The following is a 115,343-nucleotide window of genomic DNA, read 5'->3' as shown; positions in this document are numbered from 1 at the left end:
TCACCAGATAGACGTCGTTGTCACCCGCGCCGGAGATGAACTGCTTGGTCCCGGTGACGATATAGTCATCGCCGTCGCGCACCGCCTTCGTCTTCAGCGCCGCCGCGTCCGACCCCGATGACGGCTCGGTCAGGCAATAGCTGGCCAGTCTGTCCATGGTGACGAGGTCGGGGAGGAAGCGCGCCTTCAGCTCCGGCGACCCGAACGCATCGACCATCCACGCCGCCATGTTGTGGATCGAAATGAACGCGCTGGTCGACGGACAGCCATAGGCCATCGCCTCCATGATCAGCGCCGATTCCATCCGGCCAAGGCCGATGCCGCCCGACTCTTCGGACACATAGATCGCGGCGAAGCCGAGGTCGGCCGCCTGCTTGATCGTATCGCGTGGGAAGATGTGCTGCTCGTCCCATTCGGCGGCGTGCGGGGTGATCGCATCCGCCGTGAACCGTCGCGCCAATTCCTGAATGTCACGCTGGTCGTCGGTAAGGTCAAAGGGGTTCACGCGTCACTCTCCACTATCGCTTCGGCCTCGATCTCCACCCGCCATTCGGGGCGAAGCAGCGCTGCCACCACCAGCATCGTCGCGGCGGGCCGCACGCTGCCGAATATCCGTCCATGCACCCGGCCGACCGCATCGGCGTCGCTTGGATCGGTCAGGTACATGCGCGTGCGGACGACATCGTCGATCCGCCCGCCCAGTTGCCCGATCGCCTCGGCGATGATCGCGAAGCACCGCTCGGCCTGCGCCGCCGCGTCGCCGGGCGTGCTGCTGCCGTCCGGCTCGACCGGCGCGGTGCCCGACACGAGGATGCGTGTGCCCACCCGCACCGCCCGCGCAAAGCCGATCGTCGCTTCATAGGGCGAGGTGGAGGCGGTATGCCGGCGCGCCATCATGGCCCCTCGTGCAACACCCGCGCCCGGAACAGCGGGTCGGCGATCGAAAGGGTATTGCGTTCGTACCAGCGCGGTGCCGGTACACCCTTTTCCCACGCGATCGCCTCCAGCAGATTGCCCTGCGCCGACGGCGTATCGGGCCGCAGCTTCGCGATGGGATCGCGATAGGCGACATCGGCTTTGACGATCGTCCAGCCCTTCTTTCGCAACCCTGCGACCAGATCGGCGATCCAATAGGCGGCAAGGTCTGTTTCGTGCAGCAACATCACCTGCACCGGCTGCCGCCCCAGCGCCTGCCGGCCGAGACGATCGGCGAACTCGGCGGCCTCGACGTGCGTCTCGACATACAGGTCGCGCAGGGCGTCCATGTCGATCGGCTTTCCCGCCCTGCGCGCCGCGCCGGCAAGGTTTTCGATGTTCCAGTCGGACCCGTCGACGGTGACATAGCCGTTCGACAGGCCTCGCGCGGCAAGGCCCGCCCGCACCGCATCCCGCTTCGCCTTGTCGGTGCCGCCTTCGTCGAGGAACGGGTAGCGATACCATGGCCGTAACCCCTTGCGCCCCTGCAACCACGCACCGGCGCGATCGATATCGGCCAGATAGGCATCGGCGGTCATCGCCTTGAGCGCCGGATGGCTGAAGCTGTGATTGGCGATGACATGCCCCGCCGCGACATAGGCCGCGACCCGCTGTTCGCCCCCTGCCCCATCGGGCGCAGCCAGATTGCCCGGCACGACGAAGAACGCCGCCTGTCGCACCCCCGCCTTGCGCAACCCGGCGATGATCCGCGCAGTACGCTCGTCGGGCGTCAGGAACGGCCCGCGCGCGCGCGGCGCATCGTCGAAGGTCAGCGCGATCCGCTTCTGCGCGACGGCGGGTGACGCCATCGCCAGCAACATCAGGATCGCCGCCATCAGGCGTCGCATCATCACGGCAATTCCTTCTGGCACATGCCGGCTATCGAGCATCAACTATCACGTCCCTCCACATCGTCACCCCGGACCGGATCGAGACCTCTGCAAATGTCTTTGATCCGTACCCCGGCGAAGGCCGGGGCCCAGTTGGGGGACGTCGGCGACGTACGGAACAGCCTTCCCAGCTGGACCTCGGCCTTCGCCGCATACTGCGCCTCACCCCATCGTCGGAATGACGAACGCATCCTGCGTCCGCGCCGCCGCGCCATCCTCGGCCTGCGTGCCCGCCACCGATCCGTCGGGCCAGCGCTGGGTGATCGTCTTGACCTTCGTCCAGAAGCGCACGCCTTCCTCACCATGCTGGTTCACGTCGCCGAACGCGCTGCGCTTCCACCCGCCGAAGCTGTGATAGGCGACCGGCACCGGGATCGGCACGTTGATGCCGACCATGCCGACGTTCACCCGCGCGGCGAACTCGCGCGCGGCATGGCCGTTGCGCGTGAAGATCGCGACGCCATTGCCATATTGATGCTCGCTCGGCAGGCGGACGGCGCTCTCGAAATCGTTCGCGCGGACGATTTGCAGCACCGGGCCAAAGATTTCCTCGCGATAGGATTCCATCGCCGGCGTCACATGATCGAACAGCGTCGGACCGATGAAGAAGCCGCGTTCATGCCCCTGCAACCGGAACCCGCGGCCATCGACGACCAGCTCGGCGCCTTCCTCGACCCCCTTGGCGATCCAGCCTTCGACCCGCGCCTTGTGCTGCGCGTTGACCACCGGGCCGTAATGGGCGTCCGCGTCGGTCGATACCCCGACCCGCAGCGCATCGATCGCGGGGATCAGTTTCTCGCGCAGCGCGACGGCGGTCTTCTCGCCGACCGGTACGACGACCGGCAGCGCCATGCACCGCTCGCCCGCCGATCCGAATGCCGCGCCGGCAAGGTCGGCAACGACCTGGTCGAGGTCGGCATCGGGCATGACGATGCCGTGATTCTTGGCCCCGCCCATCGCCTGCACGCGCTTGCCCGCCGCCACGCCGCGTTTGTAGACATAATGCGCGATGTCGCTCGACCCGACGAAGCTGACCGCGCCGATCGCGGGATGGTCGAGGATCGCGTCGACCACCGTCTTGTCGCCATGCACGACCTGCAGGATGCCTTCGGGCGCGCCGGCCTCCAGCATCAGTTCGGCCAGCCGCACCGGGACCGACGGATCGCGTTCGCTGGGTTTCAGGATGAACGCGTTGCCGCAGGCGATGGCGACCCCGAACATCCACATCGGGATCATCGCCGGAAAGTTGAACGGGGTGATGCCCGCGCCGATGCCGACGGGCAACCGCATCGAATAGACGTCGATGCCGGGGCCTGCCCCCTGCGTATAATCACCCTTCAACAAGTGCGGCACCCCGCACGCGAATTCGATGACGTCCAGCCCGCGCTGGATATCGCCCTTGGCATCGGCAATGACCTTGCCATGTTCGCTCGACAACAGTTCGGCGAGCGCGTCCATGTTCGCTTCGACCAGTTGCTTGAACGCGAACAGCACGCGGGCGCGCTTCTGCGGATTGGTCGCGGCCCAGCCGGGCTGCGCCGCCTGCGCGGCGGTGACGGCGCGATCGATATCGGCGGCGGTGCCCAGCCGGACATGCGCCTGCACCTCGCCACGATTGGGATCGAACACGGCACCGGTCGCCCCGTCCGCACTGCCTGAACCGCCCGCGATCACATGATCGATGACCCGCATACACTCTCCTGCCGATCGCGAAGGCCGGTCTGTCGCCGACTCACCCGCGTGTAATTTTATTGCTTTTGGCATGACGAGGTGCCCGTGTCAGCGGCAAATCGGACACGCGCCGAATGCCGCCCATGTCGACAGTCGGATGCTGCGGACCCCGTGACACCGCATACCGACACGAACATCATCCCGTACACAAATGGCATTCGATTGCAGTACCGTCCGCTGCCCACTACACCTTCCCGAACCGTGGCAAACGCGGACCACCGGAGAGCACAGCGTGGACCAACCGCAATCGGCAATTCGCTCGATCCTGATCGTCGGCGGCGGTACGGCGGGGTGGATGAGCGCGGCGGCGCTGTCGCGCGCGCTCGGCACACGCTGCGCGATCACCCTGGTCGAATCCGACGACATCGGCACCGTCGGTGTCGGTGAGGCGACGATCCCGCCGATCAAGCTGTTCAACGACACGCTCGGCATCGACGAGGCCGAATTCCTGCGCGAGACGAAGGGCAGTTTCAAACTCGGCATCGAATTCGTCGATTGGGCGCGGCACGGCCATCGATATTTCCACCCGTTCGGTACGTTCGGCAAACCGTTCGATCTGGTCGCCGTGCATCAACATTGGCTCGCGGCGCGCGCTGCCGGGTCGCCGGCCCCGCTCGACGATCTGTCGATGGCGTGGGGCGTGGCGAAACATGGCCGGTTCGCCCGGCCGATGGGCGATCCGCGCAGCGTCGCCTCGACCTTCGACTATGCCTATCATTTCGACGCCGGCCTCTACGCCGCCTTCCTGCGCCGCTATGCCGAGGCGCGCGGCGTGGTGCGGGTCGAGGGCAAGGTCGCCGATGCTGCGCTGGACGGGCAGACCGGCCACGTCGCCAGCGTCACGCTGCACGACGGGCGAACCCTTGCCGCCGACCTGTTCGTCGACTGTTCGGGGTTTCGCGGGCTGCTGATCGAGGGCGCGCTGGCGACCGGCTATGACGACTGGACGCACTGGCTGCCGTGCGACCGCGCGGTGGCGGTGCCGTGCGCGACCGGTGGCGACGGGCTGACCCCCTATACGCGATCGACCGCACGTGCCGCCGGGTGGCAATGGCGCATCCCGCTGCAACATCGCACCGGCAACGGCTATGTCTATTGCAGCCGCCATCTGTCCGACGACGAGGCCGCCGCGACGCTGATGGCGAATCTGGATGGACCGGCGCTCGCCGATCCACGCTTCCTGCGCTTCACCACCGGGCGGCGACGGCGCTTCTGGAACCGCAACGTCGTCGCGATCGGCCTTGCCAGCGGGTTCATGGAGCCGCTCGAATCGACCAGCATCCACCTGATCCAGACCGGCATCGCCAAGCTGCTCGCCTATTTCCCGACCCGCGATTTCGACCCGCTGCCGATCGACGAATATAACCGCGTCGCCGGTACGGAATATGAGCGTATCCGCGACTTCCTGATCCTGCATTACAAGCTGACGACGCGCGACGATGCGCCGCTGTGGCGCGACTGCGCAGGCATGGACGTGCCCGACACGGTCGCGCTCAAGATCGCGCATTTCCGCCATGGCGGCCGCCTCGTCGCGCGCGACATGGACCTGTTCGGCCCGCCCAGCTGGCTGGCCGTGCATATCGGCCAGTTGAACAACCCCGTCTCGCTCGACCCCCTGCTCGACCCCACCAACAGCGCCAGCTTCGTCGACCGCCTGTCGGCCGCGATCGACGCGATGGCGAAATCGATGCCGACCCATGCGGCATTTCTGCAACAGATCGGCGCGACCCGCTGATCGCCTCGACCGTTTGTTGCAATCCTTTGCATTACCCCTTGCAAACGATTGCTAAGCCGGTATGCAGCGATTAACAGGCTCTCGCGAGTGGAGCCGTCGATGGAGGGTTTGCCATGAAGATGCCGGTTCTGCTTGTCTGTGTGTCGCCGATCGCCTTGCTCGTCGCCGCGCCGGCCGTTGCCCAGACGGGCGCCCCCGAAGCTCAAACGACCAGCCAAGCCCCCGGCGCAATCCCGGATGCTGCCGAGGCCAGCGACGAAATCGTCGTCACCGCCAGCAGCGGCGAACGCTCGCGCTTCCGCAGCTCGATCTCGGTCACGCAGCTCAGCAACGAAGCGATCACCAATTTCACGCCGCGTTCCGAAGCCGAAGTGCTGCGCAACATCCCGGGTCTTCAGCCCAGCGACACCGCCGGCCCCGGCGGCAACGCGAACATCGGCGTGCGCGGCATTCCGGTGTCGACCGGTGGTTCGGAATATGTCGCGCTCCAGGAAGACGGCCTGCCCACCGTCCTGTTCGGCGACATCAACTTCGGCAACAACGACTATTGGCTGCGCTTCGACCAGAACGTCCAGCGCGTCGAGGCGGTACGCGGCGGTTCGGCCTCTACCTTTTCCAGTCAGGCACCGGGCGCGGTCATCAACTATCTGAGCAAGACCGGCGACAAGGCGGGCGGTCAGGTCGCCTATTCGAACGGCATCGGCTTTCGCGAACATCGCGTCGATTTCGATTACGGCGCGCCGATCAACGACACGCTGCGCTTCCATGTCGGTGGCTATGCCCGCAACGGCGGCGGTCTGACCAACGAACGCTTCAACATCCTGCGCGGTTACCAGATCAAGGCGAACATCACCAAGGACCTGCCCGACGGTCGCGGCTTCGTTCGCCTGTATTTCAAGCGGCTGGACGAACAGGCCCCGACCAACACCACCACCCCGTCGATCGCGACGCTGGAGGGGAACAAGGTCACCGGTTTCGCCCCGCTGCCTAATTTCGATGGCCGCGACGGGTCGTCCTATTCGATCTACAACCGCCGGTTCCAGTATCTCGACTATGACGGCGGCGGTCTGCGCAGCGCCGAGGTGCAGGGCATCCACCCGCGCGTCACCGGCCTCGGCGCGCAGTTCCACTACGACCTGACCGACAACATCACGCTCGACAACACGCTGCGCTATCAGTGGATCAGCGGCAATTTCACGACCCAGTTCATCAACGTCGCGCCGCGCACCGGCGCGGGCGGGGTGATCGGGTCGACCGTCAACGGGCAGGTCGTCGGTTCGCTGCGCTATGCCGCCGGTCCGAACCAGGGCCAGCTGTTCACCGGCGCCTATGTGAACAATAATCCGAACATCAACACGTTGATGAAGAACATGAACAACTTCGCCAACAACCTCGCGGTGAACGGCAAGTTCGACGTGGGCGGTGGCAAGGCGACGGTGTCGACCGGCGTGTTCGTGATGAAGCAGAACATCGAGCAGGACTGGCACGTCAACCGCAACTTCGCTGAATTGAACGGCGAGAATGCCGCGCCGCTCGACCTGTTCAACACGATCGGGACGCAGCTGACCGCCGCGGGTCAGGCCGGGTTCAACGACAATTGGGGCAGCTGCTGCGCCCGCCGCGTCGATCTGAGCTATACCGACGTCGCCCCGTTCCTGCAGGTCGGGTATGAAACCGGCGGGCTGAACCTCGACGCATCGGTTCGCTATGACAATGTCAGCGGCAAGGGGACGGCACAGGGCGGCGTCACCGGCCCCGTCACCCGCGTCAGCGACGCGCTGGGATCGGCGCTCATTCCGTCGCTCACGCTCAGCCCGACGGTCGAGAATGTCGATTACAGCGACAGCTATGTCAGCTGGTCGCTCGGCGCGCTCTATGCGTTCAGCGGCAATACCAGCGCGTTCGCCCGCGTCAGCCGTGGCGGCCGGTTCAATGCCGATCGCCGCGTCCTGTCGGGCAATTTCAACGCCGACGGCTCGCTCAACGCGCAGGGTGAATCGACGTCGGTCAACTTCCTGAACCAGCAGGAAATCGGCCTGAAGCAGCGCGGCAGCATGTTCGGCGATGCGTCCTACACGGTCGAAATCACCGGCTTCCGCTCGACGTTGACCGAAAACAACTACGACTTCACCCGCATCAACAATCCCGCGCCCAACAACGACCCGAACATCTCGAACGGCTATCGCTCGTTCGGCGTCGAGTTTTCCAGCCGGGTAAACTACGGCAATTTCCACCTCGCCGCCGATGCGACCTATTCGAATTCGAAGATCGTCAGCAGCGTCACCCCGGCACTGGTCGGCAACCGTCCCGGCGGCCTGCCCGAATTCCTGTTCGTCGTCTCGCCCTCCTATGACGCGGGCGTGGTCGCGTTCGGTGTCAGCGTGAACGGACAGACGGCGACCCCGTCGGACGACTTCAACCTCTACACGATCAAGGGCTCGACCTTCGTCAACGGCTTCCTGACGGTACGTCCGGTCGACCGCATCGAACTGGGGCTGAACGTCAACAACCTGTTCGACAAGCTCGGCTTCCGTGGCGGTGGCAGCCTGAACCCGATCCTGTCGTCGACCAGCGCCGTGTTCAACAACACCGCGCTCTATGGCCGGACGGTGACCGGCTCGATCCGCTACCGTTTCTAACGCCCTCCCGAGCCTTACGGGCGGCACGGCTTCGGCCGGGCCGCCCTTTTTTGTGTGCGGCAGGTAGCTGCCCTTCCGAGCCCCGAACGTTATCGAAGCACGGGCGGGGATCTTCCGGTGATGGCGCACAGCAGGAGCCTTGGGAGGCGCACCGACCCCGCCGACCCGGTCGTCATCCCAGCGAAGGCTGGGATCTCCCGGTAATAGCACGGTGCAAGAACCGCGAGAGGCCCCAGCCTGCGCTGGGGCGACGCATCTGGCAAAAGGGCCATTGGCCGAACACAAAAAAGGCGCCGCCGGACCGAACCGGCGACGCCCCACGTTATCCTAAAACCAGTCGGCTCACATCACCCAGCGCGCCCTGTCCCCATCGAGCACCAGCCGGAACCACGGTGCCGCCGTCCCCCCGAAATGCCGCCGCCGCGTCGCGCCATCGCTCGGCTCCGCCCCGTTCAGGCCTACGGAATCGGCAAAGCTGATGACATCCAGTTCGCCGGTGACCCACCAGCAATAGGCCTGATACGGCTCCTGCGCCGGATTGCCCGCGACCAGCCCCGATCCGTTGAGCGGCACCCACGGCCCGGTCATGCTGTCCGCCACCGCGCCGTACAGCCCGGTCGGCGCGCCGGTGCCATCGGCGAAGCGCTTCGCCTGCGTCGACCAGAACAGATAATAGCGCCCCTCGACCAACACGATATGCGGCCGTTCCAGCTCGCTATTGACCCCGATCGACTCCAGCAACGGTGCCGCCAGCCGCCACGGCTGATCGGGCGTGGCGCGCTTCGCCACGCCGATCACCCCGTCCTGCACGTCATCGACCCATCCGGCCGATCCGACGAACAACAGATATTCTGCGCCATCGGCGGGATCGCGGAAATAGCCGGGATCGCGAAAGCCCTTGATCCGGCCATCGACCGCTTCGGCCTGATCGGCGCGCCGATAGGTTGCGCCATCGGCGGCGATCGACTCCACGGGGGTCGACCAGTCACCGACCGCGCCATCGGCAAAGCGCCCGACGCTTTCGAACAATCGCTGTTCGAACGTCCGCGCCTGCCCCTGCCGGCCCGATGCGGTGAAATACAGGGTCAGCGTCACGCCATCCTCGGCCAGCACCGCCGACCCCGACCATTCGCGACTGCCCGGCGTAAAGCCGTCCGGAAACGCATCGCCATGATCGCGCCAGCCATCCGCGCCATGGCTGGTCAGCCGGATGCGCGCCGCATCGTGCCGGTCGTCGGGATCGGCGAATTGCGGCGTCATCAGGAAGAACCACCAGCTGCGATCCTCGACGAACGCGGTGCGGCCATCGGCAGTGGCGATCTGCCACATGTCCCACACGTCATGGCCCGGCACCACCGGGGTCAGATCGGCCAGCGAGAATACCGGCAAGGCCAGTTCCGGCTGATCGGCGGCCAGCCGCGCGGCATCGATGCTCCAATGGGTCGGCAGCGGCTGGTCGGGGGCGGGGCGGCGGGCGGGCATGGTCATAAGGGCGGCTTTCGACTGGAAAACGATAGAGTCAGGCTGCGGTGATGGCGAACAGCGCGACGCTCTCCGCCTTCATCGCCGGGATCGGCAGGCCGGCATGGGCCAGCCCGTCGCCGTCCAGCACGACGCCCTCGCCGCGCATCGCGGCAAAGATCGGCGCATCGGGCAGCGGGTGACCGGGCGTGGTGGCTAGGTCGAGCAGGCGCACCCGCACCCGCCCCGCCCCGGCCAAAGGCGGCACCGGCAGCGGCAATGGATGGCGCACCGTCATCGGCTGCACCTGAGTCACGCTCAACAGCAGGTCGCCGATTTCACCCTGCATCTGCCAGAGCAAGCCGTCGCCGCCCTCGCCCATCCACAGCCGGCCATGGTGCAGCCGGTCGCGCAAATCCTTGTACCGCTCGATCGCCACCGCCAGCGTCACCGCATCGGCCGGTGCGATCGCTGCCGGGTCGAGCTCGACGCCGAAATGACCGGGCAGCGCCACGGCGGCGCGGAACGCCATGCCTTGGCTGCGCCCGGTCGAATGCGCCGGGCTGGCCCCGACATGCGACCCCATCATTTCGGGCGGCAGGAAATGCAGGAAGCCGCGCTGCATCGCGACCCGGCTGACCGCGTCGATGCAATCGCTGGTCCACATCCGGTGCGTGCGCGTGGCGATGCCGGCATCGCTGCGCCCGCCGCCACCGGCGCATGCCTCGATCTCGACCGCCGGATGCGCCGCGCGCAACCGGTCGATCAGCGCATAGGCACCGACCACCTGTGCATGATAGCCCGCCCGTCCCCGCGCATCGCCGGCCGGCGCCAGATCGCGATTATGATCCCATTTCAGATAGGCGATCGGCAGGTCGCGCAGCAGCGTATCGATCGCGTCGAACAGATACGCGCGAACCTCGGCCCGCCCCAGGTCGAGCACCAGCTGGTTGCGCGACGTCAGCATCGGCACGCCGTCCAGCTGCAACGCCCAGTCGGGATGCGCGCGCGCCAGATCGCTGTCGGGATTGACCATTTCGGGTTCGACCCACAGCCCGAACTCCATGCCCAGGCCGACGACATGGTCGGCCAGCGGCTGCAACCCGCGCGGATATTTGACCGGATCGGCCACCCAGTCGCCCAGCGCGGCGGTGTCGTCGCCGCGTCCCTTGAACCAGCCATCGTCGAGCACGAACCGCTCGACGCCCAGCCCCGCCGACCGATCGGCCAGCGCCATCAGCGCCGCTTCGTCATGGTCGAAATAGAAACCTTCCCAGCTGTTCACATGCACCGGGCGCGGGCGCATCGCCCCGGCCCATGGTGCGCGCGCGCGGACGGCGGCATGGAATGCCTGCACCGCGCCGTTCAATCCGGCGATCGAACAGGTCGCGAGCATCTCGGGCGTGGCGTAGGTTTCGCCCGGGGCCAACCGGATCTCGCCGGGGGCCGGCGCCTCGCCCATCTGCAACACCCAGAACCCATCATCGTCGCGCTCGATCGACAGCCGGTGATTGCCCGACCATGCCAGTTGCGCGGCATGGACCCGGCCATGGTGCCAGCCCGCATTCGGTCCGACCACGAACAACCCCGGTGGCCCGGCATGGCCGGTCAGCCCGCGCCGGTTCTCGCGGACCCAGCCATGCGCCGGCATCGCTTCGTCATGGACGACGAACTCGGCATTGTGCCGCCCGGTGAAGCTGCGAATCGTCGCACTGTCGCCGGGCAGCGGCAGCGTCGCCGCCGCCAGCCAGTCGACATCCAGCACATCATCGCCGTCATTGGTAACGCTCGCCGACAGCGTCAGCATATCGCCCGCCATCGCAATCCGCTGCACGACGGTCACGCGCGCGGTCCGATCGGTCAACGTGACGGTGATCGCGTCCGGTTCCGCCTTGATGGCAACGTCGGCGAACCATTGTGCGAACGCCCGCCCGCCGCGATGCGCGCGCAACGCCGCCGGCCCGAACCAGCCGGTGCCATAGGCCGGCACCAGCGTCAGCGGCTGATCGCGATCGAGCGAGAAGGACGCCTGCGGCCGCGTATCGCCGAGCGGCGGCAGCAGGGCGGCGTCGACGCGCGGCCCCCACCAGCGCCACAGCGGCGCGGCACCTTCCTGCGGTTCGAGGATCAGGCTCGATGTCGGGCCGTGCAGCGCGATGGTCACGCCGCCGCGTCCTGCGTCGCGCCGACCGGCAGCCCCTGCGCATTGCGCTCGCGCACGCTCCACACCGCGATCGCCGCCGCGAACATCAGCACCCCGCACAGCGTCAGCACGTTGCGCGGATCGCCGCCCAGCAGCCTGTCGTAGAACAGCCACATCGTGCCCGAGAAGATCAGCATCGGGATCACGATCATCATGTTGAAAATGCCCATATAGACCCCGGTCCGCTCGGGCGGGATCGATCCGGCGAGGATCACATAGGGGTTGCCCATGATGCTGGCCCAGCCGATGCCGATGCCGATCGCGGGCACGAACAGCATCCATTTTTCGGTGACGTGCGGCAGCGTGACCATGCCGATCCCGGCCAGCACGAGGCAGAGGGCGTGCAGGCTCGCCGCACCCATCCGCTTGGCCAACGGCACCATCGCGAACGCGGCGAGGAATGCGACCCCGTTATAGAATGCCGCCATCTCGCCATTGGTCAGCACCGCCGAATGGAAACCCGATGAGGTCGCATCGGCGGTGCCATAAACCGACCGGCCGACCGAATAGATGACATACGCCCAATAGGCCGCCATCGCATACCATTGGAACAGGCTCATCAGCGCCAGCTTGCGCATCGCCCGCGGCATGTCGCGGATCGCCGATCCAATCTCCTTCAGCATCGCGCCCAGCCCCTTCGGCTCGGCGGCGATGCGGGCGCGTTCCTGCGCCGACAGCGGCAATTCGGGCACGCGCCGGATCGACCACAGGATCGTCGAAAAGCTCAGCACCGCCCCCACCATGAACGCGATCCGCGCGGTATAGGGGATGTTGTGGGTGTCGACCCAGTCCTGGTTCATCCCCGCCCACACCAGCAGCGACGGGGTCAGGAACGCCAGCATCTGCGCCGCACCGGTGAAGGCGCTCTGCGTCAGGAACCCGATCTGGTGCTGATTTTCGTTCAGCCGGTCGCTGACATAGGCGCGATACGGCTCCATCGTGATGTTGTTGCCGGCGTCGAGAATCCACAGCAGCGACACCGCCATCAACAACGACGAACTCAGCGGCATGAAGAACAGCCCCAGCGCGCACAGCACCGCCCCCAGCAGAAAATAGGGGGTACGCCGTCCCCAGCGGCTGTCGGTCCGGTCGCTCAGCGCGCCGATCAGCGGCTGCACCAGCAGGCCGGTCATCGGCCCGGCCAGTTGCAGCATCGGGATCGTCGCCTCCGACGCGCCCAGATAGCTGTAGATCGGGGCCATATTCCCCTGCTGCAACCCGAACGAGAATTGCAGGCCGAGGAAACCGAGATTCATTTCCAATATGCGGGGAAGCGACAAATGGGGCTTGGAAGCGGGCAGGCGCATCGGACATCCTCATGACAGACGCCCGTCTTCGCGAGCCTTGCCGCCCGCTATATCAGCTTCGCCGATCCTGACAACAATCGATTGCGGTCGCATGTACATGCGCCGTTACGTGGCACCTTCGCCACCTTCGATGCCCGCCAGGAACGCCGCGACATTCGCCCCCAGCGCCTCGACCGCATAGCCGCCCTCCATGACGATCGCCGCCGGCAACCCGGCCCCGGCGATCATCCGCCCCATCTCCAAGAAGTCCGCCGTCTCCAGCGCGAAACCGGCAACCGGATCATGGGCATAGGTATCGGCGCCGAACGACACGACCAGCGTCTTCGCCCCCCAGTCCGCGATCACCGCCAGCGCCTGCGCCAATGCCGGCCGATACCCGGCCCAATCTGTCCCCCGCGACAACGGCAGGTTGAGCGTACTGCCCATGCCCGCCCCCGCACCACGCTCGTCGCCATGCCCCCAGTAAAACGGGTCGAAAAAGCATCTCATCCCGCCGTGTCCCGCAGCTTTTTCAGATGGGCAAGAAAGTTGACGATCTCACGCCTGCGGTTCGCCTCCACCGCCAGTTCGTCCCCGACCCCCAGCTTCCACCGCGTCGGCCCGTGATCGGGTTCGCCGTGCAGCCGGTCGAGCAACTCCGCACGATCCGCGACATCGGCCTCCTCCTCCGCCAATCCGCCCTCGACCAGATCATTGGCCTGCGCCCGCAACGCGACCGCGATCTCCTCCAGCGACAATTCGGGATGATATTGCACGCCCCAGAACACACCGCCGGCATGGCGGATCTCGGCGGCCTGAACGCGGGTCACGGCGTTGCCTGCCAACAGGACCGCATCCGCCGGCAGCGTTTCGACCTCGTCGCCATGGATCGCCGCGGCGTCCCAAGCCGCCGGCCGCCCGGCCAGCAACGGATGCCCTCGCCCCGCGTCGGTCGCGACGATCGCGCGGGCGATGCCGGCCTCCATCCGCCTCGGCATTTTTCGCACCCGACCACCTGCCGCCGCGACCGCGATCTGCAGTCCGGCGCAGGAACCGAACGACGGTACGCCCGACGCGAACACCGCGCGCATGAACGCCAATTGCCGCGCGACTTCCGGCGTAGCGTCATACACGTGCATCGGCGATCCGGTCAGAAAGACCCCGTCGAACCGCCGCACCATCTCGGCTGAAAAAACCGGCGCATCGGCATCGGCAGGCGCGATCAGGGTGATGTCCGCGGCTGGGGCGATCTGCCGGAGAGTCGCGGCGTAGCTTTCCCCCGCACTTCTTCCTGCCCGTTCACGACGTGCCTCGCGTTCTTCGGGCAACTCACTTTGCGCGACGAGATAGTGCAGCAAAAGCCATCCTTTGATCTGGGAGCAGGCCGGTCGAACGCACGGCCGATACAATCGCCGCATTCGCACGGACCGATCGGGTCGATGCCGACCCGACGCGGTCGCGCCCGAAACCGGCTTGGCGAAGCGCTTCGCTGCCGCCAAGATCGCTGTGCTCTCGGCACCGATCACGCTGGCGCATGCGACTTCTACAGGATTACCATCATGACCGTTCGTTCGTTTTCGCTACGTGCCGCATCGTTGTTCGCGCTGGCGATGCTCTCGCCCGCCGGGTCGGCACAGACACCGCGCCCGACCGTCGCCGAACGCCCCGCCCCGCCCGCCGCATGGACCTCGGCCCCGTTCGTGCCGTTGTGGACCGGCACGCCGCCGGGCGGCGGGTTCAAGGCGGTCGCGGTGCCGGCGAACGATCCCACGACCTTCCTGCGCAATATCGACCGGCCGGGGCTGCGCCGCTTCACCCCTGCCCGGCCGAACGGGGCGTCGGTGATGGTCATTCCGGGCGGTGCCTATACGTTCCTGTCGATCGGCAACGAAGGCGTCGATATCGCCGGCCGGCTGACCGCGCTGGGCTATACCGTCTATGTCCTGACCTATCGCCTGCCGGGCGAGGGCTGGACCGACCGGGCCGACGTGCCGTTGCAGGATGCACAGCGCGGGCTGCGCATGGTCCGTGCCGCCGCGACGAAGGACGGGCTGGATCCGCACAAGATCGCGGTACTCGGCTTTTCGGCGGGCGGGCATCTGGCCGCGACACTGGAAACCGACTTCGCGCAAGCCGTCCATGCACCGCGCGACGCCATCGACCGGATCGACGCACGGCCCGATGCCGCGGCGCTGATCTATCCGGTGATCGCCGCCGCCGCACCCTTCACCCATGCCCAGTCCGCCGCGCAGCTGCTGGGCAAGAACCCCGACCCGGCAGCAGTCGCGCGGCGATCCCCGGCGGAACATGTGACGGCGACGACGCCGCCCACGTTCCTGCTGCACGCGATGGACGACCGCGCGGTCGTGCCCGACAACAGCCTGTTGATGATGGCGGCGCTGCGCCGCGCCGGTCGCCCGGTCGAATCGCATTTCCTGACCGAAGGCGGACACGGCTTCGGCGTCGGTCCCGCCACCCTGCCCGCCGGCCATTGGGTCGAGATGTTCGACCGGTGGCTGCAACGCAGCCTTGCCAAAACGTCGCGTCCGGCGGGGTGATCTGCCGGCTTGCCTGCGTTCCTGCGCCATATGTCGATCATGGCGATCTGGCCGCAACCGGCTCCGGCGAGCGCAGGCCGCAGGTAGCGAAAGTCGATCAGGCGGCGCGGCTACTCCGGAAGTCGCCGTCGAGCAGCCTGACGCCGCCATGGCTGGCGTCCGACCGGCCGGTGGATCGCGGCAGGTTGAAGCGCCCGACCTGACCGGCAAGCTGGTCGGCATGGTTGGCAAGCGTCCGCGCGGAAGCGGTCGCCTGTTCGACCATCGCCGCATTGCGCTGGGTCACGCCGTCCATTTCGGAAACGGCGGTGTTGACCTGTTGCAGGCGGATCGCCTGATGTTCGGACGACTCGGCGATCCCGTGGACCAGCGTGCTGACTTCACCGATCCGCTCCATGATCCGCCGCAGTGCGTCGCCGGTTTCGTTGACCAGCGAGACGCCGGTGTTGACCTGCTCGCTCGACGCGGTGATGCGGACCTTCACGTCGTGCGCGGCGTCGGCGGAACGCTGCGCCAGCGCGCGGACTTCGCTGGCGACGACTGCAAAGCCCTTGCCCGCATCGCCCGCCCGCGCCGCCTCGACCCCGGCGTTCAGCGCCAGCAGGTTCGTCTGGAATGCGATGCCGTCGATCACGCTGATGATATCGCTGATCTCGATCGACGCGCGTTCGATCGATCCCATGGCGTGGATCGCGCGATCGACCACCGCACCGGACTGGTTCGCTTCGTCCCGTGCCTGACCGACGACCGCCTTGGCGCGCGCCGCGCCGCTCGCCGTCTGGCGGACGGTGCTGGTGATCTGCTCCATCGCCGCCGCCGTTTCTTCAAGGCTCGCGGCCTGCTGTTCGGTACGTTGCGACAGCGCGTCGGAGGCACGGCTGATATCCAGCGCGCCTTCGTTGATGCTGTCGCTGGCGGCGGCAACCGCTTGCAACGTATCGGCGACCGCAGCCATTGCCCGGTTATAGTCGCGCCGCAACTGGTCGGCCTCGTCCGGGAACGCCGTGTCGATGCGGTGGCTGAGATCGTTGCTGGCCAACCGGTCCAGTCCGGCGCCGAGCAATGCGACCATCTGTTGCTGCACCGCCGATGCCGCCGCCAGCCGGACGCCGTTATCACGGAACGTCGCCATCGCCCGCGTCATGCGTCCGACGCAATCGCGATACTCCGAAAAGTCGATCGGCGCGGCGAATTCGCCCGCCGCCAGTGCCTCCATGCGCACGACCGTCGTGACATAGGGGTCGCAGATCAGCTTGCGCGCGATCAGCGTCGACAGCACGATGGCAACGATGCCCATCACCGCTGCTGCGATGAACGGCGCGGCGGGATCGGTCGCGGGCGGCGATAACAGCGCGGCGGCGAGCGGCAGCGATGCCAGTGCTCCATTCAGGATCGCGAGCATCACGAACTTCACCCGGATGGGTGCGTCGGCCTTGAACCAGTGGATCAACGGATCATCCTGAAGCTGATATGGTGTGGTAGCGGCCCTCCTGTCCTTCATTCGCCAACGAAGAATTAACGCGATATCGCCCGGAAAACCCCGCATCGCTTCGGTTACGGCGGAAGATTCTGATTTAACGTCACTTCTACGATTCGGCATTCGCAGCAACCGTACGCTCCGGACGCTGTCCATCGCGACCATTTGGCGGAACAGGATGTACGCTCGCCGCGCTTATCGTCCGCGGCCAGCGTGCTGCCATCAGGAGCGACTCGATGAGCGATACGGGACTGACGATCGATGCGACGACCTTTGCCGACAATCCGGCGAAGTATCAGGTCGAATTTGTCGCGGACGTGGATGGCGAACTGCAGCCATTCGCAGTCCGATACAGCGCGCTCGAAGCGCTGGCGGGCCGGCCGGTGCTCGACGATCCGTTGGCGGTCGCGCAATCGCATCTGGACCTGTTGTCCGTTTCGGCGGGGAAGGCGCTGGCGCGCGGTCAGGCGGTGGTACGGGTGATAATCGGAGAAGCCGACCTGCTATAGACGATCCGCGCGGGACGTCTGACGCCATGCCTCCCTGTCGTCGCCGTCCGATACTTGCCAATACTGGCCGCATATCCTAAAAATCGATACCCGCAGCATATTCTGCCGATCGTAACTCGTTTTTCCACCAATAAAATTGTCTTTTACTTTCGCGTTTCTTTCGCAATCGATGCCAGCCGATCCCGATTTACGTTTTGTTAACCAGTGTTCACGTAAGTTAAGGATCAACCGAGCGCACCGGTCTGGTCTGGTGACGTACCGCGGATGGATCGGGCGAGGGCAGCGAATGGCATATCTTCCTTCAGCACATGGCGGCATTCGGAATTGGCCGAATACCGGCATGAACAGGCTTTATCGTGACGGCGACCGGGCCGTTCGCGATCTCGCTGTCGATCGCAGCGGAGTGATGACGCGGGTGCGTGACCCCGAACTGGCGACGATCGTCAGCTTCACCGCGGCGGAGTACAAGGCGTCGATCGCCGGACTGTCGATCGTGACCGGCCGGTGCCAGATCCTTATGGGCGGGGTCGGCACCGATATCTATGAAGTCGCGCTGGAAGACTCGTTTTGCGCAGTCACCGTCCAGCGTCCCGACGAACCCCTGATCGTCCCTGATGCGACGCGCGACCCGCGCTTCGCCACGCTCCGCACCGTGACCGGGCAGCCGTCCGTGCGATTCTATGCAGGCGTTCCCGTGCTTGATCGCAACGGTTTTGCACTGGGGGCGCTGTGCATCGCCGACCGGACGCCGCGCACCGAGGCGTTCGACCCGACCATGTTGCTGATCCGCGCACACGAAATCGAGCGGCTGATCCGTTCGTAAGGCAACCAGCGCCACTGACGCTATGCATCCTTGCGACGCGATCGTTTCCGGCTACCATCCTCCCTAAGATATTGGGAGAGATGGAAATGAACGCCCGCTTCGACCGCCGCACCCTGTTGGCGGGCGGCATCGCCGCCTCGACCGCAAGTGTCCTGCCGACCGGCGAAGTCTTTGCCCAGCGTCGCCGCACCTCGGCGAACGACAAGCTGCAGGTCGGGCTGATCGGTTGCAAGGGGATGGGCTGGTCCAATCTGAACGCGATGCTGAAGGGGGCGGACGTCCTGCCGGTCGCCTTGTGCGACGTCGACGCGCGGGTCCTGACCGAACGCGGCGCGGAGTTGAAGAAGGCATCGGGCCGGGCACCGCGGCTGTATGATGATTATCGCCGGATGCTCGACGATCGGTCGGTCGACGCGGTCATCATCGCCACCCCCGATCACTGGCACGCACTGCAACTGACCGATGCGATGTCGGCCGGCAAGGATGCCTATTGCGAAAAGCCGCTGGGCAATTCGATCGCCGAGTGCCGGGCGATGGTCGCCGCCAAACAACGCCACAACCGCGTGGTACAGGTTGGCCAATGGCAGCGCAGCAACCAGCATTGGGCCGACGCCATCGCGCTGGTCCATGGCGGCGGCATCGGCCGGGTGCGCAAGGTGAAGGCATGGGCCTATATGGGCTGGATGAAGCGGGTCGCGCCGCAGCCCGATCAGGCCACACCGGCAGGCGTCGATTACGACCGCTGGCTGGGGCCGGCACCGGCGCGCGCGTTCAACCCCAATCGCTTTCATTTCAGCTGGCGGTGGTATTGGGATTATGCCGGCGGACTGATGACCGACTGGGGCGTCCATCTGATGGACATCGCGTTGCTGGGCATGAAGGCGTCGGTGCCGAAATCGGTCAGTGCGCTGGGCGGCGCCTATGGCTATCCGGACTCGGCGATGGAGACGCCCGACACGCAAACCGCGATCTTCGATTTCGGCGACTATTCGGTCGAATGGGAACACGCGGTCGGAATCAGCCACGGACCCTATGGCGGGCGCGATCACGGCGTCGCGTTTGTCGGTGAGACGGGCACGCTGGTCGTGGATCGCAGCCAGTGGCAGGTATTTCCGGAGGTCAGCGACGGCAAGCCGCTGACACGCGAGGTGCCGGTCACCCGATCGACCGACAACGGTATCGACCGCCATACCGCCGACTTCGTCGCCTGCGTCAAGGATCGCACGCGAACCCCCGCCTGCCCGATCGAATCCGCCGCCAACACCGCCATCGTGTGCCAGATGGGCAATATCGGCTGGCGGACGGGCCGGAAGGTCCATTGGGACGCGACGACGGGTCAATTCACGGGCGACGCCGACGCCAATGCGCTGATCACCCCACGCTACCGCGCACCCTATCGACTGCCGGTGTGAACGGGTAATCGCAGTAGGGCAGGCTTTTCCGGCAGGCGACGCTGCGGTACGACATCGCCATGGAAGCAGGAGATCGAATCCGGCGGATCGTCATACTCGGCGGGGGCACCGCCGGATGGATGACGGCGGCGGCGCTGTCGCGCAGTTTCGGCAGCGCGGTCGACGTCACCTTGCTCGAATCCGAAGCGATCGGGACGGTCGGCGTCGGTGAGGCGACGATTCCGACGATCCACTGGTTCAACGAACTGATCGGTATTGACGAACCGGAATTTCTGCGCGCGACCAAGGCGACGTTCAAGCTGGGCATCGAATTCGTCGACTGGACGGCACCGGGCCACCGGTATTTCCATCCCTTCGGCCAATTCGGCGCGGCGTTGCCGGGCGTCGCCTTTCACCATCGCTGGTTGAAGGCGCAGGCGGACGGGATGGATGTGCCGTTGCCGGCGCTGTCGCTGGCGGCGCAACTGGCAAGGCAAGGGCGCTTCGCCAAACCTGTCGGCGACGCGCGATCGATCCTGTCGACGCTCGGCTATGCCTATCATTTCGATGCCGGGCTCTACGCCACCTATTTGCGGCGATTGAGCGAGGCGGCCGGCGTCCGGCGGATCGAGGGCAAGCTGCAAAAGGTCGATCGCGATGGCAAGACCGGCTTCGTCACCGCGCTGACCACCGAACGCGGCGAGCGGATCGACGGCGATCTGTTCATCGATTGCTCGGGGTTCCGCGCACTGCTGATCGGCGATGCGATGGGTGAGCCGTTCGAGGACTGGTCGCACTGGCTTCCCTGTGACCGGGCCGTGGCGGTACCCTGCACCCGGCTCCCCGCAACCACGCCCTATACCCGGTCGACCGCGCGGGCCGCCGGGTGGCAATGGCGCATCCCGCTGCAACACCGCACCGGCAACGGCTATGTCTTTGCGAGCCGCTATGTGTCGGAGGACGAAGCGACTGCGACGCTGATGGGCAATCTGGATGGCGAAGCGCTTGCCGAACCGCGACTGTTGCGCTTCACGGCGGGCACGCGGCGACGGCCGTGGCGCGACAATGTCGTCGCGATCGGGCTATCGTCAGGGTTTCTCGAACCGCTCGAATCGACCAGCATCCATTTGATCCAGAGCGGCATCACCAAGTTGCTGACGCTGTTCCCCGACCGCAATTGCGATCCGGCGCTCGCCGACCGGTTCAACGACGTGTTCGCGCGCGACATGGACGGGATCAAGGACTTCCTGATCCTCCATTACCATGCGACCAGCGGGCATAGCGAACCGCTATGGCAACATTGCCGGACGATGGAATTGCCCGGCACGCTGGTTGCGCGCGAGGCGCAATATCGCCGGTCGGGTCGGCTGATCCTCGACGGCGACGAACTGTTCCGGGACGCGAGCTGGCTGGCGGTGCTGAACGGTCAGGGGATCGTGGCGGAGGGGTATAACCCGCTGGCGGACGCGATCGATGCCGACGGCAACCGGGCGCAGGTGCGTCAGATCGCCGACGTCATCGCCCGTGCAGCGCCGAGCCTGCCTTTTCACGACGTTGCGCTGGCGCAGGCGATGGGGGCGACATGACCGCACCCGACATCGTCGCGCGACGCATCGGTGTCGAGCGACAGCCGATCGCGATCGTCGATCATTTCCATCCCGATCCGGACGGCCTGCGCGACTTTGCCCACGCGGCGTATTTCGAACCGGCCCGGCGACAATATCCCGGCGTGCGCGCGGATCTGCCGGAGACGTATTTTCACGCGATCCGGCCAGCGCTGACGAACGTCCTGACGCATGTTTTCGATCATCGTGGCGGCGTTTCGCTGCTCGACGCCAGTTTTTCGGTAGTGACCGCACCACCGGCGACGTTGAACATCGAACAGCGGCTGCCGCATTTCGATGCCATCGATCCGGCGCGCATCGCGCTGGTCCATTATCTGGGGACGGAAGATCGCGGCGGTACCGCGTTCTATCGGCATCGCGGCACCGGGTTCGAGACGATCGATGCCGGGCGGGTGTCGGCGTATCTGGACGCGGTCAACGGCGAAGTCGCGACGGCACCACCGCCACCGGCCTATATCGACGGATCAACCGACCGGTTCGAACAGGTTTCCATGGTCGATAGCCGCTACAATCGGGCGGTACTCTATCGCAGTGCGCTGCTCCACAGCGGTGCGATCCCGCCTGATACGGTGCTCAGCGCCGATCCGGCACAGGGGCGGCTGACGGTGACCGCGTTCCTGCTGCTTGCCTAACGCGGCGGCTGTACCGCCAGATAGACGGTGCTCCACAGCTGCGCGGCGTTGGATTCATCGACGTCCTGCTTGCCCGCACCGAACGCCACCACCTGATATCGGCCGCCGCGATAGGCCCATGACCATAGTTCGGAGCTTTGCGTTGCGCGGGTGGCATTGATTGCGCGCCACAGCGTCGCCTGTGCGCGGGTCAGTACCGCGCGAGTCGCGGCGGGCAGGTCGCGGCGGGCGAGCTGTCGCTCCAGACCGGCGGCGAACAGCGCCTGCTGCCACGACCACACGACCGCACCGTGATAGGCGGCGGGGGTGAAGCGCGCCTGCACCGTCGCATCGGTCTGCGCGGCGTTGGCGACCAGCATGCCGATATCGGTCATCAACCCGGCCGGGAACGGCCGCATCGCGGCGGTGACATAGGTTTCGAGATCGGCGGGCGAAGGTTCGGCGAACATCAGCGCGAAGCCTTCGTCCGAATTCACGATCGGGATCGTCCGGCCAGCATCGTCGAGCGCGATCGCGTGGAACACCATCGGGTCGGACCCGATCGACGCCAGCGCCGGTGCAACGGGGATGCCGAGCGTTCGGGCATAGGCGTCGATACGCGGCTTCGCCTGCGCGGCCGGGAGCGACACGCGGAACAGCGCCGGCGCGCGGGTGCGCCAGACGCCGGCCATCGCCTCGGCGCGGGTCAGCGCGGTGCGATCCGCGGGCGTCAGATAGCGGTCGAGCAGCCCGGCGCGCAGCAGCCGGGCAGCTGATTCCAGTGCGGCGGGGACGAACACGGCGTTGACGTCATAGGCATAGCGTCCGCGACCCAGTCCCTCCTCGCTATCGCGCCATTGGCCGGTCAGGCGGCCCTTCGGGATTGCTATCAGTCTGGCGAAATTGGGATTTTCGGCGAAGGGTTGGGCGGTGGTGATAAGGTGACGAAGGTTACGCACAAGCGCCATTCCCGCCGGGGCGGTGGTGCCGGGGATGCCTTCGCTCGCCAAGGGGCGGGCGAGGAATGTCTTTGCCGCAGAAGGGCTTGCGTGGTCGAGGAGATAGGCGGCGGCGACGGGGGCGAGCATATAGTCGTCGTCGACCATCGCGTAATCGAGCACGGCAGCGTCACCGCGCTCCCGAAGTTTACGCCGGTCGACCACGGCGAATTCGCCAATGCCCTCTTCATGCGCAACATCGCCGCGCGCATCGAGCCGGGCGAGAACCGACCCCAGCCCCGCCTCGATCGCCTGCGGCTGCAAGACCGGCATCAGCAGGCGTACCGACATCAGCGTATCGCGGCCGAAATAGGTCTGAAACCGCCATGATCCCGCGAGGAATTTCTCCCGATAGCTGAGGAATCGCAACGCATTACGGGCAGCGGGATCATCGGCGGCGCGGGCGTTCAGCAATTCGTCGCGGGCAAGGCCGGTCAACGGCTTCTCCCCGCTCGACGCCAATATCTCCATGCGCAGCGGACGGCCGGCATCGGCGACCAGCGCGCCGTTGCGGATCGCGCCGGACAGCAACCTTATCTGCAACAGATAGCCGGGTTTGCCGTCGAGGCGCGGGCGGCTCCAGCGGATGGTGTTGCCGGTGACGACCGGATCGACCGCGACTTCGGCCGGGAACCGACCGACCGACTGATAGTCGCGCAGGAAGCGGATCGACGACAATACCGCCTGCCTGATGCGCAGTTCGGGCGCGTCGATGCTGGCAAGCGTCAGCACCGCCGGTTGCGGCCCGGCGATGCCCGGCGCGGTGGTCGGGCGTGGCACCTGTTCGAGCCGCCACGTCGCCGCGCGCCCGACCGGTTCGAACCACAGGCCGACGCCGCTATTGCCCGCCGGAAACGCGACGAGGATGCGCGGATCGGTGCCGTTGCGCAGGAGCAGATGCGCCGCGACCGGCCCTTCGCGGACGAAGGCGTTGAGATTCTGTCCCTCGGTCAGCTGGAAGGCGAGTTCGGGAGTTTTCGCGGGGCGCTGTGCCGCCGCCAGTCCCGTTCCCGCCACCATCGCGCCTGCCAGCATCCACCGCATCACGGTCTTCATCGCTTACTCTCTTCCGCGAAGAGCGGGCCTTGAGGAAGGCCCGCGCTATTTCGTGACCTTACCGTACGCCCGCGCAGGCGGGGGTTCAGAGCCAAGCAGAACGACGTCCGGTGCCCGTGACCCTGCCCCCCGCCTGCGCGGGGGTACGGAAGGATGACCGGTTCCCCCCTTTAGAACCGGAAGGTCAGCGATCCGCCATAGGTCGGGCCGACGATACCGCGGGCGTAGAAATAGCCGTCGGTGATCGCCTGTGTCTGACCCTGTCGCGGATTGCCCTCGGTCAAGCCGACCACGTCGAACACATTGTCGGCGTTCAGGTTCAGTTGCACCCGCTTGGTCAGGTTCAGGTTCACGCCGAAACCGGTGACGCCATAGCTGGGCAGCGCGATGCCGTTGCCGTTGTCGGCGAAGATCTTGCCGACGAATTTGTAGCGGGCATACACCTCGCCCGCGCCATTGGGCAGCGTGAGCGTCGGCAGGATCGTGAACAGCTGCGCCGGCGTGCGTTCGGGGCGATTGCCCTCGAACGACGCGCCCTGATCGACGCCGTCGAGTTGCAGGTTGAGCAGCTGCGGGTCCTGAAACACACCCTGGAAATCGACCGAGAACCATGTCGTCGGACGCACGACGAAATCGATCTCGACGCCCTTCGTCTTCAGGTCGGCGTTCAGATTCTGCTGTTGGGAGGGGTTGGTGGGGTTGGCGAAATTATAGTTCTGATTGTCGAAATTGGTGCGGAAGACGGTGGCCGAACCGGAGAAGAAACGGCCCATCTGATACCGGACGCCCGCTTCGTACAGCTCGATCGTGGTGATCGGATCGACGTTGTTCGTCTGGAAGCCGTTGGCATAGCGGGCATAGACCGAGAAGTTCGGCGTAAGCAGATAGTTGGCACCGACCGTCCACGACGCCTTGCGCTGCGTGCGTTCGCGCACCGCGAGCACGCCGTTATACGCCGACCCGACGGTGCGGACCACGCCGCCGACCCCCGCCGGCACCGGCTGGCTGCCCGCCAGTTCGCCACCGTCGCGCGCGGTCGCATCGTCGCTTTCCCAGCGTACGCCGCCGTCGATGCGCAGGTCGCCGATCGCGACTTCGTCGTTCGCGTAGAGCGAGACGGTCGAATCCAGACGCTCGCGGATGCCGGCACCCCAGTCGCCATAGGAAACGAGGCCGTTGTCCGACAGCGTGCCGATGACACGGTTGCCGGCGTCGAGCGCGACGATGTCATAGATGTCGCTGTTGGTCTGCACGCCGTTGACGACGCTGGCGGTGGCCGACTGATCCTGCGAACGCTTGACGTTGTAATACATGACGCCGGCGGTCAGGGAGTTCTTGAAATTATCGTTCTCGAATTCCCAACGGCCGCCGACATTCGCGCCGAAATCGCGCCCGTCGATATAATCGTGGTTGAGCACGGTGCGTTGCAGGAAGCCGTTGCCGTTCAGCGCATTCAGGTCCGCCGTCTGGTTCGAGCCGAGCACCACGCCGGTCCGCAGATTCTTGATGCCGAAGCGCACCGTGTTGGGGAAGGCAGCGGCACCCAGCGTAAGCAGCCCGTCGATCGGCGAATTGCCACCGGGCGTCAGATAGTTCTGCGCGCTGGTCAGGCCGCCGTTACCGGTCCCCGAACCGGGGAACAGGCCGTTGAAGTCGTAGGAATATTTCAGATAGCGGGCGTGGGCGAACAGGTCGATCGTGTCGGTCAGCGGCTTTTCGACATCGAAGCGGACCTGCGCGGTCTTGGCCTTGATCCCGTCGCGGTAGCGGAATTCGCGGAAGCCGCCGGGGTGCGCGAAGGTCGATACCGGCACGGCGATGTTGGCGAACGCGTCGCCGCCGACATTGCCGAACTGGGTATCGAGGCCGGGTATCCCCTTCACCTCACCATCGTCGAGCCGGTAGGGCATCGTCGCATAATAGGCGTTCTCGACATCGCCGCCCTTTGCCGACAGGCGGACATAGCCGCCGCCGTCGAAGCGATATTCGAGCATGCTCTTGATACGCCAGCCGGCATAGTCGAACGGGTTGTCGCGCACGCCGGGGCTCGACTGGACATAACCGCCGATGTTGAAGGCGAGTTTGTCGCTGAGCGGCTGCGAATAATAGAAATCGCCGCGCTTCATGCCGTAATTATAGGCGGTGACGCGCGCCGCCCCCTCGGCTTCGTTGAAGTTCGGCCGGCGCGAGATGAAGTTGATCGTCGCGCCCGCGCCGTTGACGGTCAGCACGCCCGACGAACCGCCCTTGACCGCTTCGAGGCGATCGATGGTCAGATCCTGATCGAAGAAGAAGTCGGCACCGCCGCCGCCATAGAGGATCGGCATGCCGTCCTCCTGCAGCTGCACGAACCGCTGGCCACCGCCCTGAAGACCACGCACCGAATAGTTGTTCGACACCTGCCCCGCCGTCGCCTCGACAAAGATGCCGGGGACCAGTTCGAGCATGTCGGCGGTCGACCGCGGCGCGCGCCGGTCGATATCGGCGCGGTCGGCGAGCGTGATGTCGGCCGATGCGGTGATGAGCGGACGGTCGCGGGTGGTCGTGCCGGTGACGACGATGACGTCCTGTTCGTCGTCGGCCGTCGCGGCATCGGTGCCCTGCGTGGCCGCCGGATCGGCGGGCGGCGTCTGTGCAAAGGCAGCGACCGGCAGCAGCGTCGCGCCAGCCAGCAACGCCGCGCGCGCGCCGAAGCGATGGAATGTCAGCATGATCCTCTCCACGGTATATTCTTTGGCCCCGGGGTCGCCGGAACCGGTTACAACTAGACCCGGTCCGGAAGTGCTGCAATGTTGGTTAACGGACACAAGTATTTGCGAGCCGGACTGTGGCGATCAGGCAACATTTCGTAGAACAACCATGCTTGCGCCGCCGGACCCTTTTGGAGGTTTCGTTGCTGGCGACGGCAGCGGCGGTGCTGCCGGGACGGGCCGCTGCGGCGCAGGGGGCGTCGGCACGGGTCGACGCGCTGCTGGCGCGCATGACGCTGGCGGAAAAGGCCGGGCAGCTCAGCTGTTTCAACGACGAGATCCGGCCGGTCGGCGCGGTGTTCAATCCGGTGGTCGATCCTCGCGGCCGCGACGCGATGCTGGCCGATATCCGGGCCGGGCACGTCGGCATGGTGTTCAACGGCTATGGCGTGGCGGGGGGACGGCGGGCGCAGGAAGCGGCGCTGTCGAGCCGGCTGCGCATCCCCCTCACCTTCGCCGCCGATGTGCTGCACGGGTGCCGAACGATCTTTCCGATCCCGCTGGGCGAGGCGGCGGCGTTCGACCCCGACCTGTCGCGGCGCACGGCACGGGCGGTGGCGCGCGAGACGACGGCGGGCGGCATCCACTGGACCTTTGCGCCGATGGTCGACGTCGCGCGCGACCAGCGCTGGGGCCGGGTGGCGGAGGGTGCGGGCGAGGACGTGCTGCTCAACCGGGTTCTGGCGGCGGCGCGGGTGGCGGGGTTTCAGGGACCGGACCTGACGCGCCCCGATGCGTTGCTGGCGACGCCGAAGCATTTCGTCGGCTATGGCGCGGTGCGGGGCGGCATGGAATATGCCGCGGTCGACATGAGCGAGGCGGAGCTGCGCGAGACGTTCGTGCCGCCCTTCGCCGCCGCCTTTGCCGCCGGGGCGGGCGCGACGATGGCGTCGTTCACCGATTTCGGCGGGGTGCCGGTCAGCGCCAACCGGCGCATCCTGACCGATCTGCTGCGCGACGAACTGCGGTTCGACGGGGTGTGCGTGTCGGATTACGATGCCGATCGCGAGTTGATCGCGCACGGGATCGCCGCCGACGAAGCCGATGCGGCGCGGCTGGCCATGCTGGCCGGGATCGACATGTCGATGCAGAGCGGGCTGTATGTCCGGCATCTGCCGGCGCTGGTCGAAAGCGGCCGGGTGCCGATGGCGGCGGTCGATCGTGCGGTGCGGCGGGTGCTGACGCTGAAGGAGCGGCTGGGACTGTTCGACGATCCGTTCCGGTCGATCGATGTGAAAGCCGAGCGGCGCGAGACCGGGAGCGCTGCGATCAAACGGGTCGCGCGCGAGGTCGCGACGCGGTCGATCGTGCTGTTGCGCAACGACGGCGAGTTGTTGCCGCTGCCACGGACGGGGAAACGCATCGCGCTGATCGGCCCGTTCGGGGCGGACCGGGCGAATCTCAATGGGCCATGGTCGTTTGCGGGCGATGCGACGGACGGGATCGATATCGCCAGCGGATTGCGGGCGATGCTGCGCGATCCGGCGGCGCTGACGGTCGAGGCGGGGTCGGGGATCGGCGAGCCGCTGCCCGGCGGGATCGAACGCGCGGTGGCAGCGGCGCGCGCGGCGGATGTGGTGCTGCTGGCGATCGGCGAGGGTGCCGACCTGTCGGGTGAGGGCAACAGCCGGACCGAGATCACCGTGCCGGCGGCGCAACAGGCACTGGCCGAGGCGGTAGCCGCGACAGGTACGCCGGTGGTCGTGCTGTTGCGGCATGGCCGGGCGCTCGCGCTGAACGGGGCGGTGCGCGATGCGCCGGCCTTGCTCGCGACGTGGTTTCTGGGGGAGCAGACCGGGGCGGCGATCGCCGACATCGTGTTCGGGGTGGCCGAGCCGACCGGGCGACTGCCGGTCAGCTTTCCGATCGCGAGCGGGCAGCAGCCCTGGTCGTACGACCGGCGCAGTACCGGGCGGCCCGCGCCCGACACCGACCCGATGCTGGCGGGGCGCAGTCGCTGGCGCGATGCGCCGGACCGGGCGCTGTACCCGTTCGGGTCGGGCATGGGCTATACGCGGTTCGCGGTGTCGGACCTGCGGGTGCCGGCGGTGGTGCCGGCAGGGGCGGCGGTGCCGGTGTCGGTGCTGGTCCGCAATATCGGCGAACGCGCGGGCACGACGCTGGTCCGCGTCGATGTCCATGACCGGGTCGCCAGCCGGACGCGACCGGTGCGGCAGATGAAGGCGTTCGCGCGGGTGACGCTGGCGGCCGGAGCCGAGGCGCGGGTCGATCTAAGGATCGCGGGCGACGATCTGGCGCTGATCGCCGGCGACGGTGCGTGGCGGATCGAGCCGGGGGCGTTCGACCTGTGGGTCCATGCGGGCGACGGCGTCGAGGTGACGGGAACGTTCGCGGTGCGCTGACGCCCGGTCAGTCGTCTTCGTCGTCGAAGCCGACCAGATCGAGCGCGCGGGCCTTGATCTGGCGGGTCATGCACCAATGGACCAGCGCGTCCTCGCGGCCGTGCGTCACCCAGACTTCCTTTGGCGCGATCTCGGTCAGCGTCCGGGTCAGTTCGTCCCAGTCGGCATGGTCGGACAGGATCAGCGGCAGTTCGACGCCGCGCTGGCGCGCGCGCTGGCGGACGCGCATCCAGCCGCTGGCCATCGCCGTGATCGGATCGGGCAGCCGCCGCGACCAGCGATCGTTCAAGGCGGAGGGCGGCGCGATGATGATCCGACCCTGCAACTCGGCCTTGGTCGCGCCGGTCGCCGGGCGCAGCTCGCCCAGATCGACGCCCAGTTCGACATACAGGTCGCACAGCCGCTGGAGCGCGCCGTGCAGGTAGATCGGATCGTCGAACCCCATCGCCCGCGCCTCCGCGATCACCCGCTGCGCCTTGCCCAGTGCATAGGCCCCGACCAGCACGCAGCGTTCGGGTTCGGTGCGCAGTGCCGCCAGCAGCTTGTCGATCTCGTCACGGGTCTCGGGATGGCGGAAGACGGGCAGGCCGAACGTCGCCTCGGTCACGAACACGTCGCAGGGCACCGGTTGAAAGGCCATGCAGGTCGGATCGGCGCGCCGTTTGTAATCGCCCGAGACGACGACGCGCTCGCCCCGGTGGTCGAGCACGATCTGCGCCGATCCCAGCACATGGCCGGCGGGAACGAACGAAATGCCGACATCGCCGACCGTCAGGTTTTCGCCATAGGCGACGCCAATGCCGTTCTGCGGTCCGTAGCGCGCGTCCATGATCGCCAGCGTTTCGGGCGTCGCCCACACCGTCTGATGCCCGCCGCGCGCATGATCGGCGTGGCCGTGCGTCACCAGCGCGCGCGCGACCGGTTCGGACGGGTCGATCCACATATCGATCGCCGGAATATGAATGCCGGTGGGGTGCGGCGTGATCCAGCGCGCGAGAGCCATGCCCGACACATGGGGCGGACGGCCGGGCCTGCCAAGGTCATCGAACCGACATATCCGTGCGATAGACCGACGATATTCGCAACGATTGCCCGACCTTGCCGACGCCTGCCCCTTCCCGTTTCAGCCTGTTCGCGGCGGGCATGGCCGCATTCTGCGTCTATTTCGCGATGTACGGCTTTCGCAAACCGGTGATGGCGGTCGGTTTCGCCGATCAGGCGGCGCTGTGGCCGGCGCTCGATTACAAGGCGACGCTGATCCTCGCGCAGGCGATCGGCTATGCCCTGTCGAAGATGCTGGGGGTGAAGGTCGTCGCCGAACATGCGACCGGCGCGCGGGCCCGGCTGATCCTCGCGCTGGTTGCGACAGCATGGGTGGCGTTGCTGGGCTTCGCGATCCTGCCGCCGCGGTTCGGGCCGGTCTGCCTGTTCCTCAACGGGCTGCCGCTCGGCATGATCTGGGGGCTGGTGTTCAGCTATCTGGAGGGGCGGCGGGTGTCGGAGATGCTGGCGGCGATGCTGACCGCCAGCTTCATCCTGTCGTCGGGCGCGACCAAGACGGCGGGGGCGCTGCTGGTGCAGCACGGACTGTCGCCCTTCTGGATGCCGGCGGTCACCGGGCTGCTGTTCGCGCCGATCCTGATCGTCGCGCTGATCGTGCTGGCCCGCACCCCGCCGCCCGATGCCGCCGACCGCGCGGCGCGGGGCACGCGGGTGGCGATGGATGGTGCGGCGCGCCTTGCCTATGTCCGCGCCCACGCCCTGCCGCTGACGCTGCTGATCCTCGGCTACACGCTGCTGACGGGCCTGCGCGATTTCCGCGACAATTTCGCCGCCGAGATCTGGGGCGACCTTGGCAACGGTGCGCCGGCCGCGATCTTTTCGATCACCGAAGTGCCGGTGACCGTCGTCGTGCTGATCGGCATGGCGCTGCTGGCCAAGATCCGCGGCAATCTGCGCGCGCTGCTGGCGATCCATGGCGCGATCCTGTTCGGCGCGGTCGCGCTGGGCGGGGCGACCCTGCTGTTCCGGCTGGGGTGGATCGGGCCGGTCGCGTGGACGGTGTGGATCGGGATCGGCATCTACAGCGCCTATGCGCCGTTCAGTGCGGTGCTGTTCGACCGGATGATGGCGCTGGGCCAGTCGCCGGGCAATGCCGGCTTCCTGATCTATCTGGCCGATTCGTTCGGCTATGCCGGCAGCGTCGCGTTGCTGCTGCTGCGCGAGCTGGCCGACGATCGCGCGCCGTGGCTGGGGTTCTTCACCGGCGCAACGCTGGCCACCGCGCTGGTGTTAATTTGCGGCGCATGCCTGTCGGGACTGTGGTTCTGGCGGCGATTTTCGGCCGATACGTGATGATATCACGTTGATCTTGGCACTCGTTCCACAAGTATCGCCGATCTGAACGTCATTTTCATCATCCGTCACACACCCGTCATCAAGATCCGCCAAAGGCGCAGCGGGGGCCGGGAACCGGCCGGGACACGGCGGCACGTCCGCCAGGGGAGACATCATGAAGTTCATCACGGGTGCGGCGATCCTCGCGATCGCGGCGGGGACGACGCACGCCCATGCGCAGACGGCCCCGGCCGATGCGACGACGACCGAAGTGTCGGGCGGCACGCAGGACGAAGCGCGCAGCGGCGGCGAGATCGTCGTGACCGGCCGCGCCACGACCTTCGCCAACACGCAGGTGACCGAGCCGATGCTCGATCGCCAGTCGGCGCTGACCAGCGTCAACGACGTCATCAAGGAACTGCCCGGCGTGTTCGTGGCCGAGGGCGACGCCTTCGGTTCGTCCGACTGGGCGACGTCGATCAGCATTCGCGGGTTCAGCTCGGGCGGCGGCGGCGGTCAGCAGATCGGCTCGACCATCGACGGCCTGCCCAATGGTGGCTCGGGCTATGGCGGCGGATCGCGCGCCAACCGCTATCTCGACGTGCTGAACCTGAAGACGGTGATCGTGTCGCAGGGCACCGCCGACATCTCGTCGCGGTCGAACGAGGCGCTGGGCGCGACGCTCGACTATGTCACGACCGATCCGGCGCGCGACACCCGCTATCGCTTCACGCTGGCGGGCGGTGATTTCGGTGCGCGCAAGCTGTATGGCCGCGTCGATACCGGCCAGTTCGCCGGCGACACCCGCGCCTTCGTCAGCGCCTCGACGTCGCGCGTCAAGGACTGGATCGGCGGATCGGGCGAAACCCGCCGCGACCATGTCGATGCGAAGATCGTGAGCAACATCGACCGGGTCAAGCTGACCGGCTGGGTCAGCTATGACGATGCCGACGAAGCCGAATTCGGATCGGTCAGCCCGGAGATGTTCGCCAACGATCCGAACCACGATGCCTATACCGACAACTGGACCGGCATCCCCTATATCGATCAGGGCTATCGCTCGACCTCGCGCGCGTTGCGCCGCAATTTCTTCGGCTATCTGCGCGGCGAGACCGATCTGGGCGACGTGCAGCTGTCGGGCACCGCCTATTACCACCGGATGCGCGGGCGCGGCGATTTCGCGCCCCCCTATCTGGTCGATGTCCGCAACGACGGCCTCGGCAATCCCGAGAGCGAATTCACGGGCAGCCTGCCGACCGTGATCGGCGGCGGCAATCTGGGTCGCTATTATTTCGTCACCCCGACCGGCGCGAAGGCGACGTTCGTGACCGGCTGCACCGGCACGGCGGCGATCCCGGCGGTGTATGCGCCGAGCTGCTATGCGGCGGGATCGACCCCGGTCATGTCCTATCGCCACACCCATTATGAGAATGATCGCGGCGGGCTGACCGCCGATGCGGCATGGACGCATGATTTCGGCGGGGTTCAGAACACGCTGCGTGGCGGTTTGTGGTGGGAACGCGGCCGCGCCAACCAACTGCGCGACTGGCACAAGATCACCAATGCGCTGGTCGGCCCGGCGTTCGACGGCAAGCCGTACTACCAGCAGTTCAGCACCGATTATGGCCTCGACGAGATCATGTATTATGTCGAGGACGCGGTGACCTTCGGGCCGTTGACCGCGCGGTTCGGCGTGAAGCAGTTCTTCCTAGACCAGCGTCGCGCCGAATTGCTCAACGACCGTACCGTGACCGAACTGAATTCGAACAGCCGCCCGCTAATCTCGACCGGCATCGTCTATCACGCGCCGATCGACGGGCTGGAAGCGTTCGCCGGCTATTCGCAGAATTTCGCCGCGATCGGCAACGGGCCGCTCGGCGAACCGCGCGAGGTGATCGACCGGATCAAGCCCGAAACCGCCAACAACATCGAAATCGGCGCGCGCTATTCGACGCCGCGCGTCAAGGCGTCGCTGACCGCCTATGACATCAAGTTCGACAACCGCATCCAGTCGATTTCGGCCAACCTGGTCACCGGCATCGATTATCTGGAGGAGCAGGACAGCGTCTATCTGAACGTCGGCGGCATCAAGAGCCGGGGGATCGAGGCGGCGCTCGCCTATCGCGTGACGCAGGGGCTGACCCTGTCGGGCAACTATACCTATAACCACGCGACCTATATCGGCACCGGCAATGCCGCGCAGGACGCCGATATCGGCGTGACGCCGGGGCGGCAGGTCATCAATTCCCCGCGCAACATGTGGGTCGCGGCGGCCGATTATACGCGCGGCGTGTTCAAGATCGGTGGAGCGGCCAAGTTCGTCGGCGATCGCTTCATCGGCAGCGACGGCACCGCCACCGCACCCGGCTTCACCACCGTCGACGCCTATGCCGGCGTCGATCTGGGCGAAGTGAATGCGGTCATGAAGGGCATGGCGCTGACGGTACAGGCGACCAACCTCGCCGATCGCCGGTATCTGGCCGGGGCCGATGGCGGGTCGGCGTTCCTTGGCACGCCGCGGACCGTGACGGCGGCGTTGACGTTCGATTTCTGACGTTACCCCGTCATCCCCGCGCAGGCAGGGATCCATTGCCGCTGACGTTTCGCATTGATCCGCTACGCCGGCGTATATGGGTCCCCGCCTGCGCGGGGACGACAATGAAATAACGAGGACCCCATGGTCGACCTGTCGCGCCGCAAGCTCCTGTCCACCAGTGCCGCCCTTGCCGGGGCAGCGGCGTTGCCCGCGTCGATCGCGCGTGCGGCGACGATCGGCCCCGACCGGCGCAGCGGCACCATCGCCGATGTCGAGCACGTCGTGATCCTCGCCCAGGAAAATCGCGGCTTCGACCATTATTTCGGTACGTTGCGCGGCGTACGGGGCTTTGCCGACCGCTTCCCCATTCCCACGCCCGCCGGCACCGTCTGGCAACAGACCGACCGGACCGGCACCGATGGCCCGCGGATCGTCAGCCCCTTCCACCTCGACACCGCGCGGCAGTTCGACCTGATGCGGATGGAGGGCACGCCGCATAGCTGGCCCGATGCCCAGCGCGCGTGGGACGAGGGCCGCATGGCGCATTGGCCCGAGGCCAAGCATCCGCGCGCCATGGGGCACTACCGGCGCAGCGACATCCCGTTCCAGTTCGCGCTGGCCGAGGCGTTCACGATCTGCGACGCCTATCACTGCGCGGTCCAGACCGGGACCAACACCAACCGCCTGTTCCTGTGGAGCGGCACCAACGACCCCGCCGGCCGGCATGGCGGCCCGGCGATCGGCAATTCGCACGACAATTTCGTCGAACAGGGCGGCGCGGCCGATCCCTATCGCTGGACGACGACGGTCGAGCGGTTGCAGGCGGCGGGCGTCGACTGGCGCATCTATCAGGACATGGACGACAATTTCACCGATAACCCGCTCGCCGGCTTCGCGGCGTTCCGCGACGCCCATGCCGGGCACGGCGATGCGGTGCTGAAGGACCGCGCGCTGACCACACGCGGGCCGGACCTGCTGAAGGCCGATGTTCTCGCCGGACGGTTACCGCAGGTGTCGTACGTGATCGCCACCGCCGCCGGTTCCGAACATCCCGGCCCCTCCAGCCCGGCGCAGGGCGCGGACTATACCGCCCGCGTGCTCGACGCGCTGACCGCCGATCCGAAAGTGTGGGCGCGCACGGTGCTGCTGGTGATGTTCGACGAAAATGACGGGTTCTTCGACCATATGCCGCCCCCCGCCCCACCCGCGCGCGGCGCGGACGGCACGGTGTTCGGCGGATCGAGCATCGACCTGACCGGCGAATATCACGACGTGCCGAGCAGCGGCGATGCCGCGATCGACCTCCCCGCCTATCGCGGTCGCCCTTATGGCCTCGGGCCGCGCGTGCCGCTCTATGTCGTCTCGCCATGGAGCCGGGGCGGCTGGGTCAATTCCCAGACGTTCGACCACACGTCGGTGATCCGCTTTCTGGAGACGCGCTTCGGCATCCACGAACCCAATATCTCCGCGTGGCGGCGCGCGATCTGCGGTGACCTGACCTCCGCGTTCGACTTTACCGCGACCGACGCGGCAACGCCGGTGCTGCCCGATCCCGCCGGCGATGCGCGGCGGGCGGCGGCGATCAAGGGGCAGGTCACCCCCGATGCACCGGTGGCCAGCGCGCCGTGGCAGGAAAGCGGCATCCGCCGGTCGCGCGCCCTGCCCTATCGACTGGACGTGACCGAGCGCGGCGATGCGACCGGCCTCAATCTGCGCTTTGCCGCCGATGGCGCGGGCGCGGTCTTCCATGTCTATGACCGCCAAGCGCTCGACCAGCCGCCGCGCCGCTACAGCGTGGGTGCCGGCGACCGGATCGATGGGCATTGGCCCTATGCCGCCGATGGCGGCTATGACCTGTGGGTGCTGGGGCCTAACGGATTTCATCGCCAGTTCGTCGGACACCGCGGCGATCCGGCGATGGCGATCGCGTGGAGCCTGTCCGATGCCGGGCCAACGCTGCGCGTCGGCACCGCGCCGGGGCTGCGCGCTCGTCGCCTGACGCCGGGCGGCGGTGCGTCGGAGGAGGCGCTGCCCGCCGGGCGGCATCGCTGGTCGCTGGACGGCGCGCTCGGCTGGTATGACGTGACGCTGTCGAGCAGCGCCGCCCCCGGCTGGCGCCGCCGCATCGCCGGGCGGCACGATCGGGCGGGGCGTGCCAGCAGCAGCGATCCGTTCGTCAAAGGGCTTGGGCTGGGCTGAAACGGCATGATCGGCAGTCCTGCCGTCTGCTGCGATTCCTACCAGGTCTTTGGGAAATGGCGCACCCGAAGGGATTCGAACCCCTGGCCTCTGCCTTCGGAGGGCAGCGCTCTATCCAGCTGAGCTACGGGTGCTTGGCCGTGGAGGCTGCGACTAGCAAAGCTTTGCCGGCATGGCCAGCCGTTTTCAGGCGGTCGTCGCCTTTTGCACCGGCGGCGGGGTTTTCGGGCGGAAGGCGCAGAGGTCGGCGACCGGGCAGCGCCAGCATTCGGGGCGGCGTGCCTTGCAGATATAACGGCCGTGCAGGATCAGCCAGTGATGCGCGTGCAGCCGGAACGGCGCGGGGACCACCCGTTCCAGCACCGCTTCGACCGCGTTCGGCGTCTTGCCGCGCGCAAGGCCGGTGCGGTTGCCAACGCGAAAAATATGGGTGTCGACCGCGAACGTCTCGTGCCCGAAGGCGACATTCATCACCACGTTCGCCGTTTTCCGGCCCACGCCGGGCAGTTTTTCCAGCGCATCGCGGTCTTCGGGAACTTGTCCGGCATGGTCGGCGATCAGCGCTTCGCTCAGGGCGATGACGTTCTTTGCCTTGGTATTGAACAGGCCGATGGTGCGGATGTGATGTTTCAGGCCATCGAGGCCGAGCGCGACCATCTTGCCGGGCGTGTCGACCTGCGCGAACAGCGCCCGTGTCGCCTTGTTCACGCCGGCGTCGGTCGCCTGCGCCGACAGCACGACCGCGACCAGCAACGTATAGTCGTTGACCGATTCGAGCTCGGTTTCGGGGTGCGGATTGTCCTCTGCCAACCGGCGGAAGAATTCGAAAACATCCGCCTTCTTCAAACGCCGAGTACCGCATCCATCGTGTAGCGGCCGGCAGGCGCACTCGCCAGCCATAGTGCCGCGCGGACCGCGCCGCGGGCGAACAGCGCACGGTCGTCGGCACGGTGGCCGAGTTCGATCCGTTCGCCCTCACCCGCGAAGACGACCTGATGATCGCCGACGATGGTGCCGCCGCGCAGCGCGGCGAAACCGATCGTGCCGCCAGCTCGGGCACCGACCAGTCCGGCACGACCGATGACGCCGCTATCGGCCAGCGTCGTCCCCAGCCCTTCCGCCGCGGCATCGCCCAGCATCAGCGCGGTACCCGACGGAGCGTCGACCTTCAGCCGGTGATGGCTCTCGACGATTTCGATGTCCCAGTCGGGACCAAGGCGGCTGGCGGCGTCGCGCACGAGCCGCGACAGCAGCGCGATGCCGAACGAGGTATTGCCGGTCTGCAGCACCGCGATGTCGCGCGCAGCATCGTCGATCATCGCATGATGCCGTTCGGTAAGGCCGGTGGTGCCGATGACGATCGGCGTCGCAGCAGCGCGAGAAGCGGCCAGATTACCCTCCAGCGCGACCGGCGCGGAGAAATCGACCAGCACATCGGCGCCTGCGGCAAGCTCGACCGGATCGCCCCCCTGATCGACGCCGCCGGCAAGGGTTTCGCCCAACCGTTCGATCTCCAGCGCGATCGCGCGCCCCATCCGGCCCTGCCAACCGAAGATACCGATGCTGGTCACTGATCCCCGCCCGCTAGCGTCCGGCTGGCCGCCCGATCGCGCCCCCGACCAGTAGCGCAATGGCCCCATGACCGGCGATGTGCAAGCGATTGCGCGGCGCCGCGCGTTCCGGTTCGACGATTGAATGATTCAGCGTTGGACCGACGCGATCGGTGCTTCGGCGTATTTCGGGTCGGCCGGATCGAATTCAGGCTGCGGAACGAACGTGCGCGAGGTCAACGCGACATTACCCAGCCCGGCCAGCTTGAACGTGCCGATCTTGAAGACCTTTGGCGCGCTGCCCGCACGTTCGACGGTGACCGCATCGACATGGAGGTCGCCATGCTTGGTCCACAGCATATGCGGCGCGAGCAGCATGTCCATGTTGTTATAGCGCACCGACAGGCAGATGCGCTGCATCAGCGCAAAGCGAATGATATCGCTCAGCGTTGCGCGCTGTTCCTCGGCCACGCTGTCGTTCGCGGCATGAACGTCCGACTCGGATACGGCATCGTTGTGCATCGCAGCATTTAGTAGTGATTGTAACTGCCAGCAGCAAGGGGGCTGGCATCATCCATTCGCTCGACGCGCCCGGATGAGCAGTGAATCGACGCGCACGGGAAGCGTATGATCCGGCGATCAGGACGGCAGCAACGGACCATCGGCACGCTACCGGGCACAACCCAGGGTAACATTGCGATTTTGTACGCAGTTTTGTGAGCAGACCAATACCTTGGTATCATCAGCACCGGTTTCCTCCCGCGCCGCAATCGGCTAGGCGCGGATCAATAATGGGAAATCTATTCATCGTCATGGCCGGCGGGGCGCTGGGGTCAGGCCTTCGCTATCTGTTCGGTCGCTTCGCTACCGCTTCGTTCGGCCCCGACTATCCATGGGGTACGCTGGGCGTGAACCTGATCGGCGGGCTGGCGATGGGGTTGTTGACCGGCCTGCTCGTGCGCAGCGGCGGCAGCGAGCCGGTGCGGCTGGCGGTCGGTGTGGGCGTGCTGGGTGGCTTTACGACCTTCTCGGCGTTTTCGCTCGACATGGTGACGATGATCGAACGCGGCGCGATGGCCAGCGCGCTGGGATATGTACTGGTGTCGGTGATCGGCGCGGGCATCGCGCTGTTCGTCGGGCTGCAACTGACACGGGGTGCGGCATGAGCGAGAACGACGTCCGGCAATTCACGGTCGGAGCCGATGACGACGGCATCCGGCTCGACCGCTGGTTCAAGCGGCATCTGCCCGATACCAGCTTCAACATCGTGTCGCGCTGGGCGCGGACCGGGCAGTTGCGCATCGATGGCGGGCGGGCACAGCCCGGCGCGCGGCTGGCCGCAGGACAGGTGCTGCGGGTGCCGCCGCCCGAATCAGCGATCGTCGCCCAGCCCAAGGCGAAGGCCGAACGCCCCCCGCTATCCGCGGAACAGATCGAACTGGCGCAGTCGCTGGTGATCCACCGCGACAAGCAGGCGATCGTCCTGAACAAGCCGCCGGGTCTGGCGACGCAGGGCGGGACGAAGACCCACGACCATGTCGACGGGCTGCTCGACGCGTTGCAGTTCGACGGCGAAAGCCGGCCGAAGCTGGTCCACCGGCTGGACAAGGACACGTCGGGCGCGCTGCTGATCGCGCGGACGGCGCGGGCGGCGGCGTTCTTCGCCAAGTCCTTTTCGGGGCGGACCGCGAAGAAGGTGTATTGGGCGTTGATCGTCGGCATCCCCGATATCTCCGACGGGATCGTCGACCTGCCGATCGCCAAGCAGCCCGGCACGGGCGGCGAGAAGATGCATGTCGACGAGGACGAGGGCCAGCCGGCGCGGTCGCGGTACCGCGTGATCGAACGGGTCGGCAACCGTGCCGCCTGGGTCGAACTGCAACCCTTTACCGGGCGCACCCACCAGTTGCGCGTGCATATGGCCGCGATCGGCCATCCGATCGTCGGCGACGGCAAATATGGCGGACAGGCCGCGTTCCTGACCGGCGGGGTCAGCCGCAAGATGCACCTGCACGCACGGCGCATCCGCATCGATCATCCCGATGGCGGCAAGGTCGACGTCACCGCCGAACTGCCCGATCATTTCGCCGAGAGCATCGACCTGCTGGGGTTCGACATGAGCCTGGGCAATGCGATGATCGACGATACGCCGCCGCCCGTCACCAAGGCCGATCTGAAGGCCAAGGCGAAGGCGCATGCCAAGACCTATCGCAAGGAACGGCGGGGTGAGCGTCGCTCCCGGGGATCGCGCGACTGATGCATCCCGACCGGGCCTTTCGGATGGCCGACGATGCCGCACGGACGTTCGTGCGAGACGAAGGGTTCGGCGTGCTGTTCGTCGGCACGCCCGACGGACCGCGTGCGGCGCAGGTGCCGGTGGTAATGACCACGCATGGCGCGCTGCGGTTTCATGTCGCGCGTTCCAACGCGGTGACCGCACATCTGGAGGGAGCGACCGTGCTGTTCGTTGTGCAGGGGCCGCACGCCTATATCTCGCCGCGCTGGTACGAAGCCGGGCCGGACGAGGTGCCGACCTGGAACTACCTGTCCGTCGAGGTCGAGGGCGTGGTGCGCGCGATCGATCGTGCCGCGTTGCGCGAACAGATCGACGCGCTCGCCGCGACCTATGAACGCGCGCCGCAATGGGCGGTCGACCAGATCGATCCGGGGAAGGCCGATGCGATGCTGGCCGCGATCACCGGGTTCGAACTGGTGCCGACCGCGTGGCGGGGCACGGCCAAGCTGAACCAGAACAAGCCGGTCGAGGTGCGCGCCCGCGTGGCGGCGGCGCTGGGCAACCATCCGCTGGCACCATGGATGCGGGCAGCATGACCCGGTTGGCCGTATTCGACTGCGACGGAACGCTGGCCGATGGGCAGGCGAACATCTGTACCGCGATGGCGCTGGCCTTTGCCGACGCGGGACTGGCCGCGCCCGATTCGCGGCAGGTGCGCCGCATCGTCGGGCTGAGCCTGCCGCAGGCGGTGGCGCGGCTGGTACCCCATAGCTCGGCCGACCTGCACGAGGCGGTGGCGGAGGGGTATAAGCAGCATTTCCGGGCGATGCGCACCGACGGGCGATTGCAGGACGAGCCGTTGTTTCCGGGCATCGTCGAAACGCTGGTGACGTTGCTGGATGGCGGCTGGCAACTGGGCGTCGCGACCGGCAAGTCGGATCGTGGCTTGCGACTGCTGCTGGCGCATCACCGGATCGACCACTATTTCGTGACGCTTCAGACCGCCGATCGCCACCCGTCCAAACCGCATCCGGCGATGCTGCAGGCGGCGATGGCCGAGGTTGGCGCTGCACGGGAGACAACCGCGATGATCGGCGACACCGGGTACGACATGGCGATGGCGCGGACAGCCGGCGTGCGGGCGATCGGCGTCGAATGGGGCTATCACCCGCCGCACGAACTGACCGCCGCCGGGGCCGACCGGCTGTGCGACGATGCGTCCCTGCTCCCCGCCCTGCTGGACCTGCCATGACCCCTGATCCCGTCGCGCGCAATCGCTGGCTGATTCTGGTCGCCATCCGCATCGTCACCGCAATGGGGGCGGTGTTCGGCGTGATCGTGCTGGCGCGGGCACCCGATACCGGCATGCGCGTGCTGGGCGTCGCGATCGTGCTGTCGGCGCTGTATGCGATGGCAGTGGTGCCGCGCGGGCTGGCCGCGAAATGGCGAAGCCGGTGAGGCGGTTCTGGAAGACCGTCGCGGTTTCACCGCAGGGCGAGATCGCGCTCGACGGACGGCTGGTGCGGACGCCGGGACGATTGCCGCTGGTCGTGCCCTATCCGGAACTGGCGAAGGCGATCGCGCAGGAATGGCGCAATGTCGGCGAGACGGTCGATCCACGCGCGATGCCGCTGACCGGCCTTGCCAACGCCGCGATCGAACGGGTCGCGGCCGATCCGGCGGGCTTTGCCGGCGGACTGGCGGTTTATGGCGGCAGCGACCTGCTCTGCTATCGCGGCGAGGCACCACTGGCCGAACGACAGGCGGCGGCATGGAATCCGGTGCTCGACTGGGCGCGCAAGCGGTTCGACGTGACCTTCGTCGTCACCGACGGCGTGATGCCGGTCGAACAGCCGCCGCGCACGCTGGCGCGGGTGCGCGAGGCGGTGGTCGCATTTTCGCCATGGGAGCTGGCGCCGCTGTCGCCGATCGTTGGCCTGACCGGCTCGCTGCTGCTCGGGCTGGCGCTGATCGAGCGGGCGATCGATGCCGATACCGCATGGACGGCGGCGCATGTCGACGAGGATTGGCAGGCCGAGCAATGGGGCGAGGATGCGCTGGCCGCCGAAACCCGCGCAGTCCGCGCGGCGGAGTATCGCGCGGCGGTGCGGTTCCTCGACCTTATCCGTCGCGGACCGGACCGCACGACCCGCCAATCCTAAGCGACAGGGTGGCGGTGAGCGCGGCATCGGCAGCGGTGCCTTCGATCCGGTCGATCAGCCGTTCGGTCACGGCACCGGCCATGTCGGCGATCGGACGATGGACGGTAGTCAGCGCCGGGGTCAGCATCCGCGCGAGGATGCTGCCGTCGAAGCCGATCACCGACAGGTCGCCCGGCACCGATACGGCCATGCCCGCCGCGACCTTCAGCACCGCCGCCGCCATCACGTCGTTGGCGGCGAAGATCGCGGTCGGGCGCGGCCGGGCGGTGAGCAGTGCTTGCGCCGCCGTCACCCCGGCGTCGAACCCGTAATCGCCCTCCGCCTCGCCCGACAGTGCGATGCAGTGCGCGGCGAGGCCATCGACGAACCCCGCCCGCCGTTCGCAGGCCGAATGGGCAGATGCGGGGCCGGACAGCAGCGCGATGCGGCAATGACCGAGCGCGACCAGGTGGTCGGCGACGGTGCGTGCCGCGCCGCGTTCGTCAGATACCAGCACCGCGTCATACCCCGACAGCGCGACCGAGGATAACGCCACCGCCGGCACGCCGGCCAGCGCATCGGCCAGCCCGGCCAGTCCCGACACCGGCGGCACGACGACCACGCCATCGACCCGCGAGCGGCGCACGAAATCGAGGACGTCGGCCGCCGGATCGCCCGCGATGGCGACCGGATGGACGACCAGTTCATAGCCACGCGCTGCCGCCGCGCCGACCATGCCGCGTTGCAGGGGGTCGAGCACCAGCGCATTGCGATCGTTATGGACCAGCCCGAGCAGATAGGAGCGCCCGGTCGCCAACCCGCGCGCCCGCGCGCTGGGACGGAAATTCAGCCCGGTGATCACCGCCTCGACTGCTTCACGGGTGACGGCATTGACCAGCGGCGATCGGTTGAGAACGCGCGACACGGTACGGATCGATACCCCCGCGCGGGCGGCAACGTCGGCGATGGTGGTACCGGCGAGCGGTCTGGTCACCGGCGTCAGACGCGGAGTCGCCGGACGACCAGTCCGCGAAGCTCCGGCGCGACCATCACGTCGCGCACCGTCGGGCGGCTGACCGCGAACGCCTCGGCAAGACCACGTTTACCGGGCAGGCGCGTACCGACCGGATGGCGCCCCTGGTCGATCGCAGCGGCGATGGCGGTCAAAACCCACCGGTAGAGCTTGTCGCTGCGCTGCTTCATCGCGAGGACCGATCCCATAGCCGTCCGCTTGTTACAATAGGCTGCGCTCAGCCGGCGGCTGCGTGGGCGATGCCCAGTTCCAGCCCGCGCAATTCCGCCAGCCCCCGCATCCGCCCGAGCAGCGAATAGCCCGGATTGGTCCGCCGCCCGAGATCGTCGAGCATCTGGTGGCCGTGGTCGGGCCGCATCGGGATGCTGCGCCCTTCGCTGCGTGACACTTCATGTACCGCCGCGACTACGGCGGCCATATCGGCATCGCCGCGCAGATGCTCGGCCTCGTGAAACGCGCTGTCGCCGCCTTCGCGATCGACCGAACGCAGATGGAGAAAGCCGATGCGTTCGCCCAGTCGGCGGACCATGCCGGGCAGGTCGTTGTCGGCGCGCACCCCGAACGATCCGGTGCACAGGCACAAGCCGTTCGAGGGGTTGGGCACCGCATCGAACAGCGCCGCGACGTCGCGCTCGGTGCTGACGACGCGGGGCAGACCGAAGATCGGGAACGGCGGATCGTCCGGGTGGACGACCAGTCGGATGCCAAGGTCGTCGGCATAGGGACACACGGCTTCGAGAAATGCGGTCAGATTGTCGCGCAGCACACCGGCATCGATCCCGGCATAGCTGGCGATGGCGTCGCGGAATTGCGCCGAGGTGAAGCTTTCCTCCGCCCCCGGCAGACCGGCGAGGATCGTCGCCTCCAGCGCGCTGCGCGCCGCATCGTCCATTGCCGCAAACCGCCGCGCGGCGGCATCGACCAGTGCCGGGCGATAGTCCTGCGGGGCACCGGGGCGCTTCAGGATATGGATGTCGTATGCCGCGACCGCTTCCCATTCGAAGCGCAGCGCCCGGGCACCATCGGGCAGCGGCCACGCCAGATCGGTGCGCGTCCAGTCGAGCAAAGGCATGAAATTATAGGTAACGACGGTGATGCCTTCCGCCGCCAGATTGGTCAGGCTCTGCCGATAGGCGTCGATGTACCGGTCCCAGCCGGGGCCGCGCCTCTTCAGATCGTCATGGACCGGCAGGCTTTCCACCACGCTCCAGCCAAGGCCGGCATCCGCGATCATCGCCCGGCGCGCGGCGATCGCTTCGCGCGGCCAGACGGATCCGTTGGGAATGTCGTGCAACGCGGTGACGACCTCGGTCGCCCCCGCCTGGCGAATGGCGGCCAGCGTCACGGGGTCGGACGGCCCGAACCACCGCATCGTCTGTGTCATCAGCAAATCGCTACCCTCCCCGCTTTGCGAACCCGGATACGGGTTTCGCCAACGAACCTAGGGCAGTGCGATCGACCTTGCCAGTGCGCAAGATTGGTCAGCCCAGTCCGATCGTCGCGGTTTTTCGGGTCATCGCGCGGCGGTCGGCATTGGCGTAAGCGCCCGGCGGATTACCGCTTGGTCGCGAACACTCCAGAACATATATTGAACGGATGGCGCAACTTGATACCCGGCAGAAACTGGCAATCCTGGCCGATGCCGCCAAATATGATGCGTCATGCGCGTCGTCGGGCACCGCCAAGCGCAATTCACGCGACGGCAAGGGGATCGGATCGACCGAGGGCATGGGCATCTGCCACGCCTATGCCCCCGATGGCCGCTGTATCTCGCTGTTGAAGATCCTGCTGACCAACAGCTGCATTTTCGACTGTCATTATTGCATCAACCGCAAATCGTCGAACGTCCGCCGCGCGCGCTTCACCGCGCAGGAGGTCGTCGCGCTGACGCTCAGCTTCTACCGCCGCAATTATATCGAAGGACTGTTCCTGTCGTCGGGGATCATCGGATCGTCCAACTATACGATGGAGCAGATCGTCGAGGTCGCAAGGTCGCTGCGCGAGGACCACGACTTTCGCGGCTATATCCATCTGAAGACCATTCCCGACGCCGATCCCGAGCTGGTCCATCTGGCGGGCGTCCATGCCGACCGGGTTTCGATCAATGTCGAGCTGCCGACGGTCGGCGGATTGAAACGGCTTGCCCCCGAAAAGTCCGCACCGCAGATCGAGGGGGCGATGAAGGACGTCGCCCATGCGATCGCGGACGGTCGCGATGCGCGCAAACGCTATAAATCCGCGCCGAAATTCGCGCCGGCGGGACAATCGACGCAGATGATCGTCGGGGCGGATGCCGCGACCGATCGCGATATCGTCGGCAAGGCGGCGACGCTGTACGACCGGTTCGCACTGCGCCGCGTCTATTATTCGGCGTTCAGCCCGATCCCGGAGGCATCGGCCGTCCTGCCGCTGCAACGCCCGCCATTGATGCGCGAACATAGGCTGTACCAGTCGGACTGGCTGATGCGCTTCTACGACTATCGCCCCGACGAAGTGCGTGCCGCCACCGATGATGCGACGGGGATGCTGCCGCTCGATATCGATCCCAAGCTGGCATGGGCCTTGAAGTTCCGCGACCGCTTTCCGGTCGATGTGAACCGGGCACCGCGCGAAATGCTGCTACGCGTGCCAGGGCTGGGCGTGAAGGCGGTGGGCGCGATCCTGACCGCGCGGCGGTGGCGGCGGCTGTCGCTGGCCGATGTCGCGCGGCTGACGGTTTCGGTCGCCAAGCTTCGCCCGTTCATCATCGCCGATGACTGGCGACCGGTGGTGCTGGCCGATCGCGCCGAATTGCGCCCGGTGGTGGCACCCAGGAAGACCGACCAGCTAGAGCTGTTCGCCTGACGCTGAAAACCGCTCGCAAGAGAAACCTCCGCCGATGGTCGCCGTTGGTCTGGTCGAACCACCCGAAGGAAATTCCCATGGCCGACGCCCGCATCTATGCCGATCTGAAGGCCGATCACGACCGGCACCGCGACCTGCTCCAGCGGATCGATGCCGCGAGCGGCGACGAGCGCGCCGGCTTGTTCGAGGAGTTCCGCGTCGAGGTATCGGCCCATGCCGCGGCCGAGGAAGAGGCGCTGTACGCGACGATGCTCGCCAATCCCGACCTGCGCGACGAGGCGCGGCATTCGGTGTCGGAGCATAAGGAAATCGACGATTATCTTGGCGAGATTTCCAAGCTCGATCCCGCCGGCAACGAATGGAACCAGCGCTTCGCCGAAATGCGGCATCGTTACGAACATCATATCGACGAAGAAGAGGAAGAGATGTTTCCCGCCGCCGCCAAGGAATTGAGCGACGAAGAGGAAGCGCGCATCGCGACGGTGTTCGAAACGCGCAAGCCCAAGGAACTGGAGATCGCCGAATCGTCCGAAGCAGGCGACGACCGCGACTGATGCGCGTTGCGGCGCTGGCGGCGGCGGATGATTTCGACGGGTGGCGCGACGCCGCCAGGTCGCTCGCTGCCCAGCGTGTCGCACCGTCGGAGGTGGTGTGGCAGGTCGGCGACCTGCCCACCGACCTGTTCGGCGACGAGGCGATCGTCGACAGCAACGCCCCCGCCCCCCGCGTCCCCCGCGCCTTCATCGATCTGGCGCGGACGGTGGCGATGCACGCCGACCCGGCACGGTTCGCGCTGCTCTATGCGATGCTCACCCGCCTGATCGCCGAACCGCGGCTCATCGACGACAAGGCCGATCCGGCGATGCGGCGGCTGGAGGAAATGGCGAAGGCGGTCCGGCGCGACATCCACAAGATGCGTGCGTTCCTGCGGTTTCGCGAGATGGCGGAGGCCGACGATACCCGCTTCGTCGCATGGTTCGAGCCGGAACATCATATCGTCCGCCACAATGCGCGGTTCTTCGTCGACCGCTTCGCGGCGATGCGCTGGTCGATCCTGACGCCCGACCTTTCGGTGCATTGGGACGGCGAGACGCTGACGCAGGGGCCGGGCGCGACCAAGGCGGATGCGCCGACCGGCGATCCGGTCGAGGAAGTCTGGAAGACCTATTACGCATCGATCTTCAATCCCGCGCGGCTGAAGAAGGGCGCGATGTTGAAGGAGATGCCGCGCAAATATTGGAAGAACATGCCCGAAACCGCGCTGGTCCCGGCGTTGATCGCGGGGGCACAGGCACGCGAGGCGGCAATGATCGAGACGGCACGAACGGCCCCCGGCGGCAACAGTGTGGCGGCATGGGCTGCCCTTCGCGACGAGGCGGCGGGCTGCCAGCGCTGCCCGCTATGGCAGCCCGCCACGCAGACGGTGTTCGGCGAAGGACCGGTCGATGCCGCGATGATGGTGGTCGGCGAACAGCCGGGCGATCAGGAGGATTTGGCCGGGCGACCGTTCGTCGGGCCGGCGGGGCAGGTATTCGACCGGGCGATGGCCGAGGCGGAGATCGACCGGTCGCGCGTCTATGTCACCAACGCCGTCAAGCATTTCAAGTTCGAACCGCGTGGCAAGCGGCGCATCCATGCCAAGCCGGGCGTGGGCGAGATCGATGCCTGCCGGTGGTGGATCGAACAGGAGCGCGGCATCCTGCGTCCGCGCATGACGGTGGCGCTGGGCGCGACGGCGGCACGGTCGCTGACCGGCAAGACGGTGACGATATCGCGTGAGCGCGGGCGGGTGCTGACGTTGGCCGACGGCAGCTCGGCGTGGATTACGGTGCATCCGAGCTATCTGCTGCGGTTACCGGATAAAGTGCAGGCGGAGGAAGAGTTTGCGCGGTTCGTCGAGGACCTGAAGGGGGCGCAGGCGGCGATGGCCTGACGCCAAAGGTCACAAAGGTCACACTTGCCGCGTATTTGGTTCGGGTTCGGAATTTGGTTCACGCGAAGGCGCGGAGACGCGAAGAAGATCGTTTTCGCGCGGAGACGCGGAGGGTTGGGAGCTGGCGGCTGCAGCATTCCCGGCGGAGCCCTTCCCCTGCCCGATAAGAGTAGCGAGCCGCTGTCGCGGCATGTTCGACCTCCCTACGTCTCCGCGTCTCCGCGCGAAGACTAACCTTCTTCTCTTTGCGTCTTCTCGCCTTCGCGTGAACCCGATCCGGCCGGGCCTATCGCTTCACCGCCCTGTAGGAAAATCATTCCAAGCGCGGTCGATGCCATGGCTGGGGCTGCGGCAACGTGATCGCGTCATGCTGCTCGGGAGACTCGGCGATGGCGCGCAGGCGGTCGAGATCTTCGGGTGTGTCGATGTCGATCAGTTCGGCGGGTGTGGTGATGACATGGCGACCGGCGCGGACCAGATCACGCGCGCCGGCGTCGCCCTCCAGCGATTCGAGGAAATCGAAGCGCCCCTGCCCGAACACGGCAGGCGGACAGGGTTTGGTGCCATCGCTGGATGCGACGACCGCATCGTCGCCCTGTGCGGTGTCGAGCAGGCGATAGACATGGGCGGCCGTGATGCGCGGCATATCAGCCAGCGCGATCACGACACCCTTCGCCCCCGCCGCCCGTGCAGCGCGCAGCCCCAGTTGCACCGATCGCGACATGCCGGCGCCGGGATCGTCGTTGACGATGACGTCGAACCCGCGCGAGGCGAAATCGAGTTTCGTCCCGTCGATCACCGCGATGCGCGCGAGGAACGGGATCGCCTCCAACGCCGTCACGACGTGGAAGGCGACCGGCTTGTGCAGAAACGGTTGCGCCAGCTTGTCGGCGTCGCCGAATCGGCGCGAGCGACCGGCGGCGAGCAGGATCAGCGCGGTGTCTTCAGCGTGCATGGAAGCTCCTGACCATCGCCGCGGCGATCGACAACGCGATTTCGGACGGACCGATCGCGCCGATATCCAGTCCGACCGGGCCGTCGATCCGGTCGAGATCGGCCGGCGCGAAGCCGGCGACGGCAAGGCGTTCGAGCCGGGCGGCATGGCTGCGCCGCGACCCCAGCGCACCGACATAGGCGGCGGGGGACCGTAGCGCCTCGATCAGCGCGGGGTCGTCGATCTTGATGTCGTGGCTGAGCGTCACGACGGCGGTGGCGGCATCGGGCTTGAGCGCGGCCAACGCCTCGTCGGGCCAGCGATCGTCGAGCGTGACGCCGGGAAAGCGTTCTTCGGTCAGGAACCGGGCGCGCGGGTCGATGACGGTGGTGGCGATGCCGAGTTCGCGCGCCATCCCGGCCAGCCCCTGCGCGATCTGCACGGCACCGACGATCAACAGGCGGCGCGGCGGGTCGTAGCGGTTGACGAAACCGTCACCCTCCCCGACCTGCGTCCGGCCACTGGTCAGGTCGGTCGTCAGGGTGACCGCCTGTCCCTCGGCGTTTGCCGCTTCGATCGCGTTGAACAGGGCTGGGTCGAAGTTTTCCGCGTCGACGCGCTGGACCATCACCTCGATCTCGCCGCCGCACGGCAGGCCGACTTCCCACGCGGCGGCATCGGCCACGCCATAGCGTTTGAGTGCAAAGGGCGCGCCGGCGACCACGTCGGCGGCCGTGGCGAGGATATCGCTTTCCACGCAACCACCCGATACCGATCCTTCGAACCGACCGTCTTGATGCACCAGCATGTGGCTACCGCGCGGGCGGGGCGCGGACCCCCAGGTCGAGGTGACGGTGGCCAATGCCAGCGGCGCTCCGGCCCAGTCGCGGGCGGCGGTGAGGACGGAGTCGTTGTCGGCCATGTCGTTCCGATGTTGGGCGTTTTCGTCGGCGAGTGTCAGCAAGATAGGTTCTGGCTCCCCTTTCTGAAAGGGAAGGGGTTGGGGGTGGGTCGGCCGATGGTTGCGGGGTATCGTTTCCTCGCAGGCCAACCCACCCCCCCGCCCCTTCCTTTCAGGGAGGGGAGACCCCGGATCAGATCACGTCGAGGACCAGCCCGCGCGCCTTCGCTTCCTCCGCGCCGATATACCAGTTGGCCGGGGCCTTCTGGACCAGTTCGTCGAACGACACCTGCGACCCGGCGACGATATCGCGGAAACCCTCTTCCTCGATCTCGACCGACGTTTCGATCTCGTGCAGCTTGGCCTTCAGCGTCGCGACCAGCATCTTCAGCGGGCCGGACAGTTCGAGGGTGCTGGTCATCTGCCGTTCGTGCAGCATCAGACGGGTTCCCTTGGTCAGGAAGCGTTTGTCGACCGGGAAGGCTGACATGAAGGTGGAGCCGGCGGAATAGACGGCGACCTTGCCGAGGAACAGCGCCTCGCGGCCGGTATAGTCGCGCAGCAGGCGGATATCGTCGCCCATCGCGCGCGCGACTTCGGGATCGCCGCCGAGCGTCGAGATCGACACGACGAGCGGGCCGTCGGCGGGGGCATTCTGCATCTGGTTGCGAAAACTCTCGTACATCGCATGGTCGACGGGACCGGCGAGATGGACGTGCGGGCGGGCAAGCAAAGGATAATCGTTGACGTTGGTATCGGGCATAACGGGTGTTCCTGTATTGGTCGGCGGCGAAACCGAAAGCGCGGGGTAATGTTCCGGATTTTCGCGAATTGATTTCAGGCGGTCCGGAAGAAGCAAGTCCGGGAGTTGGCGCGGCAGAGGTCGCACGCACGGACTATAATCTTCCTCGTCACCCCTAAGCTGATCCGAAGTCCCGCTATTTTCAGTGTCGGAACTGGAAGCGTCGCCCCGGATCAAATGCGGGGCGACGATCGTGGAACAGGTTGTGACCGGTCGACTGGCGCACAGCGCGCGCACCTCCCCGCGACCCTTCGGCCTTCTCGTCGTTGCAGCCGCGCAAATGAAGAGGGCGACCGGTTCGCACCGATCGCCCTCTTCGTACCTTTCAGAAAAGCGGGATCAATATACCCGCTTCTTCGGCTTGATATAGTCGATCTCGTCGGTGAGCGTATAGTCGTGGACCGGGCGATAATCGATCGCGGTCATGCCGCCATTGCCGCCCCAGCCGTCGAACGACGCGATGGAGTGCTTCATCCAGTTGGCGTCGTCGCGATCGGGGAAATCCTCGTTCACGTGCGCGCCGCGGCTTTCCTTGCGGTTCTGCGCCGACCGCATCGTGACCATCGCCTGTGCCAGCAGATTGTCGAGTTCGAGCGTCTCGACCAGATCGGTGTTCCAGATCAGCGAACGGTCGGTGACGTTCACGTCGGCGAACGACCGGTAGATGTTCTCCATCATCGTGACGCCTTCGTTCAGCAGCGCGTCGTCGCGGAACACGGCGCAGTGCTTCTGCATCGTCTTCTGCATTTCGAGGCGGATCTGCGCGGTCGGCTTGCTGCCGCTGGCGTTACGAAACTTGTCCAGCCGCGCGAGCGCGAGGTCGGCGGAATCCTTGGGCAGCGGCTTGTGCGGGGTGTTGGACTTCAAGGTCTCCTTGAGGCGCAAACCGGTCGCACGGCCGAACACGACCAGATCGATCAGCGAGTTCGAGCCGAGCCGGTTGGCGCCGTGCACCGACACGCAGGCCGCTTCGCCGACCGCGAACAGGCCGGGTACGATCGCATCGGCGTTGCCGTCCTTGATCGTCACGACTTCGCCGTGATAATTACAGGGGATGCCGCCCATATTGTAATGGACCGTTGGGGTCACTGGCAGCGGCTGGCGCGTCAGGTCGACGCCGGCAAAGATCTTGCCGGTTTCGGTGATGCCCGGCAGGCGTTCGGCCAGCACCTTGGGATCGATATGGTCGAGATGCAGGAAGATATGGTCGCCGTCCTTGCCGACGCCGCGCCCTTCGCGCATTTCCATCGCCATCGACCGGCTGACGACGTCGCGCGAGGCGAGGTCCTTGGCCGAGGGGGCGTAGCGTTCCATGAACCGCTCGCCGTCCTTGTTGGTCAGATAGCCGCCCTCGCCGCGCGCACCCTCGGTGATGAGCACGCCCGCGCCATAGATGCCGGTCGGGTGGAACTGCACGAATTCCATGTCCTGCAGCGGCAGGCCGGCGCGCAGCACCATGCCGCCGCCGTCGCCGGTGCAGCTGTGCGCCGAGGTGGCGGAGAAATAGCAGCGACCGTAGCCGCCGGTCGCCAGCACCACCGAATGCGCGCGGAAGCGGTGGATCGACCCGTCTTCCATGCACAAGGCGATCACGCCGCGGCACACGCCGTCTTCCATGATCAGGTCGAGCGCGAAATATTCGATGAAGAAGTCGGCGTCGTACTTCAGCGACTGCTGGTACAGCGCATGGAGCATGGCGTGGCCGGTACGATCGGCGGCGGCGCAGGTGCGCTGTACCGGCGGGCCTTCCCCCATATTCTGCATATGACCGCCGAAGGGACGCTGGTAGATCGTCCCGTCCTCGTTGCGGCTGAACGGCACGCCGGCATGTTCCAGTTCGATCACCGCCGCCGGGGCTTCGCGGACCATATATTCGATCGCGTCCTGGTCGCCGAGCCAGTCGGAACCCTTGACGGTATCATACATGTGCCACGACCAGTGGTCGGGGGAGTTGTTGCCGAGCGATGCGGCGATGCCGCCCTGCGCCGCCACGGTGTGCGACCGGGTCGGGAACACCTTGGTGATGCAGGCGGTCTTGAGACCGGCTTCGGCAATGCCCATGGTGGCGCGCAGCCCCGAGCCGCCCGCACCCACGACGATCGCGTCATAGGTGTGGTCGATGATCTTGTAAGCGTCGGTGGCCATTATTCGGGCGTCCCGGTGAAAGCGATACGGAGGATCGAGAAGGCGGCGAGCAGCCAGCCGGCGCCATAGACGAGGTTCAGCACGACCAGCGCGACGACACGCGTTTCGTCATGCTGGTAATCCTCGATCACGGTCTGCAGGCCCATCTTGGCATGGTAGAAGACCGACGTGGCGAGCAGGAGCAGCGGCACCGCACCCCATGCCGACGACACCCAGGCGTAGACCGTGTCATAGTCATAGCCCGGCAGGATCGCGATCGACAGCACCAGCCATACCATCAGAACGAGGTTGGAGACCGCGGTCAGCCGCTGGTGCCAGAAATGATGTGCGCCGGCCTTTGCCGATCCGAGGCCGCGAACGCGACCGATGCTGGTTCCATTACCCATTACTGCTTCCCCACCAGCAGCCACGCCCACAGCGCCGCCGTGGCGCAGACGGCGAAGACGATCGTCGCGATCGCCGTCCTGCGATTGCCGTTCAATTCAAAATTGGCGCCGATATCCATGAAGAAATGACGCACGCCGTTGCCGATATGCTGGAACAACGCAAAGCTGAGGCCGATGCCTACGACATAGCCGACCACCGCGAACGGCCCGGTGAACCACGACAGGAACCGCGCATAGCTGTCCTGGCCGCCAGCCAGCGCCGCCAGCCACCACACGAACAGCGCAAGGCCGACCGTCCCCATCGCGACGCCGGTCGCGCGGTGCAGGATCGACACCAGCATGTTGGGACCCCAGCGCCAGATCTGTAGATGCGGCGATGTCGGGCGGGCTTTCGGGCGGACCATGGCCAAGTCGGGCATTCCTCAGGCAGTGCGACCGCGCGGCAGATGCGGTCTTCCAGCGATTGTGGTCTATCTACGCACCGCGCCCGCCGATGCAAGTGTGCATCCGCGAAACGGGCTTTGCGCAAGGGGTTGGTCAACGGACTGTTAACGCCTGACCGGCTATTTACGAATCGGCGCATCGGTTCCGACAGGCCGGCCTGCGCAGGGGAACAGGGGATTCGCAACGTGGCGACGAAGACACTTCCGGCAGCAGAGAGCGTCAGCCGTACGATCGATTTGCGGGAACGCCTTCGCCTTTTCAACATCTCGTCGGCCGATGTCGACGCCGCGCGCGCCCTGTGGAGCGTGATCGAACCCGAGGCGCGACTCGTCGCCGCCGCGCATTTCGACCAGTCGCAAAAGGTCGGCGGGCGCGAGAGCATGATGAACGATTACGAGCGGATGCTGGAACTGGGCGTCGCCTATCTGCGCAACCGCTTCACCAACCTGACCGGCATGGCATGGGTCGAATCGTGCGAGCGTACCGTCGCCCGCGCCTTTTCGAACGAAGTGCCGCTGACCGCGATCCTGTCGATGGGCGATGCGGGGGCGCGGGCGCTGCTCGACGTGCTGCGGCGCGGTATCGCCGACGAAACGGCGTTCCGCGATGCCGCCGAGTTGCTGTTCCGGCTACGCTCGGTCGAATGCGAAATGTTCGTGTCGCTCTACAATGCCTATTCGCATTACGACCTGCAGGAATCGCGCGACCGGCTGGCACATGAATTCCGCGACAATATCGGATCGACGGTCGAACGCGCCAGCCGCGAGAGCGACGCGTTGCGCGGCCATGCCGTGCGCACCTCCGCCAGTGCCCGCGGGATGCTGGGCAAGGCGTCCGAAGTCGCCGCCGCCGCCGAACAGTCGGCGGTCGCGATGCGTGAGGCGGCCGCTACCGCCGCCGGGCTGATCCGCGCGATCGAGGATGCGCGCACCGAGGTCGAGGCCGCCGCCGAGATCGCGACGCGCGCCTCCGGACAGGCGGGCACCGCCGTCGGCATGTCGGAAACGCTGTCGGACCATGCCAAATCGATCGAATCGATCCTCGGCCTGATCCGCGACATCGCCGGTCAGACCAATTTGCTGGCACTGAACGCGACGATCGAGGCAGCGCGCGCCGGCGACGCCGGACGCGGATTCGCGGTGGTCGCACAGGAGGTGAAGAGTCTCGCCAGCCAGACCGCACGCGCCACCGACGACATCGCCGCCAAGATCGCGGCGATCCAGGCGGCGACCCGATCGACCGTCGAAACCAACGCATCGATCCGCGCCACGGTGAGCGAGGTGCAGGAAAGCGCCAACCGCATCCGCAGCGCGATGGAGGTGCAGGCGCAGACGGTGACCGCGATCACCGCCGCCGTCGATGAAACCGCGCTGGCCGCCGATTCGATGTCGTCGACGATCGCCACGATCCGCGAGGACACCGAAACCGTCGCGTCGGAAATCGACCGGGTCGGCGAAGGGTTCAACTCGCTCGACGGCGAACTGGGATCGCTGAAGGCCAGCGCGGTCGATTTCATCGCCAAGGTCGCGGCATAAGACCGACGACCGCAACGGCACCGACGACCGCCCGTTGCTCCCTGCCCCGCCCCCGCCTACACGGCGGGGCATGGCTCATATTCTCCTGACCGGCGGATCGCGCGGGATCGGTGCGGCGATCGCCGATCGCCTGCGCGACGCCCACACCCTTGCCGTCCAGTCGACCGCCGGCGACCTTGCCGCCGACTTCGCCGATCCCGCCGCGCCGGGCGACCTGTGGCGGCGCGCGCTCGACCGGCTGGACGGGCGGGTCGATATCCTCGTCAACAATGCCGGCGTGTTCGAACCGAACCCGATCGACCGGTCCGACGACGAATGGGTCGCGGGCTGGGAGCGGACGCTGCGCATCAACCTGACTGCCGCCGCCGAACTCAGCCGGCTGGCGGTGCGCCACTGGCAGGATCGGGGCATCCCCGGCCGGATCGTCAACATCGCCAGCCGCGCCGCACACCGGGGCGATTCGCCCGCGCACTGGCATTATGCCGCGGCCAAGGCCGGCATGGTGGCGATGACCAAGACCATTGCCCGCGCCTATGCCCGCGATCGCATCCTCGCCTTCGCCATCTGTCCCGGTTTCACCATGACCGGCATGGCCGAGGACTATGTGGCGAGCCGCGGCGGCGACAAGCTGCTGGCCGATATTCCGCTCGGCCGGGTGGCGATGCCCGACGAGGTCGCGGTGATGGCGGCATTCTGCGCGACCGAGGCCCCCGAATCGATGACCGGCGCGGTGCTGGACGTCAACGGCGCGAGCTATGTGCGATGAGCTGGAAACTGACCCTGCCGTGCACCCGCGCCGAAGCCGAGGCGATCGACGCAGCGCATGATTTCGGGATCGACCCCGCCCCGGTGCTGATGACGACCGAGACGGTCGAGGACGATACCGAGACGTGGCGGCTCGACGCCTATTTCGAGGTGGAGCCCGATGCCGCCGCCATCGCCGCGATCGTCGCGCTGGCCCCGAGTGCCGCCGGACAGGTGCCGCGGATCGAGGCCCTGGGCGACGAGGACTGGGTGACGATGAGCCAGGCGGGGCTGGACCCGTTGTCGGTCGGGCGCTTCTATGTCCACACCGCGGCGCAGGCGGGCGACGTGCCGCCGGGCAAGCGCGCGTTCCTGATCGATGCGGGACGCGCCTTCGGCACCGGGCATCACGAGACGACCAGCGGGTGCCTGGCGATGCTCGACCGGTTGGCGGACCGGACGTTCGTGAACGCGATCGATCTGGGGACCGGCACCGGGTTGCTCGCGTTCGCGGCGCGCGAATTGTGGCCGGCGGCGCGGGTGATCGCGACCGATATCGATCCGGTGGCGATCGACGTGACCGCCGACAATGCGCGGCTGAACGAGGTTGATCGGGTCGAACTGGTGGTCGCCGACGGCGCATTGTCGGATGCGATCACCACGGCGGCACCCTATGACCTGCTGATCGCGAACATCCTCGCAGGGCCGCTGATGTCAATGGCGCCGGAGGTGGCGGCGATCGCCGCGCCGGGGGCGACGATCGTGCTGGCCGGGCTGCTGGAGACGCAGCGGGCGGACGTGGTCGGCGCCTATGCGGTCTGCGGCGTTACGCTGGCGGAGGTCGACCGGCGGGGTGACTGGAGCGTGTTGCGGCTGACGGCGGGGGCGGAGCGGTTCGTGCCGACCGAACCGATCGATCCGAAGGGGCGCGACGGCTGGGCTTTGGATCTGTAAAAGATCCTCCCCGGCACGGGGAGGATTTTATGTCTTTGACCTCGCATACTCCTGCGTGCCGCGGGTCAGCACCACATCCTCGGGCAGTACTTCGTCGACCGCGATCTCCTGCTGCCCGGCGATCGAGTCATACACCGGCGCAAAGTCGGTCTCGACGGTCAGGCGCAGCAGTTCGTCGAAGCTCGGGATGACGAAATAGGTCTGCTGGAAATCGTCGATCCGGTAATCGGTGCGCATGACGCGCGGCAGATCGAGCAGGATCCGGTTGGGGCTGGGATCGTCGAGCGAGAAGCGGGTTTCCGATGCGCTCGACACGATGCCCGCGCCGTACATGCGTAAGGCCCCCGCCTCCTGCACCAGCCCGAATTCGACGGTGTACCAGTAGAGCCGCGCGAGTTGCTTCAGCGACCCGAGTTCGAGCGCGCGCAGGCCCCCGCGACCATAGGCCGCCAGATAGTCGGCGAACACCGGATCGGCGAGCATCGGCACATGACCGAACACGTCGTGAAAGACGTCGGGTTCCTGAAGATAGTCGAGCTGGTCGGGCCGGCGGATGAAGTTGCCGGCGACGAAGCGGCGATTGGCCATGTGGGTGAAGAACACGTCGTCGGGCACCAGCCCCGGCACCGCGACCACCCGCCACCCGGTCAGCACCTCCAGCCGGTCCGACAGCTCCTCGAAATCGGGAATCCCGGATTCGGACAGTTTCAGCGCGTCCAGCCCGCGCAGGAACGCGTCCGATGCCCGGCCGGGCAGCAATTGCATCTGCCGCGCGAACAGCGTGTCCCACGTGGCATGGTCCTGCGCGCTATAGGCGTCCCAGCCCTGCGGGATCGTCCAGTCGGCATTGGCACCCTCGGGCGGGCGGTCGAGTACATGGGTATCGCTGGCCATCCGACCATAGTAGCATGGGGAACGATGCTACGGAAATGGTCCCTTCGACTGTCGGGTTTGCTGGGCGGCATGCTGTTGTTCGTGCTGGGGTACTGCATCGCCGGGCTGATCGGCGGCGCGATCCCGGGCGGATCGGGCGAGCTTCCGCCGCAACAGGGCATCCGCATCTATGTCGAGGATAACGGCATCCATACCGGCATCGTCTTGCCCAAACATGCCGCCGGCCAGTCGTTCGACGATGTGGTACGTGCCGGCGATCTGGCCGACCCGCGCTATGCCGGCCATGGCTGGCTGTCGATCGGCTGGGGCGAGCGCGCCTTCTACCTCGGCACGCCGACCTGGGCCGATGTCAGCCCGGTCACCATCCTTGCCGCCGCGACCGGCAGCGACGCGGTGGTGCTGCATGTCGGGCATCTGCCCGAACCGAAGGGCGAGTCGGGGGTTTATCCGGTCACGCTGTCGCCCGACCAGTATCGGCGGCTGGTCGCGGCGATCCGTGCGAGTTTCGCGCAAGGGCCATCCGTACACGGCTATGGCCCGTCCGATGCCTTTTACGCGGCGCGCGGGCGGTACAGCGCGGTGCATACCTGCAATGCGTGGACCGGCGCGGTGCTGCGGGCGGCGGGGGTGCCGATGGGGGCGTGGACGCCGTTTCCGGTGACGGTCACGGCATGGCTGTGACCATGCTCGCCCCGCCCCCGATCGGCCGTTTCGTGATTGAGACGCCGCGCGCCGCGATTGCGCTGGCGGGGGTGCCGTTCGGATGGCGGCGGGCGCTGGCGGGCGCACCACGGGCGGGCGGCGAGCCGGTGATGCTGTTGCCCGGATTGTTCAACAGCGACCGGTCGAACACGATCCTGCGCCGCTATCTGCGCGCGCTCGGCCACGACGCGCATGGCTGGGAACTGGGGCGCAATTTCGGACAGCGCAGCATCGGGCCGGACGCGGGCGACCTGTTCGCGCGCATCGATGCCGTCGCGCAGGCGAGCGGACGGCCGGTGGCGCTGGTCGGGGTCAGTCTGGGCGGAATCATGGCGCGGCTGGCAGCGCATCGCCGGCCCGATCTGGTCGAACAGGTGGTGACTGTCGCCAGCCCCTATGCCGGGCCGGCGCGCTCGACCCATGTCTGGCGGCTCTATGAATGGATCAGCGGCGAGTCGGTCGACGATCCCGCCGTGCTGGCGCTGGCCGAAGAGGTCCGCCGCCCCCTGCCCGTTCCCGCCACCGCGATCTGGAGCGCCAGCGACGGGCTGGTCAACGGCATGGGCTGCCATGTGCCCGGCGAACCCGGCTGCCGCGCGGTCGAGGTCGTGAGCAGCCATTATGGCGTGCAGACCCGGCTGGTGGTGCTGCGCGCGGTGGCGGAGGCGCTGGCGGGGAATCGGTGAGATCGTACTCCCCTCCCTGACAAGGGAGGGGAGTTAACGCGACTCAATCGCCGTCCCGCTCGCGAAGGCGCCGTGCCTCTTCCTTGCGCATCTCGCGGCCCTCGCGGGCTTCCTTCTTGCGCATCTTGCGGCCGTAATTGCGGTCGGCCTCCGACTGGCTGGTCGTCGTCCAGTCGATCACCTGCGCACCGGCGCGAACCGGCGCGGTCGCGACGTTCCACACCGTGCTGACACAGCCCCCGGTCAGCGGCGCCAGCGCCAGCATCACCCACCCCAATCGCATGCACCGTCCCTCAATATGGTTTGTCGCGTACCTGCGCCCCGATTAGCGGGAAATCGGTGAAGAAACCATCGACACCGGCGGCGACCGCATCGGCGATTTCCTGCCTCACCCGGCCATGCGCCCCGTGTCCGCCGGCCACGCGATAGGATTCGGGCAGGAAGACATTCTCGGCACGATAGGTCCATGGGTGGACGCGCAGCCCCGCGACATGCGCGTCATGGACCAGCGGCTTGCCCCCTGCGACCATCGACTTGTTCGGCCCGATCCCGAAGGCATAGGTCGCGACCGCCTTCAGCCCCGCAGGCGTCGCCATCGTCGCATAGCTGTCGACGGCGTGGTCGGCCGGGCCGCCCTCGGCATCCATCAACTGGATCAGGCGGATGCCGGTCAGTTTCCTCAGCGCCTTCAGATTGTTCACCTCGAACGACTGGATGAACACCGGTGCCTTCGCACTGTCCCAGCCGGCAGCGCGCAGTTCGGCGACGAGACGCACCTCCATCGCATGGCCGATCGACGCGAAATAGGTCGGATGCTTGGTTTCGGGATAGATGCCGATCGTCCGCCCGGTCGCCGCGGTGGCGCGCTTGGCAAGCGCGATCACCTCGGCCAGCGTCGGGATCACTTGCTGCCCGTCATAGCGGGTATTGCCGGGGCGCAGTTGCGGCAGGCGTTCCTTCGCCCGCAGCGTGCGCAGTTCGGCGAGCGTGAAATCCTCGGTGAACCAGCCGGTGACCCGCTGGCCGTCGATCGTTTTCGTCGCGCGGCGGGCGGCGAATTCGGGGTGGGCGGCGACGTCGGTGGTGCCCGAAATCTCGTTTTCGTGCCGGGCGACGAACACATCGTCCTTCGTCAGCACCAGATCGGGTTCGATGAAGTCCGCACCCTGTTCGATCGCGAGTTCATACGCGGCGAGGGTATGTTCGGGGCGCGATCCGCTGGCACCGCGATGCGCGATGACGATCGGCGTGGCGTCGATCGGTCGTTCCTCGGTCATCGTGCCCATCCCCAGCATCGCCAGCAAAACCGACCCTAACATCTGCGATCCTTTCGCAACAGGAAACCGTTTCGACGGCGAACGTTAGCCGATGTGACCAACGGAGCGCCGACCCATGCATTTCACCATCAACGGCCAGCCGCATCAGGCGGAGGTGGACATTCGCACCACCCTGCTCGACCTGCTGCGCGAACATCTTTCGCTCACCGGCAGCAAGAAGGGCTGCGACCATGGCCAATGCGGGGCGTGCACCGTGCTGGTGAACGGCCGCCGCATCAATTCCTGCCTCACGCTCGCCGTGATGCATCAGGATGACGAGATCGTGACGATCGAGGGGCTGGGCACGCCCGAAAAGCTGCACCCGTTGCAGGCGGCGTTCGTCAAGCATGACGGATTCCAGTGCGGATATTGCACACCCGGACAGATTTGTTCGGCGGTCGGCATGCTCGACGAGGTCGAGAAGGGCTGGCCAAGCCATGTCAGCGCGGACCTCGACGATCCCGATTTCACCGACGACGAAATCCGCGAACGGATGAGCGGCAATCTGTGCCGCTGTTCGGCCTATCCCAACATCGTCGACGCGATCCGCGAAGTCGCCGACGCCAAACTACCTGCGCAGGCGGAGGCGGCAGAATGAAACTGTTCGATTATGCGAAGGCCGACAGCGCCGAAGCTGCCGTCCGCGAGGGTGCGGGGCGCGACACGAAGTTCATCGCCGGCGGGACCAACCTGCTCGACCTGATGAAGTTGCAGGTCGAAACGCCTGCACGGCTGGTCGATATCAGCCGCCTGCCGCTGAACGATATCGAGGAGATCGACGGCGGCGGCATACGGATCGGGGCGCTGGTGCCGAATTCGGACCTTGCGGCCGACCCGATCATCCGCGAGCGGTACGAAGTGCTCAGCCGCGCCTTGCTGGCCGGGGCGTCGGGGCAGTTGCGCAACAAGGCGTCGACCGGTGGCAACCTGCTGCAACGGACGCGCTGCTATTATTTCTACGAAACGGCGGCGCGCTGCAACAAGCGGGTGCCGGGATCGGGCTGCGACGCGCAGGAGGGCTTCAACCGCATCCTCGCCGTGCTCGGCACCAGCGAGAAGTGCATTGCGACCCATCCAAGCGACATGGCGGTGGCGATGCGCGCACTCGATGCAACGATCGTGACGCTGGGCAGCGATGGCGAGCGGCGACGCATTCCGATCGGCGATTTCTATCGCCTGCCGGGCGACACGCCCGATATCGAGCATGTGCTGCGCGCCGGTGAACTCATCACCCATGTCGAATTGCCGCCGGCACCGGCGGGCAAGCAGACCTATCGCAAGGTCCGCGACCGCGCCTCCTATGCGTTCGCGCTGGTTTCGGTCGCCGGGATTATCGCGGTCGAGGACGGCAAGATCGCCTCGGCCCGCCTTGCGTTCGGGGGACTCGGCCCGATGCCGTGGCGCAACGAAGCCGTCGAGAACGTGCTGGTCGGGCAGGCCCCGTCCGATGCGCTGTTCGGGCAGGCCGCCGAACTATTGCTGCAAGACGCCAAGGGCTTCGGCAGCAACGACTTCAAGATTCCTCTGACCCGGCGCACGCTGATCGCGACGCTGCGGGAGTTGACCGCATGACCACCAACGCACTCCGCATGGACAAACCGGTCGAGAACAGCCTGCTCGACTCGAGCGTACAGGGCATCATCGGCAAGGGGATCGAACGGATCGACGGTCCGCTGAAGGTCGCCGGACAGGCCACCTATTCGGCCGAGTACGATTTTCCGAACCTTGCCTACGGCTTCCTGGTCCGCGCAACCTTTCCGGCGGGCAAGATCACCTCGATCGATGCCGAGGGGGCGAAGGCGCTGCCCGGTGTGATCGACGTCGTCGTCGACCTGAAGACCTTCATCCGCAACGCCCAGCAGGGCGGTGAGACCGGAGCCCCGACGCAAGGGGTCAAGGACGTCGCCTATTTCGGCGAACCGGTCGCGATCGTCGTCGCCGAAAGCTATGAGGTCGCGCGCGACGCCGCGCAGCTGGTGACGATCCGCCATGACCCTGCCGAGGGCGTCTTCACCTTCGACGATCATGTCGACGACGCGATCAAACCGCCCCCCGGATCGATGCCGCCCTATCACAGCCAGGGCGATCTGGATCAGGCGATGGCCGACGCCGCCTTCACGGTCGACGATGTGTGGCGCACCCCGTCGCAGAATTCCGCGGCGATGGAGCCGCATGCCTCGATCGCGGTGTGGGACGATGACGGGCTGACGCTCTACGGTTCGTTGCAGATGCCGTCGTCGGACAAGCAGCAGCTCGCCAAGTCGCTGGGCGAGCGCCAGTCGAAGGTGCGGATCGTCGCGCGCTATATCGGTGGCGGCTTCGGGTCGAAGCTCGGCATCTCGCCCGACACCGTCGCGACCGCGCTGGCGGCGAAGGCGGTCGGGCGGCCGGTCAAGACGGTGATGACCCGCCAGCAAGTGTTCGACGCGACCGTGCGCCGGTCGAACACGCAGCAGCGCTTCCGCCTTGCCGCCGATGCCGATGGCAAGCTGACCGGGATCGGGCACGAAACGCTGTGTTCGAACCTGCCGGGCGAAGGCTATTTCGAACCGGCCGGACAGGCGACGCAATTCCTGTATGGCGGCGAGAACCGGATCATCAAACATGATGTGGTCGAACTGAACCGGACCCTGTCGGGATCGATGCGGGCACCGGGCGAGGCGGTCGGGCTGCTCGCGCAGGAAAATGCGATGGACGAACTGGCCGAACAGATCGGCATCGATCCGGTCGAATTGCGCCGCCGCAACGATCCGGCCAAGGACCCGCAGAAGGACGTGCCCTTTTCGACGCGGTCGCTGACCCGCTGTCTCGATGCGGGCGCAAAGGCGTTCGGCTGGGATCAGCGCAACAAGACGCCCGGTGGCAAGCGCGACGGCGACTGGCTGATCGGGCAGGGTATGGCAGCGACGACGCGCACCAACATGCTGCAACCCAGCGAGGCGCAGGTGTCGATCGGTCCCGACGGGCGGGCGATGGTCGAAACCGACATGACCGATATCGGCACCGGCACCTACACCATCCTCGCCCAGATTGCGGGCGAAATCCTCGGCCTGCCGGTCGAACGGGTGGCGGTGCATCTGGGCGATACCAATTCGCCGCCGGGTGCCGGGTCGGGTGGTTCATGGGGTGCGGGCAGCAGCGGGTCGTCGGTCTATCTCGCGGCGCAGGCGCTGCGCGAGAAACTGGCCGAGGCGATGGGCGTCGAACCCGACGATCTGACGCTGAAGGACGGCCATGCCATCGCCGGCAACCGCCGGGTCGCGATCGGCGAACTGGTCGGCGACGGCATCACGGCCAAGGGGTCGATCGAGCCGGGCAAACAGGAACAGGAAACGACGCAGGCCGGCTATGGCGCGCATTTCTGCGAGGTGAAGGTGCACGCCGTCACCGGCGAGGTGCGGGTGACGCGCTGGCATTCGACGTTCGAGGCGGGACGCATCCTCAATGCCCAGACCGCACGGTCGCAGTGCATCGGCGGCATCGTGTTCGGCATCGGCACGGCGTTGACCGAGGAACTGGTCCATGACGATCGCGACGGGCGCATCGTCAACCACGACCTCGCCGAATATCACGTGCCGGTCCATGCCGACATTCCGCACATGGATATCGTCTTCCTCGACGAGCGCGATCATCATGCCAATCCGTTGCATGCCAAGGGGATCGGCGAACTGGGGATCGGTGGCGCGGGCGCGGCGGTGACCAACGCGATCTATAACGCGACCGGCATCCGGATGCGCGACTATCCGGCGACGCTCGACAAGCTGCTCGAAGGATTGCCGGCGGTCTAAATCCTCCCCGCTCGCGGGGAGGGGGACCAGCCGCAGGCTGGTGGAGGGGGAGCGCCTCGCAACGCCACGGCAGCGTAGGCGGCCACCCCCCTCCACCACCGCTACGCGGCGGTCCCCCTCCCCGTACCGGGGAGGAATAACCGTGGTTTTTCCCTTGTTCGCATTTGCGGCATCCCCACCTGTCATGTATCTGACGCGCAGACCGGGCGGTCTTGCCGCCCCACAAGCCGAACCGAGCGAGCACCATGGCCGAATTCCGTTTGCCCAAGAACAGTCGCATCCAGAAGGGCACGACCCACACGTCGTCGACCTCGGGCCGGATCAAGAAATTCAAGGTCTATCGCTACGACCCCGATTCGGGTCAGAATCCGCGCTACGACGATTTCGAGATCGATCTCGACGAATGCGGGCCGATGGTGCTCGACGCGCTCATCAAGATGAAGTCGGAACAGGACCCCTCTCTCACCTTCCGCCGGTCGTGCCGTGAAGGCATTTGCGGATCGTGTTCGATGAACATCGACGGCCGCAACGGCCTTGCCTGCACCACCGCGATCGAAGATATCAAGGGCGATATCCGCATCACCCCGCTGCCGCACATGGACGTCATCAAGGATCTGGTGCCGGACTTTACCCATTTCTACGCGCAATATGCCTCGATCAAGCCGTGGCTACAGACCGTGACCCCGGAACCTGCCGGCAAGGAACGGCTCCAGTCGCCCGAGGACCGCAACAAGCTCGACGGGCTGTATGAGTGCATTCTGTGCGCGTGCTGCTCGACCTCGTGCCCCAGCTATTGGTGGAACAGCGACAAGTTCCTCGGGCCGGCGATCCTGCTCCAGGCCTATCGCTGGCTGGCCGACAGCCGCGACGAAATGACCGGGGAGCGTCTCGACGAACTCGAAGATCCGTTCCGCCTGTATCGTTGCCACACGATCATGAACTGCGCGAACGTGTGCCCCAAGGGGCTGAACCCGGCCAAGGCGATCGCCGAGATCAAGAAAATGGAAGTCGAGCGGATCATCTGATCGCTCGTGCCTTCCTGTTTCCTCCCCGTTCGGTTCGAGCAGCTTCGAGCTTGTCGAGAAGCGTCCGTCGAGAACGACGTTGATGCGGCCACCGCCTTCTCGACTTCGGTTCTCGACAAGCTCGAGGCAAACTGTGTTGGCGTGATAGGGGCCGGTGAATGACCGTCCTGACTCGTTACGACAGCCTCGTCACCGCCGGCGAATTGCGCCCCGACCCCGAACAGCGCGCCGCGGCGCAGCGCCTGTCGCGGCTTGCCGCCGAACTCGATTCCCCCCCAAAGCGCGGGCTGTTCGCACGGCTGACCGGCCGCGACGCCCCTGCCCCGCGCGGCGTGTACCTGTGGGGTGGCGTCGGGCGTGGCAAGTCGATGCTGATGGACCTGTTCTACGACTGCGTGAACGATCCGGCCAAGCGCCGCGTCCATTTCCATGCCTTCATGATCGAGGTCCATGCCCGCCTGGCGACCGAGCGCGCCAAGGAAGCGGGCAATCCGGTCCCGCCGGTCGCCGAGGCACTGGCGAAGGACCTGAAGCTGCTCGCCTTCGACGAAATGGTCATCAACAACACCGCCGACGCGATGGTGCTGTCGCGGCTGTTCACCGAAATGATGACCCACGGCGTGACGATCGTCGCGACATCGAACCGTCCGCCGGTCGATCTCTACAAGGACGGATTGCAGCGCGACAGCTTCCTGCCGTTCATCGCGCTGCTCGAATCGAACCTCGACGTGCTGCCGCTGAACGGCCCGACCGATTATCGCCGCGACCGGCTGGGCGCGGTCGATACGTGGCTGGTGCCCAACGGGCCGGTCGCGACCGCGGCGCTGTCGGCCGCGTTCTTCCGCCTGACCGATTATCCCGTCGAGGATCGCGACCATGTGCCGTCGTGCGACCTCGATATCGGCGGGCGAACGCTGCACGTACCCAAGGCGTTGAAGGGCGTCGCGGTGTTCAGCTTTTCGCGCCTGTGCCGCGAAGCGCGCGGCGCGCCCGATTATCTGGAAATCGCGCGGACGTTCCACACCGTCATTCTGGTCGGCATCCCGGTGCTCGGCCCCGACAACCGCAACGAGGCGGCGCGGTTCGTGACGCTGATCGACGCGCTGTACGAATATCGCGTCAAGCTGCTGGCGGCGGCCGACGCGCAGCCCGGCGACCTGTATCCGCGTGGCGACGGACGGTTCGAATTCGATCGGACGATCAGCCGGCTCGAGGAAATGCGGTCGGAGGAATATCTCGCGAAGGGGCATGGCGAGGGGTAGCGCCTGCCGTCATCCATCCTTCACTCCCCATTACAACAGTCCCGTTTGCTTCGAGCGCAGGTTCGAGCCTGTCGAGAACCGAAGTCGAGAAGGGGTTGCCCCGAACAGGTCGTTCTCGACGGTCGCTTCTCGACAAGCTCGAAGCTGCTCGAACCAAACGGGTAGGAAGCTACCGCCGCGCATCCGCCTTCTTCGTCCGCAGCGTCGCCGATGCCGCCGTCGGATCGTCCGGCCACGGATGCCTCGGATAGCGGCCGCGCATCTCCTTCGACACGTCGCGCCACGATCCCGCCCAGAACCCGGGCAGGTCGCGCGTCGTCTGGATCGGGCGTCCGGCGGGGGAGGTCAGGCTGAGCGTCAGCGGCTGGCCCGCCACCATCGGATGGATGGCAAGCCCGAACAGCGCCTGCACCCGCAGTTCGACGCGCGGTCCCCCTTCGGCGGCATAGTCGATCGCATGGCTCGACCCCGCCGGGCTTTCGAAGCGCGCCGGGGCAAGGCGCCGTACCTGCTGCATCCAGTCCCAGCCCGCCACCTGTTCCAACGCGTCGTGCAGCCCGGTCACCGCCTCCAGCCGCCGCTTGCCCGCCAGCAGCGGCGGCAACCACTCGTCGATCGTCGCGGTCAGCGCCGCATCGCCCAGCGGATCGTCCTGCCCCAGCATCGCCGCGACATAGGCCGACCGACGCCGCAACGCGTCCGCCCCGTCCCACGGCAATAGCGACAGGTCGCGGCGCACCGCCTGCGCCAGCGCGGCGACGATCTCGTCCGCCGACGCCGCCGCATCGGGACCGGACGACAGGCGGATCGCGCCCAGCCGCCGCTCGCGCAGCGCGATCACCCCGCGCGTGGCGGGATCGAAGCTGACGCTGCGCCGCGTTTCGATCCGGTCGCCGAACAGTTGTTCGACGGTCGCCTGATCGATCGCGACCGCCGACAGGATGCGCGCGCCCGCCGCCTGTCCCTGCGTCTCGGCGACCGCCAGCCATTCGGCCGATCCGAGCGCCGCCGCCTCCAGCCGGAACCCGCGTCCGCCGACCGAAGCCCAGCGTTCGCCCGACGCATCGCGGCGTTTGGCAATGCGGTCGGGAAAGGCCAGCGCGACGCTGCGGGCGACTGCGTCGGCGGGGGGATCGTCGCGCCTCTTCACCAGCCCCCGCCAGCGGTCGGCCAGCCGCCGCCCGGCATCGGCGCGCTGTCCGCGCTCGCTGCGCCAGCGGCGGCGGCGCTGGTCGAGATCGGTATCGCTGCCGCCCAGCCCCCGTTCGCCCAGCAACACCGCGACCTCCGCCGCCGCCCCGGCAAAGCCCTGCTCGCCCGCACGGATCAGCATATGCGCCAGACGCGGCGACAGCGGCAGCGCGGCGATGGCCAGACCGTGCGGCGTCGGACGGCCGTCCGGATCGATCGCGCCGAGCGTCGCAAGCCGGGCGCGCGCCTCCTCGACCGCGGCGGCGGACGGCGGGTCGAGCCAGCGCAACGTCGTCGGGTCGCTGACCCCCCATTTGCCGCATTCGAGGACCAGCGCCGACAGGTCGGCCTCCAGTATCTCGGCCGGATCGAAGCGCGGCAGCCCGGCGGTGGCGGCGGCTTCCCACAGGCGATAGGCGACCCCCGGCCCCTGCCGCGCGGCACGGCCGGCACGCTGGGTGACGGCGGCTTGGCTGGCGCGCTCGGTCGTCAGCCGCGTCATCCCCGCCGCCCGGTCGTAGCGAGGCCGGCGCGCAAGACCGGAATCGACGACGATGCGGATGCCGTCCAAAGTCAGCGAGGTTTCGGCGATGCTGGTCGCCAGCACGATCTTGCGACGGCCTTGCGGATCGGGGGCGATGGCGGCGCGCTGTTCGGCGGGAAGCAACGTGCCGTGCAGCCGGTGCAGCACCGCGCCGTCGGGCACGACGATGCGTTCGGCCGTCCGCTCGATCTCGGCGACGCCGGGGAGGAAGGCGAGGACACCGCCCTCCGCCTCCACCAGCGCGCGGCGGATCGCGGCAGCGACCGAATCCTCGATCCGCGCCTCGGCGTTACGGCCGATATGGCGCAGGTCGAGCGGGTAGGAACGGCCCTCGCTCTCGATCACCGGCGCATCGTCCATCAGCGCGGCGAAGCGTTCGCCGTCGAGCGTCGCCGACATGGCGAGAATGCGCAGGTCGGGCCTGAGCGCCGCTTGCGCATCCAGCGCGAGGGCCAGACCGAAGTCGCTGTCGAGACTGCGCTCATGCACCTCGTCGAACAACACCGCCGACACGCCGGCCAGTTCGGGATCGGCCTGGATACGCGCGACGAAGATGCCCTCGGTCATCACCGTTACGCGGGTCGCCGCCGACCGCTTGCTATCCATGCGCGTGGCATAGCCGAAAGTCTGGCCGACCGGTTCGTTCGCGGTGGCCGCCATGCGCTCGGCCGCGGCTCGCGCAGCGATGCGGCGGGGGGACAGCAGCAGGATTTCGCTGGTGACCCACGGTTCGGCGAGGAGAGCGGGGGCAACGGCGGTGGTTTTACCCGCGCCCGGCGGGGCGACGAGGACGGCGGAGCTACGGTCGCGCAGCGTCCGGAGGAGTTGGGGCAGGACGGCGTGGATCGGGAGCATGGCGCCGCTGTAGCAATCCTCCCCGCTCGCGGGGAGGGGGACGTAGCGGCGACCGGCGACCTGCCGGGGGCAGGTCGCAGCCGCGAAGTCGGCTCGCGCAAGCAAGCCGCGGGCGAAGCTGGTGGAGGGGGAGCGCGGCGAACGCTGCCGTTGCGTATGCCGACACCCCCCTCCACCATCCTTCGGATGGTCCCCAGCGTCAGGTTGACCATGCCCCGCATGGTCAAGGATCGTCCCGGGGGACGATCCGACCCGACGCTCCGTGCCGGGGAGCAGTTCAGAGGGTGTCGGGGTTGGGACCTAGCCGACCATCCTCGCGGTCCATGGCGTCGATTTTCGCCACCTGCTCGGCCGTCAGCGTCACCGACTGCGCCGCAAGATTTTCCTCGATCCGCGCGCGCGACGACGCCTTCGGGATTACGGCCAGCCCGGCCTGCAAATGCCATGCGAGGATGACTTGCGCCGGGGTCGCGCCGACCTCCTGCGCGATCGCCTCGATCGCCGGATCGGTCAGCAGCGTTCCCTGCCCCAGCGGAGACCAACTCTGCGTCACGATACCGAGCCGTTCATGCGCCGCACGGGCCGCGCGCTGCTGGAAATGCGGATGCAGTTCGATCTGGTTCAGCGCCGGCACGACCCCGGTCGCCTCGACGATCCGGTCGAGATGGTCGGGCGAGAAGTTCGACACGCCGATCGACGCCACCCGCCCCTCCTCGCGCAGCCGTACCAGCGCCTTCCATGTGTCGACATAGCGATCCTCGGACGGCATCGGCCAGTGGATCAGGAACAGGTCAATGCGCGGCAGCTTCGCCGCACTGGCATCGAACGCCCGCAGCGCACCGTCATAGCCCATCGCGTCGCGCCACAATTTGGTCGTGACGAAGATGTCGCGGTCGGCAGTGACTTCGCCGACGCCCGTCTCGTTGGCGTAGAAGGCGGCGGTGTCGATCAGGCGGTACCCGGTATCAATCGCTTCGCGCGACAGGCGGGCAGAATCTTCGGCCGGGACCTTGTAGGTGCCGAAACCGATCGCGGGGAGGCTGCGGCCGTCGTTCAGGGGGAGGTCGGTCATGGGATTTCCGTGCGGTTGGAAGGCGGGAGGTCAAGCGATGAGCGCGTTGAGGTGTTCCCTGCCCGCCCGCAAGAGATGCCGTTCGTGCTGAGTAGGGCCTGAGCTTGTCGAAGACCCGTATCGAAGCACTCTACAGGCGGTCCTTCGATACGCCATTTCGACAAGCTCAACGGCTACTCAGGACGAACGGCGAGATACCCAAGCTCCCCCTGCCCGTTCGGTTCGAGCAGCTTCGAGCTTGTCGAGAAGCGTCTGTCGAGAACGGTTCGTTCGGGGCAACCCCTTCTCGACATCGGTTCTCGGCGGGCTTGAACCTGCGCTCGAAGCAAACGGATTTGCAGGAAATGCGTGGAGGCGTTGAGGGGTACGTTACCCCGTCGGCCGTCCGTCCGAATCCATCAACACCTCACGCCGGCCAACATGGTCGGGCCGCGATACCAGCCCTTCCTTTTCCATCCGCTCGATCAGCCGGGCCGCCGAATTATAGCCGACGCGCAACTGACGCTGGAGCCAGCTGGTCGATGCCTTCTGGCTTTCGGCCACCAGCTGACATGCCTGACGGAAGGTCTGTTCCTCCGGCGAATCGTCGCCGGTGGGGGCACCGTCGAGGCTGAAGCCGGCATCGCCCTCCGGCTCGTTGACCACCGCGTCGATATAATCGGGCGCGCCCTGCGACCGCCAGAAATCGGACACCGCCTGCACCTCGTCATCGCTGACGAACGGCCCGTGGACGCGCGCCAGCGCCTTGCCGCCGGGCATGTAGAGCATGTCGCCGCGCCCCAGCAGCTGTTCGGCCCCCTGTTCGCCGAGGATCGTGCGCGAATCGATCTTCGACGTGACGTGGAAGCTGATCCGCGTCGGCAAATTCGCCTTGATGACGCCGGTGATGACGTCGACCGAGGGGCGCTGCGTCGCCATGATCAGGTGGATGCCCGCCGCGCGCGCCTTTTGCGCCAGACGCTGGATCAGGAACTCGACTTCCTTGCCCGCCGTCATCATCAGGTCGGCAAGCTCGTCGACGATCACCACGATCTGCGGCAGCGGCGACAGGTCGAGCGTCTCTTCCTCATAGATCGGCGTGCCGTTTTCGGCGTCATACCCGGTCTGCACCTTGCGCCCCAGCTTCTGCCCCTTGGCGATCGCCGCGCGGACCTTTTCGTTGAAGCTGGCGAGGGAGCGGACGTTGATCGACGCCATCATGCGATAGCGGTCCTCCATCTGCTCGACCGCCCATTTCAGCGCGCGCACCGCCTTGGGCGGGTCGGTAACGACATCGGCCAACAGGTGCGGGATGCCGCGATACATGCTGAGTTCGAGCATCTTCGGATCGATCATGATCATCCGGCACTGGTCCGGGGTCAGCCGGTACAGCAGCGACAGGATCATGCAGTTCAGCCCGACCGACTTGCCCGAACCGGTGGTTCCCGCGACCAGCAAATGCGGCATGGGGGCAAGATCGGCGACGACCGGATCGCCGGCGATATTCTTGCCGAGCACGATGGGGAGCTGCGCATTCTGGTCGGCGAACGCCTGGCTGGCGATCAGTTCGCGCAAGGACACCGTCTCGCGCCGCTGGTTGGGCAATTCGATGCCGATCACCGTGCGGCCGGGGATCGTCGCGACGCGGGCGGAGATCGCCGACATGTTGCGGGCGATATCGTCGGCCAGCTGGATGACGCGGCTGGCGCGGATGCCGGGTTCGGGCTCCAGTTCGTACATGGTGACGACCGGGCCGGGGGCGACCTTCACCACCTGCCCCTTCACGTTGAAGTCGTCGAGCACACTTTCGAGCAGGCGCGAATTGCGCTCCAGCGCCGCCTTGTCGATCGCCGGGCCGCTCGATTCGGGCGGGGGTGCCAGCAGGTCGATCGACGGCAGCGCGAAATTGTCGCGCCCCTCGCTGCTCGCCGGGCGCGGCGCGCTGGCGAGCGCAGGCGATGCGGCGCGATCGGCGATGACCGGCGGCGCGCGATGGTCGGGTTCGGCGATGCGGCGCGGCTGCGGCCGGGCGGGTGCCTCGTCCTCATCGGGTTCGGCGACGTACGCGCTGGGCGCGACGTCGAACGGCGCGTCGTCGTCATAGGCGATCTCGCCCGTCCCGGCATCGACGCTCCGCGCGCGCCGTTCGAATTTGGGCATGCGGAACGTGCCGTCGGGAATCTCGATCGTCAGCCCCTTGGCCCAGCGCCAGATGCCGAACAGGCCGGTCGCCAGCGCCACGACGCGAACGATCCAGATTTCGATCTCCGGCTGGCCGATCAAATGGATCAGCCCCTGCACCGCCGACGCGACGCTCCAGCCGATCACCCCGCCATAGCCGGCGGGCAGCGACAATATCGCCTCGCCCGACACGAACGCCAGCGTCGTCCCCATCGCCAGCACCCCGATCAGGCAGTCGCGCACCATCTGCGGCCACGGCCCGACGGCCACGTCGCGCCACAGCCGGACGCTGACGATCAGTCCCAGCGGCAACAGCATCGCCACCGGCACGCCCAACACCGTCAGCAACAGGTCGGCCAGATGCGCGCCGGGCGATCCCAGCTTGTTGGCGATCGGACCGCCCGCCGCGGTGCTGAACGACGGATCGGCCGACGAATAGCTGGCCAGCGCGACCGCGATCAGCAACATCGCCGCGAACAGCAACGTCGCCCCGATCATCGCGCCGCTGCGCCTCACGCCCGCCTTCATCGCGTCGCGCCACAACATCGGCTGCGCGTTCGTCGCCATTCGTTCCACCCTTGTTCGATACCGGCCCGATGTGCGCCGCCGCGACCATTGCCGTCAAGGCGGCGTTGCGGTGAACCGCACCACACCTTAAATCGCTGGCAACACAGGTTACGGATGGGACGGGTTTCATGGCACAGGCGGACGTCATCATCCTCGGCGGCGGGCTGGTCGGCAGCACGCTGGGCGTGTCGCTGGGCGTCCATGGCCTCACCTCGATCATTCTCGATCCCGCCGACCCGGCGGTGACGCTGGCCCCCGGGTTCGACGGGCGCGCCTCGGCGATCGCCAGCGCGTCGCACCGCATGTTCGAGGCGATCGGCATCGCCGACGGGCTGGGCGACGAAGGCTGCCCGATCGCGGCGATCCGCGCGACCGACGGGCTGGCGCCGGGCAAGCTCGATTTCGTCCCCGACGCCGCTGACGATCCGGTCGGCGTCATGTACGAAAACAAGCGGCTGCGGCAGGCGATCTACGACGCGGCGGTCGCATTGCCGCTGGTCGATCTGCGCTACGAGGATCATGCGATCGACGTCCGGCGCGAGGCGCACGGCGTGACGGTCACGACCGCGAACGGCGACACGCTGACCGCGCCGCTGCTGATCGCCGCCGAGGGCCGCAATTCACCGACGCGAGAGGCGTCGGGCATCCGCGTCGCGCGCTGGAGCTACGACCATGCCGCGATCATCACCACGCTGGGCCATGCGGAAAGCCACGAGAACATCGCCTATGAGATTTTCTACCCGGCGGGTCCGTTCGCGATCCTGCCGCTGAAGGACGACGACCACGGCCATCGCTCGGCGATCGTATGGACGGTCGATGCGAAGGACCGTCCGGCGATGCTGAAGCTGTCCGACCGCGCTTTCCTTGCCGAAGCGTCGAAGAAGATGGGCGGTTTCCTTGGGGCGTTGTCGAACCTGTCAGCGCGGTCGAGCTATCCGCTCGGCTTTCACCACGCGGCGCGGATCACCGCCGAACGGCTGGTGCTGGTCGGCGACGCGGCGCACGGCATCCATCCGATCGCGGGACAGGGGCTGAACCTCGGGCTGCGCGACGTCGCGGCGCTAACCGAGGTGCTGGTCGAGGGCAAGCGCACCGGCCTCGATCTCGGCGATCCCTATCTGCTCGAACGTTATCAGCGCTGGCGCGGGCTCGACACCTTCGCGGTGGCGCTGGCGACCGACGGGCTGACCCGGCTGTTCGGCATTCCCGGCAAGACGGCGAGCGCAGTGCGCCGCTTCGGCCTGTCGGCGGTCGATTCGATCCCGCCGCTCAAAGCCGTGTTCATGGCCGAGGCGCGCGGCGAGACGGGCAAGCTGCCGAAATTGTTGCAGGGAGTGACGGCGTAGGGGGCGCTGTTCCCGAAGCCGCACGTCACCCCGGACTTGATCGATACCGCTGCGAAAGCCGCCAGCTTAGCCAAACACTCGCCGTACCCCCGCGCAGGCGGGGGTCCAGAGCCAAGCAGAACACCGGTCTGCGCTTGAGACCCTGGGCCCCCGCCTGCGCGGGGGCACGGCCAGGCGGGATTGGCGTGGTCCTTTCGCGCAGATCTTGATCCAGCCGGCAGTGACGAACGACAAGGCCCGCTACCAACGCCCCTCGCCCGTCACCCCTGCCCGCCACTCCGCGATCCGTCGCAACGTCGCGGGCGTCGTCCCCGCCGGCAGCGCGTCGGGATCGAACCACCCCGCCTCCGCCACCTCCAGCGCATCGCCCCTGCGCAGCGTGTCCGCCCCGGCCCGCACGACGTAGACGATGACGTGATCGTCCTTCCCCTCGCGCCGGCTGTGATAGACGCCGAGCACCCGTTCGACCGTCGCGCCTTCGATTGCGACTTCCTCGGCCAGTTCGCGGTGGAGCGCGTGCGTGATCGCCTCACCTTCTTCACGCCCCCGCCGGGCAGATACCAGCCATCGGTATAGGTGTGCCGCACCAGTGCGATCCGGTCTTCCGCATCGAGCAGCACCGCCCGCACCCCGATCGTACGCGGCCAGGTGACGCGCCAGACCAGCCGCGCCGCCCGTCCCAGCAATCGATGGTACAGCGCCATGCTATCCCCGGATCGGCCCGTCCCGCTCGGCCACCGCCTCGGCATCGGCGACGGCCGGTTCGTTCGCCGGGCGGATCATCAGGAAGCTGCCCGACCAGACGCCGGGAATGTCCCAGCGTCCGCTGATCTCGCAGCCATCCTCGCTCAACACCCCCGAATAGACGACCATGTCGGCATAGCCGGCGCTGTCGTCGTAGAATTTGCTGAAGGTGATCCGCGCGCCCTCGACATGCCCGTCGATCGCGGCGGCGATCAGCGCGCCGGGCGGCTGCGAATAGAGATCGGGTTCGTGGATCGTGCCGACGATCGATCCGCCCAGATCGGCGATGTCGGCTTCGAACGCGGTCGGCGGGTTGGTGTGGGGATAGTTGAAGATCCCGCTCCACTTGCCCGTAAGATCGCGGCTCACAACGTCCGCGCCGCTTCGACCAGCAGGACCGGCACCCCGCCGCGGATCGGATAGGCGAGACCAGCGGCGGTCGAGATCAGTTCCTGCGCCGCCGCGTCATGGTCGAGCGGCGTCCGGGTGACCGGACAGACGAGAATCGACAACAGCCAGGGATCGATCGTCGCCCCCTCGGGCGCGGTTCGTGCGGTCATTGCAGCGTCGCCTCTTCGTCATCGCCATGCCTGCCGAAGAATTGCATGAGCTGTACGATCAGTTCCGCCCGATCGGAAAGTGCATCGACCTCGAGCAGTGCCTGTTTGGCGGCGACGTCGAACGGCGCGATCTGGGCGATGCCGTTGACGAGGCTTTCGTCGTCCAGCCGCCCGACCGATTCCCAATCCACCGCATAGCCCAGCTGGTCTGCGAATCGCCGCGCCTCGATCTCCAGCGACGCGCGCTCGGCCAGCGCCAGCGTGGTGTCGCCCACGACCGGCAGGAGTTCCGCCTCGACCTGCCGGAACGGGGTGGTGACATCGAGTTCGCGCAGCACGCGGAAGCGCGACACGCCGCGCAGCACGATGTCGTAGCGGCCATCGGCCTGCGCCTCGACATCGACGATCTGGCCGACACAGCCGATATCGAACAGCGGCGGCTTGTCGGTATCGCTGCCGACCGGGCGCGGCTGGATCATGCCGATGCGGCGGTCCCGCGCCAGCGCGTCGGACACCATCGCCCGATAGCGCGGCTCGAAGATATGCAGCGGCAGGTGCATGTTCGGAAACAGCAGCGCCCCCGCCAGCGGGAAGACGGAGACGCGCGCGCTCATCCGAACAGGATCGCCGACAGCTTGCGACGCTGCTGCGACACCCACGGATCTTCGAGGCCGACCGCATCGAAGATCTTCAGCAGTTGCTGCCGCGCCGCATCGTCGTTCCACGCGCGGTCGGCGGCAACGATCTTCAGCAGCGATTCGGCGGCCCCGTCGCGGTCGCCCGCCGCCATCTGTCCGCCGGCCAGCCGGAAGCGCGCGTCGTAGTCGTCGGGGTTCGCCTCGACCTCGGCCTTCAGCCCTGCCAGATCGTCGACCGGCTGCGCATCGCGCGCCAGCGCCAGCGCGGCACGGACCTGTTCGATCGCGGGCAGCTTCGCCGCGTCCTCGGGCAGCACGTCGATCGCAGCCTGCGCCGCGTCGTGGTCGCCCAGCGCCATCAGCGCGCGGACGCGACCGGCGGCGACCACGGCGTTGTCGGGAGCAATATCGGCGATCTGGTCGAAGATCGACAACGCGCGCGCCGCATCGCCCTCGGCCAGGGCATCCTCGCCCATCGCGATCAACGGCTCGATATCGGGACCGCCCGCCTCGCCCGCCTGAACCGGCAACTGGCGCAGCAGCTGGTCGAGCATCTGCTTCAACTGGCTCTCGGTCCGGGCCGAGGTCAGGTCGGCGACCAGCTGCCCCTGAAACATCGCATAGACGGTCGGGATCGACCGGATCTGGAATTGCGACGCGATGAACTGGTTCTTGTCGGTATCGACCTTGGCCAGCACCACGCCCTTGTCGGCATAGGCGGCGGTCACCTTTTCGAGGATCGGGGTCAGCGCCTTGCACGGCCCGCACCATTCCGCCCAGAAATCGATGACGACCAGCTGCGTCATCGACGGTTCGACGACATCGCGACGGAATGCCTCCACGGCTTCCTTTTCCGGCGCGGTCAATCCTAGCGTGGCCAAGCGGCGATTCCTTATCCTGAAAGCGTGCACCCTATGTGGGCACGCCCGATGATTCAGAAAAGAGCGATTTAGGGGTTGCGCGATCTGAAACCCCCATCTAATAGCCCGCCTCACCCCAGCCGGTCACCCGGTTCGGAACGCCAGAGCGGGCGTAGCTCAGGGGTAGAGCACAACCTTGCCAAGGTTGGGGTCGAGGGTTCGAATCCCTTCGCCCGCTCCAGCGATTTCCGGTGAATGGAAGTCGCAACGAAGCCGTCGAAGCGACGGTCCCGCGCCTGACGCGGCTTCACCCAGCGCCGGTATGTTTGATCGATAGGCCTTTGCCCGGCCGATCGAATTTTCGATGTTGCGCTCGGTCGATCGTCGTTTCCGACCTCGACACCTGCACGGCCCATCTCCCGGACGTTATCGAGACAGTTACGAAAACCCTTCGTGCGTATCCCGGCGAAGGCCGAGGCCCAGTTGGGGTACGTCGGTAAACCACGGATAAGGGCCGATCGACATTCAGCGATACCCACGGAATTTCGTCATTCCCGCGCAGGCGGGAATCCATAAACGCCGACGGTTTGGCTCGATCCGCGACGCTGGCGCATATGGACTCCCGCCTGCGCGGGAGTGACGAAAGGGGATCGAACGCTATTCCTGCGCCCAGCGAACTGAATGTCGATCCCGCCTAGGGCCGATCGACTTCCGACGCGACATCCGGTCGCAGCTACGCCATCAACGAAACCATCGAACTCTAACCCAGCAACGCCGATCCCCCAACCCCCCGGCATCACCGCCACCGGCCCCGAACCCTTGCCAACCCGATCACCCCCGGCCAAACTCGCGCGGACGATTAGCGGGGACCCGATATGCAGCCGAACTGGATCATCCTCGCCGCGCTTCTCGCCCCCTTCCCCGTCGCAGCGCAGGAAACGCCCGCCAATCTGCCCCCCGCCATTGCCAGCAATGCGCAGGGCGATGTGTCGGTCACCATCTATAACGGCGATGTCGCGCTGGTGCAGGACGTCCGGCAACTCGATCTGAACCGCGGCACGGTGCGACAGGATTTCCCCGACGTCAGCGCACAGATCCGTCCCGAAACCGTCTCGCTGGCCGTTCCCGACACCCGCATCGTCGAACAGAATTTCGACTTCGACCTGCTCTCGCCCTCCAGCCTGATGGAAAAGGCGGAGGGCGAGACGATCACCCTGTTGCGTACCAATCCCGCCACCGGTGCCGAAACGCGCGAGCGAGCCAGGGTGCTGGCGGTCAATGGCGGGGTCGTGCTCCAGATCGGCGACCGCATCGAGGTGCTGCGCGACGACGGCCTGCCGGTGCGCGCGATCTTCGACAAGGTACCGCCGTCGCTGCGCGCGCGTCCGACCCTGTCGGTGACGCTCGACAGCAGCCGTGCCGGCACGCGGCCGGCGACCCTGTCCTATCTCAGCCGGGGATTGGGCTGGAAAGCCGATTATGTCGCGCTGCTCGACCGCAAGCGCGGCACGATCGACGTGCAGGGCTGGGTCACGCTCACCAACACCACCGGCACGACCTTCGCCAATGCCCGCACGCTGCTGGTCGCGGGAGAGGTCGGGTCGAACGACGAGGACGGCCTGTACCGTCCGCAACGCCCGCGCGCGCGGATGCAGGCCGGGACCGAAAGCGCGAACCGCGAACAGCTCGGCGACTTCTATCTCTATCCGCTGCCCGAACGCACCACCATCGCCGACAAACAGACCAAGCAGGTCAGTTTTCTCGACGTGAAGGGCACGCCTGCGACCAGCGGCTATCGCTTCGTCAATGGCTGGCTGAACACCGCCGAAAATCCGCGGAGCGCGCAGACCATCGTCCGGTTCAGCAACGCCGCGCAGGGGGGCCTTGGCGACGCGCTGCCCGCCGGCACCATCCGCGTCTATCTGCGCGACGCGCGCGGCCAGCCGCAATTCACCGGCGAGGCGGCGATCGATCACACGCCGCAGGGATCGAAGATCGCGCTTGCCACCGGCGACGCCTTCGACGTGAAGGTCCGCCCGGTCGTCGAAAGCCGCACCCGGATCGGCAGCAATCGCTGGCAGACGAAAATGCGCTACACGCTGACCAACGCCACCGCCGCGCCGGTGACCGTCGAGCTGGTACAGGGCGGCCTCGACTGGAGCGACACCCGCATCGTCGAACAGAGCCGCCCCGGCGAACGGATCGACGCCGGGCAGACGGTGTGGCAGGTGCCGGTCCCTGCCAACGGATCGGCGGTCGTCACCGCGACGTTCGACACGCGCTACTGATGCCGGCGTTCGAGGGCAGGCGACGCAGCGGGGAGGTCGCTCCGGGCGAGCGATCTGCCCGCGAGGTATCCGGCGCGCCGGTCGCGGTCGCGTTGCCGGCGACCCGGACCCGCCCGGGAGCGGTGCGACCGTGCTCGCCAGCGTACCCTCACGCAGGCGGTTGGCCAGAGCTACGGACGCAAGTGGTTGTATTGGCCGGCTCCGCTCCACCGCCCGCACGAGACCCCTGCGAACGCCACGAACGGAGCCAATTCCGCACCGTACCCCGACAAAGGCGAGATCGTTGCGAAAGTACCGGTTCCTGCCCCCTGCCGTACCCCCGCGCAGGCGGGGGTCCAGGGTTCCAAACGCAAACCGATGTTCTACCTGGCTCTGGACCCCCGCCTGCGCGGGGGTACGGCGCGTTTGTGGCTAAGCCTGCGACGTTCGCTGAGGTTTCACCTTCGCCGGGGTACGAACCAGCGGCGTTCGCAATGATCGCCCCCGTGCCGAAGGACGCCGACAACGCCCCGCAGGAACGGACCGCCCAAAACGGTCCCGAACCCATCCAAGGGAACGACCGCGAAAAACGCCATCGGTCGCACCGCACCACGCGGCGTCGGCTCACGATCGCGACCCTCCCGCTGCTCCTCGCCACCCCCGCCCTCGCGCAGCAGCTGCCGACCACGACCTCCCCCGCCCCGACGACGGTCGCGGTCACCATCTATCGCGCGCCGTATCGGCCGGCGCAGGGTGCGATGAACCTGCGCAACCTCGACGGTTATGCGCTGGTGACCGAGACCCGCCGCGTCAAACTGCCAAAGGGCCGCGCCGTGCTCCGGTTCGAAGGGGTGGCGGGCGGCATCCTCCCGGTCAGCGCGGTGATCGACGGCCTGCCCGGCGGCACGGTCGAGAAAAACCGCGACGCGCGGCTGCTCTCGCCCGCCGCGCTGGTCGACGGCACGCTCGGCAACCGGGTGACGTTGCGCCGTACCGACCGCGCCACCGGGACATCGCGCGAGGAACCGGCGACCATCGTGTCCGGTCCCGTCGGCGGCGTCGTGCTGCGCACCGCGAACGGCGTCGAGGCGTTGGGGTGCAGCGGCCTGCCCGAATCGCTGCGCTACGCCCGCGTGCCCGCCGGCCTTGCCGCCAAGCCGGTGCTGAGCGTCACCACCGACAGCCCGTCGAGCAGGACCGTCACCGTCCGCCTCTCCTACCTCGCCAGCGGTTTCGACTGGTCGGCCAGCTATGTCGGCACGCTGACGGGCGACCGGCTGAACCTGTTCGCATGGACCACGCTCGCCAACAGCAATGCCGAGGGGTTCGCCGATGCCGAGGTGCAGGTGGTCGCCGGACGGCTGAACCGCGAACGGATCGCGCCGATCGAGGCGGCGGCGACCCAACTGCAACTGCGCTGCTATCCGCTGGGCACGACGACGTCGGACCTGCGCGAGGCGACGTTCGAACCGGCGGAGGAGATCATCGTCACCGCATCGCGGATGGCCGTCCCACCACCACCACCGCCGCCCCCGATGCCGGCCCCACCGGCACCGCCCGCCCCGGCGGCACCCGAAAATCTCGGCGACCTGAAACTCTACCGCCTGCCCGGCCGCACCACCGTCGCCGCGCGGGGTCAGAAACAGGTCGCGCTGCTGCGGCAGGACGGGGTGCGCTATGCCCGCCTCTATCGCCGCCGCATTCCCGTCGGCCAGCCGCTCGACGCCGCGGCGGTCGACATCGTCCTGCGGGTGAAGAACGAGAAGGCGGACGGGCTCGGCATCGCGCTTCCCGCCGGCACCACCGCGCTCTACGCGCCGCGCGGCGACACCGCGCTGCTGGTCGGTACCGGCACGATGACCGACCGTGCGGAGGGGGAGACGCTGCTGATCGCCGCCGGCAGCAGCCGACAGGTGCTGGTGAACCAGACCCGCCTCGACGATCGTTCCGCGCGGCTGAGCGTGACCAACGCGCGCAACGTCGCGGTCGATGTCGAGCTGCCGCTCGGCTGGCCGAACTCCGGCGCCCGGGGCGATGGGCTGACGACGATCGACGGCATCCCGACATGGCGGACGACGCTGGCCCCCGGCGCAACGGCGACGCTCGACTACCGCTTCTGAACCACGTTCCCGCAGCCGCCCGCGCGATAACCGTTCGCGTCTTCCGGCACGCTGCCGCACTTCCTTGCGGGCGAGACCCCCTGCGAAATTGCCGATGGCCGATCATCTACCGTACCCCCGCGCAGGCGGGGGTCCAGGGCCCCGAACGCGAGCGATAGTTTCGCTTGGCTCTGGCCCCCCGCCTGCGCGGGGGTACGGAGAAAGTCAGGTTCCGGTCAGGACCTCCGCAAAGACTTCGCACGACGCGAAGGCAGCTTGCGGGGCGCCTGCACTACTAACCCGTTGAAAATAAATAACCGAACCGCCGCCACACCCCACAAATCGTGCAACCTTCGTCAACTTCCCGCCGTCGCCGCCATCGTCACATAATCGAGCTTGCCCGTCCCCAGCACCGGCAGCGCCGCCACCACCCGCACATCGCGGGGCAGTGCCAGTTCGGCGATGCCGTTCGCCCGGCCCCATGCCGACAATGCGCCCGCCCCCGCGCCAACCTGCGTCGTGAACAGCACCAGCTGCTCGCCCTTCCGGGCATCGGGCCGCGTCACCACCGCATGTTCGCCCTGTGGCCAGACCTTGGCGGCATAGCCCTCGACCGCCGGCAGCGAGACCATTTCGCCGCCGATCTTGGCAAAACGCTTCGCCCGTCCCCGGATCGTCACGAAGCCGGCATCGTCGATGGTGACGATATCGCCGGTATCGTGCCATCCGTCCGCCGGCGGTTGCACCACGCCGGGTGCCTCGACCTTCAGATATCCGGCCATGACGTTCGGCCCGCGGATCGCCAGCCGTGCGCCTTCGGTGATGCCCGGCACCGGTTCCAGCCGCGCCTCGATCCCCGGCAGCAGCCGCCCGACACTGCCCGCGCGGAAGTGCATCGGCGTGTTGACCGCGATCACCGGTGCCGCCTCGGTTGCGCCATAGCCTTCGAGGATGCGCAGCCCGAACTTCTCGGCATAGGTCGCCCGCGTCTCCGGCCGCACCCGCTCCGCCCCGGCAAAGATGTAGCGCAGCGCATAGAAATCATAGCCATGCGCCATCCGCGCATAGCCCGACAGAAAGGTATCGGTCCCGAACAGGATCGTCGCATTGGCGTCGTAGGCCAGTGCCGGCACGATCCGGTAATGCAGCGGGCTGGGATACAGCACCGTCTTCACCCCCGACAGGATCGGCAACAACGTGCCGCCGGTCAGCCCGAAGCTGTGGAACACCGGCAGTGCGTTCAGCACCGTATCCGCCCGGTTGAAATCGATCCGGGAGGAGAGTTGCAGGCAGTTGGCCAACAGGTTGCGGTGGGTTAGCACCACCCCCTTGGGCACGCCCTCCGACCCGCTGGTGAACAGGATCACCGCGGGCGCGTCCGCCGACACCCGCAACCGCCGGTGCAGCCGCCCCGCCATCCGCGACCGCACCAGCGCAACGAATTTCGCCCCTGCGCCGATTCCCTCGCGAAGTTCCTCCAGATAGCGGATGGCGATCCCGTCGCCGACCAGCCCGGCGACGACCTCGCCCAGCTTGGCCTGCTCGACGAACGCCCGCGCGGTGACGATCGTCCTTATCTGCGCCGCCGTACACGCCACCCGCAGATTGGCGAGGCCGGCGGTATAGTTCAGCATCGCCGGCACCCGCCCCGTCGCCTGCAGGGCAAAGAAGGTCGCGACCACGCCGCCCACGTTGGGCAGCAGCACGCCGACCGCCTCGCCCTGCGCCGTCCCCGCCGCCAGCGGCCGCGCCAGCGCCTGCGTTCCGGTGACGAGGCGGTCATAGGTCAGCGGCACGCGCTGCACATCCTCGACCACGGCCATCCCCGCACCATGCAGGTGCCGCGCATCGATCAGTGCGTCGTACAGCGTCCGGTCGGTATCGGACGTGGCGAAGATCATCTCGCTCATCACGTCGTACAGCTGCCGCCCGGCGATCGCCCGCCGCTCGCGCGCGCTCAATCCATGCGGCAGGTCGAAGCGGCGCGGCGGCAACACGGTCAGTTCGATCCTCGGGAACCAGTGCAGCCGGGCCTTGCCCTTCAACCGGCTGAAGCGGGTATATTGCGCCCCGTCGATCCGGACCGGCACGATCGGCGCGTCGGCGCGGTCGGCGACCATGCCGGGGCCGTCGAACACCTTCATCAGTGCGCCGGTGACGGTGATGCGGCCTTCGGGAAAGATCACCAGCGTCCGCCCCTCGCGCACCGCCTTGACCATCGCCTTGGCCGACATCGGGTTCGTCGGATCGACCGGAAACGCGTCGAACAGTTTCAGCAGCGGCTGCATCCACCATGCCCGCGCAAAGCGGCTGTGGATCGCAAAGGTCGGCTTGCCCGGCAGGAACGCGGCCAGCAGCAACCCGTCGAGGAACGACACATGGTTGACCACGACCACCGCGCGCTCGCCGGGCAGCGGCATGTTCTCCGCGTCGTGCACCTTCACCCGGTACGCCAGCCGCAGCGCGCCGCGCACCACGGACTTGAACACCGTTTCGGGCAGCAGCCAGCACGAGATCAGCGCGATCGACAGCGTCGCGAACCCCAGCGCGCCGAAAATGCCAGGCACGCTGCTCCCGCCCGCCAGCATCGCCGTCACCACCGCGACCATCACGACCGTGACGATGGCGTTGATGATGTTGTTCGCGGCGATGATCTGCGACCGCTTCCCGGCCGGACTCCACGTCTGGAGAATGGCGTAGAGCGGCACGACGAACACCCCGCCGCTCAGCGCAATACCGGCCAGATCGATCAGCAGATGCCAGCTACCCGGCGTCGCCACGAACGCGGCGATATCCGCGCCCGGCGTTTCGACCACGAACCGGCCCGCCGTTCCCCATGCATCGATCAGGAACACCGCCAGCCCGATCGCGGCGATCGGCACATAGCGCGCCGACACCTCGCCCTTGAGCAGCCGGTTCACCAACAGCGATCCGACCGCGACGAACAGGCTGAACACCGCAAGGAACAGCGTGACGACCTCCGGCGCGGCGTTGAGCGTTCCCGCGACCAGTGGCGCGAATTCCGACAGCACCACCGCCCCGACCGAAAAGAACCAGCTGATCCCGAGGATCGCCAGCCACACCCCGCGCCCGCCATGCGCCGCGCGCAGGATCGCGGCGGTGCTGCGAAACGGGTTAAGGTCGATCCGCAGTTCGGCCACCGCCGGGGGCGCCGACGGCACCGCCAGCGCCGCCACGAACCCCAGCACCGCCACGCCGAACGCGACCAGCCCGGCCTCCCATGGCGGGATGATCCCGCCCAGCAACTGCCCGGTCAGGATCGCGATGAACGTCCCCGCCTCGACCAGCCCGGTGCCGCCCATCAGTTCGTGGGCGCGCAGATGCTGCGGCAGGATCGAATATTTGACCGGCCCGAAAATGGTCGAATGCACCCCCATCAGGAACAGGCAGGTCAGCAGCACCGGCACCGATTCGAACCAGAACCCGACCACCGCCAGCGCCATGATCGCGATCTCGGCCGCCTTGACCGCCCGGATCAGCCACGCCTTGTTCCACGCATCCGCCATCTGCCCGGCAAGGCCGGAAAACAGGAAATAGGGCAGGATGAACAGCCCCGTCGACACCGTCGCCAGCGTCGCCGCCCGCGCCGGATCGGCCCGGTACAGCGTGAAATTGGCAAGGAACAGCAACGCGAATTTCAGCAGATTGTCGTTCATCGCCCCCAGGAACTGGACGACGAACAACGGGGCATAGCGGCGCTTGGTCAGCAGCGAGAAATCGGGTGCGGACATCCATTCCCCCATCGGGATTGCCCAACCCGGGAACAGGCACCGGCCCGCCCCCGAATCACGGCGACGCGATCAGCCTAGCATAAAAATAACAGTGTTCAATAAATCAATTCGACCGTGTCGGATCGGTCATCGGATCGGCCATCTCGCGGGGGGTCGGCAGGCGGGCGACCGGCAGCGAACCGGTCTGGCGCTCGATCATCCGGTGGACGCGCGGCGGCGCGTTGCCCCGGTGCAGCGCCAGCAACGCGACGCTGTTCGCGTGATCCGCCTCGGTCCGGCGCTGGTTGTGACGGATATATTCGAGCCACGTCGAGACATGATACCGCTCGATCCACAGCTCCGGATCGTTCAGGTCGCGCAGCAACGCCCAGTGATGCGCGCCGTCGCGGCGGCGGATGCGGCGCCGTTCGTTCATGACGTTCAGGAAACCGACGACATCCTTCGGCGCGATCCGGTAATCGATCGTCACCACCACCGGCCCCGATCGCGCCTCGACCGGCACTTCGGTATCGGGCGTCTCCCACCCGCGCGGCGCAAGGCTCGCGGTCTCGATATCGCGCAACGGCAGCTTGAACCCGGCGGCGACGCTCAGCATCTGCACCGCCGCCGCCGCCAGCAACGCGATATGGACCCCCGATCCTTCGGCGACCGATCCGAACAGCCAGCTGCCGATCGTCATGCCGCCGAACGCGGCCATCTGGTACAGCGCCAGTGCCCGCGCCACGACCCAGCGCGGTGCCGCCATCTGCACCGATACGTTGAAGGTGCTGAGCGCCGATACCCAGCCCGCGCCGGCCAGCACCAGCGCCGCCATCGTCAGCGGCAGGACCGGGCTGACCGCCGCGATCGCCGCACCGCTCGCCAGTGCGGTCGCCGCCACGCGGACCAGCCGCTCGGGTGCCCAGCGCTTGCGCAGCCGCACGCTGCCCAGCGCGCCGATCACTGCCCCGCCGCCGAATGCGCCCAGCAGCGCGCCATAGGTCAGCGGTCCGCCGGTGACGAGGTCGCGCGCGACCAGTGGCATCATCGCCGGCACCGCACTCGCCGCGACGCCGAACAGCGCGGCCCGGATCAGCACCGTCCGCAGGCTTGGCGACATGCGGACATAGCGCACCCCCGCCGCCATCGCGAGGCCCAGCGTCTCGCGCGGCAAGGTGCGCGGAGCATAGTCGGGCTTCCACCGCGCCAGCACCGCGATCAGCCCGATATAGCTCAGCGCATTGGTCAGGAACGCCGCCGCCGCACCCGCGACCGCGACGATCGCCCCGCCCAGTGCCGGGCCGACGCTGCGTGCGATATTGAACCCCATCGAATTGAGCGCGACCGCACTCGGCAACACGCTGCGCGGCACCATGTCGCCGACCGATGCCTGCCATGCCGGCCCATTGATCGCGGTCCCGCAGCCGATCAGAAAGGTGAACGACAGCAGCAGCCACGGGCTGAGCAACCCCATCCACGCGCACACCGCCAACGCGACCGACACGGTCAGCATGAACCCCTGCGCCGCCAGCATCACCCGCCGCCGGTCGAGATTGTCGGCCACCGCCCCGGCCCAGAGCGACAACAACATGATCGGCAGCGTCGTCGACGCCTGCACCAGCGCGATCATCTGCGGCGATGCCGCCAGCGAGGTCATCATCCACGATGCGCCGACCGACTGGATCAACCCGCCGAAATTGGACGCCATCGATGCGACCCAGATGGCCCGGAAGATCGGGATCGACAGTGGTGAGCTATGCGTCGCCGTCGTGGTCGTTACGGTTGAGGTTGCCATGGCCGATGAATGCGTCGCGCGCCGCTTTGTGCCAAGCCGCTTGTGTCGGACCCGCGCGGCGGCGATGGGAACGCGATGCGCGATCCTTTTACCCTTGACGCGACCGGCGCGACGCTGACGATCCGCGCCACGCCGAAAGCGTCGAAGACGGCGGTGACGGGCGTGGTAGCGTTGGAGGGCGACGCGACCGCACTCGGCCTGCGCGTCGCTGCCCCGCCGGTCGATGGTGCGGCGAATGACGAAGTCGTGCGGTTCGTCGCGAAGCAACTGCGGGTCGGGCGTAGCGCGGTGACGCTGGTCGCAGGGCAGACCAGCCGGGTGAAAAGGCTGCGGATTGCGGGGGATGCGGTAGCGCTGGAAGCGGCGTTGCGGACACTCATCCCTTAATCGTCATTCCCGCGAAGACGGGAATCCATACACGCCGACGCCGCGACTCCATCGCAATTGTCAGCGGCAATGGGTTCCCGCCTGCGCGGGAACGACGAAATTGCCTGCTCGTCTTCCCTGTCCACCTCGTCATCCCTGCGAAGGCCGGGATCCATTGTGTCAGGCGCTATCGAAGGAAACGCGACATCACCATGTCCATGGATTCCGGCCTACGCCGGAATGACGGAACGCGTGTCGCTACCCCACCTCAAACGATCGCATGCGGCACGAACCTTGCCAGATCGCGGGTGATCGGCCCGTCATCCTCGCGCACCGACAGCGCGACCGCGTCGTCGCCGACGATCCACGATCCCACCACCGCATGATTGCCGTCGAACACCGGCAACCGGGCCAGCGCCTGCACGACATGGCCTTCCTCGCCGTAACCGCCCTCCGGACCACGGGCGGTGGCGCTGCCGTCGACCAGTTCGATGTCCCAGCCCTCGCGCGAGAAAATCGGCTTGCGCACATAGGCATCACCGATCTCCGCCAGCGCCGCCGCGTCGTCCGCAAACGCGGCCGGCAGCAAATTCGGGTGCCCGCGATGCCGCTGCCACAATAACGGCAAGATGCCCTTGTTCGACAGCAGCGCCTTCCACGCCGGTTCGAGGAACAGCGTCTTCGTCGCCGCCAGTTGCTTGGCATAGGGTTCGCGCAGCATATCCTCCCATGGATACAGCTTGAACAGCGCACCGATAAGCACGTCGTCGCCATCGACGAACGCGCCGTCGCCATCGACGCCGATCCGGTCGATCGCGACGAATGCCGGGTCCAGCCCCGCCTGCCGCGCGACATCCTCCAGATAGCGGACGGTCTGGCGATCCTCGACATGGTCGTCGACCGACGCGAAATGCACGGTGCTGCCCCGCGTGAACAACGCACCGAAGCGTTCGACCAGCGCATCGTGCAGCCGGTTATACTGATCGGCCCCCGCCGGCAGCGTGCCGTCCGCGATGCGATCCTCCAGCCATTGCCACTGGAACAGCGCGGTCTCGAAAATGCTGGTCGGGGTATCGGCATTATATTCGAGCAGCTTGGCCGGGCCGCTGCCGTCAAAGGCGAAATCGAACCGCCCGTACAGCGACGGCGCATGCGCCTTCCACGACGCCGCCACCACGTCGCGCATGTCGTCGGGAATGGCGAGGCGGTGCATCAGCGCCTCGCTGCCGACGACCTCGTTCACCAGATCGCGGCACAGGCCGTGGAGTTCGACACTGGGTGCCTCGATCCCCTGTTCGATCTCGTCGAGCGAGAAGGCGTACCACGCCCCCTCCTCCCAATATTTCTGGCCGTCCTGATGGTGGAACGTGAATCCCATCCGCTCGGCGGTCGCCCGCCAGTCGGGACGGGGGGCGACCGCGCGGCGTTCCATCAGTCGCGCCCGATCGTTCCGCCGTCGCGCGTCCCGTCGGACAGGCGCGGCGCGTCCTTGGGGCTCGACAGCCGGGCAAGGATGTCGTCGGCGCTCGACGATCCGGGCAACAGCCCCGCCGCCTTCAGCTTTTCGTCGAGGTCGGCACCGGTGCGCATGTCCTCCAGCTCGGCCTGCGCCTTGAACTTCTCTTCGCGGATCGCCTGCCGCTCCTTCAGCCGCGCGAGGCTGTCGGCTGCCGACCCCAGCGACGCGGTGGCCCCGCCATAGCTGCTGGCGACCGAAGCCTGCGCCTTCTGCACGCTCTCGTTCGCGCGGACGACGTCGACCTCGCGGCGCAGCGCGTCGATCTTGCCGTCGCCGGTCTTGATGATGCCGCGAATCTTGTCCTCGGCGGATCGCATGTCGGCGATCTGCGGCGTCTTGGTCGACTGTTCCTGCTCGATCGTCGCCAGCCGCTGTGCGACCTCGCGGGCGAGGTCCATGTCGCCACGCGCCATCGCCGCGCGCGCCGACGATTCATATTTATCCCGCTGCGAGGTCAGGCCCTCCAGCTCCTTCTCCATCATCCGCCGCTTGGCGGTCAGCGTCGCGAGATCGTCGCGCGCCTTGGCCTGCAGCGATCCGGCATCGCGGATCTGCTGGTCGAGGATCGTCAGCGCCTTGGCATCGACGATCGACTGACCGGTTTCGTGCGCGGTGCCGCGCACCAGCGCGACCAGATTCTTCCACATCGACATCGTCCTACCTTCCGTTACGCGGCAAATTCGGTGCGCAGTTCCGACGCCGCCTCGATCGCATTCTGCGCCAGCACGCGCAGTTCGATCAGTACGGTATGCAGCGACGATTCGACCGACAGCTCACCCACCAGCTCATAATATTCGCGTCCGCCCACTTCCGCGATGGCGAAATTCGACAGCGGCACCAGCTTCTGCGTCTTCAGCAGGAACCGGTTGAACGCGTCCGGTTCGGACTGTTCGTCGACCGGCCACAACAGGGTCGACACGACGATCTGCTCGCCCGCGACCGAGGCGAAGATGGCGAGGTCGCCGACATGATGCATGGTCAGTTTCAGGACCGGTTCGGCCTGTTCGATCCGCTCGACGCTCAGTTCGTCGGCATGATCGGGTCCGCTGAGCGCCTGCGCCAGTCCGGCGATCGTCCAGCTACGGGGTGCTTCGTCCATCCATCCCTCCGAAAAGCCGGCCCGGTGTGTTGGCCGCGCTTGACACCCCAAGCATAAGGCGCGACCAAAAAGCAAGGTGCGGGGGCATGGGCAGGGGATGAAGTCATTCAGTCTCGGCAGGTATCTAAGGCGGCTCTATCTCGCGGCCAGCGAGCTGCACCGTGGCGTGCTGCTCGCGCTGCTGGTCCTGCACATGACCATCTCGTGGGAATTGCTGGCCTTTGCCGGGGAAAGCGACCTGCTGCGCCCCTCGGCCTATCTCTATTGGTATGCGACGACCGCCTCGACGGTCGGCTATGGCGACCTGTCGCCGAAATCGGATGCGGGGCGGATCGTCACCGCGCTGTTCGTCATGCCCGGCGCGATCGCGCTGTTCACCGTGTCGATCGCCCGCGCCTTTGCCGGGGTGTCGGCGCGCTGGCGGCGGCGGCGCATGGGCCTGGGGGACTATAGCGCGATGCGTGGCCATATCGTCCTCGTCGGCTACGACCCCGATCGTACCCCGCGCATGATCGCGGAGATCGTCGCCGACGGGCAGGGGCATGAACTGGTGCTGGTCGCGACGCAGGAACTGACCGGCGACGCCACGACGCACCGCTTCGTCCGCGTCGCCTCGCTCACCGCGCCGGCCGACCTGCGCCGCGCCGGCGTCGCGACCGCCGAACGCGTCATCGTCTATGGCCCGTCCGATCCCGACACGCTGGCGGCGACGCTGGCGGTAACCGCGCTCAACGACACCGGCCATGTCGTCTGCTTCCTGCGCGATCCCGACACCGCCGGGCTGCTGGCGGCACATTGTCCGCAGGTCGAAGTGGTGCTGACCCCGACCGTCGAACTGGTGGTCAAGGCACTCAGCGACCCCGGTTCCAGCCGCCTGATCGCGCAACTCGCCAGCCACACCGACGATGGCGGCACGCTGTACGCCACCACCGCGCGCACCGGCGGCAGTTTCGACGATGCCGCACGCGATCTGCGCACCCGCGGCGGAATCTTGGTCGCCAGCTGTGGCGCCGGACAGCATTCGCCGGTATTCGACCCCGACGGTCGGATCGCGGTCGGCGACCGGCTGTTCTACATCGCCCGGACAAGGATCGCGGCATGATATTCGGCAGCCTGTTCGGCGGCAGCGGCGCGCGGGAGGAAACCCCCGGCATCGCGGTGGTCCGCAACATCACCATCGGACGCCAGGTCCGGCTCGACGCGCTGGCATGGCGGCGGCTGACCGGTGCCGCCTTCACCCTCGAGCGCGATACGCTGGAAATCACGGCGCAGGGCGTCATCCGGCTGGACGATGGCAGCCATGTCCACCGTTTCTACACCGACGACGAACTGATGTTGCAGGCGGTCAGCCAGTCGGCGGACGGCTCCGACGCCGATGATTTCACCCTGTTCCGGCCATGGTCGTCGACCTATCCGGTCGACTGGGCCGATACCGGCGCGTTCCGCAATCGCCTGTCGCAACCCGTCTGGGACGAACCCGGCCTCGCCCGCTTCCAGCGTTTCTGGTACGGCGAGGACGATCGCAGCCAGCCGCCGGTCGAATTGTGGGAGGCGGTCTATTACGAACGCACCGGTCGCCCGGTCCGCCAGATCAAGCAGGCCTGCATGCTCTATGCGCGCGACATCGCGCCGGAGGGGCAGGAGTTGCTGCTCGCCATCGCCATGCAGCCGGAGGGCGGCGACCTGACGCACGAGATCATGGTCGGGCTGCCGCTGCTGCCCGCCGAATTCAACGCCTGAACCGGCGACAAGGGGGAACCAGATGACGCTCGATTTCGGCACTTTCCTGAACGGCGCGATCCATTTCATCATCGCGTTCGGGCTGGCCTGCCTGTTCCTCGCGGTGTTCAAGCGGCTGTATCAGATTTCGACGCCCTATGACGAACGCACGCTGATCGCATCGGGCAATCCGGCGGCGGCGATCGCGCTGGGCGGGGCGATCATCGGCTTCGCGCTGCCCCTCGCCTCCGCGCTCAGCGTCACCGCCGATCCGGTCGAATTCGCCGCATGGGCCTTGCTGGCGGGCGTGATCCAGATCGGCGCAGCGCTGGTCGTGCGCCGCTTCATCGTCCGCGACATGGTCCGCCGGATCGAGGAAGGCAATGTCGCCAGCGCGATCTACAACGCTGCGACCTCGATCGGGATCGGCCTGCTCAACGCCGCGTCGATGACGTACTGAAGGGTACTTCCATGACCAACCAGCCCCCCCGCCGCAAACGCTCGGTCGCCGCCGGCCTGACTGCCGTCGGCGCCGTCGCGATGCTGTCCGGCTGCGACGACAATAACGAACAGGCCCGCTTCGGCCCCCCGACCGAGGTCGCCGCGTTCCAGAGCGTCCAGCAATGCATCGACAGCGGCCAGTATGACCGCGACACCTGCACCGCCGCCCAGCAAAAGGCGGTGAACGAGGATGCGAAGGCCGCTCCCCGTTTCGACAGCCAGCAATTGTGCGAGGAACAGTTCGGCGCTGCCCAGTGCCAGCGTCGCAGCGAAGGCGGCCAGAGCTTCTTCACCCCGCTGCTGACCGGCTTCCTGATCGGACAGCTGCTCAACAACAATTCGTCGCGCTACAATTATGGCGGCCTCTATCGCGACCGCCGGGACCGGGACGGCGGCTGGTATACCGGGTCGGGCGCGTATCTCGGCAATGGCAACGGCTATCGCTACTCAGTCGGCCGCGACGCGATCACCACGCCGGTGACGACGCAGCGCATCCAGACGCGCAGCTCGGTCGTCTCGCGCGGCGGCTTCGGCGGCCGGGTCAGCGCCCGGTCGAGCGGCGGCTGGGGCGGCGGCGGGCGGTCGTTCGGGGGGTAGGATCCCCCGACCCCGGCACGCTTTCGTCATTCCCGCGCAGGCGGGAATCCATACACGCCGACCTATCGCCTCCGGCCGCAGCGATAGCGTCTATCGATTCCCGCCTGCGCGGGAATGACGGCCTGCCACCAACCCCGCCACGATCGCCTCCGCCGCCACCGACACATCGGCCCATGTCGTCTCGAACCCGGCGGCATTGCCATAATAGGGGTCGGCGACCGCCTGCCCCTTCCGCCCCGGCACCGCATCCATCAACAGTCCGATCCGCGCGACAGCATCCTTGGGTGCGCGCCGCCGCACCTCCGCCAGATTGTCGCGATCGAGCGCGAGGATGTTGGTGAAGCGCCGATAGTCCGCCGCCTCGACCTGCCGCGCGCGATAGCCCGAGATGTCGATGCCATGCGTGAGCGCCACCGCCTGCGCACGCGGGTCGGGCGGATGGCCGACATGCCACGTCCCGGTTCCGGCCGAATCGACCTCGATCGCCACCCCCGCCCGCGCCGCCGCGTCACGCAACGCCGCCTCCGCCAGCGGGGAGCGGCAGATATTGCCGAGACAGACGAGCAGGAACGAGCAGTTTTCAGTCATTACCATCTCCAGCTTTCTCCGTTCGGTTCGAGCAGCTTCGAGCCTGTCGAGAAGCGTCTGTCGAGAACTGCGGCGTTTGGGGCAACCCCTTCTCGACGGCGGTTCTCGGCAAGCTCGAACCTGCGCTCGAAGCGAACGGGAGAGGTAAAGGTGTGCGGCGTCACGAAACCCATGGCATCCCCCGCCCCCTTGCGCCAAAAGTATCCCAAACAGGGGAGAGGCCGATGGCGACAGCAGCAACCATACCGATCGCACCGACGACGGCGCGCGAATGGATCGGTTGGGCGGTGGTGGCGATCGTCGGTGCGGTCGCGCTGGGCTGGATCGCGCTGATGCGGGGTGAACCGGTCAACGCGCTGTGGATCGTCGTTGCATCGCTGTGTGTCTATGCCATCGCCTATCGCTTCTATGGCCTGTTCATCGCCACCCGCGTGCTGCGCGTCGATCCGTCGCGCCCGACCCCGGCGGTGCGGCGGAACGACGGCCTCGACTATGTCCCGACGCACAAGGGCGTGTTGTTCGGCCACCATTTCGCCGCCATCGCCGGCGCAGGGCCGCTGGTCGGCCCTGTCCTCGCGGCGCAGATGGGTTATCTGCCCGGCACCCTGTGGCTGCTCGCGGGCGTGGTGTTCGCCGGGGCGGTGCAGGATTTCCTGATCCTCTATTTCTCGACGCGGCGCGACGCACGCTCGCTCGGCGACATGATCCGCAGCGAAATGGGGCTGATCCCCGGCACCATCGCGCTGGTCGGCGTGCTGATGATCATGATCATCCTGCTCGCGGTGCTGGCGCTGGTGGTGGTTAAGGCGCTGACCGGCAGCCCATGGGGCACCTTCACCGTCTTCGCGACCATTCCGATCGCGGTGCTGATGGGGCTGTACGGCCGCTTCCTGCGGCCCGGCAAGATCGCCGAAATGTCGGCGATCGGCTTCGTGCTGCTGATGGCGGCGATCGTCGGCGGCGAGCCGGTCGCCCATTCGCCGGTCTTCGCGCCGATGTTCACCTATTCGGGGCCGGCGCTGGCGCTGATCCTGATGGCGTACGGCTTCGTCGCCTCGGTCGCGCCCGTCTGGCTGCTGCTCGCCCCGCGCGATTATCTGTCGACCTTCCTCAAGATCGGGGTGATCGCCGGCTTGGCCCTCGGCATCCTCTATGTCCGCCCCGATCTTCAGATGCCGGCGGTGACCCATTTCATCGACGGCACCGGCCCGGCCTTTTCGGGCAAGCTGTTCCCGTTCCTGTTCATCACCATCGCCTGTGGTGCCGTGTCGGGCTTCCACGCGCTGATCGCCAGCGGCACCACGCCGAAAATGATCGCGAGCGAGGCCGATCTGCGCTTCATCGGCTATGGCGCGATGCTGACCGAAAGCTTCGTCGCGATCATGGCGCTGATCGCGGCCTGCGTGCTCGACCCCGCCGTCTATTTCGCGATGAACGCCCCGCCGGCGCTGATCGGCACGACCGCCCAGAGCGCGGCGCAGGCGATCGCGCAGTGGGGCTTCGTCGTCACCCCCGACATGCTGACCCAGCTGGCGCGCGACGTCGGCGAAAGCAGCATCCTGTCTCGCGCGGGCGGCGCGCCCACGCTGGCGGTCGGCATGGCGCACATCCTCAGCCGAGTGATCGGCGGGCCGGCGATGATGGCCTTCTGGTATCACTTCGCCATCCTGTTCGAAGCGCTGTTCATCCTGACCACGGTCGATGCCGGCACCCGCGTCGCCCGCTTCATGATCCAGGACCTGCTCGGCAGCTTCGTGCCCGCGATGAAGGAGACCCAGAAGCTCGGCCCCAATCTGATCGGCACCGCGCTCGCCGTCGCCGCATGGGGGTATTTCCTCTACAGCGGCGTCACCGATCCGCTGGGCGGCATCAACACGCTGTGGCCGCTGTTCGGCATTTCGAACCAGATGCTCGCCGCCATCGCGCTGATCCTGTCGACCGTCCTGCTCTTCAAGATGAAGCGCGACCGCTATGCGTGGGTGACGATGGTCCCGACCGCGTGGCTGCTGATCTGCACGCTCACCGCCGGCTGGCAGAAACTGTTCGACGCCAATCCCAAGATCGGTTTCCTCGCCCATGCGCAGCTGTTTTCCGACGCGCTGGCCCGCGGCGAGATCCTCGCCCCCGCCAAGACGGCGGCGGAGATGCAGCGGATCATCCTCAACGACCGTATCGATGCGGCGCTGTGCGTGCTGTTCATCGTCGTCGTGCTGTCGGTCCTCGGCTACGGTATCGGCGCGATCCGCAAGGCGAAGGCGGCGGCGACACCCACCGCGCAGGAGGTCGGCGATGCGCTTCCTGCATAGGCTGGCGGAGGGCGCGCGACTGATGGTCGGCGTGCCCGATTACGACCGCTACGTCGCCCACCGCGCCGCGCACCATCCGGACGAACCGGTCATGACCCTGAAGGAATTCCACCGCGACCGCGTGGCCCGGCGCTACGGCACCGGACCGGGAGCGCCGCCGCGCTGTTGTTGAGAGACTGCCCTAACCACAGCCGTACCCCCGCGCAGGCGGGGGTACGCCTTCCTCAACGGTCGTCCTTAATCCCGGATATTGCGCCGGAACGTCTCCGGCAGGAACAGCACGCCCAGCACCAGCGTCACCACCGCCAGCACCACCGGATACCACAGGCCATAATAGATATCCCCCGTCGCCGCGACCATCGCGAAGGCCGTGGTCGGCAGGAACCCGCCGAACCAGCCATTGCCGATATGATAGGGCAGCGACATCGACGTATAGCGGATGCGGCTGGGGAACAGTTCGACCAGCAACGCCGCGATCGGGCCATAGACCATGGTCACCAGCAGCACCATGAACCACAGGATCAGGATCACCAGCGGCTTGTCGATCGCTGCCGGATCGGCTTTCGCGGGATAGCCGGCCTCCGCCAGCGCCGCTGCGACCTCGCCCTGATAGGCGGTGATCGCCGCCGCCCGCGCCGGCCCGGTCACTTCCGCCGGATCGGGTGCGACCAGCATCCGGTTGCCCACCTCCACGCTGGCGATCGTGCCCGCCGGTGCCTCGACATTGGTATAGCTGATGCCGTTCTTCGCGAGATAGGATTTGGCGATGTCGCAGCTTTTCGCGTCGAACTTGTTGCGGCCGATCGGATCGAACTGCACCGAACAATCGTCGTCATGCGCGCTCACCCGCACCGGCGACGCCGCCTGCGCGGCGGCAAGCGCCGGATTGGCGGCGCTGGTCAGCGCCCCGAACAGCGGGAAATAGGTCAGCGCCGCCAGCGCGCAGCCGGCCATGATGATCCATTTCCGCCCGATCTTGTCCGACAGCCAGCCGAAGAACACGAAGAACGGCGTCCCCAGCGCCAGCGAGATCGCCAGCAGCACGTTCACCGTCGCGCCATCGACCTTCATCATCTTTTCGAGGAAGAACAGGACGTAGAACTGCCCGGTGTACCACACCACCGCCTGCCCCATCGCCGCGCCGAACAGCGCGATCAGCACCAGCTTCAGATTGGGCCAGCGCAGGAACGCCTCGGTCAGCGGGGCCTTCGACGTCTTGCCCTCTTCCTTCATCTTCAGGAACACCGGGCTTTCCGACAATTGCAGCCGGATCCACATCGACACCGCCAGCAGCAGGATCGACACGAGGAACGGCAACCGCCACCCGAAGGAACCGAACGTATCCTCGCCCAGCATCGTGCGGAACCCGATCACGACCAGCAGCGCCGCGAACAGCCCCATGGTCGCCGTCGTCTGGATGAAGCTGGTGTACAGCCCCCGCTTCCCGTCGGGCGCATGTTCCGCGACATAGGTCGCCGCGCCGCCATATTCGCCGCCCAGCGCCAGCCCCTGCAAAATGCGCAGCGCGACGAGGATCACCGGGGCCGCGACGCCGATACTGGCATAGGACGGCAACAGCCCGACCGCGAAGGTCGACAGGCCCATGATGCCCATCGTCACCAGGAACGTGTTCTTGCGCCCGACCAGATCGCCGATCCGCCCGAACACCAGCGCCCCGAACGGCCGCACCGCAAAGCCGGCGGCGAACGCACCGAGCGCGAGGATGAACCCCGTCGTCTCGTTCACGCCCGAAAAGAACTGCTTCGAGATGTACGTCGCGAGCAACCCGTACAGATAGAAATCATACCATTCGAACACGGTGCCCAGCGACGACGCGGCGATCACCAGTTTCTCGTTCTGACCCTTGGGATGGTCCCCGGCCGTCGTTGTTCCCGCCATGGCGGCATCCTCTCCTAAAGCCGGGCGCGATCGATCGTCGCACCTCCCCGCCGCACCAGTGTCATCCGCGTGGTGCTAGGCGACCAGTACGACCTTGGTCGTAGGCGCAAGCGACTTGACGCGCCCCCCCGCGAGCAAGGATCAAGGGCGCCAGGAGAGAAGCATGACCCAGACGATTCACGCGGCCCGCTACGACGATGCCGCGCGAGTAACCCCGGCCGACTATGACGCCCGCTACGCCGCATCGGTCGCGGACTCGGACGGCTATTGGCGCGAGGGCGGTCGCTGCATCGACTGGTCGCGCCCCTATGCGACGGTCAAGGACACCTCGTTCGACGAAGCCGATTTCCGCATCCGCTGGTTCGCCGATGGCCAGACCAACGTCTCGGTCAACTGCCTCGACCGCCATCTCGCCACCCGCGGCGATCAGACCGCGATCCTCTGGGAAGGCGACGAGCCGGGTGAGACGCGCAACGTCACCTATCGCGAACTCCACCAACAGGTCTGCTGCTTCGCCAACGTCCTGAAATCAAAGGGCGTGAAGAAGGGCGACCGCGTCACCCTGTATCTGCCGATGATGGCCGAAGCGGCGGCGGCGATGCTCGCCTGCACCCGCATCGGCGCGATCCATTCGATCGTGTTCGGCGGCTTCTCGCCCGACAGCCTCGGCAACCGTATCGTCGATTGCGACAGCAAGCTGGTCATCACCGCCGACGAAGGCTGTCGCGGCGGCAAGCGCATCCCGCTGAAGGCCAATGTCGACAAGGCACTGGCCCACGCCCCCGGCGTCGAGACCGTGATCGTCATCCGCCGCAGCGGTGCCGACGTACCGATGGTCGAGGGCCGCGACCACTGGCTCCACGACCTGCTGCCCGACGCCTCGCCCGACTGCCCGGCCGAACCGATGGATGCCGAGGACCCGCTGTTCATCCTCTATACCAGCGGCTCGACCGGCAAGCCCAAGGGCGTGCTCCACACCACCGGCGGCTATCTGGTATGGGCGCACGCCACCTTCCGCGACGTGTTCGACTATCGCGATGGCGAGGTCTTCTGGTGCACCGCCGATATCGGCTGGGTCACCGGACACAGCTATGTCGTCTATGGTCCCCTCTCGAACGGCGCGACCACGGTCATGTTCGACGGCGTGCCCAACTATCCCGACCATGGCCGCTTCTGGGAAACGATCGACCGGCTGGGCGTCAACATCTTCTACACCGCCCCCACCGCGATCCGCGCGCTGATGCGCGAGGGCGACAGCTGGGTCACCAAATCCAGCCGCCAGTCGCTGCGCCTGCTCGGCAGCGTCGGCGAACCGATCAATCCGGAGGCATGGGACTGGTATCACCGCGTCGTCGGCGACCGCCGCTGCCCGATCGTCGATACCTGGTGGCAGACCGAGACCGGCGGCATCCTCATCTCGCCGCTCCCCTACGCCACCGACCTGAAACCCGGCAGCGCGACCAAACCGCTGCCCGGCGTGCAGCCGGTGATCGTCGATGCCGAGGGCAAGGTGCTCGACGGCGCGGCGCAGGGCAATCTATGCATCGCCGATAGCTGGCCCGGACAGATGCGGACGGTGTGGGGCGATCACGACCGCTTCTTCCAGACCTATTTCACCACCTATCCCGGCAAATACTTCACCGGCGACGGCGTGCGGCGCGACGGCGACGGCTATTACTGGATCACCGGCCGCGTCGACGACGTCATCAACGTCAGCGGCCACCGCATGGGCACCGCCGAAGTCGAAAGCGCCCTCGTCGCGCATCAAAAAGTTGCCGAAGCCGCGGTCGTCGGCATGCCCCACGACATCAAAGGCCAGGGCATCTACGCCTATGTCACGCTGAATTCGGGCGAGGAACCGTCCGACGCCCTGCGCGCCGAACTGCGGGGCTGGGTCCGGCAGGAAATCGGCCCCGTCGCCACCCCCGACGCTCTGCAATTCGCGCCGGGCCTGCCCAAGACCCGCTCGGGCAAGATCATGCGCCGCATCCTGCGCAAGATCGCCGAGAACGACACGTCGAACCTCGGCGACACCTCGACGCTCGCCGATCCGTCGGTGGTCGACACGCTGGTCAGCGAACGTATCCGGCCGGCGTGAGCGGCCTTGTTACGAACCGTTCGTGCTGAGTAGGGGCTGAGCGGAGTCGAAGACCCGTATCGAAGCACCTGCTACCAACGGTCCTTCGATACGCCGCTCCGACTTCGCTCAGCGGCTACGCAGGACGAATTGATTTGCAGAATGGCTGAAGCCCCCACCATCCTCATCGCCGACGACCACCCGCTGTTCCGGCAGGCCCTGACCCTCGCCGTCACGCAGGTCCGCCCCGACGCCCGCATCCTCGAAGCCGGCTCGCTCGACCGCGCGGTACGGGCGGTCCGCGACGCAGGCGACCTCGCCCTCGTCCTGCTCGACCTGAACATGCCCGGCGCGGTCGGCTATAGCGGCGTGGCGCTGCTCCATGCCGAGGTGCCCGACGTCCCGATCCTCGTCATCTCCGGCGCAGACCGAACCGCCGCCTACGCACAGGTCGCGCGCTTCGGCGCGGTCGGCTTCATCGGCAAGGACGCCCCGCTCGAGCAGATCGAAAACGCCATCGCCGCCGCCCTGTCCGGCGACCGCATGGCACCCGACGACGGCCCGCAGGACGACATCGCCGCCCGCGTCGCCACGCTCACCCCGACCCAGCTGCGCGTCCTGCTCGGCGTCCTCGCCGGCCGCCTCAACAAACAGATCGCCCACGACCTCGGCATGGCCGAAGCCACGGTGAAGGTCCACATGACCGCCGTGCTGCGCAAGCTCGACGTCGGCAACCGCACACAGGCGGCCGTAGCAGCGCGGGCACTCGGGCTGGAGGTGGCGGGATAGGGTCGGCGAACGGGTTGTCGAAAACAAACGGCACGCGAGACAGCCGAGGCGTTCTCGTTGGGATCGAGTTTCAGGAAAACGCGCGCGCCGGCAGCATGCCCAATATGCTATGATCGATTGTGGTACGCGTCAAAGTTGGATGGGCGGCCCCAAGCGCTTCATCCCATAAAACTCCAGTAGCGCGGCGTCCTTTTCCTTCGAATAACCACCGGGACTGAATCCCAGTTGTTCCCAGGCGTTGAAGAACGCCTCCATTTCGCCGGCGGGCGCGTAGCTCAACAACAGCCGCCCGGTAGTGTTGCCGCTGAACGCCCATGCGTGTGGAATGCCCCGAGGACCAAGGACGCAATCACCCTTTGCGAGCGAGAAGCGTTGGTCGCCGACCTGCACGAGATACTCGCCGTCCAGCACGTAGAAAAGCTCGTCCTCGCCATGGTGGACGTGCAAAGGGGGCCCGCCCCGTCGCTGATTCTGCTGTTCGATCACAAACAGGTCGCCCCCGGTGTCGCTGGTTACGACTTTGTAGGTCGTCGCGCTGACGCCGATCTGGTGTCGGTGGCCCTGGCGATCGTCGCCCGTCTTGACGACCGCAACCGCCACGCCGTTTGCCGGTCCGGGCCCCGGCCTCGTTCGGGCGGGAGCCGACGCCTCTGGCGGGACAAGGGCCGTGGCGGAGGCGCGCAGCGCCGTGCCCCCGATCAACGTCGCCAACGGCAAACCCAAAATTGAACGACGTTCCATCACCCACCCCCGCCAGTACCGATCGCATCGGCGACATTCGCCAGGTCGCGCTCGTCAACGATCGTGAAGCGACGACATGCTGCTCCATCCACTGCAGGAAATCCAGACCGGCGAAATCAGTTCTGCCAGATCGTTCGTGCAGGCCACCGGGACAAATGGATCATCGGCGGCCTTCTCAAACAAAACGGCGGGCGAGATGGCCGGGACGTTCCCATTGGGATCGAGTTTTGGGAAGGCTCGCCTTGTTCGTTTCCTTGGCCGGCGTCATGCTGATCCGGCGTTGGACAGGGAGCGTGAATGCCGATGGTCGATTTCCGCTTGGCAACCATTGAAGATGCAACGGCGATCGGCGCGCTGCACGTCACGTCATGGCGCGAAACTTATACCGGGCTACTTCCTCAAGAAATGCTCTCGAGCCTGTCGGCTTACAGCCGGGCGGCGATGTGGGCGATGGTTCTCGGCGCTCCCGCCCGCCCGGACGGAACACGGGTCTATGTCGCCGAGAGCGCAGGCGAAATAGTAGGCTTTGGCGCATGTGGCAGACAACGTGACGAAGCGATGCGCAAGCGCGGCTTTGCCGGTGAGTTTGGCGCAATCTATATCCTGCGTTCGCAGCAAGGTGCTGGTGTGGGTCGCCCGCTCATGACCCTCATGGCACGCGATCTGAAAGCGCGGTCGATGCCAAGCGCAGGCCTTTGGGTGCTGTTCAACAATTCGGGCGCGCGCGGCTTCTATGAGAGATTGGGCGGCACAATCATTATCGAAAGGGAGGTTGCGGACGGTGACACGACCTTACGGGAGGTAGCATATGGTTGGCCGGACCTAGCCCCTCTGATCTGACCTAACCGCTTTCCCGAAAACGAAGCTGTGGCGAGAATCCGGCCGCACCGATCGCGTTGACGGACGCCTGCGGGTGTCGTTTTCCCGAAATCTGTTCCCGATTCAAAATTCCCGAAACCACTATGCCACCATGGCGAAACGGGAACGACGGGAGCCGCAGGAATACCGATCTCACTCGCCGATCACTGCTGCGAAGATGGCGACCGCCAACCATCCTCCCGTCCCTTTCCTACAGCCGCATCCTCTGCAATCCTCACCTCCGGCTCTTTCTCCCCGCTGCAACCTACTGCACACCACGCCACCGCTGCGCGACGCAGCGCAAAGCGTGGCGAATGTGACCTTTGTGACCTTTGGCGGTTTTCCTTGGGTTTTCCTGCCCGCTGCAACCTGCCGCGCACGAGACCACCGAAACGCGACGTGGCGCAAAAACGCGGCGAGTGTGACTTTCGTGACCTTTGGCGGTTTTCCGCGGGTTTCAGGACTGGCCACGGGCAAAGCCCGCGTCGTCGGACGGCGCTTTTCGCGCCGCCGGCCGGCCGCGCCTAGTTCGACTCGGCCCAGCTTCGCTACGCCTTGCCCGGCGCGGCCAGCCACGCGTCGAACGCTTCCCCCGACAACGGCTTCAGCAACACCGCCACCCCCGCCGCCGCCGCCCGCTCGGCCAGCGCGCGCCCGGCATCCGCCGTCACCAGCGCCGCCCGCAACCCCGGCACCTCCTCCCGCAGCAGCGCGATCAGCGCCAGCCCGTCGGTCGCCCCGCCCAGATCATGGTCGACGAACGCCACCGCCACCCCCTCGACCTCCGCCAGCGCCTCGCCGGCCGTCGCCGCCACCCGCACGCCATGCCCCCGGCTGGTCGCCAGCGCCGCCATCCCCCGACGCACCCCGGCATCGTCGTCGACGATCAGGCATTCGAGCGGCCGCACCGCCTGCGCCACCGCCCGCACCGGTGCCGCCGCCACCGCCCCCGCCGCGACCGGCAGCGTCACCGCGAACCGGCTCCCCCGCCCCACCCGGCTGTCGAGCGTGACCTCCGCCCCGAGCAGCGCCGCCGTCCGCGCGACGATCGCGAGGCCCAGCCCCAGCCCGGCATCCTCGGCATTGGCCAGCCGCTCGAACTCGCGGAACACGCGCGCCCGGTCGCGCTCGGCAATGCCCGGCCCACTATCGACGACCTCGATCCGCACCGCGTCCCCCCGCCGCCGCACCCCGATCACGACGCCGCCCCGCGCCGTATAGCGCACCGCATTGCCGACCAGATTCTGCACGATCGAGCGCAGCAGCACCGGGTCGGTCTCGACCACCGCATCGCTTGGCCCCAGCCGCAGCGTCAGCCTCTTGGCACCCGCCTGATCGACAAAGCCGTCGACCAGCTCGCCCAGCAATCCGCGCACAGCAAAGCGCGTCGGCACCGGCACGATCCCCCCGGCATCCAGCTTCGATATGTCGAGCAGCGCGCGCAGCAACTGGTCTGCCGCCGCGATCGACTGGTCGATCCGCTCGACCAAGGGCCTTGCGCGATCGTCCGCGCCGCGCGCCAGCGCCGCCGTGAACAGCCGCGCGGCATGGAGCGGCTGCAACAGGTCGTGGCTGGCGGCGGCGAGAAACCGCGTCTTGTCGGCGGTCGCCCGCGCCAGCGCCGCGTTGGCATGGGTCAGTGCCCGTGTCCGCTCCGCGACCCGCGCTTCCAGCTCGGCCCGCGCCGTCTCCACCGCGCGCAGCGCCTGCGCCTCGACGGTGATGTCCGAAAAGCACATGACATAGCCGCCCCCCGGCATCGGCCCGCCGATCGTCTTGAGCACCCGGCCGTCGTCGCGCACCCGTTCGAAACTATGCCGCGTGCCGCGCCGCATATGCGCCAGCCGCCGGGCGACATGGTCGTCGACCTCGCCCGGGCCACAGTCGCCGCGCACTGCATTGAACGCGATCGCATCGGCGATCGGCGCACCGACCCGGATCATGCCCGGCGGAAAGCCGAACAGGTCGAGATAGCGCTGATTCCACGCGACGAGGTTCAGTTCGGCATCGACCACGCTGACGCCCGGATCGATATGCTCCAGCGTCGCCGCCAGCAGCCGCTTGGAGAATTGCAGACTCTGGCCGCTCTCGTCGAGCATCCGCGCGACATCCTCGGCTCCCAGCGCCGCGCCCGACAGCGCCGACCCGACCAGCCGCCGCGACGACGACACCCCGACCACCTGCGCCACCAGCCGTTCGGCACGGCGCGCGGCACGGGCGTCGACATGGCTGCCCTCGCCCAGTTCGGCGACCGCCCGCTCCTCGCCTACGAAGCGCGCGACCAGCCGGGTCAGTTCGCCCAGATCGCGCACCGGCGGCACCCGCTCGTCACGGGCGAAGGGCAGGCGCGGTGCCCGCGACAAGGCGACGATGGCATGGACGATCACGTTCGCCGCCAGCGTCGCCACCGCCGCCGCCGACAGCGGACCCAGTCCCGGCACCCCCGACACCGGCAACGGCGCGCCGGTCAGCGTCGGGACGAACAGCAGGAACGTCCACCCGATCAGCCCGGTCGTCAGCCCCGCCTTCGCCGCCAGCGGATCGCGACCGCCGCGCGCGATCGCCAGCAGCAGTGTCGGCGCGAACTGCGCCATCGCCGCGAACGCGACCAGCCCGATCGCGGCCAGCCCGCGGGTCAGCGGGATCAGCAGCGCACAGGCGGTCGCCACGCCGATGATCCCGGCGATCACCCCCCGCCGCACCCATGCCAGGGTCCGCCCGAGATGCTCGGCGGCGGCAAGGCGCGGACTGCGCAGCAGCAGCGGCGCGATCAGGTCGTTCGACACCATCGTCGCCAGCGCCACCGTCTCGACCACGACCATCGCCGTCGCCGCCGAAAAGCCGCCGAGAAAGCCGAGCAGCGCCACCGCCGGCACGCCCGCCGCCAGCGGCATCGCGATGACCAGCAGATCGGGTCGCGCCATCCCGCCCTGCACCAGCGCCGCCAGCGTGATCGGCAGCACCAGCAACGCGGTCAGCACCAGATAGGCGGCGAACGGCCAGCGCGCCCGCCATGGATCGGCCGGTTCGGTCGCGGCTACCACCGTCACCTGGAACTGGCGCGGCAGGCACAGCATCGCGGCGGCGGCCAGCAGCGTCGCGACGACGAAATCGGCAACGTCGGGGGCGCGCGCGAACCCCGCCGACAGCCGGGCCAGTCCCACGCTGCGCGCATCGGGTGCCGCCTTTGCGACGAGCAGCACTGCGAACAAAGCTACCCCGGCGAATGCCGCCAGCTTGACCACCGATTCGATCGCGACCGCCGCCAGCAGCCCGGATTCGGCGCGCGGCTCGGCATCGCCGCGCGGTCCGAACGCGATGGCGAAGCCCGCCAGCACCAGGGCCGTGACGACGACCGGCCGCGTGACGTCCGCCATGCCCGCCAGCGCGGCATAGCTGGTCGCGACCGACCGCAATTGCAGCGCGACATAGGGAATGGTGCCGGTCAGCGCGATCAGCGTGACCAGCGCCGCCACCCCCCGGCTGCGCGAGAAGCGCGACCCGATGAAGTCGGCGATCGACGTCGCGCCATCGGCCTGCACCGCCGCGACCATCCGCACCAGCAACCGCCCGCCCACCAGAAAGATCAGGATCGGCCCCAGATAGATCGGTAGATACGCCCAGCCATCGGCGACGGCGCTGCCGACCGCGCCATTGAACGTCCAGCTGCTGCAATAGACCGCCAGCCCCAGCGTATAGACGAACCGCCGGTCGCGGGGCGTCCATCGGCGCCGACGCGCTGCCCATGCCACCGCGAACAGCGATGCGGCATATCCGATCGCGACCGCGAACAGCAGCAATCCGTTCATGCCGACCCTCCCGCCTGCCGTCCTACGCGTAGAGTCTGATCCGGCAAAGCCGGATCGGGACGGCACCGGCCCACTACGTGGACACCTGATGTCAGTGGAAATCGCGCGACTTGGGCACCAGCCGCACGTCGCGCGGATGCCGCGAGGCGACCGGGCGGGCCGCTTCGTCGCCACGCGACGACGGCACCGGCGGCGGTGTCTCGCCCAGCATGTCGAGCAGATCGCTGCGGTCGTGAACCCGCGCGCCCATCAGGTGGACGATGCCTTCGCGGGTGCGCTGCACCTCACCCTCGACCAGCATCAGCCGCGCGCCCATCACCTCGCGCCGATACGCCTCGAACAACCGCGCCCACAGCACGACATTGGTGACGCCGCCCTCGTCCTCCAGCGTGACGAAGATCGCATTGCCCTTGCCCGGTCGCTGCCGGACGAGGACGAGGCCCGCAGCGGTGACCTTCGCCCCCGCCTTCGCCGACATGATCTCGCCACAGCTGGTCACCCCCATGTGGTCCAATCGGTCGCGCAGGAACTGCATCGGATGCCCTTGCAACGACAGGCGGAGCGTCTGGTAATCGGTCACGACATGCTCGACCGCCGGCATCGCGGGCAGCGTCATGTCGGGCTCCGTGCCCAGTTCGGCGGCGCGGGCGTGCGCGAACAGCGGCAGTTCGGCATCGGGCGTGCGCCGCACCTCCCACAATGCCTCGCGCCGGTCGAACCCGATCGACCGAAACGCATCGGCATCGGCCAGCAGCCGCAGCGCGCGCTGCGGCAACCGCGCCCGCCGCGCCAGTTCCTCGACGCTGGCAAAGGGCCGTGTCTCGGCGATCGCCTCGGCCCAGCGCTCGCGGAACCCGTCCATCTGTCGAAACCCCAGCCGCAGCGCGAGGTTCTCGCCCTCAAGCTTGTTGTCCCAGTCGCTGACATTCACATCGATGCCGCGCACCTCGACCGCATGGTCGCGCGCGTCGCGGACGATCTGCGCCGGAGCATAGAACCCCATCGGCTGCGAATTGAGCAGCGCACAGGCGAACACCGCCGGATGATGGCATTTGATCCACGACGACACATAGACCAGCCGCGCGAACGACAGCGCATGGCTTTCGGGAAAGCCATAGCTGCCGAACCCTTCGATCTGGCGGAAACAGCGTTCGGCGAAATCGGATTCGTAGCCGCGCCGGGTCATGCCATCGACTAGTTTTCGCCGAAAATTCTCGATCTTACCCGAATGCCGAAACGTCGCCATCGCCCGGCGCAGTTCGTTCGCCTCGCTCGGACTGAAGTCGGCGGCAACGATAGCCAGCTTCATCACCTGTTCCTGAAACAACGGCACGCCGAAGGTCCGCCCGAGCAAGGTGCGCAACTCGTTCGGGTCATGCGGCGGCTTGGGGGAGGGATAGCTGATCGCCTCCTGCCCAGATCGTCGTCGCAGATAGGGATGAACCATATCCCCTTCGATCGGCCCCGGCCGCACGATCGCCACCTGGACCGACAGGTCATAGAGGTTCTTAGGCTTCAGGCGCGGCAGCATGTTCATCTGCGCCCGGCTCTCGACCTGGAACACGCCGATGCTGTCGCCCCTATGCAGCATCTTGTAGACGTCTTCGTCGTCCGCCTTCAGGTCGACGGTCAGGTCGTGATCGCCCAGCCCGTGCCGCCGCAGCAGGTCGAACGCCTTGCGGATGCAGGTCAGCATGCCGAGCGCCAGCACATCGACCTTCATCAGCCCCAGCGCGTCGATATCGTCCTTGTCCCATTCGATGAAGGTCCGCCCCTCCATCGCGCCGTTGTGGATCGGCACCATTTCGTCGAGCCGCCCCTGCGTCAGCACGAACCCGCCGACATGCTGCGACAGGTGCCGGGGAAATTCGAGGATCTGGTCGACCAGCCAGCGCAGCTGCGCAATGTCGGGATTGTCGATGTCGAACCCGGCACTGGTATAGCGCCGCGCCTCCATCTTTCCTGCAAAGCTGCCCCACACGGTACTGCCCAGCCGCTGCGTCACGTCGCGGGTCAGGCCCAGCACCTTGCCGACCTCGCTCACCGCACTCCTCGGCCGGTAATGGATGACGGTCGCGGCGATACCCGCCCGCTCGCGGCCATAGCGGGCATAGATATACTGGATCACCTCTTCACGCCGTTCATGTTCGAAATCGACATCGATATCGGGCGGCTCGCCGCGCTGTTCGGACACGAAGCGCGAGAAGAGCAGGTCATGCTCGCTGGGATCGACCGAGGTGACGCCGAGCAGGAAACAGACGATCGAATTGGCCGCCGACCCGCGCCCCTGACACAGGATCGGCGGATCGCAGGTCCGCGCAAAGCGGACCAGATCATGGACCGTCAGGAAATAGTGCGCATATTTCTCGCTGCGGATCAGCGTGAATTCTTCGTCCAGCCGGCGCTGCACCTCGGCCGGCAGATCGGGACCGTACCGTTCGTGCGCGGCGGTCATCGTCAGATGCTCTAGCCAGTCCTGCGCCTCCCATCCCGACGGTACCGGTTCGTGCGGATATTCATATTTCAGGTCGGTCAGGCGAAAGGCGATGCGCTTCAGCAGCGTCACGCTTTCCTCCACCGCTTCCGGACAGTCACGGAACAACCGGGTCATTTCTTCAGGGGATTTCAGGTGGCGCTCGGCATTGGCGGCCAGCCTGCGTCCGGCGGCGGCGATCGTCGTTCCCTCCCGGATACAGGTCAGCACGTCATGCAGCGGGCGTTGTTCATGCGTTGCGTACAGCGCATCGTTGGTCGCCAGCAGCGGCACGCCGACCTGCGCTGCCAGCGCGATCCGGCCGGCAAGCCGCCGCCGGTCCCGCCCGCCGCGCGGCATCGCCGCCGCCAGCCACACCCGCCCCGGACAGGCATCACGCAGCCGCGTCAGCAGCGCGCCATCGGGTGCGGTGACGATCAGCAACAGCCCTTCCTGCCATTCCAACAGGTCGGCCAGTTCGAGGTGACAGTCGCCCTTCTTCGCCTTGAGATTGCCGCCGCTGAGCAACCGCGTCAGCCGTCCCCATGCTGCCCGGTCGATGGGATAGGCGACGATGTCCGGCGTGCCGTCGGCGAACACCAGCCGTGCGCCGACGACGAGGTCAAAGGGATAGTCGGGCAGCCCCGCCTCGCACCGTTTGTCCTTCGCCCTCTTCAACGCCAGATGCGCTTGCACCACCCCCGCGACGGTGTTGCGATCGGCAATCCCGATCCCGGCCATCTTCAGGGCGTTCGCCTGCGACACCATGTCGGACGGCGGCGACGCCCCGCGCAGGAACGAGAAATGCGTCGCAGCGATCAGTTCGGCAAAGGGCATGTCACGGGGCCGCCTTGCCCGCTCTTTTCGTCATCCCGGCGCAGGCCGGGATCCACCGGCCCGCATATCCGATAACTTCGGCGCTTGCGGAACCTTGGATCCCGGCCTGCGCCGGAATAACGAAGAAAGGACGAATCCGTGTCACCGCCACACCACTCTTCGTCATTCCCGCCTGTGCGGAAATGACGAGCTCGGGGCATCGTCACGCGAACACCCCGTGCACATACCATAGCGGATCGGGCGTCTCGCGATCGTACAACCCGTGCCGGAAAATCCAGTACCGCCGCCCGCGCACATCCTCGACCCGGTAATAGTCGCGCGTCCGCACCTTCGCCTGTCCACGCCGCCACCACTGTGCCGCGATCCGCTCCGGCCCTTCGAAACGGATCACGTCGTGCAGCACCCGCCGCCAGCGAAAGCGGTGCGGCGGGCCGTCGGGAACTTCGGCCATCACCTCGATGCGCTGCGGCGGGTCGAACAGGTGGATCGGACGCAGCGGCGGCTCGCCGATTTCGGGGGCGTCCCATGTGATCGGGGCGGGCGTATCGATCGCCGGCATGGTCAGCACCCCCTGTTCGGGCAAATGGCTGTCGCCCGGACAGACCCGCGCGATCCGGCCGCGCCCCAGCCGGGTGGTCAGCCGGTCGACCAGCGCCGCCATCGCCTCCTCGCTGACCGTACCGCCCTCCAGCTGCAATTGCGTGGGTGCCAGCGGTTCGAGCGCGGGGACGCTCATGCGGATCATGTCGAAGCCGAACCCCGGATCGATCGGGTCGGCCAGTGCATCGATCCGTTCGTGGAACAGCCGCACGATCGACGGCGGATCACGCAAGGGAAGCCCGCTTTCGACCGCCAGATCGCGCAACGCCCCATCGGCCCGGTAGAGCCGCACCGCAAAACGCCGCCCGCCGCGGTCGCGCGCGGTCAGCTCCGCCTCCGCCTGCGCCGCCAGTTCGCCGATCGTCGCCAGCACATCGGCATCGCGCGCAATCGGTTCGACGAAGCGTCGCTCGAAGAACAATGCCGGCAACGCCCGGCGCGGCCGCAGCCGCTGATCGGCATCGCCCAGCAACCGGGCCAGCGCCGCCACCGTCTCCTCGCCAAAGCGTGCCGCGATCGGTGCGGTCGGGCGACTGGCAAGATCGCCGATGGTGCGCAAGCCCGCCCGGCGTAGCGCGACCGCGATCTCGTCATCCAACCTGAGCGCCGCCACCCCCAGCCGCCGGAGCGCCGCCGCCTCGCTCGCCGCCGGAGCGCTCTGGAACCGGGCCAGTGCCTGCGCCGCATCGGGCGTGTCAGCCAGCGCGTGGCGCAGCGTCCCGAACCGGGCGAGCCGCGCCTCGACTTCCTCGACCAGCGCGCCTTCGCCACCGAACAGGTGCGCGCAGCCGGTGATGTCGAGCGTCACCCCGTCACCGCCATCCAAGGCGACCAGCGGCGTGAACCGGTCGCAGGCATCGGCGATCCGCTCCAGCCAGCCATGATCGGCGAACGGATCGGCATCGACCACCGCCAGTTCGGGCAGTTGCGCCCGCGCATCGGCCAGCGCCATGCCGGGGGCGATCCCCTTGTCCAGCGCCTGACAATCGACCGAGGCGATGCGCAGTGCGCCGCGCACCATTTCGACACAGACGAACGGCGCATCATCCGGCACGCCGCAGGGGGACTGGCGCAGCAGCCGGTCGGCGGGCAGGAACGGCCACCACAGCGCCAGATGGCGCCGACCGCTGGGTCGGGCTGGTGAAGACGGCTTGCTCACGGTTCCACTCCACTTGCCAGCGGCCATCGGCACCCCGGCCGCGCTGACGCAATAATTCGAGGTCGAAGGTCGGGTGGCCCGGCGCGTTGGCGGGCAAGGGTTGCGACGCACAGGACCGCACCGCCCAGCGGGTATCGGCGGCACTCGCCACCGGCGTCGCCGCGATGCGCAGCAACAGCGCCGCCACCCCGCTTTCCTCCGCCGCCAGTGCGAGGCGGCGGCTGGCGGTCAGGTCGAGCACCTTGGGATCGCGGTGCAATTCGATCACCGCCACTCCGACCCCGGCACAGCGCACGACATCGGCGGCGGCGCGCAGGACCGACAGCGCGTCGGGAAGCACCCCCAGCAGCAGCCGCGCCGGGTCCAGCCCGATCTCGACCAGACCCGGCGCATGCAGGTGCCCGCCGCCGCGGACCGCCGATTCCTCGCGCAGCCAGACGATGCCGCCGCCAAGCCGGATCGACAGCATGCCCGCAAAACCGGTGGCGCTGCCGGCATCGCCTGCCTCCAGCGCAAATATCTCGTGTAGCCGCCCACGCGCGATTCCACCGTCCAGCGCGGCGTCGATATCGCCATGCCCGGTCGCGACTCGCACCGCCTTGCCCGTCGGCGCGCGCCGCTCCATGGCGGCGACTTGCCGCTTCAGCGCGGACAGGATGGGCGACTCTGCGTTCATGATTTGTTCTATATCCCCCAACCGCTATGGAGTCGTCAATCCGGTTGGGCACGATGTTGACGAAGGTGCCACGTAAAAGGGTTTTCCTGGCATGTTCGCGGGTACTGGGTTACCCGACCGGCAGAGGCTCAACGTCGACCGACACGTGCATCGTCTGCGCGCCCGACCCCAGCACCACGCCGTCGATCGGCGCGATGTCGGCATAGTCGCGACCGATCGCCATGACGACATGATCCTCCGCCATCCAGATGCCGTTGGTCGGATCGACCCCGACCCAGCCGAGCACCGGCCCGGCCCATACCAGCACCCACGCATGGGTCGCATCGGCCCCGACCAGCCGCTCCTGCCCCGGCGGGGGCAGCGTGCGCAGATAGCCCGAGCAATAGGCCGCAGGCAGCCCGGCGCCGCGCAGGCCCGACAGCATGATCTGGGCGAAATCCTGACACACCCCGCCGCGCTTGGCGAAGGCTTCGGCGGGTGGCGTGTCGACCAGCGTCGCGGTCGGATCGAAGGCAAAGTCGCGCTGGATACGCCGGGCAAGCGCGATCGCCGCGTCGAGGATACCGCGATCGTCGGACAGGTCCTCGGCACACCATGCCGCGATGTCGGGCACGATCGGAACGTGCGCGGAGGGGAACAGATAGCTGACCGGACTGGCCGGGCCGGCATCGTTCACCCCGGCCACCAGCGTGCGGATCTCGGCCAGCGTCGGGTCGCCCGGCGATGCGAACGGGATCGGTCGCTCGACGCGGACCGTCGCCCGGCTCTCGATCGTCAGCGTACGTTCGGGGCGATCGACTTCCAGCCGGGTGACGTTGGCCAGCCCCGCCTGCGCGCGTGCCGGGGCGGTCCGACCGCCCGGTTCGACCAGCAGCGCATAATCCTCCAGTTCCTGCCCCGACCACAGGATCGGCCGGAGCCGCAGGTTGCAGCGCGCGAACCCTGCCGCCTCGGCATAATCGAAGCGCGTGATGTGGCGGATGGCATAGCGCATCATGCGAGGGTCAACCCGGCTTCGCGCAACGCCTGCGCACCCTGCAGGAAATAGCGGGTGGCGATCGCATCCGAAAGCAATTGCAATTGCTGGTTTATTTCCAATACCCAGCCGCGGTCGAGGCGGTTGGCGGAGCCCATGGCGATGCCGGCGGTCAACCGCGCCGCGATGCGTTGCTGCGGTTCGGCGATGCCGGCATCGTTCAGGACCGGCAGCTTGCACAGATGCTGGACGATCGTATCCACCTGAAACGCGATCCCGCGAGGATTGCCGGGGTCGAGCGCGATCAGGTCGATCACCGGCACCCGCGCAAAGCCGATCAGATAGCGCTGGCGATAGCTGATCTGGCTGTCGGCAAGGTCGAGCAGCGTCGACAGGTCCTCGGCACTCGCCCGGCGCAGATCGACGGCCAGCAACGTTCGCGTCGCCGCCATCGCCCGTTCGATCCGCCGGCCCAGATCGTGGAACCGCCACGCATCGGTCCGCCCCATATGTTCGGCCGACAGTCCGGCAAGCGCGGCATAGCGACGCTGCAACGTGCCCGCACGGTCGAGCAGCGTGCCCGTGGTCGGATGCGGCGCGTCGAGCAGGCGCACCATGTCCACCGACAACCGGTCGCGAGAGACGCCGCCGATGCCGGTCGCCAGACGGTTGATCGCGCGGACGCTGCCCCAGCTGTCGACCGATTCCATCGCCTCACGCCCGAAATCGACCAGATCGCGGCGGCGGTGGCTGGGCGGCAACGCGGCGGCGCCGGTGTCGGCGATGATCTTCACCAGCCATTCGACGGTTTCGGGGGCAAGGGCCGCGCCGGTATCGGCCGAGATCGAATGGCCGAACAGCACGCGGATGACGCCCAGCAACGCCTCGCCCCGCTCCAGATACCGGCCCAGCCAGAACAGATTGTCGGCGACCCGGCTGGGCAGCGTGCCCGGATTGCGGCGCAGTTCGACGCTGTCGGCACTTTGCAGCAGCGACACCGGCGCGACCGGATCGGGGCCGTGGACGATCACGTCCGCCGACCACGACCCCTCGCCCATCACCGCCGCGCGGGCATCGGGCTGGTCACCGATGCGCACGAACCCGCCGGGCAGCACCACCCAGCGGCCATCGGCACCGCGCGCGGCAAAGACCCGCAGCGAGAAGGGACGGGGCTGCAGCCCTTCACCGCACGCGGTCGGCATGGTCGAGAGTTCGGCAACTTCTTGCCCCACATAATCCTGCGGACGCAGCACCATCGCCGCCGCCAGACGCGCGCGGGCATCGGCGTCGAGCGAGGCACCAAGTACCGGTCCCGCCAGTTCGGGGGTCGTTCCGGCAAAGGCGGGTCCCACCACCAGCTGGTCGAGCGAGGACAGCACGTGATCGCGGTCCGCCGCGCGCCCGCACCACCACGTTCCGATCGACGACAGACGCGGTGCCCGTCCCAGCAGCTTTTCGGCCAGTGCCGGCAGGAACGCGGCGAAGGCCGGCGATTCGAGCACGCCCACCCCCGGCGCATTGGCGATCACGACGTTGCCTGCCGCCATCGCGTCGATCAGGCCGGGCACGCCGATCGTCGAATTGGCATCGAACGCCAGCGGGTCGATCAGCCGCGGATCGATCCGCCGCCACAGCGCGTCGATGCGTTTCAGGCCGGCGATCGTGCGGACATAGAGCTGGTCGTCGCGCACCGCCAGATCGGCCCCCTCGACCAGCAGGAACCCGAGATACCGCGCCAGATGCGCCTGTTCGGGATAGCTTGGATTGAGCTTGCCCGACGTCAGCAGTCCGATTCGCGGTTCGGCCCGGCGACAGGCAGCAGCGATCCCTGCCCGCATCGCCGCGAAGAAGGGCGCATGGCGTTCGATGTTGAGCCGCGACGGCAGCCCGCCCAGCGTCCGCCCCATCGCCAGCCGGTTTTCGAGCGCATAGCCCGCCCCCACCGGCACGCGGACATGATCGGCCAGCACCCGCCAGCACCCGTCGGGTCCACGGCACAGGTCGGCGGCGACGAAATGCAGTTGATGTCCACCCGGCGGCACGACCCCGACCATCGGCCGCAGGAACAGCGGCGATCCAGTGACCAGCATCGCCGGCAAAATACCGTCGGCGACCAGCTGCTGATCGCCATGGATGTCGGCGATGACGCTTTCGAACAGGTCGGCGCGTTCCGCCATCCCCTCGGCGATGGTCCGCCATTCGTCGGCACCGATCAGCAGCGGGACCGGCGACAGCGGCCAGCGGCGTTCCTCGCTCTCGCCCGCCGCGCGATAGGCGGTGCCGATATCGTCGGCATGGCGCTGTGCCCGTTCGCGCGCGGCGGCGAGGGTACTGCCCGGCAGCCCGGCCAGTTCCTCGAACGCGACCTCCCATGCCGCGCGGTCGTCGTCGGTGGCGGCGGACAGCATGTCGCCGTGCGGCGCGCGGGCGCGATACTCTTCCAGCCAGCGCCCACTCGTCGCGCCAGCATCGAACCGTCCGTTGATCGCGCGGCTGGCCATAGTGTTTCCCAAATCCCCGATCATTCCCAAGCACGCGGGCGGCGCGGGTGCAACCGGTTTGCGGGGGTGGGTGCGGATGCGAAGGGTTTCTCCATGCATCAGGCGATCAACGGACCTCTTCCTCCCCTCCCTGGAAGGGAGGGGAGCCGCTCCGGCTTTAAGCCGCAGCCAGCCGCTGTTGCATCCGATGGACTTCGTTGGTGCTGCTATCACCCGGACCGGCAAGCCGGAACCGTGCCACCTCGTTCGCCAGCACCTCGGCCTCCTGCGCCAGCGCGCGGGCGTCGGCGGTGGCCTGTTCGACCATCGCAGCGTTGCGCTGGGTCACATTGTCCATTTCGGAGACGGCGGTATTGACCTGCTGCAAGCCGGTCGACTGCTGCGCCGCCGAGGTGGCGATGCCGGAGACGAGATTG

The 115,343-nt window shown here is 67.2% G+C and carries 95 protein-coding genes and 2 tRNA genes (2 of these 97 cut by a window edge); 45 read left to right on the top strand and 52 right to left on the bottom strand.

What is annotated here, in order from left to right; all coding sequences use genetic code 11:
- The 4 genes from ASE90_RS16705 to ASE90_RS16690 form a co-directional block, all read right to left on the bottom strand.
- Nucleotides 1-505, bottom strand: the 5' portion of a protein-coding gene (locus ASE90_RS16705; protein WP_056003454.1) for an acyl-CoA dehydrogenase family protein. The gene continues 635 nt to the left of window position 1, outside the view; only the first 505 of its 1,140 coding nucleotides appear in the window; it begins with the start codon at nucleotides 503-505; its stop codon lies off the left edge, out of view.
- Nucleotides 502-894 (bottom strand): RidA family protein, encoded by a 393-nt coding sequence (locus ASE90_RS16700; protein ID WP_156361630.1) that lies wholly within the window; start codon nucleotides 892-894, stop codon nucleotides 502-504. The genes ASE90_RS16705 and ASE90_RS16700 overlap by 4 nt, the downstream gene beginning before the upstream one ends.
- On the bottom strand, nucleotides 894-1,826 hold the full coding sequence (locus tag ASE90_RS16695) for a polysaccharide deacetylase family protein (protein WP_082449895.1): 933 nt from the start codon (nucleotides 1,824-1,826) through the stop codon (nucleotides 894-896). The genes ASE90_RS16700 and ASE90_RS16695 overlap by 1 nt, the downstream gene beginning before the upstream one ends.
- A 201-nt stretch (nucleotides 1,827-2,027) precedes the next feature.
- Nucleotides 2,028-3,557, bottom strand: a complete 1,530-nt coding sequence (locus tag ASE90_RS16690; RefSeq protein WP_056003448.1) for a CoA-acylating methylmalonate-semialdehyde dehydrogenase — start codon at nucleotides 3,555-3,557, stop codon at nucleotides 2,028-2,030.
- Nucleotides 3,558-3,828: 271 nt separating this feature from the next.
- On the opposite strand from ASE90_RS16690, the gene ASE90_RS16685 reads away from it, so the two are divergent.
- Together ASE90_RS16685 and ASE90_RS16680 are read left to right on the top strand one after the other, a co-directional pair.
- On the top strand, nucleotides 3,829-5,331 hold the full coding sequence (locus ASE90_RS16685) for a tryptophan halogenase family protein (protein WP_268795026.1): 1,503 nt from the start codon (nucleotides 3,829-3,831) through the stop codon (nucleotides 5,329-5,331).
- 113 nt (nucleotides 5,332-5,444) lie between these two features.
- On the top strand, nucleotides 5,445-7,970 hold the full coding sequence (locus tag ASE90_RS16680; RefSeq protein WP_056003445.1) for a TonB-dependent receptor domain-containing protein: 2,526 nt from the start codon (nucleotides 5,445-5,447) through the stop codon (nucleotides 7,968-7,970).
- Between the two features lie 342 nt (nucleotides 7,971-8,312).
- Here the strand turns inward: ASE90_RS16680 and ASE90_RS16675 are convergent, their stop codons facing one another.
- From ASE90_RS16675 to ASE90_RS16655, 5 genes are all read right to left on the bottom strand, one after another.
- On the bottom strand, nucleotides 8,313-9,458 hold the full coding sequence (locus tag ASE90_RS16675; protein ID WP_235531900.1) for a glycoside hydrolase family 68 protein: 1,146 nt from the start codon (nucleotides 9,456-9,458) through the stop codon (nucleotides 8,313-8,315).
- Nucleotides 9,459-9,489: 31 nt separating this feature from the next.
- Nucleotides 9,490-11,595, bottom strand: coding sequence for an alpha-galactosidase (locus ASE90_RS16670; protein WP_056003640.1), 2,106 nt, complete (start codon nucleotides 11,593-11,595; stop codon nucleotides 9,490-9,492).
- Nucleotides 11,592-12,890 carry an MFS transporter gene (locus tag ASE90_RS16665; RefSeq protein ID WP_235531898.1) on the bottom strand — a complete coding sequence of 433 codons (1,299 nt, stop codon included), beginning with the start codon at nucleotides 12,888-12,890 and terminating at the stop codon, nucleotides 11,592-11,594. The genes ASE90_RS16670 and ASE90_RS16665 overlap by 4 nt, the downstream gene beginning before the upstream one ends.
- Before the next feature lie 156 nt (nucleotides 12,891-13,046).
- Nucleotides 13,047-13,430, bottom strand: a complete 384-nt coding sequence (locus ASE90_RS16660) for a hypothetical protein (protein ID WP_082449893.1) — start codon at nucleotides 13,428-13,430, stop codon at nucleotides 13,047-13,049.
- Nucleotides 13,427-14,278, bottom strand: a complete 852-nt coding sequence (locus ASE90_RS16655; RefSeq protein WP_056003437.1) for a type 1 glutamine amidotransferase — start codon at nucleotides 14,276-14,278, stop codon at nucleotides 13,427-13,429. The genes ASE90_RS16660 and ASE90_RS16655 overlap by 4 nt, the downstream gene beginning before the upstream one ends.
- Nucleotides 14,279-14,479: 201 nt before the next feature.
- On the opposite strand from ASE90_RS16655, the gene ASE90_RS16650 reads away from it, so the two are divergent.
- The gene (locus ASE90_RS16650; RefSeq protein WP_056003434.1) at nucleotides 14,480-15,478 is read left to right on the top strand and encodes an alpha/beta hydrolase; all 999 of its coding nucleotides are present in this window, start codon (nucleotides 14,480-14,482) and stop codon (nucleotides 15,476-15,478) included.
- Between the two features lie 97 nt (nucleotides 15,479-15,575).
- Here the strand turns inward: ASE90_RS16650 and ASE90_RS16645 are convergent, their stop codons facing one another.
- Nucleotides 15,576-16,928, bottom strand: coding sequence for a methyl-accepting chemotaxis protein (locus ASE90_RS16645; protein ID WP_056003431.1), 1,353 nt, complete (start codon nucleotides 16,926-16,928; stop codon nucleotides 15,576-15,578).
- Between the two features lie 263 nt (nucleotides 16,929-17,191).
- On the opposite strand from ASE90_RS16645, the gene ASE90_RS16640 reads away from it, so the two are divergent.
- The 5 genes from ASE90_RS16640 (at nucleotide 17,192) to ASE90_RS16620 (ending at nucleotide 21,935) form a co-directional block, all read left to right on the top strand.
- The gene (locus ASE90_RS16640; protein WP_056003428.1) at nucleotides 17,192-17,464 is read left to right on the top strand and encodes a hypothetical protein; all 273 of its coding nucleotides are present in this window, start codon (nucleotides 17,192-17,194) and stop codon (nucleotides 17,462-17,464) included.
- Nucleotides 17,465-17,804: 340 nt separating this feature from the next.
- A complete protein-coding gene (locus tag ASE90_RS16635) occupies nucleotides 17,805-18,287 on the top strand; it encodes a GAF domain-containing protein (protein WP_162235110.1) in 483 nt (160 codons plus the stop codon).
- Nucleotides 18,288-18,373: 86 nt separating this feature from the next.
- Nucleotides 18,374-19,699, top strand: coding sequence for a Gfo/Idh/MocA family protein (locus tag ASE90_RS16630; RefSeq protein WP_056003637.1), 1,326 nt, complete (start codon nucleotides 18,374-18,376; stop codon nucleotides 19,697-19,699).
- Nucleotides 19,700-19,758: 59 nt separating this feature from the next.
- Nucleotides 19,759-21,264 carry a tryptophan halogenase family protein gene (locus ASE90_RS16625; protein ID WP_056003422.1) on the top strand — a complete coding sequence of 502 codons (1,506 nt, stop codon included), beginning with the start codon at nucleotides 19,759-19,761 and terminating at the stop codon, nucleotides 21,262-21,264.
- On the top strand, nucleotides 21,261-21,935 hold the full coding sequence (locus tag ASE90_RS16620; RefSeq protein ID WP_056003419.1) for a DUF6445 family protein: 675 nt from the start codon (nucleotides 21,261-21,263) through the stop codon (nucleotides 21,933-21,935). The genes ASE90_RS16625 and ASE90_RS16620 overlap by 4 nt, the downstream gene beginning before the upstream one ends.
- On the opposite strand, the gene ASE90_RS16615 is transcribed toward ASE90_RS16620, so the two are convergent.
- Both ASE90_RS16615 and ASE90_RS16610 read right to left on the bottom strand, forming a co-directional pair.
- On the bottom strand, nucleotides 21,932-23,968 hold the full coding sequence (locus tag ASE90_RS16615) for a hypothetical protein (protein ID WP_056003416.1): 2,037 nt from the start codon (nucleotides 23,966-23,968) through the stop codon (nucleotides 21,932-21,934). The two genes, ASE90_RS16620 and ASE90_RS16615, sit on opposite strands and share 4 nt — an antisense overlap.
- Nucleotides 23,969-24,138: 170 nt before the next feature.
- Nucleotides 24,139-26,679: a TonB-dependent receptor domain-containing protein gene (locus ASE90_RS16610; RefSeq protein WP_082449890.1), complete on the bottom strand. Its 2,541-nt coding sequence runs from the start codon at nucleotides 26,677-26,679 to the stop codon at nucleotides 24,139-24,141.
- Between the two features lie 269 nt (nucleotides 26,680-26,948).
- On the opposite strand from ASE90_RS16610, the gene ASE90_RS16605 reads away from it, so the two are divergent.
- On the top strand, nucleotides 26,949-29,081 hold the full coding sequence (locus ASE90_RS16605) for a glycoside hydrolase family 3 N-terminal domain-containing protein (RefSeq protein ID WP_082449903.1): 2,133 nt from the start codon (nucleotides 26,949-26,951) through the stop codon (nucleotides 29,079-29,081).
- 7 nt (nucleotides 29,082-29,088) lie between these two features.
- Here the strand turns inward: ASE90_RS16605 and ASE90_RS16600 are convergent, their stop codons facing one another.
- Nucleotides 29,089-30,084 carry a ligase-associated DNA damage response exonuclease gene (locus ASE90_RS16600; protein WP_056003413.1) on the bottom strand — a complete coding sequence of 332 codons (996 nt, stop codon included), beginning with the start codon at nucleotides 30,082-30,084 and terminating at the stop codon, nucleotides 29,089-29,091.
- A gap of 95 nt (nucleotides 30,085-30,179) precedes the next feature.
- On the opposite strand from ASE90_RS16600, the gene ASE90_RS16595 reads away from it, so the two are divergent.
- The 3 genes from ASE90_RS16595 (at nucleotide 30,180) to ASE90_RS16585 (ending at nucleotide 36,153) form a co-directional block, all read left to right on the top strand.
- Nucleotides 30,180-31,436, top strand: a complete 1,257-nt coding sequence (locus tag ASE90_RS16595) for a DUF5690 family protein (protein ID WP_235531890.1) — start codon at nucleotides 30,180-30,182, stop codon at nucleotides 31,434-31,436.
- A 157-nt stretch (nucleotides 31,437-31,593) separates the two neighbouring features.
- A complete protein-coding gene (locus tag ASE90_RS16590) occupies nucleotides 31,594-33,972 on the top strand; it encodes a TonB-dependent receptor domain-containing protein (protein WP_056003407.1) in 2,379 nt (792 codons plus the stop codon).
- Nucleotides 33,973-34,095: 123 nt separating this feature from the next.
- Nucleotides 34,096-36,153, top strand: a complete 2,058-nt coding sequence (locus ASE90_RS16585) for a phosphocholine-specific phospholipase C (protein ID WP_056003403.1) — start codon at nucleotides 34,096-34,098, stop codon at nucleotides 36,151-36,153.
- Nucleotides 36,154-36,210: 57 nt separating this feature from the next.
- Here ASE90_RS16585 and ASE90_RS16580 read toward each other — a convergent pair.
- The 4 genes from ASE90_RS16580 to ASE90_RS16565 all read right to left on the bottom strand — a co-directional run bounded on the left by ASE90_RS16580 (nucleotide 36,211) and on the right by ASE90_RS16565 (nucleotide 38,225).
- Nucleotides 36,211-36,287, bottom strand: a tRNA-Arg gene (locus ASE90_RS16580).
- Between the two features lie 52 nt (nucleotides 36,288-36,339).
- Complete coding sequence (gene nth / locus ASE90_RS16575) at nucleotides 36,340-36,999, bottom strand: endonuclease III (RefSeq protein ID WP_056003401.1); 660 nt, start codon at nucleotides 36,997-36,999, stop codon at nucleotides 36,340-36,342.
- A complete protein-coding gene (gene dapB / locus ASE90_RS16570; protein WP_056003399.1) occupies nucleotides 36,996-37,724 on the bottom strand; it encodes a 4-hydroxy-tetrahydrodipicolinate reductase in 729 nt (242 codons plus the stop codon). Before dapB ends, nth begins: the two co-directional genes overlap by 4 nt.
- Before the next feature lie 129 nt (nucleotides 37,725-37,853).
- On the bottom strand, nucleotides 37,854-38,225 hold the full coding sequence (locus ASE90_RS16565) for a hypothetical protein (RefSeq protein ID WP_235531889.1): 372 nt from the start codon (nucleotides 38,223-38,225) through the stop codon (nucleotides 37,854-37,856).
- A 269-nt stretch (nucleotides 38,226-38,494) separates the two neighbouring features.
- Here ASE90_RS16565 and crcB point away from each other — a divergent pair, with 269 nt between their 5' ends.
- The 6 genes from crcB to ASE90_RS16535 are packed head-to-tail and all read left to right on the top strand — an operon-like array spanning nucleotide 38,495 to nucleotide 42,101.
- On the top strand, nucleotides 38,495-38,869 hold the full coding sequence (gene crcB / locus ASE90_RS16560) for a fluoride efflux transporter CrcB (protein ID WP_056003397.1): 375 nt from the start codon (nucleotides 38,495-38,497) through the stop codon (nucleotides 38,867-38,869).
- On the top strand, nucleotides 38,866-39,960 hold the full coding sequence (locus tag ASE90_RS16555) for an RluA family pseudouridine synthase (protein WP_056003394.1): 1,095 nt from the start codon (nucleotides 38,866-38,868) through the stop codon (nucleotides 39,958-39,960). The genes crcB and ASE90_RS16555 overlap by 4 nt, the downstream gene beginning before the upstream one ends.
- Before the next feature lie 23 nt (nucleotides 39,961-39,983).
- Nucleotides 39,984-40,535: an FMN-binding negative transcriptional regulator gene (locus ASE90_RS16550; protein ID WP_235531888.1), complete on the top strand. Its 552-nt coding sequence runs from the start codon at nucleotides 39,984-39,986 to the stop codon at nucleotides 40,533-40,535.
- On the top strand, nucleotides 40,532-41,191 hold the full coding sequence (locus ASE90_RS16545; RefSeq protein WP_056003625.1) for an HAD-IA family hydrolase: 660 nt from the start codon (nucleotides 40,532-40,534) through the stop codon (nucleotides 41,189-41,191). Before ASE90_RS16550 ends, ASE90_RS16545 begins: the two co-directional genes overlap by 4 nt.
- A complete protein-coding gene (locus tag ASE90_RS16540) occupies nucleotides 41,188-41,397 on the top strand; it encodes a hypothetical protein (protein ID WP_056003389.1) in 210 nt (69 codons plus the stop codon). The genes ASE90_RS16545 and ASE90_RS16540 overlap by 4 nt, the downstream gene beginning before the upstream one ends.
- On the top strand, nucleotides 41,394-42,101 hold the full coding sequence (locus ASE90_RS16535; protein WP_056003622.1) for an ATP12 family chaperone protein: 708 nt from the start codon (nucleotides 41,394-41,396) through the stop codon (nucleotides 42,099-42,101). Before ASE90_RS16540 ends, ASE90_RS16535 begins: the two co-directional genes overlap by 4 nt.
- Here ASE90_RS16535 and ASE90_RS16530 read toward each other — a convergent pair.
- Genes ASE90_RS16530 through uxuA form a run of 3 tightly spaced genes read right to left on the bottom strand, consistent with a single transcriptional unit; the run spans nucleotide 42,061 to nucleotide 44,497 of the window.
- A complete protein-coding gene (locus ASE90_RS16530; protein ID WP_235531887.1) occupies nucleotides 42,061-43,074 on the bottom strand; it encodes a LacI family DNA-binding transcriptional regulator in 1,014 nt (337 codons plus the stop codon). The genes ASE90_RS16535 and ASE90_RS16530 overlap by 41 nt on opposite strands.
- A gap of 5 nt (nucleotides 43,075-43,079) precedes the next feature.
- Nucleotides 43,080-43,283 (bottom strand): GntR family transcriptional regulator, encoded by a 204-nt coding sequence (locus ASE90_RS16525; protein ID WP_162235109.1) that lies wholly within the window; start codon nucleotides 43,281-43,283, stop codon nucleotides 43,080-43,082.
- Nucleotides 43,284-43,330: 47 nt separating this feature from the next.
- Nucleotides 43,331-44,497: a mannonate dehydratase gene (uxuA, locus tag ASE90_RS16520; protein ID WP_056003380.1), complete on the bottom strand. Its 1,167-nt coding sequence runs from the start codon at nucleotides 44,495-44,497 to the stop codon at nucleotides 43,331-43,333.
- Nucleotides 44,498-44,709: 212 nt separating this feature from the next.
- Here uxuA and ASE90_RS16515 point away from each other — a divergent pair, with 212 nt between their 5' ends.
- From ASE90_RS16515 to ASE90_RS16505, 3 genes are all read left to right on the top strand, one after another.
- The gene (locus ASE90_RS16515; protein WP_056003377.1) at nucleotides 44,710-45,957 is read left to right on the top strand and encodes a putative DNA modification/repair radical SAM protein; all 1,248 of its coding nucleotides are present in this window, start codon (nucleotides 44,710-44,712) and stop codon (nucleotides 45,955-45,957) included.
- A 77-nt stretch (nucleotides 45,958-46,034) separates the two neighbouring features.
- Nucleotides 46,035-46,511 (top strand): hemerythrin domain-containing protein, encoded by a 477-nt coding sequence (locus ASE90_RS16510; protein ID WP_056003374.1) that lies wholly within the window; start codon nucleotides 46,035-46,037, stop codon nucleotides 46,509-46,511.
- Nucleotides 46,511-47,890 carry a UdgX family uracil-DNA binding protein gene (locus ASE90_RS16505; protein ID WP_056003371.1) on the top strand — a complete coding sequence of 460 codons (1,380 nt, stop codon included), beginning with the start codon at nucleotides 46,511-46,513 and terminating at the stop codon, nucleotides 47,888-47,890. The genes ASE90_RS16510 and ASE90_RS16505 overlap by 1 nt, the downstream gene beginning before the upstream one ends.
- Nucleotides 47,891-48,203: 313 nt before the next feature.
- On the opposite strand, the gene ASE90_RS16500 is transcribed toward ASE90_RS16505, so the two are convergent.
- The 6 genes from ASE90_RS16500 to sdhC all read right to left on the bottom strand — a co-directional run bounded on the left by ASE90_RS16500 (nucleotide 48,204) and on the right by sdhC (nucleotide 53,468).
- Nucleotides 48,204-48,845 (bottom strand): NTP transferase domain-containing protein, encoded by a 642-nt coding sequence (locus ASE90_RS16500; RefSeq protein ID WP_056003368.1) that lies wholly within the window; start codon nucleotides 48,843-48,845, stop codon nucleotides 48,204-48,206.
- Nucleotides 48,835-49,746 carry an XdhC family protein gene (locus ASE90_RS16495; RefSeq protein WP_056003620.1) on the bottom strand — a complete coding sequence of 304 codons (912 nt, stop codon included), beginning with the start codon at nucleotides 49,744-49,746 and terminating at the stop codon, nucleotides 48,835-48,837. Before ASE90_RS16495 ends, ASE90_RS16500 begins: the two co-directional genes overlap by 11 nt.
- A 172-nt stretch (nucleotides 49,747-49,918) precedes the next feature.
- The gene (locus ASE90_RS16490; RefSeq protein ID WP_056003365.1) at nucleotides 49,919-50,488 is read right to left on the bottom strand and encodes an ATP-dependent Clp protease proteolytic subunit; all 570 of its coding nucleotides are present in this window, start codon (nucleotides 50,486-50,488) and stop codon (nucleotides 49,919-49,921) included.
- A 378-nt stretch (nucleotides 50,489-50,866) separates the two neighbouring features.
- Nucleotides 50,867-52,672 carry a succinate dehydrogenase flavoprotein subunit gene (gene sdhA, locus ASE90_RS16485; RefSeq protein WP_056003362.1) on the bottom strand — a complete coding sequence of 602 codons (1,806 nt, stop codon included), beginning with the start codon at nucleotides 52,670-52,672 and terminating at the stop codon, nucleotides 50,867-50,869.
- Complete coding sequence (gene sdhD / locus ASE90_RS16480; RefSeq protein WP_056003359.1) at nucleotides 52,672-53,058, bottom strand: succinate dehydrogenase, hydrophobic membrane anchor protein; 387 nt, start codon at nucleotides 53,056-53,058, stop codon at nucleotides 52,672-52,674. Before sdhD ends, sdhA begins: the two co-directional genes overlap by 1 nt.
- On the bottom strand, nucleotides 53,058-53,468 hold the full coding sequence (gene sdhC, locus ASE90_RS16475) for a succinate dehydrogenase, cytochrome b556 subunit (protein WP_082449901.1): 411 nt from the start codon (nucleotides 53,466-53,468) through the stop codon (nucleotides 53,058-53,060). Before sdhC ends, sdhD begins: the two co-directional genes overlap by 1 nt.
- Before the next feature lie 219 nt (nucleotides 53,469-53,687).
- Here sdhC and ASE90_RS16470 point away from each other — a divergent pair, with 219 nt between their 5' ends.
- From ASE90_RS16470 to ASE90_RS16460, 3 genes are all read left to right on the top strand, one after another.
- Nucleotides 53,688-55,037 carry a methyl-accepting chemotaxis protein gene (locus ASE90_RS16470; protein ID WP_056003353.1) on the top strand — a complete coding sequence of 450 codons (1,350 nt, stop codon included), beginning with the start codon at nucleotides 53,688-53,690 and terminating at the stop codon, nucleotides 55,035-55,037.
- A 70-nt stretch (nucleotides 55,038-55,107) separates the two neighbouring features.
- Nucleotides 55,108-55,803, top strand: a complete 696-nt coding sequence (locus tag ASE90_RS16465) for an SDR family NAD(P)-dependent oxidoreductase (RefSeq protein WP_056003350.1) — start codon at nucleotides 55,108-55,110, stop codon at nucleotides 55,801-55,803.
- Nucleotides 55,800-56,735 (top strand): 50S ribosomal protein L11 methyltransferase, encoded by a 936-nt coding sequence (locus tag ASE90_RS16460; RefSeq protein WP_056003346.1) that lies wholly within the window; start codon nucleotides 55,800-55,802, stop codon nucleotides 56,733-56,735. Before ASE90_RS16465 ends, ASE90_RS16460 begins: the two co-directional genes overlap by 4 nt.
- Before the next feature lie 27 nt (nucleotides 56,736-56,762).
- On the opposite strand, the gene phhA is transcribed toward ASE90_RS16460, so the two are convergent.
- Nucleotides 56,763-57,629 carry a phenylalanine 4-monooxygenase gene (gene phhA, locus ASE90_RS16455; protein WP_056003343.1) on the bottom strand — a complete coding sequence of 289 codons (867 nt, stop codon included), beginning with the start codon at nucleotides 57,627-57,629 and terminating at the stop codon, nucleotides 56,763-56,765.
- A gap of 24 nt (nucleotides 57,630-57,653) precedes the next feature.
- Between phhA and ASE90_RS16450 the strand changes: the two genes are divergently transcribed.
- Both ASE90_RS16450 and ASE90_RS16445 read left to right on the top strand, forming a co-directional pair.
- On the top strand, nucleotides 57,654-58,310 hold the full coding sequence (locus tag ASE90_RS16450; protein ID WP_235531886.1) for a TIGR02117 family protein: 657 nt from the start codon (nucleotides 57,654-57,656) through the stop codon (nucleotides 58,308-58,310).
- Nucleotides 58,301-59,017, top strand: a complete 717-nt coding sequence (locus ASE90_RS16445) for a GPI inositol-deacylase (RefSeq protein WP_235531885.1) — start codon at nucleotides 58,301-58,303, stop codon at nucleotides 59,015-59,017. The genes ASE90_RS16450 and ASE90_RS16445 overlap by 10 nt, the downstream gene beginning before the upstream one ends.
- A 43-nt stretch (nucleotides 59,018-59,060) precedes the next feature.
- On the opposite strand, the gene ASE90_RS16440 is transcribed toward ASE90_RS16445, so the two are convergent.
- The gene (locus ASE90_RS16440; RefSeq protein WP_414889397.1) at nucleotides 59,061-59,282 is read right to left on the bottom strand and encodes a hypothetical protein; all 222 of its coding nucleotides are present in this window, start codon (nucleotides 59,280-59,282) and stop codon (nucleotides 59,061-59,063) included.
- Nucleotides 59,283-59,310: 28 nt separating this feature from the next.
- The gene (locus ASE90_RS16435; RefSeq protein WP_414889395.1) at nucleotides 59,311-60,312 is read right to left on the bottom strand and encodes a glycerophosphodiester phosphodiesterase; all 1,002 of its coding nucleotides are present in this window, start codon (nucleotides 60,310-60,312) and stop codon (nucleotides 59,311-59,313) included.
- Between the two features lie 97 nt (nucleotides 60,313-60,409).
- Here ASE90_RS16435 and ASE90_RS16430 point away from each other — a divergent pair, with 97 nt between their 5' ends.
- The 5 genes from ASE90_RS16430 (at nucleotide 60,410) to zapE (ending at nucleotide 66,408) form a co-directional block, all read left to right on the top strand.
- Nucleotides 60,410-60,931, top strand: coding sequence for a 2Fe-2S iron-sulfur cluster-binding protein (locus ASE90_RS16430; RefSeq protein WP_082449887.1), 522 nt, complete (start codon nucleotides 60,410-60,412; stop codon nucleotides 60,929-60,931).
- The gene (locus ASE90_RS16425) at nucleotides 60,928-61,905 is read left to right on the top strand and encodes an FAD binding domain-containing protein (RefSeq protein WP_056003330.1); all 978 of its coding nucleotides are present in this window, start codon (nucleotides 60,928-60,930) and stop codon (nucleotides 61,903-61,905) included. The genes ASE90_RS16430 and ASE90_RS16425 overlap by 4 nt, the downstream gene beginning before the upstream one ends.
- Nucleotides 61,902-64,121: a xanthine dehydrogenase family protein molybdopterin-binding subunit gene (locus ASE90_RS16420; RefSeq protein WP_056003328.1), complete on the top strand. Its 2,220-nt coding sequence runs from the start codon at nucleotides 61,902-61,904 to the stop codon at nucleotides 64,119-64,121. The genes ASE90_RS16425 and ASE90_RS16420 overlap by 4 nt, the downstream gene beginning before the upstream one ends.
- Before the next feature lie 245 nt (nucleotides 64,122-64,366).
- The gene (locus tag ASE90_RS16415) at nucleotides 64,367-65,146 is read left to right on the top strand and encodes a succinate dehydrogenase iron-sulfur subunit (protein ID WP_056003325.1); all 780 of its coding nucleotides are present in this window, start codon (nucleotides 64,367-64,369) and stop codon (nucleotides 65,144-65,146) included.
- Between the two features lie 158 nt (nucleotides 65,147-65,304).
- On the top strand, nucleotides 65,305-66,408 hold the full coding sequence (gene zapE / locus ASE90_RS16410) for a cell division protein ZapE (protein ID WP_056003322.1): 1,104 nt from the start codon (nucleotides 65,305-65,307) through the stop codon (nucleotides 66,406-66,408).
- Between the two features lie 169 nt (nucleotides 66,409-66,577).
- Here zapE and hrpB read toward each other — a convergent pair whose 3' ends face one another.
- The 3 genes from hrpB to ASE90_RS16395 all read right to left on the bottom strand — a co-directional run bounded on the left by hrpB (nucleotide 66,578) and on the right by ASE90_RS16395 (nucleotide 72,797).
- Entirely contained in the window at nucleotides 66,578-68,998 is a 2,421-nt protein-coding gene (gene hrpB / locus ASE90_RS16405; RefSeq protein ID WP_056003319.1) for an ATP-dependent helicase HrpB, read from the bottom strand.
- A gap of 277 nt (nucleotides 68,999-69,275) precedes the next feature.
- Entirely contained in the window at nucleotides 69,276-70,070 is a 795-nt protein-coding gene (locus ASE90_RS16400; RefSeq protein ID WP_056003316.1) for an aldo/keto reductase, read from the bottom strand.
- Nucleotides 70,071-70,439: 369 nt separating this feature from the next.
- Nucleotides 70,440-72,797 carry an FtsK/SpoIIIE family DNA translocase gene (locus ASE90_RS16395; protein ID WP_056003313.1) on the bottom strand — a complete coding sequence of 786 codons (2,358 nt, stop codon included), beginning with the start codon at nucleotides 72,795-72,797 and terminating at the stop codon, nucleotides 70,440-70,442.
- 128 nt (nucleotides 72,798-72,925) lie between these two features.
- Between ASE90_RS16395 and ASE90_RS16390 the strand changes: the two genes are divergently transcribed.
- Nucleotides 72,926-74,143, top strand: a complete 1,218-nt coding sequence (locus ASE90_RS16390; protein WP_056003310.1) for a UbiH/UbiF/VisC/COQ6 family ubiquinone biosynthesis hydroxylase — start codon at nucleotides 72,926-72,928, stop codon at nucleotides 74,141-74,143.
- Nucleotides 74,144-74,383: 240 nt separating this feature from the next.
- On the opposite strand, the gene ASE90_RS20770 is transcribed toward ASE90_RS16390, so the two are convergent.
- The 5 genes from ASE90_RS20770 to ASE90_RS16365 form a co-directional block, all read right to left on the bottom strand.
- The gene (locus ASE90_RS20770) at nucleotides 74,384-74,707 is read right to left on the bottom strand and encodes an NUDIX domain-containing protein (RefSeq protein WP_414889394.1); all 324 of its coding nucleotides are present in this window, start codon (nucleotides 74,705-74,707) and stop codon (nucleotides 74,384-74,386) included.
- A gap of 141 nt (nucleotides 74,708-74,848) precedes the next feature.
- A complete protein-coding gene (locus tag ASE90_RS16380; RefSeq protein ID WP_056003307.1) occupies nucleotides 74,849-75,256 on the bottom strand; it encodes a hypothetical protein in 408 nt (135 codons plus the stop codon).
- A complete protein-coding gene (locus tag ASE90_RS16375; RefSeq protein ID WP_056003304.1) occupies nucleotides 75,253-75,447 on the bottom strand; it encodes a Trm112 family protein in 195 nt (64 codons plus the stop codon). Before ASE90_RS16375 ends, ASE90_RS16380 begins: the two co-directional genes overlap by 4 nt.
- Nucleotides 75,444-76,061 (bottom strand): LON peptidase substrate-binding domain-containing protein, encoded by a 618-nt coding sequence (locus ASE90_RS16370; protein WP_056003302.1) that lies wholly within the window; start codon nucleotides 76,059-76,061, stop codon nucleotides 75,444-75,446. The genes ASE90_RS16375 and ASE90_RS16370 overlap by 4 nt, the downstream gene beginning before the upstream one ends.
- Complete coding sequence (locus ASE90_RS16365) at nucleotides 76,058-76,966, bottom strand: tetratricopeptide repeat protein (RefSeq protein WP_414889378.1); 909 nt, start codon at nucleotides 76,964-76,966, stop codon at nucleotides 76,058-76,060. Before ASE90_RS16365 ends, ASE90_RS16370 begins: the two co-directional genes overlap by 4 nt.
- Before the next feature lie 145 nt (nucleotides 76,967-77,111).
- Between ASE90_RS16365 and ASE90_RS16360 the strand changes: the two genes are divergently transcribed.
- The 3 genes from ASE90_RS16360 to ASE90_RS16350 all read left to right on the top strand — a co-directional run bounded on the left by ASE90_RS16360 (nucleotide 77,112) and on the right by ASE90_RS16350 (nucleotide 81,332).
- Nucleotides 77,112-77,186, top strand: a tRNA-Gly gene (locus ASE90_RS16360).
- Between the two features lie 634 nt (nucleotides 77,187-77,820).
- Nucleotides 77,821-79,233: a DUF4139 domain-containing protein gene (locus tag ASE90_RS16355; protein ID WP_056003294.1), complete on the top strand. Its 1,413-nt coding sequence runs from the start codon at nucleotides 77,821-77,823 to the stop codon at nucleotides 79,231-79,233.
- 473 nt (nucleotides 79,234-79,706) lie between these two features.
- Nucleotides 79,707-81,332, top strand: a complete 1,626-nt coding sequence (locus ASE90_RS16350) for a DUF4139 domain-containing protein (protein ID WP_056003291.1) — start codon at nucleotides 79,707-79,709, stop codon at nucleotides 81,330-81,332.
- A 335-nt stretch (nucleotides 81,333-81,667) separates the two neighbouring features.
- Here ASE90_RS16350 and ASE90_RS16345 read toward each other — a convergent pair whose 3' ends face one another.
- Nucleotides 81,668-85,063, bottom strand: coding sequence for an acyl-[ACP]--phospholipid O-acyltransferase (locus tag ASE90_RS16345; protein WP_235531884.1), 3,396 nt, complete (start codon nucleotides 85,061-85,063; stop codon nucleotides 81,668-81,670).
- A 103-nt stretch (nucleotides 85,064-85,166) separates the two neighbouring features.
- Complete coding sequence (locus tag ASE90_RS16340; protein ID WP_056003288.1) at nucleotides 85,167-86,837, bottom strand: MFS transporter; 1,671 nt, start codon at nucleotides 86,835-86,837, stop codon at nucleotides 85,167-85,169.
- Nucleotides 86,838-86,912: 75 nt separating this feature from the next.
- Between ASE90_RS16340 and ASE90_RS16335 the strand changes: the two genes are divergently transcribed.
- A complete protein-coding gene (locus ASE90_RS16335; protein ID WP_056003606.1) occupies nucleotides 86,913-87,224 on the top strand; it encodes a DUF167 domain-containing protein in 312 nt (103 codons plus the stop codon).
- 247 nt (nucleotides 87,225-87,471) lie between these two features.
- Here the strand turns inward: ASE90_RS16335 and ASE90_RS16330 are convergent, their stop codons facing one another.
- The 3 genes from ASE90_RS16330 to ASE90_RS16320 are packed head-to-tail and all read right to left on the bottom strand — an operon-like array spanning nucleotide 87,472 to nucleotide 89,821.
- Nucleotides 87,472-88,635, bottom strand: coding sequence for a glutathionylspermidine synthase family protein (locus tag ASE90_RS16330; RefSeq protein WP_056003285.1), 1,164 nt, complete (start codon nucleotides 88,633-88,635; stop codon nucleotides 87,472-87,474).
- Nucleotides 88,635-89,375: a PspA/IM30 family protein gene (locus tag ASE90_RS16325; protein ID WP_056003282.1), complete on the bottom strand. Its 741-nt coding sequence runs from the start codon at nucleotides 89,373-89,375 to the stop codon at nucleotides 88,635-88,637. The genes ASE90_RS16330 and ASE90_RS16325 overlap by 1 nt, the downstream gene beginning before the upstream one ends.
- Before the next feature lie 14 nt (nucleotides 89,376-89,389).
- Complete coding sequence (locus tag ASE90_RS16320) at nucleotides 89,390-89,821, bottom strand: YjfI family protein (protein ID WP_056003279.1); 432 nt, start codon at nucleotides 89,819-89,821, stop codon at nucleotides 89,390-89,392.
- 97 nt (nucleotides 89,822-89,918) lie between these two features.
- Here ASE90_RS16320 and ASE90_RS16315 point away from each other — a divergent pair, with 97 nt between their 5' ends.
- From ASE90_RS16315 to ASE90_RS16300, 4 genes are read left to right on the top strand one after another with little or no spacing between them, the layout of a single operon-like run.
- Entirely contained in the window at nucleotides 89,919-90,923 is a 1,005-nt protein-coding gene (locus ASE90_RS16315; RefSeq protein ID WP_056003276.1) for a potassium channel family protein, read from the top strand.
- The gene (locus ASE90_RS16310; protein ID WP_056003273.1) at nucleotides 90,920-91,561 is read left to right on the top strand and encodes a DUF2491 family protein; all 642 of its coding nucleotides are present in this window, start codon (nucleotides 90,920-90,922) and stop codon (nucleotides 91,559-91,561) included. Before ASE90_RS16315 ends, ASE90_RS16310 begins: the two co-directional genes overlap by 4 nt.
- Before the next feature lie 22 nt (nucleotides 91,562-91,583).
- A complete protein-coding gene (locus tag ASE90_RS16305) occupies nucleotides 91,584-92,000 on the top strand; it encodes a DUF350 domain-containing protein (RefSeq protein WP_056003270.1) in 417 nt (138 codons plus the stop codon).
- Between the two features lie 11 nt (nucleotides 92,001-92,011).
- Nucleotides 92,012-92,638 (top strand): DUF1190 domain-containing protein, encoded by a 627-nt coding sequence (locus tag ASE90_RS16300; RefSeq protein WP_056003267.1) that lies wholly within the window; start codon nucleotides 92,012-92,014, stop codon nucleotides 92,636-92,638.
- Nucleotides 92,639-92,728: 90 nt separating this feature from the next.
- On the opposite strand, the gene ASE90_RS16295 is transcribed toward ASE90_RS16300, so the two are convergent.
- A complete protein-coding gene (locus ASE90_RS16295; RefSeq protein WP_056003263.1) occupies nucleotides 92,729-93,226 on the bottom strand; it encodes a low molecular weight protein-tyrosine-phosphatase in 498 nt (165 codons plus the stop codon).
- Nucleotides 93,227-93,450: 224 nt separating this feature from the next.
- Between ASE90_RS16295 and ASE90_RS16290 the strand changes: the two genes are divergently transcribed.
- Nucleotides 93,451-95,532: a carbon starvation CstA family protein gene (locus ASE90_RS16290; RefSeq protein WP_056003260.1), complete on the top strand. Its 2,082-nt coding sequence runs from the start codon at nucleotides 93,451-93,453 to the stop codon at nucleotides 95,530-95,532.
- Nucleotides 95,516-95,704 carry a YbdD/YjiX family protein gene (locus tag ASE90_RS16285; RefSeq protein WP_056003257.1) on the top strand — a complete coding sequence of 63 codons (189 nt, stop codon included), beginning with the start codon at nucleotides 95,516-95,518 and terminating at the stop codon, nucleotides 95,702-95,704. Before ASE90_RS16290 ends, ASE90_RS16285 begins: the two co-directional genes overlap by 17 nt.
- Before the next feature lie 65 nt (nucleotides 95,705-95,769).
- Here the strand turns inward: ASE90_RS16285 and ASE90_RS16280 are convergent, their stop codons facing one another.
- Nucleotides 95,770-97,431 carry an MFS transporter gene (locus ASE90_RS16280; protein ID WP_056003254.1) on the bottom strand — a complete coding sequence of 554 codons (1,662 nt, stop codon included), beginning with the start codon at nucleotides 97,429-97,431 and terminating at the stop codon, nucleotides 95,770-95,772.
- A gap of 163 nt (nucleotides 97,432-97,594) precedes the next feature.
- Between ASE90_RS16280 and acs the strand changes: the two genes are divergently transcribed.
- A complete protein-coding gene (acs, locus tag ASE90_RS16275) occupies nucleotides 97,595-99,529 on the top strand; it encodes an acetate--CoA ligase (protein ID WP_056003251.1) in 1,935 nt (644 codons plus the stop codon).
- Between the two features lie 141 nt (nucleotides 99,530-99,670).
- Nucleotides 99,671-100,297 carry a response regulator gene (locus tag ASE90_RS16270; protein WP_056003248.1) on the top strand — a complete coding sequence of 209 codons (627 nt, stop codon included), beginning with the start codon at nucleotides 99,671-99,673 and terminating at the stop codon, nucleotides 100,295-100,297.
- A 129-nt stretch (nucleotides 100,298-100,426) separates the two neighbouring features.
- Here the strand turns inward: ASE90_RS16270 and ASE90_RS16265 are convergent, their stop codons facing one another.
- Nucleotides 100,427-100,897, bottom strand: a complete 471-nt coding sequence (locus ASE90_RS16265; protein ID WP_056003245.1) for a cupin domain-containing protein — start codon at nucleotides 100,895-100,897, stop codon at nucleotides 100,427-100,429.
- Between the two features lie 438 nt (nucleotides 100,898-101,335).
- On the opposite strand from ASE90_RS16265, the gene ASE90_RS16260 reads away from it, so the two are divergent.
- On the top strand, nucleotides 101,336-101,878 hold the full coding sequence (locus ASE90_RS16260) for a GNAT family N-acetyltransferase (protein WP_056003242.1): 543 nt from the start codon (nucleotides 101,336-101,338) through the stop codon (nucleotides 101,876-101,878).
- 566 nt (nucleotides 101,879-102,444) lie between these two features.
- Here the strand turns inward: ASE90_RS16260 and ASE90_RS16255 are convergent.
- The 7 genes from ASE90_RS16255 to ASE90_RS16230 all read right to left on the bottom strand — a co-directional run.
- Nucleotides 102,445-105,705, bottom strand: coding sequence for a PAS-domain containing protein (locus ASE90_RS16255; RefSeq protein ID WP_056003239.1), 3,261 nt, complete (start codon nucleotides 105,703-105,705; stop codon nucleotides 102,445-102,447).
- A gap of 91 nt (nucleotides 105,706-105,796) precedes the next feature.
- On the bottom strand, nucleotides 105,797-109,015 hold the full coding sequence (locus ASE90_RS16250) for an error-prone DNA polymerase (protein WP_056003236.1): 3,219 nt from the start codon (nucleotides 109,013-109,015) through the stop codon (nucleotides 105,797-105,799).
- A gap of 202 nt (nucleotides 109,016-109,217) precedes the next feature.
- Nucleotides 109,218-110,774, bottom strand: coding sequence for a Y-family DNA polymerase (locus tag ASE90_RS16245; RefSeq protein WP_056003231.1), 1,557 nt, complete (start codon nucleotides 110,772-110,774; stop codon nucleotides 109,218-109,220).
- The gene (locus ASE90_RS19380) at nucleotides 110,659-111,450 is read right to left on the bottom strand and encodes an ImuA family protein (protein ID WP_082449885.1); all 792 of its coding nucleotides are present in this window, start codon (nucleotides 111,448-111,450) and stop codon (nucleotides 110,659-110,661) included. Before ASE90_RS19380 ends, ASE90_RS16245 begins: the two co-directional genes overlap by 116 nt.
- Nucleotides 111,451-111,559: 109 nt before the next feature.
- On the bottom strand, nucleotides 111,560-112,444 hold the full coding sequence (locus ASE90_RS16240) for a transglutaminase family protein (protein WP_056003603.1): 885 nt from the start codon (nucleotides 112,442-112,444) through the stop codon (nucleotides 111,560-111,562).
- Entirely contained in the window at nucleotides 112,444-114,927 is a 2,484-nt protein-coding gene (locus ASE90_RS16235) for a circularly permuted type 2 ATP-grasp protein (protein WP_056003228.1), read from the bottom strand. The genes ASE90_RS16240 and ASE90_RS16235 overlap by 1 nt, the downstream gene beginning before the upstream one ends.
- Nucleotides 114,928-115,084: 157 nt before the next feature.
- A protein-coding gene (locus ASE90_RS16230) for a globin-coupled sensor protein (RefSeq protein ID WP_056003221.1) crosses the window boundary here: on the bottom strand, nucleotides 115,085-115,343 show its 3' end. 1,202 nt of this gene lie beyond the right edge of the window; only the last 259 of its 1,461 coding nucleotides appear in the window; its start codon lies off the right edge, out of view — the gene reads right to left on this strand; the stop codon is at nucleotides 115,085-115,087.

It is taken from the genome of Sphingomonas sp. Leaf67 (genome assembly GCF_001421965.1).
Classification (GTDB): Bacteria; Pseudomonadota; Alphaproteobacteria; order Sphingomonadales; family Sphingomonadaceae; genus Sphingomonas.
The sequence above is the reverse complement of the archived record's forward strand: the minus strand, read 5'-3'. Positions and strand labels throughout refer to the sequence as shown.

Coding starts and splice junctions, on each gene's coding strand:
- ASE90_RS16700 (WP_156361630.1), bottom strand. CDS start 894: ATGGCGCGCCGGCATACCGCCTCCACCTCGCCCTATGAAGCGACGATC.
- ASE90_RS16695 (WP_082449895.1), bottom strand. CDS start 1,826: ATGATGCGACGCCTGATGGCGGCGATCCTGATGTTGCTGGCGATGGCG.
- ASE90_RS16690 (WP_056003448.1), bottom strand. CDS start 3,557: ATGCGGGTCATCGATCATGTGATCGCGGGCGGTTCAGGCAGTGCGGAC.
- ASE90_RS16680 (WP_056003445.1), top strand. CDS start 5,445: ATGAAGATGCCGGTTCTGCTTGTCTGTGTGTCGCCGATCGCCTTGCTC.
- ASE90_RS16675 (WP_235531900.1), bottom strand. CDS start 9,458: ATGACCATGCCCGCCCGCCGCCCCGCCCCCGACCAGCCGCTGCCGACC.
- ASE90_RS16665 (WP_235531898.1), bottom strand. CDS start 12,890: ATGAATCTCGGTTTCCTCGGCCTGCAATTCTCGTTCGGGTTGCAGCAG.
- ASE90_RS16660 (WP_082449893.1), bottom strand. CDS start 13,430: ATGAGATGCTTTTTCGACCCGTTTTACTGGGGGCATGGCGACGAGCGT.
- ASE90_RS16650 (WP_056003434.1), top strand. CDS start 14,480: ATGACCGTTCGTTCGTTTTCGCTACGTGCCGCATCGTTGTTCGCGCTG.
- ASE90_RS16640 (WP_056003428.1), top strand. CDS start 17,192: ATGAGCGATACGGGACTGACGATCGATGCGACGACCTTTGCCGACAAT.
- ASE90_RS16635 (WP_162235110.1), top strand. CDS start 17,805: ATGAACAGGCTTTATCGTGACGGCGACCGGGCCGTTCGCGATCTCGCT.
- ASE90_RS16630 (WP_056003637.1), top strand. CDS start 18,374: ATGAACGCCCGCTTCGACCGCCGCACCCTGTTGGCGGGCGGCATCGCC.
- ASE90_RS16625 (WP_056003422.1), top strand. CDS start 19,759: ATGGAAGCAGGAGATCGAATCCGGCGGATCGTCATACTCGGCGGGGGC.
- ASE90_RS16620 (WP_056003419.1), top strand. CDS start 21,261: ATGACCGCACCCGACATCGTCGCGCGACGCATCGGTGTCGAGCGACAG.
- ASE90_RS16615 (WP_056003416.1), bottom strand. CDS start 23,968: ATGAAGACCGTGATGCGGTGGATGCTGGCAGGCGCGATGGTGGCGGGA.
- ASE90_RS16610 (WP_082449890.1), bottom strand. CDS start 26,679: ATGCTGACATTCCATCGCTTCGGCGCGCGCGCGGCGTTGCTGGCTGGC.
- ASE90_RS16605 (WP_082449903.1), top strand. CDS start 26,949: ATGACGCTGGCGGAAAAGGCCGGGCAGCTCAGCTGTTTCAACGACGAG.
- ASE90_RS16600 (WP_056003413.1), bottom strand. CDS start 30,084: ATGGCTCTCGCGCGCTGGATCACGCCGCACCCCACCGGCATTCATATT.
- ASE90_RS16590 (WP_056003407.1), top strand. CDS start 31,594: ATGAAGTTCATCACGGGTGCGGCGATCCTCGCGATCGCGGCGGGGACG.
- ASE90_RS16585 (WP_056003403.1), top strand. CDS start 34,096: ATGGTCGACCTGTCGCGCCGCAAGCTCCTGTCCACCAGTGCCGCCCTT.
- ASE90_RS16565 (WP_235531889.1), bottom strand. CDS start 38,225: ATGCACAACGATGCCGTATCCGAGTCGGACGTTCATGCCGCGAACGAC.
- crcB (WP_056003397.1), top strand. CDS start 38,495: ATGGGAAATCTATTCATCGTCATGGCCGGCGGGGCGCTGGGGTCAGGC.
- ASE90_RS16555 (WP_056003394.1), top strand. CDS start 38,866: ATGAGCGAGAACGACGTCCGGCAATTCACGGTCGGAGCCGATGACGAC.
- ASE90_RS16550 (WP_235531888.1), top strand. CDS start 39,984: ATGGCCGACGATGCCGCACGGACGTTCGTGCGAGACGAAGGGTTCGGC.
- ASE90_RS16545 (WP_056003625.1), top strand. CDS start 40,532: ATGACCCGGTTGGCCGTATTCGACTGCGACGGAACGCTGGCCGATGGG.
- ASE90_RS16540 (WP_056003389.1), top strand. CDS start 41,188: ATGACCCCTGATCCCGTCGCGCGCAATCGCTGGCTGATTCTGGTCGCC.
- ASE90_RS16525 (WP_162235109.1), bottom strand. CDS start 43,283: ATGAAGCAGCGCAGCGACAAGCTCTACCGGTGGGTTTTGACCGCCATC.
- uxuA (WP_056003380.1), bottom strand. CDS start 44,497: ATGACACAGACGATGCGGTGGTTCGGGCCGTCCGACCCCGTGACGCTG.
- ASE90_RS16515 (WP_056003377.1), top strand. CDS start 44,710: ATGGCGCAACTTGATACCCGGCAGAAACTGGCAATCCTGGCCGATGCC.
- ASE90_RS16510 (WP_056003374.1), top strand. CDS start 46,035: ATGGCCGACGCCCGCATCTATGCCGATCTGAAGGCCGATCACGACCGG.
- ASE90_RS16505 (WP_056003371.1), top strand. CDS start 46,511: ATGCGCGTTGCGGCGCTGGCGGCGGCGGATGATTTCGACGGGTGGCGC.
- ASE90_RS16500 (WP_056003368.1), bottom strand. CDS start 48,845: ATGCACGCTGAAGACACCGCGCTGATCCTGCTCGCCGCCGGTCGCTCG.
- ASE90_RS16495 (WP_056003620.1), bottom strand. CDS start 49,746: ATGGCCGACAACGACTCCGTCCTCACCGCCGCCCGCGACTGGGCCGGA.
- ASE90_RS16490 (WP_056003365.1), bottom strand. CDS start 50,488: ATGCCCGATACCAACGTCAACGATTATCCTTTGCTTGCCCGCCCGCAC.
- sdhA (WP_056003362.1), bottom strand. CDS start 52,672: ATGGCCACCGACGCTTACAAGATCATCGACCACACCTATGACGCGATC.
- sdhD (WP_056003359.1), bottom strand. CDS start 53,058: ATGGGTAATGGAACCAGCATCGGTCGCGTTCGCGGCCTCGGATCGGCA.
- ASE90_RS16465 (WP_056003350.1), top strand. CDS start 55,108: ATGGCTCATATTCTCCTGACCGGCGGATCGCGCGGGATCGGTGCGGCG.
- ASE90_RS16460 (WP_056003346.1), top strand. CDS start 55,800: ATGAGCTGGAAACTGACCCTGCCGTGCACCCGCGCCGAAGCCGAGGCG.
- phhA (WP_056003343.1), bottom strand. CDS start 57,629: ATGGCCAGCGATACCCATGTACTCGACCGCCCGCCCGAGGGTGCCAAT.
- ASE90_RS16450 (WP_235531886.1), top strand. CDS start 57,654: ATGCTACGGAAATGGTCCCTTCGACTGTCGGGTTTGCTGGGCGGCATG.
- ASE90_RS16445 (WP_235531885.1), top strand. CDS start 58,301: ATGGCTGTGACCATGCTCGCCCCGCCCCCGATCGGCCGTTTCGTGATT.
- ASE90_RS16440 (WP_414889397.1), bottom strand. CDS start 59,282: ATGCTGGCGCTGGCGCCGCTGACCGGGGGCTGTGTCAGCACGGTGTGG.
- ASE90_RS16435 (WP_414889395.1), bottom strand. CDS start 60,312: ATGCTGGGGATGGGCACGATGACCGAGGAACGACCGATCGACGCCACG.
- ASE90_RS16430 (WP_082449887.1), top strand. CDS start 60,410: ATGCATTTCACCATCAACGGCCAGCCGCATCAGGCGGAGGTGGACATT.
- ASE90_RS16425 (WP_056003330.1), top strand. CDS start 60,928: ATGAAACTGTTCGATTATGCGAAGGCCGACAGCGCCGAAGCTGCCGTC.
- ASE90_RS16420 (WP_056003328.1), top strand. CDS start 61,902: ATGACCACCAACGCACTCCGCATGGACAAACCGGTCGAGAACAGCCTG.
- ASE90_RS16415 (WP_056003325.1), top strand. CDS start 64,367: ATGGCCGAATTCCGTTTGCCCAAGAACAGTCGCATCCAGAAGGGCACG.
- zapE (WP_056003322.1), top strand. CDS start 65,305: ATGACCGTCCTGACTCGTTACGACAGCCTCGTCACCGCCGGCGAATTG.
- hrpB (WP_056003319.1), bottom strand. CDS start 68,998: ATGCTCCCGATCCACGCCGTCCTGCCCCAACTCCTCCGGACGCTGCGC.
- ASE90_RS16400 (WP_056003316.1), bottom strand. CDS start 70,070: ATGACCGACCTCCCCCTGAACGACGGCCGCAGCCTCCCCGCGATCGGT.
- ASE90_RS16395 (WP_056003313.1), bottom strand. CDS start 72,797: ATGGCGACGAACGCGCAGCCGATGTTGTGGCGCGACGCGATGAAGGCG.
- ASE90_RS16390 (WP_056003310.1), top strand. CDS start 72,926: ATGGCACAGGCGGACGTCATCATCCTCGGCGGCGGGCTGGTCGGCAGC.
- ASE90_RS16375 (WP_056003304.1), bottom strand. CDS start 75,447: ATGACCGCACGAACCGCGCCCGAGGGGGCGACGATCGATCCCTGGCTG.
- ASE90_RS16370 (WP_056003302.1), bottom strand. CDS start 76,061: ATGAGCGCGCGCGTCTCCGTCTTCCCGCTGGCGGGGGCGCTGCTGTTT.
- ASE90_RS16355 (WP_056003294.1), top strand. CDS start 77,821: ATGCAGCCGAACTGGATCATCCTCGCCGCGCTTCTCGCCCCCTTCCCC.
- ASE90_RS16350 (WP_056003291.1), top strand. CDS start 79,707: ATGATCGCCCCCGTGCCGAAGGACGCCGACAACGCCCCGCAGGAACGG.
- ASE90_RS16345 (WP_235531884.1), bottom strand. CDS start 85,063: ATGTCCGCACCCGATTTCTCGCTGCTGACCAAGCGCCGCTATGCCCCG.
- ASE90_RS16340 (WP_056003288.1), bottom strand. CDS start 86,837: ATGGCAACCTCAACCGTAACGACCACGACGGCGACGCATAGCTCACCA.
- ASE90_RS16335 (WP_056003606.1), top strand. CDS start 86,913: ATGCGCGATCCTTTTACCCTTGACGCGACCGGCGCGACGCTGACGATC.
- ASE90_RS16330 (WP_056003285.1), bottom strand. CDS start 88,635: ATGGAACGCCGCGCGGTCGCCCCCCGTCCCGACTGGCGGGCGACCGCC.
- ASE90_RS16325 (WP_056003282.1), bottom strand. CDS start 89,375: ATGTCGATGTGGAAGAATCTGGTCGCGCTGGTGCGCGGCACCGCGCAC.
- ASE90_RS16320 (WP_056003279.1), bottom strand. CDS start 89,821: ATGGACGAAGCACCCCGTAGCTGGACGATCGCCGGACTGGCGCAGGCG.
- ASE90_RS16315 (WP_056003276.1), top strand. CDS start 89,919: ATGAAGTCATTCAGTCTCGGCAGGTATCTAAGGCGGCTCTATCTCGCG.
- ASE90_RS16310 (WP_056003273.1), top strand. CDS start 90,920: ATGATATTCGGCAGCCTGTTCGGCGGCAGCGGCGCGCGGGAGGAAACC.
- ASE90_RS16305 (WP_056003270.1), top strand. CDS start 91,584: ATGACGCTCGATTTCGGCACTTTCCTGAACGGCGCGATCCATTTCATC.
- ASE90_RS16300 (WP_056003267.1), top strand. CDS start 92,012: ATGACCAACCAGCCCCCCCGCCGCAAACGCTCGGTCGCCGCCGGCCTG.
- ASE90_RS16295 (WP_056003263.1), bottom strand. CDS start 93,226: ATGACTGAAAACTGCTCGTTCCTGCTCGTCTGTCTCGGCAATATCTGC.
- ASE90_RS16290 (WP_056003260.1), top strand. CDS start 93,451: ATGGCGACAGCAGCAACCATACCGATCGCACCGACGACGGCGCGCGAA.
- ASE90_RS16285 (WP_056003257.1), top strand. CDS start 95,516: ATGCGCTTCCTGCATAGGCTGGCGGAGGGCGCGCGACTGATGGTCGGC.
- ASE90_RS16280 (WP_056003254.1), bottom strand. CDS start 97,431: ATGGCGGGAACAACGACGGCCGGGGACCATCCCAAGGGTCAGAACGAG.
- acs (WP_056003251.1), top strand. CDS start 97,595: ATGACCCAGACGATTCACGCGGCCCGCTACGACGATGCCGCGCGAGTA.
- ASE90_RS16270 (WP_056003248.1), top strand. CDS start 99,671: ATGGCTGAAGCCCCCACCATCCTCATCGCCGACGACCACCCGCTGTTC.
- ASE90_RS16260 (WP_056003242.1), top strand. CDS start 101,336: ATGCCGATGGTCGATTTCCGCTTGGCAACCATTGAAGATGCAACGGCG.
- ASE90_RS16255 (WP_056003239.1), bottom strand. CDS start 105,705: ATGAACGGATTGCTGCTGTTCGCGGTCGCGATCGGATATGCCGCATCG.
- ASE90_RS16250 (WP_056003236.1), bottom strand. CDS start 109,015: ATGCCCTTTGCCGAACTGATCGCTGCGACGCATTTCTCGTTCCTGCGC.
- ASE90_RS19380 (WP_082449885.1), bottom strand. CDS start 111,450: ATGAACGCAGAGTCGCCCATCCTGTCCGCGCTGAAGCGGCAAGTCGCC.
- ASE90_RS16240 (WP_056003603.1), bottom strand. CDS start 112,444: ATGCGCTATGCCATCCGCCACATCACGCGCTTCGATTATGCCGAGGCG.
- ASE90_RS16235 (WP_056003228.1), bottom strand. CDS start 114,927: ATGGCCAGCCGCGCGATCAACGGACGGTTCGATGCTGGCGCGACGAGT.